This window comes from Aquitalea magnusonii, assembly GCF_003202035.1.
Taxonomy (GTDB): domain Bacteria; phylum Pseudomonadota; class Gammaproteobacteria; order Burkholderiales; family Chromobacteriaceae; genus Aquitalea; species Aquitalea magnusonii.
Genome location: NZ_QJKC01000016.1, coordinates 1 through 98600, shown reverse-complemented (window position 1 = coordinate 98600; position 98600 = coordinate 1). Strand labels below are relative to the sequence as shown.

At 56.5% G+C, this 98600-nt stretch carries 84 protein-coding genes; 39 read left to right on the top strand and 45 right to left on the bottom strand.

Going from position 1 to position 98600, the window contains the following annotated elements:
• Both DFR38_RS21280 and DFR38_RS16455 read left to right on the top strand, forming a co-directional pair.
• The coding region (locus tag DFR38_RS21280) for a YDG domain-containing protein (RefSeq protein ID WP_158527749.1) at window positions 1-1401 on the top strand (1401 nt) is incomplete at its 5' end.
• Window positions 1402-1556: 155 nt separating this feature from the next.
• Window positions 1557-3164 carry a ShlB/FhaC/HecB family hemolysin secretion/activation protein gene (locus DFR38_RS16455; protein ID WP_059285397.1) on the top strand — a complete coding sequence of 536 codons (1608 nt, stop codon included), beginning with the start codon at window positions 1557-1559 and terminating at the stop codon, window positions 3162-3164.
• Between the two features lie 458 nt (window positions 3165-3622).
• On the opposite strand, the gene DFR38_RS16450 is transcribed toward DFR38_RS16455, so the two are convergent.
• The 19 genes from DFR38_RS16450 to DFR38_RS16355 form a co-directional block, all read right to left on the bottom strand.
• Window positions 3623-4267 (bottom strand): hypothetical protein, encoded by a 645-nt coding sequence (locus DFR38_RS16450; protein ID WP_059285398.1) that lies wholly within the window; start codon window positions 4265-4267, stop codon window positions 3623-3625.
• Window positions 4260-4763: a hypothetical protein gene (locus DFR38_RS16445; protein ID WP_146215997.1), complete on the bottom strand. Its 504-nt coding sequence runs from the start codon at window positions 4761-4763 to the stop codon at window positions 4260-4262. Before DFR38_RS16445 ends, DFR38_RS16450 begins: the two co-directional genes overlap by 8 nt.
• A gap of 388 nt (window positions 4764-5151) precedes the next feature.
• Window positions 5152-7551, bottom strand: coding sequence for a DUF262 domain-containing protein (locus DFR38_RS16435; protein WP_059285401.1), 2400 nt, complete (start codon window positions 7549-7551; stop codon window positions 5152-5154).
• Window positions 7548-9365, bottom strand: a complete 1818-nt coding sequence (locus DFR38_RS16430; RefSeq protein ID WP_110313636.1) for a DUF262 domain-containing protein — start codon at window positions 9363-9365, stop codon at window positions 7548-7550. The genes DFR38_RS16435 and DFR38_RS16430 overlap by 4 nt, the downstream gene beginning before the upstream one ends.
• Window positions 9366-9563: 198 nt before the next feature.
• Window positions 9564-12614, bottom strand: a complete 3051-nt coding sequence (locus DFR38_RS16425) for a type I restriction endonuclease subunit R (RefSeq protein ID WP_059285403.1) — start codon at window positions 12612-12614, stop codon at window positions 9564-9566.
• The gene (locus DFR38_RS16420) at window positions 12611-13291 is read right to left on the bottom strand and encodes a retron system putative HNH endonuclease (protein WP_146215996.1); all 681 of its coding nucleotides are present in this window, start codon (window positions 13289-13291) and stop codon (window positions 12611-12613) included. The genes DFR38_RS16425 and DFR38_RS16420 overlap by 4 nt, the downstream gene beginning before the upstream one ends.
• 29 nt (window positions 13292-13320) lie before the next feature.
• Window positions 13321-14616 carry an AAA family ATPase gene (locus tag DFR38_RS16415; RefSeq protein ID WP_059285405.1) on the bottom strand — a complete coding sequence of 432 codons (1296 nt, stop codon included), beginning with the start codon at window positions 14614-14616 and terminating at the stop codon, window positions 13321-13323.
• The gene (locus tag DFR38_RS16410) at window positions 14613-15896 is read right to left on the bottom strand and encodes a restriction endonuclease subunit S (protein WP_082693347.1); all 1284 of its coding nucleotides are present in this window, start codon (window positions 15894-15896) and stop codon (window positions 14613-14615) included. Before DFR38_RS16410 ends, DFR38_RS16415 begins: the two co-directional genes overlap by 4 nt.
• Window positions 15886-16362, bottom strand: a complete 477-nt coding sequence (locus tag DFR38_RS16405) for a hypothetical protein (protein ID WP_059285406.1) — start codon at window positions 16360-16362, stop codon at window positions 15886-15888. The genes DFR38_RS16410 and DFR38_RS16405 overlap by 11 nt, the downstream gene beginning before the upstream one ends.
• Window positions 16359-18347: a type I restriction-modification system subunit M gene (locus DFR38_RS16400; RefSeq protein ID WP_059285407.1), complete on the bottom strand. Its 1989-nt coding sequence runs from the start codon at window positions 18345-18347 to the stop codon at window positions 16359-16361. The genes DFR38_RS16405 and DFR38_RS16400 overlap by 4 nt, the downstream gene beginning before the upstream one ends.
• 71 nt (window positions 18348-18418) lie before the next feature.
• Window positions 18419-18706 (bottom strand): HVO_A0114 family putative DNA-binding protein, encoded by a 288-nt coding sequence (locus DFR38_RS21450; RefSeq protein ID WP_204377437.1) that lies wholly within the window; start codon window positions 18704-18706, stop codon window positions 18419-18421.
• 110 nt (window positions 18707-18816) lie between these two features.
• A complete protein-coding gene (locus DFR38_RS16390; protein WP_059285408.1) occupies window positions 18817-19314 on the bottom strand; it encodes a 3'-5' exoribonuclease in 498 nt (165 codons plus the stop codon).
• Between the two features lie 31 nt (window positions 19315-19345).
• Complete coding sequence (locus DFR38_RS16385) at window positions 19346-21250, bottom strand: TniQ family protein (RefSeq protein ID WP_059285409.1); 1905 nt, start codon at window positions 21248-21250, stop codon at window positions 19346-19348.
• A 42-nt stretch (window positions 21251-21292) separates the two neighbouring features.
• A complete protein-coding gene (locus DFR38_RS16380; protein ID WP_059285410.1) occupies window positions 21293-22282 on the bottom strand; it encodes a TniB family NTP-binding protein in 990 nt (329 codons plus the stop codon).
• The gene (locus DFR38_RS16375; RefSeq protein WP_059285411.1) at window positions 22279-24249 is read right to left on the bottom strand and encodes a DDE-type integrase/transposase/recombinase; all 1971 of its coding nucleotides are present in this window, start codon (window positions 24247-24249) and stop codon (window positions 22279-22281) included. Before DFR38_RS16375 ends, DFR38_RS16380 begins: the two co-directional genes overlap by 4 nt.
• Entirely contained in the window at window positions 24227-24937 is a 711-nt protein-coding gene (locus DFR38_RS16370) for a TnsA endonuclease N-terminal domain-containing protein (protein ID WP_082693348.1), read from the bottom strand. Before DFR38_RS16370 ends, DFR38_RS16375 begins: the two co-directional genes overlap by 23 nt.
• Before the next feature lie 624 nt (window positions 24938-25561).
• Window positions 25562-27070 carry a lysine--tRNA ligase gene (lysS, locus tag DFR38_RS16365; protein ID WP_059285413.1) on the bottom strand — a complete coding sequence of 503 codons (1509 nt, stop codon included), beginning with the start codon at window positions 27068-27070 and terminating at the stop codon, window positions 25562-25564.
• Window positions 27071-27192: 122 nt separating this feature from the next.
• Window positions 27193-28260 carry a peptide chain release factor 2 gene (prfB, locus tag DFR38_RS16360; RefSeq protein WP_082693349.1) on the bottom strand — a complete coding sequence of 356 codons (1068 nt, stop codon included), beginning with the start codon at window positions 28258-28260 and terminating at the stop codon, window positions 27193-27195.
• Window positions 28261-28410: 150 nt separating this feature from the next.
• Window positions 28411-29391: a malate dehydrogenase gene (locus DFR38_RS16355; protein ID WP_059285414.1), complete on the bottom strand. Its 981-nt coding sequence runs from the start codon at window positions 29389-29391 to the stop codon at window positions 28411-28413.
• A 204-nt stretch (window positions 29392-29595) separates the two neighbouring features.
• Here DFR38_RS16355 and DFR38_RS16350 point away from each other — a divergent pair, with 204 nt between their 5' ends.
• From DFR38_RS16350 to DFR38_RS16285, 14 genes are all read left to right on the top strand, one after another.
• On the top strand, window positions 29596-30330 hold the full coding sequence (locus tag DFR38_RS16350) for a GntR family transcriptional regulator (RefSeq protein WP_059285419.1): 735 nt from the start codon (window positions 29596-29598) through the stop codon (window positions 30328-30330).
• A 224-nt stretch (window positions 30331-30554) separates the two neighbouring features.
• Window positions 30555-30929 carry a succinate dehydrogenase, cytochrome b556 subunit gene (gene sdhC / locus DFR38_RS16345; protein ID WP_045845607.1) on the top strand — a complete coding sequence of 125 codons (375 nt, stop codon included), beginning with the start codon at window positions 30555-30557 and terminating at the stop codon, window positions 30927-30929.
• Entirely contained in the window at window positions 30923-31267 is a 345-nt protein-coding gene (gene sdhD / locus DFR38_RS16340; protein WP_045845608.1) for a succinate dehydrogenase, hydrophobic membrane anchor protein, read from the top strand. Before sdhC ends, sdhD begins: the two co-directional genes overlap by 7 nt.
• Window positions 31267-33039, top strand: a complete 1773-nt coding sequence (gene sdhA / locus DFR38_RS16335; RefSeq protein ID WP_059285415.1) for a succinate dehydrogenase flavoprotein subunit — start codon at window positions 31267-31269, stop codon at window positions 33037-33039. Before sdhD ends, sdhA begins: the two co-directional genes overlap by 1 nt.
• 13 nt (window positions 33040-33052) lie before the next feature.
• A complete protein-coding gene (locus DFR38_RS16330; protein WP_045845610.1) occupies window positions 33053-33763 on the top strand; it encodes a succinate dehydrogenase iron-sulfur subunit in 711 nt (236 codons plus the stop codon).
• A complete protein-coding gene (locus DFR38_RS16325; protein ID WP_059285416.1) occupies window positions 33760-34008 on the top strand; it encodes an FAD assembly factor SdhE in 249 nt (82 codons plus the stop codon). Before DFR38_RS16330 ends, DFR38_RS16325 begins: the two co-directional genes overlap by 4 nt.
• 61 nt (window positions 34009-34069) lie before the next feature.
• Complete coding sequence (gene gltA, locus DFR38_RS16320) at window positions 34070-35359, top strand: citrate synthase (protein ID WP_110313635.1); 1290 nt, start codon at window positions 34070-34072, stop codon at window positions 35357-35359.
• Between the two features lie 222 nt (window positions 35360-35581).
• Entirely contained in the window at window positions 35582-38410 is a 2829-nt protein-coding gene (locus DFR38_RS16315) for a 2-oxoglutarate dehydrogenase E1 component (protein ID WP_110313634.1), read from the top strand.
• Window positions 38411-38477: 67 nt separating this feature from the next.
• Window positions 38478-39728 carry a 2-oxoglutarate dehydrogenase complex dihydrolipoyllysine-residue succinyltransferase gene (odhB, locus tag DFR38_RS16310; protein ID WP_110313633.1) on the top strand — a complete coding sequence of 417 codons (1251 nt, stop codon included), beginning with the start codon at window positions 38478-38480 and terminating at the stop codon, window positions 39726-39728.
• Window positions 39729-39796: 68 nt separating this feature from the next.
• Entirely contained in the window at window positions 39797-39985 is a 189-nt protein-coding gene (locus DFR38_RS16305) for a hypothetical protein (protein ID WP_059287349.1), read from the top strand.
• A gap of 13 nt (window positions 39986-39998) precedes the next feature.
• Window positions 39999-41432, top strand: a complete 1434-nt coding sequence (lpdA, locus tag DFR38_RS16300) for a dihydrolipoyl dehydrogenase (protein WP_045845615.1) — start codon at window positions 39999-40001, stop codon at window positions 41430-41432.
• 167 nt (window positions 41433-41599) lie between these two features.
• Complete coding sequence (gene sucC, locus DFR38_RS16295; protein WP_045845616.1) at window positions 41600-42769, top strand: ADP-forming succinate--CoA ligase subunit beta; 1170 nt, start codon at window positions 41600-41602, stop codon at window positions 42767-42769.
• A 27-nt stretch (window positions 42770-42796) separates the two neighbouring features.
• Complete coding sequence (gene sucD, locus DFR38_RS16290; protein WP_045845617.1) at window positions 42797-43681, top strand: succinate--CoA ligase subunit alpha; 885 nt, start codon at window positions 42797-42799, stop codon at window positions 43679-43681.
• 170 nt (window positions 43682-43851) lie between these two features.
• Window positions 43852-44286 carry a hypothetical protein gene (locus DFR38_RS16285; protein ID WP_059287348.1) on the top strand — a complete coding sequence of 145 codons (435 nt, stop codon included), beginning with the start codon at window positions 43852-43854 and terminating at the stop codon, window positions 44284-44286.
• A 71-nt stretch (window positions 44287-44357) separates the two neighbouring features.
• On the opposite strand, the gene DFR38_RS16280 is transcribed toward DFR38_RS16285, so the two are convergent.
• The 3 genes from DFR38_RS16280 to DFR38_RS16270 all read right to left on the bottom strand — a co-directional run bounded on the left by DFR38_RS16280 (window position 44358) and on the right by DFR38_RS16270 (window position 47451).
• On the bottom strand, window positions 44358-45584 hold the full coding sequence (locus tag DFR38_RS16280; protein ID WP_211310773.1) for an MFS transporter: 1227 nt from the start codon (window positions 45582-45584) through the stop codon (window positions 44358-44360).
• 522 nt (window positions 45585-46106) lie between these two features.
• Window positions 46107-46544 (bottom strand): LEA/WHy family protein, encoded by a 438-nt coding sequence (locus DFR38_RS16275; RefSeq protein WP_059286487.1) that lies wholly within the window; start codon window positions 46542-46544, stop codon window positions 46107-46109.
• Window positions 46545-46560: 16 nt separating this feature from the next.
• On the bottom strand, window positions 46561-47451 hold the full coding sequence (locus DFR38_RS16270; protein WP_110313637.1) for a LysR family transcriptional regulator: 891 nt from the start codon (window positions 47449-47451) through the stop codon (window positions 46561-46563).
• A gap of 106 nt (window positions 47452-47557) precedes the next feature.
• Between DFR38_RS16270 and DFR38_RS16265 the strand changes: the two genes are divergently transcribed.
• Window positions 47558-47977, top strand: a complete 420-nt coding sequence (locus DFR38_RS16265; protein WP_059287614.1) for a CidA/LrgA family protein — start codon at window positions 47558-47560, stop codon at window positions 47975-47977.
• Between the two features lies 1 nt (window position 47978).
• Window positions 47979-48662: an LrgB family protein gene (locus DFR38_RS16260; RefSeq protein WP_110313631.1), complete on the top strand. Its 684-nt coding sequence runs from the start codon at window positions 47979-47981 to the stop codon at window positions 48660-48662.
• A 199-nt stretch (window positions 48663-48861) separates the two neighbouring features.
• Here the strand turns inward: DFR38_RS16260 and DFR38_RS16255 are convergent, their stop codons facing one another.
• The gene (locus DFR38_RS16255) at window positions 48862-49491 is read right to left on the bottom strand and encodes a putative metalloprotease CJM1_0395 family protein (protein WP_158527748.1); all 630 of its coding nucleotides are present in this window, start codon (window positions 49489-49491) and stop codon (window positions 48862-48864) included.
• Between DFR38_RS16255 and DFR38_RS21085 the strand changes: the two genes are divergently transcribed.
• From DFR38_RS21085 to DFR38_RS16240, 3 genes are all read left to right on the top strand, one after another.
• On the top strand, window positions 49490-49717 hold the full coding sequence (locus tag DFR38_RS21085; RefSeq protein WP_146215995.1) for a hypothetical protein: 228 nt from the start codon (window positions 49490-49492) through the stop codon (window positions 49715-49717). The two genes, DFR38_RS16255 and DFR38_RS21085, sit on opposite strands and share 2 nt — an antisense overlap.
• Before the next feature lie 117 nt (window positions 49718-49834).
• Window positions 49835-50320, top strand: coding sequence for an acyl-CoA thioesterase (locus DFR38_RS16245; protein ID WP_059287108.1), 486 nt, complete (start codon window positions 49835-49837; stop codon window positions 50318-50320).
• A 41-nt stretch (window positions 50321-50361) separates the two neighbouring features.
• The gene (locus tag DFR38_RS16240; protein ID WP_059287110.1) at window positions 50362-51039 is read left to right on the top strand and encodes a TIGR01621 family pseudouridine synthase; all 678 of its coding nucleotides are present in this window, start codon (window positions 50362-50364) and stop codon (window positions 51037-51039) included.
• Here DFR38_RS16240 and DFR38_RS16235 read toward each other — a convergent pair.
• From DFR38_RS16235 to DFR38_RS16215, 5 genes are all read right to left on the bottom strand, one after another.
• The gene (locus DFR38_RS16235) at window positions 51036-51842 is read right to left on the bottom strand and encodes a ChbG/HpnK family deacetylase (RefSeq protein WP_059287107.1); all 807 of its coding nucleotides are present in this window, start codon (window positions 51840-51842) and stop codon (window positions 51036-51038) included. The genes DFR38_RS16240 and DFR38_RS16235 overlap by 4 nt on opposite strands.
• The gene (locus DFR38_RS16230) at window positions 51839-52228 is read right to left on the bottom strand and encodes a GtrA family protein (protein WP_059287106.1); all 390 of its coding nucleotides are present in this window, start codon (window positions 52226-52228) and stop codon (window positions 51839-51841) included. Before DFR38_RS16230 ends, DFR38_RS16235 begins: the two co-directional genes overlap by 4 nt.
• Complete coding sequence (locus DFR38_RS16225; RefSeq protein WP_059287105.1) at window positions 52225-53235, bottom strand: glycosyltransferase family 2 protein; 1011 nt, start codon at window positions 53233-53235, stop codon at window positions 52225-52227. Before DFR38_RS16225 ends, DFR38_RS16230 begins: the two co-directional genes overlap by 4 nt.
• A 17-nt stretch (window positions 53236-53252) precedes the next feature.
• Entirely contained in the window at window positions 53253-54725 is a 1473-nt protein-coding gene (locus DFR38_RS16220; RefSeq protein ID WP_059287104.1) for an ArnT family glycosyltransferase, read from the bottom strand.
• Between the two features lie 165 nt (window positions 54726-54890).
• Window positions 54891-56267, bottom strand: a complete 1377-nt coding sequence (locus DFR38_RS16215) for a peptide MFS transporter (protein WP_059287103.1) — start codon at window positions 56265-56267, stop codon at window positions 54891-54893.
• Between the two features lie 211 nt (window positions 56268-56478).
• Here DFR38_RS16215 and DFR38_RS16210 point away from each other — a divergent pair, with 211 nt between their 5' ends.
• The 4 genes from DFR38_RS16210 (at window position 56479) to DFR38_RS16195 (ending at window position 60220) form a co-directional block, all read left to right on the top strand.
• Window positions 56479-57084 (top strand): LemA family protein, encoded by a 606-nt coding sequence (locus tag DFR38_RS16210; protein ID WP_193394307.1) that lies wholly within the window; start codon window positions 56479-56481, stop codon window positions 57082-57084.
• A 2-nt stretch (window positions 57085-57086) separates the two neighbouring features.
• Window positions 57087-57938: a TPM domain-containing protein gene (locus DFR38_RS16205; RefSeq protein WP_110313629.1), complete on the top strand. Its 852-nt coding sequence runs from the start codon at window positions 57087-57089 to the stop codon at window positions 57936-57938.
• Complete coding sequence (locus DFR38_RS16200; RefSeq protein ID WP_110313628.1) at window positions 57938-58438, top strand: TPM domain-containing protein; 501 nt, start codon at window positions 57938-57940, stop codon at window positions 58436-58438. The genes DFR38_RS16205 and DFR38_RS16200 overlap by 1 nt, the downstream gene beginning before the upstream one ends.
• 390 nt (window positions 58439-58828) lie before the next feature.
• Window positions 58829-60220 carry a tryptophanase gene (locus DFR38_RS16195; protein ID WP_110313627.1) on the top strand — a complete coding sequence of 464 codons (1392 nt, stop codon included), beginning with the start codon at window positions 58829-58831 and terminating at the stop codon, window positions 60218-60220.
• A 61-nt stretch (window positions 60221-60281) separates the two neighbouring features.
• On the opposite strand, the gene DFR38_RS16190 is transcribed toward DFR38_RS16195, so the two are convergent.
• From DFR38_RS16190 to ccoN, 7 genes are all read right to left on the bottom strand, one after another.
• Window positions 60282-60689 carry a YbaY family lipoprotein gene (locus tag DFR38_RS16190; RefSeq protein ID WP_059285221.1) on the bottom strand — a complete coding sequence of 136 codons (408 nt, stop codon included), beginning with the start codon at window positions 60687-60689 and terminating at the stop codon, window positions 60282-60284.
• The gene (locus tag DFR38_RS16185) at window positions 60686-61213 is read right to left on the bottom strand and encodes a FixH family protein (RefSeq protein WP_059285220.1); all 528 of its coding nucleotides are present in this window, start codon (window positions 61211-61213) and stop codon (window positions 60686-60688) included. The genes DFR38_RS16190 and DFR38_RS16185 overlap by 4 nt, the downstream gene beginning before the upstream one ends.
• Before the next feature lie 3 nt (window positions 61214-61216).
• Window positions 61217-62662 (bottom strand): cytochrome c oxidase accessory protein CcoG, encoded by a 1446-nt coding sequence (gene ccoG, locus DFR38_RS16180; protein ID WP_059285219.1) that lies wholly within the window; start codon window positions 62660-62662, stop codon window positions 61217-61219.
• Between the two features lie 147 nt (window positions 62663-62809).
• Window positions 62810-63736: a cytochrome-c oxidase, cbb3-type subunit III gene (gene ccoP, locus DFR38_RS16175; protein WP_059285218.1), complete on the bottom strand. Its 927-nt coding sequence runs from the start codon at window positions 63734-63736 to the stop codon at window positions 62810-62812.
• Entirely contained in the window at window positions 63733-63927 is a 195-nt protein-coding gene (locus DFR38_RS16170; RefSeq protein ID WP_045845631.1) for a cbb3-type cytochrome oxidase subunit 3, read from the bottom strand. The genes ccoP and DFR38_RS16170 overlap by 4 nt, the downstream gene beginning before the upstream one ends.
• Window positions 63928-63930: 3 nt before the next feature.
• Window positions 63931-64545, bottom strand: coding sequence for a cytochrome-c oxidase, cbb3-type subunit II (gene ccoO, locus DFR38_RS16165; RefSeq protein ID WP_059285217.1), 615 nt, complete (start codon window positions 64543-64545; stop codon window positions 63931-63933).
• Window positions 64546-64565: 20 nt separating this feature from the next.
• Window positions 64566-65993, bottom strand: a complete 1428-nt coding sequence (ccoN, locus tag DFR38_RS16160) for a cytochrome-c oxidase, cbb3-type subunit I (protein ID WP_059285216.1) — start codon at window positions 65991-65993, stop codon at window positions 64566-64568.
• Between the two features lie 456 nt (window positions 65994-66449).
• Between ccoN and DFR38_RS16155 the strand changes: the two genes are divergently transcribed.
• The 8 genes from DFR38_RS16155 to DFR38_RS16120 all read left to right on the top strand — a co-directional run bounded on the left by DFR38_RS16155 (window position 66450) and on the right by DFR38_RS16120 (window position 77123).
• Complete coding sequence (locus DFR38_RS16155) at window positions 66450-68231, top strand: M61 family metallopeptidase (protein WP_059285215.1); 1782 nt, start codon at window positions 66450-66452, stop codon at window positions 68229-68231.
• Between the two features lie 111 nt (window positions 68232-68342).
• A complete protein-coding gene (pepN, locus tag DFR38_RS16150; protein ID WP_059285214.1) occupies window positions 68343-70967 on the top strand; it encodes an aminopeptidase N in 2625 nt (874 codons plus the stop codon).
• Between the two features lie 138 nt (window positions 70968-71105).
• The gene (locus DFR38_RS16145) at window positions 71106-72026 is read left to right on the top strand and encodes an alpha/beta fold hydrolase (protein ID WP_059285213.1); all 921 of its coding nucleotides are present in this window, start codon (window positions 71106-71108) and stop codon (window positions 72024-72026) included.
• Between the two features lie 64 nt (window positions 72027-72090).
• Window positions 72091-72738: a 2OG-Fe(II) oxygenase gene (locus DFR38_RS16140; protein WP_059285223.1), complete on the top strand. Its 648-nt coding sequence runs from the start codon at window positions 72091-72093 to the stop codon at window positions 72736-72738.
• Between the two features lie 60 nt (window positions 72739-72798).
• Window positions 72799-73899: a chorismate synthase gene (gene aroC, locus DFR38_RS16135; protein WP_059285212.1), complete on the top strand. Its 1101-nt coding sequence runs from the start codon at window positions 72799-72801 to the stop codon at window positions 73897-73899.
• A gap of 36 nt (window positions 73900-73935) precedes the next feature.
• On the top strand, window positions 73936-75375 hold the full coding sequence (locus DFR38_RS16130; protein ID WP_233170542.1) for an EAL and HDOD domain-containing protein: 1440 nt from the start codon (window positions 73936-73938) through the stop codon (window positions 75373-75375).
• Between the two features lie 285 nt (window positions 75376-75660).
• Window positions 75661-75897 (top strand): acyl carrier protein, encoded by a 237-nt coding sequence (locus DFR38_RS16125; RefSeq protein WP_059285210.1) that lies wholly within the window; start codon window positions 75661-75663, stop codon window positions 75895-75897.
• Window positions 75894-77123: a beta-ketoacyl-[acyl-carrier-protein] synthase family protein gene (locus DFR38_RS16120; protein ID WP_059285209.1), complete on the top strand. Its 1230-nt coding sequence runs from the start codon at window positions 75894-75896 to the stop codon at window positions 77121-77123. Before DFR38_RS16125 ends, DFR38_RS16120 begins: the two co-directional genes overlap by 4 nt.
• 151 nt (window positions 77124-77274) lie before the next feature.
• Here DFR38_RS16120 and alkB read toward each other — a convergent pair whose 3' ends face one another.
• The 3 genes from alkB to DFR38_RS16105 all read right to left on the bottom strand — a co-directional run bounded on the left by alkB (window position 77275) and on the right by DFR38_RS16105 (window position 80206).
• Complete coding sequence (alkB, locus tag DFR38_RS16115; RefSeq protein ID WP_110313626.1) at window positions 77275-77916, bottom strand: DNA oxidative demethylase AlkB; 642 nt, start codon at window positions 77914-77916, stop codon at window positions 77275-77277.
• A gap of 21 nt (window positions 77917-77937) precedes the next feature.
• Window positions 77938-79011, bottom strand: coding sequence for a bifunctional DNA-binding transcriptional regulator/O6-methylguanine-DNA methyltransferase Ada (gene ada, locus DFR38_RS16110; RefSeq protein WP_059285208.1), 1074 nt, complete (start codon window positions 79009-79011; stop codon window positions 77938-77940).
• Between the two features lie 172 nt (window positions 79012-79183).
• Complete coding sequence (locus DFR38_RS16105) at window positions 79184-80206, bottom strand: porin (protein ID WP_059285207.1); 1023 nt, start codon at window positions 80204-80206, stop codon at window positions 79184-79186.
• 243 nt (window positions 80207-80449) lie between these two features.
• On the opposite strand from DFR38_RS16105, the gene DFR38_RS21080 reads away from it, so the two are divergent.
• On the top strand, window positions 80450-80644 hold the full coding sequence (locus DFR38_RS21080; RefSeq protein WP_146215994.1) for a hypothetical protein: 195 nt from the start codon (window positions 80450-80452) through the stop codon (window positions 80642-80644).
• A 718-nt stretch (window positions 80645-81362) separates the two neighbouring features.
• Here DFR38_RS21080 and DFR38_RS16100 read toward each other — a convergent pair.
• The 3 genes from DFR38_RS16100 to DFR38_RS16090 all read right to left on the bottom strand — a co-directional run bounded on the left by DFR38_RS16100 (window position 81363) and on the right by DFR38_RS16090 (window position 86210).
• Window positions 81363-83090, bottom strand: a complete 1728-nt coding sequence (locus DFR38_RS16100; protein WP_059285205.1) for an HD domain-containing phosphohydrolase — start codon at window positions 83088-83090, stop codon at window positions 81363-81365.
• A gap of 71 nt (window positions 83091-83161) precedes the next feature.
• Window positions 83162-85363: a CHASE2 domain-containing protein gene (locus DFR38_RS16095; RefSeq protein ID WP_059285204.1), complete on the bottom strand. Its 2202-nt coding sequence runs from the start codon at window positions 85361-85363 to the stop codon at window positions 83162-83164.
• Between the two features lie 142 nt (window positions 85364-85505).
• Window positions 85506-86210 (bottom strand): Crp/Fnr family transcriptional regulator, encoded by a 705-nt coding sequence (locus DFR38_RS16090; protein ID WP_059285203.1) that lies wholly within the window; start codon window positions 86208-86210, stop codon window positions 85506-85508.
• 345 nt (window positions 86211-86555) lie between these two features.
• Between DFR38_RS16090 and DFR38_RS16085 the strand changes: the two genes are divergently transcribed.
• From DFR38_RS16085 to DFR38_RS16070, 4 genes are read left to right on the top strand one after another with little or no spacing between them, the layout of a single operon-like run.
• A complete protein-coding gene (locus DFR38_RS16085; protein WP_082693321.1) occupies window positions 86556-88163 on the top strand; it encodes a ShlB/FhaC/HecB family hemolysin secretion/activation protein in 1608 nt (535 codons plus the stop codon).
• 15 nt (window positions 88164-88178) lie between these two features.
• The gene (locus DFR38_RS16080) at window positions 88179-92240 is read left to right on the top strand and encodes a beta strand repeat-containing protein (RefSeq protein WP_110313625.1); all 4062 of its coding nucleotides are present in this window, start codon (window positions 88179-88181) and stop codon (window positions 92238-92240) included.
• Window positions 92237-93598: a FecR family protein gene (locus tag DFR38_RS16075; protein WP_059285199.1), complete on the top strand. Its 1362-nt coding sequence runs from the start codon at window positions 92237-92239 to the stop codon at window positions 93596-93598. The genes DFR38_RS16080 and DFR38_RS16075 overlap by 4 nt, the downstream gene beginning before the upstream one ends.
• Before the next feature lie 57 nt (window positions 93599-93655).
• Window positions 93656-94426 carry a 3',5'-cyclic-nucleotide phosphodiesterase gene (locus DFR38_RS16070; protein ID WP_059285198.1) on the top strand — a complete coding sequence of 257 codons (771 nt, stop codon included), beginning with the start codon at window positions 93656-93658 and terminating at the stop codon, window positions 94424-94426.
• 105 nt (window positions 94427-94531) lie between these two features.
• On the opposite strand, the gene DFR38_RS16065 is transcribed toward DFR38_RS16070, so the two are convergent.
• Together DFR38_RS16065 and DFR38_RS21075 are read right to left on the bottom strand one after the other, a co-directional pair.
• A complete protein-coding gene (locus DFR38_RS16065; RefSeq protein ID WP_059285197.1) occupies window positions 94532-94981 on the bottom strand; it encodes a hypothetical protein in 450 nt (149 codons plus the stop codon).
• Between the two features lie 38 nt (window positions 94982-95019).
• On the bottom strand, window positions 95020-95574 hold the full coding sequence (locus DFR38_RS21075; RefSeq protein WP_146215993.1) for a hypothetical protein: 555 nt from the start codon (window positions 95572-95574) through the stop codon (window positions 95020-95022).
• Between the two features lie 224 nt (window positions 95575-95798).
• Between DFR38_RS21075 and DFR38_RS16060 the strand changes: the two genes are divergently transcribed.
• Window positions 95799-96602, top strand: coding sequence for a GAF domain-containing protein (locus DFR38_RS16060; protein WP_082693320.1), 804 nt, complete (start codon window positions 95799-95801; stop codon window positions 96600-96602).
• A gap of 47 nt (window positions 96603-96649) precedes the next feature.
• On the opposite strand, the gene DFR38_RS16055 is transcribed toward DFR38_RS16060, so the two are convergent.
• Window positions 96650-97471 (bottom strand): outer membrane protein, encoded by an 822-nt coding sequence (locus DFR38_RS16055; RefSeq protein ID WP_059285195.1) that lies wholly within the window; start codon window positions 97469-97471, stop codon window positions 96650-96652.
• Between the two features lie 143 nt (window positions 97472-97614).
• The gene (locus DFR38_RS21070; RefSeq protein ID WP_146215992.1) at window positions 97615-98193 is read right to left on the bottom strand and encodes a hypothetical protein; all 579 of its coding nucleotides are present in this window, start codon (window positions 98191-98193) and stop codon (window positions 97615-97617) included.
• Window positions 98194-98600: the final 407 nt, after the last annotated feature.

Sequence of the window (98600 nt, the reverse complement as noted above, 5' to 3'; positions counted from 1 at the left end):
CGCGCCCTGTCGGGCTTCAACAGCCTGACGCTGAGCGACAGCGACTACACCCTGACTGGGGCGACCGGCAGCATGACGGTCAACCCGCTGGCGGTGACGCTGACGGGTAGCCAGACCTATAACGGCACGACTACTGCTCAGGGCAGCAACCTGACGGTCAGCAACCAGATCGTCGGCGACACCGTCACCGTTGGCGGCAGCGCCACCCTGGCCAGCGCCCACGCCGGCAACCGCGCCCTGTCGGGCTTCAACAGCCTGACGCTGAGCGACAGCGACTACACCCTGACTGGGGCGACCGGCAGCATGACGGTCAACCCGTTGGCCGTCACCCTGACCGGTAGCCAGACCTATAACGGCACGACTACTGCTCAGGGCAGCAACCTGACGGTCAGCAACCAGATCGTCGGCGATACCGTCACCGTCGGTGGCAGCGCCACCCTGGCCAGCGCCCACGTTGGCAGCCGCGCCCTGTCAGGCTTCAACAGCCTGACGCTGAGCGACAGCGACTACACCCTGACTGGCGCCAGCGGCAGCATGACGGTCAACCCGCTGGCGGTCACCCTGACCGGTAGCCAGACCTATAACGGCACGACTACCGCCCAGGGCAGCAACCTGACGGTCAGCAACCTAATCGAAGGGGACAGCGTCACCGTTGGTGGCACTGCGGCTATGGCCGGGAAGGTGGTCGGCAACCAGCAGTTGACCGCCCTGGGCGGCTTGAGCCTCAGCAATGCGGACTACACCTTGTCTGGCGGCACCGGGAGCCTCGCCGTGGTGCCAGCAGCGCTGACGATTACGGCGGCGAATCAGACTGTCACGGCCGGTACGCCATATGTGCTGTCGGGTTACACCACTTCCGGGCTGTTCGGGAGCGATACGGTGTCCAGCCTGACCGAAACCTTGCCTGGCGGGGCGACGTCCACCCTGCCGCAGACTCCGGCTGGCAGTTATGTGATTACCGCTTTCAATGCCACCGGCAGCGGCCTGTCTAACTACAACATTGCCTACCAGCCGGGGGTTCTAACCATCAATCCTTTGCCCGCGATCAGCGTGCAACAGCTGCCTGCTAACGGCGAACACAGCAACGCCTCCAGTTTTTCGACCCCGGTGATCGCTTTCAACCAGGGGGCTTCCACTTTCAATCCGCCAGCGCCGTCCGGCACCAGCGGGGGGGCCGAGACCGAGGGGACTGCGACGCACAATGCGCCGGCTGGCAACGGTGGTAATGGTGGCATTGGCAACAGCAAGGGGGAGACGTCCAGCGGTGTGGTCCAGACCGGATCCGGTGGTGGTTCCAGCGGCAATTTGCAGTTGGCTCGGCAGTCTGGGGAGCAGATGACAGGCTCACCCTATCCGGATAATCGCTATGTTGGCGATGCGATTCAATTCATGACTCAATAAGCGGAAAGATAATAACAATGCATACCATCAGGCCATTGGTTTGGGGAAGTGTCTACGTAACCGCGGGGTGCCTGTTGACCATGACAGTGGCTGAGTTCGCAGCCGCGGCACCGATCGAACTTAATCCGGCACCGGTGCCACAGATACAGCGGCAAATGATACTGCCGCCCAATGTGGTGCCGGGAGCAGAGGACGCGACCCCGCTGGGGGCGACATTGACCGGCATCGTGGTGCTGGGCGCCGACGATATGCCGGTGTCCGCAACGGCTGAAGGCATAGACGCCAGCCGCGTGGCACGGCTTGATACGCCGGATGGCAAGGCCGTGCTCAGCCCTTGGCTTGGCCGTCCGCTATCCCGAAAGCTGATTGCCGAAATCGAGGCGTCCATTGCCCGTTATTACCGACAACGCGGTTTTCCGTTTATATCGCTGTCCACACCGCCGCAGAATATCGGCAGCGGCGTCTTGCAAATCCGTGTACTGGAATTCATGGACGGCAAGGTGTCGGTACAAGGCGCCTCCGACGCCAGTACACCACATCTGCGCACCTTGATTCGCCAGCAGCCAGGCGCGCCGATCGATACCTATCAGCTGACGGCAGACCTGGACTGGATCAATCGCTATCCCTTCCACCAGGCCCAGGCCGTGTTCACCCCGGGGGCCAGCTTCGGGCGTTCCGATCTGGATGTGCAGGTTACCGAGAGCAAGCCATGGCGTGCTTTTCTCGGCTATGCCAACTCCGGTACTGAAACCACCGGGATGGATCGCTATTTTGCAGGGGCCATGGTGGGTGGATTGCTGACGGCCGATTCCTTGCTGTCCTATCAATACACCACCTCGCATGACGGAGTGGATCCCAGCGGGCATCTGGGGGGCGAGTATGCCCATCAACGCTACCTCAGCCACGGCCTGCATCTGGATCTGCCATTTGCACCGCGCCAGAGATTGGAAGTGACGTTTAACCATGTCGAAACCAATACCAGTTCCAACCCGTTTCTGGTACGCAATTTGACTGACGAACTATCCGCTGGACATCGCTTCAGCCTGTCCAATTTTTCGCGTCTGCCGGGTGATCTGGCTTATGGCGTGGAAGTCAAACGCGAACGCCAAAAAACTTATTTCGGCAACACCGAGGTACTGGATAGCCAGCTTGAGACCGATCAGATTTATTTCAACTGGAACGCGCTGTGGCAAGGGCCGGATAGCAAGACCGGACTCGATGCGACATTGCATGTCAGCCCGGGTGGCCTGAACAGCAATAACACCGACCAGGCGATGAGCTCTTATACCCGCTCACGGGTGACCCAGTCCGACTACCAGTACCTGAATGTGCGTCTGACTCAGCTAAGCAGGCTGCCCAAGTCGTGGAGCCTGAATAATGAGTTGATCGTACAGTTTTCCAGCAATGCGCTGCCCAACACCGAGCAGGCCGGGATCGGTGGCGAGGGACTGGTACGCGGCTATCTGCTCGATGATGGTGCCTATGACTCGCTGGTTGTGAGCCGCAACGAATTGCATCTGCCGGCCTTCAATGTGCTGGGGGGCAATAGCTGGTTGATGCCGTATCTGTTTGTAGATGGCGGCTATGGCCGCAATCACCACAATGCAGGCTCACAACACGCCTTGTCTGCCGGTATTGGCATGGATTATCAACTGGGGCGGGCACTCAGCGCCTCCGCGTCATATGCTCACGATTTCTGGCAGGCGAGTCAGACACATAGCGGGGACAATGCGCTGGAACTTAGGCTGACGCTGGGTTTTTAGGCCGGCATAGCGGCCGTGATGTTGCGGTAACCCAGTGCCAGGATGGGGCTTGCACAGCTCCATCCGTGCCGCTTTCGATGCATTGCGGTGGCCCTGCGTGCTTAAGCTTGATGCAGCAGTCAGCGAGATATCTGCATTTAGCTGGCGAAATACCAAAAAGCCCCAGCATCTCTGCTGGGGCTTTCGCTTGTTAGCACTTTCTTTTCAGTTTGTGCTCATTTTTTACAAGCACTGCTGAGCAACTGTAGGTTTGCAGAGTTCGTGAAAAACGTGGCCCTTGATTTCAAAGCGTTTTTCCATCGTCGTGCACATGCCGCTGAGGGTGTAAGGTGCAGATTTCGCGAAAAAAACCTACAAAATTTGCGCTGTTTGTGAAAACAAAGTCGCAAGGTTTTGTTAATCAATGAGTTAGAGAAAAGAAGTGCTGGGGCTGGCGAAGCCGATAGGTATGCTCATACTTACTGCAGTACACGATAGTGCCCGGGGTCGTCTTCGACCTCACCATAGTGGACAATACTGTGAACTGCGTGGGAGAAAGCATCCGAGGCACTTTCACCCCGCAGAAGCGCTCTTACTGGGGCCACGATCTTCTGTTGGACATCCCCCATCGTATTAATCTCAGCCAGCCGGAGACTGTAGGTCCACTGACTTGCGCTTACACCGGACGTTGACCATCTAAACAAAAGGTCTTGTTCTAGGGTTAGGTTTGCCAGCGCAGACTCTTCCAGAGGGAACCCCATCCAGTTTTCGTCAAAGTCCACCGGGTCAGACCAAAAACCAACATGCAGCAGTGGCTGCTCGTTGCCTACCGCAGCGATGCCATCACCTACGAAACTGATCTGGAAAAACAGGTGGGCACCGACCGTCCGTTTGGGCTTGATGATGACGGGCAGAGAGTGCGCAATGCCGGTGAAGACCCAGTCATTGCTGTCCGTCTCGGTAGCCTCTATCCAGGAACCCGCTATAACGCACTTGCTGACAGATCCATCACTCAATAGATTGCTTAGCTCCTGCTTCAGCAACCTAGTAAGGAGCTCGCACTCTGCGCCAACTTTGGAAAGGAAGGATACACACTCGGAAATAGATTTGCCGATTTCAGCCACAGTGGCCTCCTGCCGCTGTAAAGAATGCTTGTTGTGAGACGTTCAACGGAGGTATCTCAGGCTTTGCCATATGCGCAAAGCCCTCGAAGCCCCTCCAAAAGACTATGGCCCTCTGAGACGTAACTTCCGGCGCAGAAAGGTGTTTAAAACCACGGAAGGGGCGAATCCCCAGTCTTTCGAGGCAACCTATCACCTCTTCAGACCAGCGCTGTAGGTGGGGAATCTTCGACTCATTGAGGTGATGCAGTGTATTCAGCACATCGAACCAAGAACGCAGCAGCAGCCGTCCATTCCATACATCGTCCCTCATTATTGCTTTGCTGCCTTCGGCGGTGTCAGGGGCGATAAAGAGGTGCAATGCACGCTCCCGTTCGTCGTGCGACAGATAATCCTGCCACTGCTTGTGAAGCTGGTCGTCGCCACTTAGAGGAGCCCGCCATTTGAACTCGATCAGCAGCAACTTGCGTTCATCTTCCCAATAAAGGTCGACCAGCATATCCGGCTCGATATTCCCCTTTCTTGGCCAGAATGTCATTTCTGCGTGAGTAACGGCCCCTCGGGGAATGTGATCTTTGGATTTCCCCACCTCACGAGTGCCATCCAGAACGCACCAATCTCACTGGCCGGAAGAAAGGCCAACGGCCCTATGATCAGGGATGTGATTTCGTCTTCCTCCGGGACCCTCTTTTCATTGTGCTCTCGATGCCCCAGATAGCGCCGATACAGGCGCGACTTGTTGTGTGTGATGGCATGCAGCATACATTCATTGCTCCAATATTCTTTAACTTCAGCCGGACGCTGCTGCCGGGCAGAATTCAGTCCCAGTCCTGAGTGCTCCACGGCTACGGGCGGGTGGTACCTATGGAGCTCCGTTCATGAAATATCTAGGAAAGCAGAAGCGATTCAGTTGTCAGGGGGCTAGCCGAGATGCAGTCATTCAGTTGCGTCAATGCAATTTCGACCTCACCGTAGCCAGTCACTTTCTGAAAGTAGCCATCTTCTTGGCGATAACCGATTTGCCCAAGCATTGAGGCTACTCGCGGGTCAATTTCCTCAATAAGCGATGTAGCACTAAGGCGGTATTGGTTACGATCTGCGATGATGGTGAAATCAGGCCACCCAACGGACTGGGAGCACGTCAGTTTGATGTAAGGCATGAAGGCAGTACCTGTCGCCGTCACGTAGACTATGCGCATATTGCTACGAGCTTGCTGGTTAGCTTTAAGCTTCTGATAAAGGTAGAACGTGAATAGTTCGGCGTGTTCGCCATTAAGCTGGCTACGTTTTAGGATATAAATCCTCTCGCTGGACTCAAAGCGAATGGAACGACCTTCAGAAAACGTCATGATCTCCGGTGTGCTAACGATTAAACTCCGCCAGCCCTCGCCCCCTGAACTACTGACGATGATCTGTTCCAGCTGAGCTAGCAAGTCAACACCAAGTTTCATTCGGTCCCATAGTTCTTTCAGCAGGCCACGCTTCTCAGGTGTACGAAGAAATCGCTTCCAGCTGACTTCATCGTCTGCACGGTCCACCAAGAAGGATTGATTTCTTCCCTTAGGCAACAAGTAGTCGCCCAAGCTCAACAGAGCCCGTTGCCAGCAGAACTGCCCCAAATTTTTTAAGCCCGTTGAAGAGAAGGTGGTGCAGGCCCAGTCCCAATAGCAAGCAAAGTCATTCAGAAAATCTCGATGCTTATCAGCAACCCAGTTGCGGGGGGCTTCCGCTTTAAAGGCTTCAGTAACTCCAGTGAACTCGAGAAGGAAATCAATTTGCCCATCGAAGTACCCATGAGTCTCTGCAGCTGTGATCAGAGGCCCCCAACCATCATGGGCCAACAACAGCGCGCACTTGATACGCTCCTCGTTGATTTGGACCCTGTTGAAACCCTCCACAGGGTTATCCGGATTAGCTAGGTACTCCAGAATTCCGTCCGCATGCACCAACAGTACATTTACACTTTCAATGCTGCGCCGGAAATCAGCTACACGGTTGTAGGTGGTGTTCACCGACAGGTTTTTGATGACCCTCATCCAGTGATCGAAGGCTTCCTGCTCGGGCTTGCCCTCATGTTTGTGAAGGAAGCCCACATAGGCCGCGAACTGCACCGCCTCGCTGTAGCTGAGAGAGGTATAGGAGTTGCTCGGGTGGATGATTTGTCCCAGTACAGACGACTCGTCAAAGAACAGACCGCTGAGCAAGCCAGTGGACAGCCTGTTGTCTTCGACTTTCAACGCATTTAGCAAATGAATTAGCGACAGTGAGAAGCGCTCATCCAGCCAATGCCCGAGATGGTAGTCATGAAAGGACAGCTTCTTATATGCATTGCGCAGCAGCTCAGTATCGTTGTTGAACGCTTCGCCTCCCGGGTCTCGCGTCACCAAAGCCACGGCCCGAAACAAGCGCAGGAAAGCCTGATCAAATAGATTGTTGACTTTATCGCGGAATTGCCAGAACAAGTCCCCCCATTGTGTGTCCAGTTGGATGGCCACGTACTCATGCCCAGGAAAGGATTGATCCCTGATGCTAAAGCTTCGGTCGGTGAACTGGGTTTTCAGCAATTCCTCATAACGAGCCTTAAAGTTTTCAAAGGCCGTCAGAGGCTTGCCCCGTGCGTTCATCTTGATGTAGAGGTCGTCCGAGAGGCCAAAGTCATGCAGATCCAGAAGTTGGAAGGTGATGGCCGGGCGTGATTCATCCATCAGTCGGGCAAATAGGTCCGAGTGCTTAGCAAAGCGCTTATGGATAGCGTCTATCATGCCCAGAGCTGATTGGATGGTTGGGTCGCGCAGCCAGCTTCGAAATAACCAGGGTTGGTCACACACCAAGGCAGTAAGGGAAGCCTCCTCGTCCACTGCTTCGGTTGGGCGATATGCTACCAACTGGTCGAAAAAGTCATTGCTACTGGGGCGCACTCCATAGCAGAAACGGGATTTGCCTTCTGACACGAACAAGGCCGTGAACACATCCCAGGCGCCGTCGCGCCAGGCGAGATACCAGTGCAGCAGAAACAGGGTGGTCAAACGCTGCTGACCGTCCAAGGGGAGGAAGTGTGTCTTTCCCTGGCGTGCTTCAACACTGCCATAGATGAAGTCTAGATTTAGCGGCAGGCTGGCGTCATGGGTGGGCTTGAGTAAGGCTTCTTCTAGTGCGGCAAGGAAAGTGTCGCGCACCTCCTGCTCGTCAGGTCGGCCTTGGGCGTAGTCACGCTGGATGATGGGAACCTGGATCTGCGTGTGCCGTTGCAACAGCTGGGTGTAGGTGATTTGCTGGTCTAGGCTCATTGCATGCCCCTCGTGTGACCGCAGAAAAAGCGGGTGAGTGTATCCAGCATGGTTGTTTCGTATGCTTCTCGGTCTTGTTCGGTCCAGAACAGGGAGTTTCCCGCCTGTGGGCTATAGCATTTCAGGAAGACGTTGCGGGTGCATAGCGGCACGAAAATGCCTGCCTGATCCAGCGACAGAAGTCGCTGGCGTTTCACCGCAAACACTGCATTGCCATAGCTGCGATTAGTATGCTCGTCCAGCAGGGTCAGGTTGCCCAAGCCGTGCTCTGCATCCCACTCTCCGGCTTCACCAAAGTGCACAAGTATTTTGTCATATAGATTATCAAAAACTTCTGGCAGCTTAGATACAGCTTGGTCTGCTAAGTAGGTATCAATCTCCTCGCACAAGGCATTGGCCGGTTCTTGTGTATCCAGGAAACTACGGCAGTGTTCCAGCCAAGTCTTTTGCGCATCTGTGCGGCCGGGCCTGTCATCACTAACGGAGCGGATGTGCTCAATATCCCAGTTTTGGGTTTTGAAGCTGTCGAATTGGAAACGCAAATTGGAGCGCACGTCTTGCAGCAAGGTTGCAAGGTTGAATAGCAGCAGCCAGTCACGGATGCGGTGATGACTTGACTTGCGGTCGTAACTTAGCGCATCCATGTGGGAAAGCAGCTGCTCACGTATGGCAGCCTCACTAACCGGAGTGGGTAGCTCATCACCTGTTGCGCACTTGAAAATTTCACGACGCAAGATCCGCTCGAAGCCACTCTTGGTGCTGCCTTGCGCTAGTGCGCGGATGCTATCAATGCCCATTCCTTGGTGTACCAGGTATCCCACCATGTGGAAGAGTACCCGGTCCTCGTACCACTCTTCTAATTGAAGAAAGTTGGACTTGATGCGTGCCCACTCGTCCGCAACGCTGGAGCCAGACGCCTTGAGCCGCCCATTCATGTGATGGAAGGCGGCATATGTATCGTGCCCCCATGTTCGCGGCATGCCATCTTCTTGTGCAACTAGCTCGAACAGCAGCCCGATGCGGTTCTGTGTGGGAGCCGACTTGTTACTAATGAAGTACCAGAAGGCATCATTTTGGAGGGACTTTTCTAGTTGATCCCACTCGTAGGCGATGCGCAGCTGACCACTTGTAGGATCAACTCCGGCTCTTGTGTTACGACGTAAAAATAGCGCGCGGATGAGTTCATCTGACGTCAGAGGTATCTTGCCCACATTCAACCGGGTAAAGGCCTCTACTGGGTGGTCCCCCTCGGCCAGTTCGAACCAGATGAGCTTAACCTGGTTGAGCAGTGCAGCCTTGATCATTTCCACCTCGCTATCGTGCTGTGCAAACCAGCCCTCGATGATCTGCATAGCCTGATAGAGGTGAAAGTAGTCGGCATTGGCCTCCGCCTCCACTGGAGAAGGATTGGCCAGAAAGTCCGCCAGCTTAGGGCGAGTTTCATAGACTAGCCGGTAGAGAGGCTGACGGAAGCGTTCGGCCAAGCGCTCGTTGAAGTGGCGCATGATCAATAAAAGACTGGTCAGACGCTGTTGGCCATCCACTACCTCCCAGTCCCCCTGTGGCCGTGCCTTGATCACCAGCGGCTGTAGGCAGTAAAACTCCTGGGGCTGAGGATTGGGACGCTGAGTGAACTCACGGATATCGTCTAGCAGCTGGGTCACCTGGAGCGGGGACCAGCGGTACCCCCGCTGGTAGGCCGGTATGAAGAAGCGCTGGGGATGCCCATCCGAATGGAGGGTGCGTAGCTCATGGACAGTTTTGAGTTGGATCTGTGGTGTTGTCATAACAGGCAGGCCATCCGGGTCAGTCATTCATGCCTTGCTTTATTAGCAAGGCGAGCGTGGTTAATTTTTGTCATGTAGGAGCGCTCGGTACTGATAATGAATTGCTCCAGTCAGGGACTAGGACAGGACTGGCTTAAGCTGTTCCGGTCGGCTAGCCGGAGCCGACTGGCCTCCCTAGCTTATGAGCACTGGTGCGGGTTGCTGCGGGCGAGTGTCGCCAGACTCTTACTCGCCTTTTCCCTTCGGATGTGGACTACGAAAACGAGAATAAACCTTGCGTGAAATCCACTCCGACACTAGGGATTGAAAGTCCTTCTCGTTCATAAAACGCGCAAAGATGTCCTCGTTCTGCTCCATGCGCTCGATAAACAGTGTTTCCAGCAGGCCTGAGAACAGAAGAGCAAATTTCTCCTCTGGGTTGACGGCAGCAGCTTCGCGCAGCGAGCCATCCTCGATTGCCGCCTCTATGATCTGGTCAAAGAACAGTTGGTCGGCATCGGTGAAGTCTGTACCAAACCTTTCGTTGATGACTTCGATCAGGCTCGAAAGAGGGACGTCATCGTCGTGACGTACACCTGAACCAACTTCGCGAGGACCGTCCAGCGGCTCTGCTTTTCCGTCCCGCAGACTGATCGATCCCTCACTGATTTTTTGCAAGCGGTAATACTCCAGCCGCACTTCGTCATCAAAGCTATAGCGTTGGCCGGTTGTGCGCTTGGGTAACTTGGGTGAAAGGAATCGGAAGAAGGTATACAGACGCTCCAAATCTGAATCCTGGTATGGAACGACTTGCGACAGGAACGCGTACAGATTGCGGAAGGCATTGAGCTTCCCACGCCATAACTCGGCCTGCTCCTCGTCTTCCTCCTGCAGCGCCATGAAGCGATCCACGGCCGGATCGAGCGCGGCATTCATGGCCTGGTGATCCGCCTGGCTCTGGCGTTGTTTGGGCTTGAAATAGACGCCGATGAAGCGCTGCACCTCCTCACCCAGATAGATACCCGAGGCATCGAGCTCTGCCTTGATGGCGTACATCCTGTTCGGGTCAGCTTCATCACCCATTTCGCTGCCCTCGTAGTATTCCTTGAAGGCTGCCTTGATCTCCTCACGGTCGTTCACAAAATCCAAAACGAAAGTGTCCTCCTTGAGGGGGTGCATGCGATTTAGGCGCGAAAGTGTCTGCACCGCCTGAATGCCCGCCAGGCGCTTGTCGACATACATCGTGTGCAGCAGAGGCTGGTCAAAGCCCGTTTGGTATTTCTCCGCAACCAGCAAGACCTGGTATTCCGGCGAGTCGAATTTTTCGGGAAGCTCGCCTTCCTTGATCCCTCCGTTCATCCCAACCTCGGTCCAGGTCTTGCCCGGTACTTCGTCATCCGCCACCTCGCCGGAAAACGCCACCAACGTCTTGATCCAACTGTAACCTTTCTCGCGGATATAGGAATCGAAGGCCAACTTGTAGCGTACGGCCTCCAGTCGGGAACCGGTTACGACCATTGCCTTGGCTTTACCGCCAACCTTGTGGCGGGTGACAGCATTGAAATGCTCGATCATCACCTCGGTTTTCTGAGCGATGTTGTAAGGGTGCAGGCGCATGAAACGGGCCAGCGCCTTGGCCGCCTGTTTGCGCTCGACGTTGGGGTCATCCTCACTCGCCTTGATAAGCTTGTAGTACGTGGCGTAGGACGTGTAGTTCTTCAGCACATCCATGATGAAGCCCTCTTCGATGGCTTGCCTCATGGTGTATCGGTGGAAAGGTTGACCTGCTTTGCCTGCCTCAGCCCGCCCGAATACGGCCAAAGTCTTGTGCTTCGGTGTAGCCGTAAAGGCAAAGAAGCTGAGGTTGGCCTGGCGCCCGCGCTTGGCCATGCTGCGGTAAAGCTCATCCAGATTGTCGACGCCTTCTTCGATTGCGTAGCGTGCCGCTTCTTCCCGCAAGACGTGGCCGCCCAACACTTCCTTGAGGTCCGTTGCCGTTTCACCGGATTGGGAGCTGTGGGCCTCGTCGATAATCACGGCGCAACGTCGGGTAGGGAGTACGCCATCGGCGTTCTCGCCGCGCTCCTCGGCCATCTTGGCCAACTGCCTGGCGACAAAGGGAAATTTCTGCAGGGTCGAGATGATGATCGGTACGCTGTTGGTCAGCGCCTCGGCGAGTTGCCGTGAATCCTCGTCGATCTTCTGCACCACGCCTTGCCGGTGCTCAAATTGGTAGATCGTGTCCTGCAACTGGCGGTCCAACACACGGCGGTCGGTAATCACGATCACCGAGTCAAACACCTTCCTGTCATCCTCGTTATGCAATGAGGCCAGTCGATGCGCTAGCCAACCAATGGTGTTGCTTTTGCCGCTGCCCGCCGAATGCTCCACCAGGTAATTGTGGCCGGGGCCTTCCAACCTTGCTGCATCTTCCAATTCGCGTACCGCCCGCAACTGGTGGTAACGCGGAAAGACCATGGTTTCCTTCTTGATCTTTCGCCCATCGTCGGTGCGCTTTTCATCCACTTGCAAGTGCATAAAGCGGGCAAAGATATCCAGCAGACTGTCGCGCTGCCACACTTCTTCCCAGAGATAAGCCGTGCGATAGGCACGGCCCGCCGGATCGGGCGGATTGCCCGCGCCGCCATTCCGCCCCTTGTTGAAGGGCAGGAAATGCGTGGTGCTACCGGCTAGCCTGGTTGTCATGAAAACCTGCTCGGTATCCACAGCAAAGTGCACCAGCGCTCGGCGTTTGAATTCAAACAGCGGCTCACGGTGATCACGATCCTGCTGGTACTGGGCAATTGCGTTCGTCACGGTCTGCCCCGTCATCGGGTTTTTCAGCTCGGCAGTGGCCACCGGAATGCCATTGATGGACAGCACCAAGTCCAACTCATTGGTATTGCGCTGGCTGTAGCGCAACTGTCGGGTAACGCCGAGGCGGTTGGCTGCGTACTGAGTAGCCAACTCGGGGTTCATGCCATGGGCTGGCTTGAAGTAAGCCACCCGTAGTGTGCGTCCATAACACTTGAAGCCATTTCGCAGCACTGCCAACGCCCCGTGAGTGTCTAGCCAGTGGGTCAGGTCTTTCAGGACGGTGGCTTCGGTGTTGGTGCTGAGTAGGGCTTCGAGCTTAGCCCATTCTTTGGGTTGTGCTGTGCGAATAAATGTCAGTAGCACCTCAGAGAACAGCGCGCGATCACCATCGTATTTGTCCGGTCCGATTAATTCGTAGCCAGCGCCCAGCAAGTAGGTTTCGATGGTTGACTCGAACGCTTCCTCTGAATGAATCTTCATATTCTTCCTGCCTGACGCGGATTGAGTTGATTTCCCATATTGTCGAAACAAGCGGGAGCAGCCTTGAAGATTGCGATGAGCTCACACTTCACGTCGGCGTGAGCAGCAAAGACACTCATCCAGATACTGAAGAATCCCGTTTCTTCGGCTTGCCCCAGTATCGACTGACGCTGAATATCTGTTGGATTCTGCTGGTAAGCAGCCAGTGCAATCTGCGCTTTGTCCCAGGCGTTTTTGCGTCGGCTTGTGATGTCGTAGGCGAGCCCCAGTGACTGATAGCTGGCAGCCACAGCGGGTGTCTGATCCAGACCTGCCATCTCAAGGGTGCGCTGGGCCATTTGCTGATGCACAATAGAACCGAGTCCTGCTGACACGGAAATCCGTCCATGTTGATCGTAGGAGTAGGCGGAGAAGGTATTGTCCAAATGCGGCCAAGCCTGATTCCGCAATATTCCAGTTTGCCGATTTGCGTCCTGATAGTGTCTCTTGTATGTATTGCAGGACTTACAGGCGAGCAAGAAATTGCCCCAAGTAAGTGCGAGTCTGCCGTGCGCCTTTTGTGGCTTGACGTGTTCCACATCGAGGTGCATTGCCTCAATTGAGCGCTCACAATATGCGCAGAACTCGCCCATCGCTGCGATCAAATTTGGCTTCGCCTTCTTGTGGTCGGTCAGCACAGCTCCAGTCTTGATGTGGTTTACGGGCCTCACGGCGTTCCTTCTCCGTTTCGATTGCCTTCCCGGAATGCGGCGACACGTTGGACCTCTAGAAACGCCCGGTATGCAGGTTCATCTGGAAAGGGGGCCACCAGTTCTTCAAGGCGTGCCTTGAGCTCGCCCAATTGCTGCTCATCACCAGGTTGAGCAGTTTCCAATAATTGGTAATACTCGCGGGCGGCGTCGAGCATCTGGGTGTAGCGGGGGACAATATTCGGATCTTCGATCCCCATAACCTTGGTCGCCACTTCTTCAAGTCCCCTATTGGCATACTCGCCAGGATCTTGAAGTGCTTCATCGTCGAGATTTTCGCCAAGCAGGCGCAACTCGCCAGGGCGCAAGGTCTGGACAACAAATGGCGAATGCGTCGTCAGAATGAACTGCATACGAGGGAACGTTCGCCGTAATTTTTCCACGATTTCGCGTTGCCACTGCGGATGCAGGTGCAACTCAACTTCATCGACCAGCACTACGCCCGTGCCCTGCAATGGATCGTCAAGCTCGGGGTTTGCCAGCACGAGACGCCTGCAGAGATCGATCATCATCGCCAGCAGCGACCTTTCACCATCAGACATTTGGGTCAGATCGAGAGTTTGACCTTGCTTGGAAACGAGTAAGCGCAGCGGCTCCTGCTCGACGCGAATATCGCTGAAGCCAGGCAAGAATTCCCTTACAGCCCGGTCTATCGTTTCCAGCGTTCGCTGATTTTTTTGATCGCAATCTTCACCTCGGACAATGCTGTCAGCCCATCCACGATAGCGGCTCATGAAATCGCGGAAGTCGATCTGGCGGTTAAACAGCGCGCCGTGGTAAGCGGCCGATTGGCTTTGAGGCAAGCCGGTGAGCAAGCGCTTCGGCAAACGATAGGCAGCGCGATCAGTGGTGTAGTAGACGGCAATCGGGGCTGCGTCACCGGCCCGTTGTGGGTCGCCATAAATTCGATGAATCTCACGCTTGATTTGCGGCAACAACTTGCCCGGCCGCTGACCCTCTGCCGGGTCGTAATCAATCGCAAATTCGACGGGAATGTCTTCGAACGATGCAGAAAGCGAGATCTTCAGTGCGTGCTCGCCTTGATGAACATCCTGCGGCTTGAGATATTTGTAGCCGCCCCTTGCGGGGGTGACCTGCGGCAGCAATCGAGAGAGCAGCAGAGAAAGGGCATCGAGAATTGCGCTTTTACCGCGTCCATTGACACCGGCAATGACAGTTACACGCTCCGAGAATGCAAAGCGTTCGCTGCGGAACGGCCTGTAGTTCGATACTTCCAGTTCGCGCAGTATCATGCAGCCATCTCCCCAGCATCCAGTTGCCCGGTTACTGCCGCTGAAATCAGCGCCGAGCGGCGTTCTTGCAGCAAGGTAATTGTGCGCTCGGTAGCGCTTGCAAGGGCATCAAGCTTTTGTGTTTCGATCTGAACGTGTTTAACAATCGCCCGCTGTTCATCCAAGGGAGGGACTGGCAACCACGCCTCATAGAGTCCCTCCGGATACAGTCGCAGGCGTGATGACCACACGCCTTTGGAATAGCGCGTGATCTCTTCGACAAAGCGCGGCGTGCGCACCAATAGATCCACGTATTCTGGATCGAGTTCAGCCACAGGCTGATAGACGTTGTAGGCCGGGCTGACAATGCCGGGCTGGCGGGCCACGCCCATTGCGCCCATCCAAGCCCACAGGGTATTGATGACCAGATCGCCTGCCTGGCAGCGCTTATAGCCCTCTAGGCTCTCGGCCATAAACATGTTCACGTCCTTCTCGGCGCGACTGGTGACGCCGGTCAGGTGCGAAACCGTCAGTAACTCCTCGTCACCGGAATCGGAACGATCATCGCGCTCGGTGAATAGCCACTTGGCACGTTCAACCTGCCAATGGGCTGGAATCTCGCCGAGCCAGGGAATGTCGGAGTCGCGGCGTGGTGCATCTTTGTTGAGGCCCTTAGTCAGAAAGTCGGCGATGATGGCACGGCGTTTATCGGCGAGAAGATTGAGTAGCCGTTGCTTTTCAGAAATCAGTGTGTCGAGCCGAGTGGTTTCTGAATCCAAGAAGTCAGCGATTAATTCTTGCACTTGCGGTTCTGGATACGCAATTTGCAGCTCACCGAATTTGTCGACTGTGAAATGAGCAATAGTCGCCTTATTGCACAGCACGTCGAACCAGCCACTCCAAGCAATATGCCGAAGCACATAGCAGAGATATCGAGTGCTGTTTCCGTTCTTGCTACGCACACGATGTAGGGCGTTTTGGATGATTGCCTCATCCGGAAGACCGCCAGAGTAAATGGCTGCTCTCCCAACTTCCCCACCCTCGCATACGAGGAGATCACCTTGAACGATAGAGCAGGACTGCATTTCGCCTTCGCTTGCGTACATGGTCGCAACATCGCTCAAACTAATTCCAGACCACTGTACATTGGCAGCGCGCAGATACGGCACGAGCTGATCCGCTGGATTTCTGGGCTCGGGTTGAAGCATCTTCCCTAGCACGATGTCAAAGAGAAATTTGGCTTCAGCGACTTTCCAACTCGATGCCTGAATTGGCTGATATGGAGGGTACTCAGTTGCCATTGCCACCCTCCTCCGTCCGATACGCCTGCTGCGGATCGTTAGGCTCATCCGGATTGATTATCACCAATCGCCCACCCCACATCAGGGGGCGCGGGTAGGAATTGCGCACATGGTGGGAATTGCTGTGCAGTAGCAAGGCTAGGTCGCCCGGCAACTTGGCCAACAAAGCCCGGCGCGCGATTTCTTCATTCGGGGAGGGGTTAGTTGGCAAGACCTCGAAGTTGTAAGATAGGGCTTCGAGGTTGGCAGATAAGACTGAGGACTTGGTCGGTAAGCCCGCTTCGTCGCCCCCCTGCTGGGCATCGCGCAGTCGGCACAAGGCTCCGCTGGCGGCCAAGGCATCGACCTTGTTCAGTTCCCGGTAAGTGTCGTTATCGATGCCCACCCCCTTTGTGTCGCGTTTGACCTCGATGTGTTCGTTCTCATCAAGGAGGTTCAAGCTTTCTAGCAGTTCAACAGCAATCACACGCTTTTCTCCTGGGTCACCTCGCGTAAAAGCCGGACGATTTCCTCTTCGGCACGTTTCAAGTCGGAATCAATCTCACTCAGTACACGAGGGGTGGTGAAGCGATAGAAGTGCCGGTTGAAATTGATCTCGTAGCCCACTTTGGTTTTTTCGTGGTCGATCCAGGCATCCGGCACGTGGGGGAGTACCTCACGTTCGAAATAGACCTGCACGTCTTCCTTGAGCGGCACGTTCTCGAAATCACGCAGCTTAGGGTTGGCATCATATTCAATCTTGCTGCCGGATTTTTTGGCAATTACGGCTTCGGCCTTGGGGTCGATTTCCGTGAAGGACTCGCGGAAGGCTTTGACCTGCGGCGCGCGCCATTTGCTGTCTCGATTTTTCAAGATGGCTTGAACCTGCTTCCAGGTAGTGTTCCAGTCCTGGCTGGATTCACGGCCAATGCTTGCATCAATCGCCTGAAGGTCGTCCAGCAGATCCGGGCAAGCATCAAGGAAGCGCTCTTTGCGTTCGAGCGTAATCTGGAATGTCAAACGCAGGGGGCGCTCGATGGTCAGGCGGTTATAGCCGAAGTCGGCATTGTCGAAAACCTTGCTGGTGGCGCTATCGTGCATGCCGCCATACTCACGGACGATCTCCGAGATATGGGCATCGGAAAACTCCCGACGCTTGTCACCCAAGCTACGACGCAGCGATTGCCAGCGGTCACGCCCATCGATCAACTGGATCTTGCCCCGGCGGCGCGGCTCCTTACGGTTGGTGACGACCCAGATGTAGGTGCCAATGCCGGTGTTGTAGAACATCTGCTCGGGCATCGCGACGATGGCTTCGAGCCAGTCGTTTTCGATGATCCACTTACGGATTTCGCTTTCACCGGAGCCCGCGCCACCAGTGAACAGAGGCGACCCATTAAAGACAATGGCCAAACGTGAACCGTCAAGATTTTTGGCAGGGTCGACCGGCTCGAACTTGCTGACCATATGTTGCAAAAACAGAAGTGCGCCATCATTCACGCGTGGTGTTCCTGCACCAAAACGGCCAGCGAAACCATGTTTTTCGTGCTCGCGTACCACCTCTTTCTGTTGCCGCTTCCAATCCACCCCAAAGGGAGGGTTGGCAAGGAAATAGTCGAATCGCTCGTCCGGAAACTGGTCGTCGATCAGGGTGTCGCCGAACTTGATTGTCGAGGTTTCCTTTTCTTCTGGGCCTGTGCGTAGCAGCAAGTCGGATGCGGCGACCGCGTAAGAACGCGGATTGAAGTCCTGCCCATAGACGTACAACTTGGCACCCAAGTTGTGTTGCCGAAGATACTTACGTGCCTCGGACAGCATCCCGCCCGTGCCGCAGGTCGGGTCCAACATCTTGCGCACAGTGCCAGGCTTGGTAAGCAAGTCGTCGTCGTGCATGAACAGCAGGTTCACCATGAGCCGAATCACCTCACGAGGCGTAAAATGATCACCGGCCGTCTCGTTTGCCTGTTCGTTAAAGCGCCGGATCAGGTCTTCGAAGAGCAATCCCATTTCGATGTTATCGACAACACTGGGGTGAAGATCGACCTCACAAAACTTCTTGATGACGAGAAACAGGATGTTGTGCTCACGCATGCGTTCAATTTCATTTCCGAAATCGAAGCGCTCAAAAATATTGCGGACGTTTTCTGAAAAGCCATTGATGTACGAAACCAGATGCAGATGGACGTTATCTGGATCGCCTTTCAATTTTTCGAAACTGAGCGGCGAGTGGTTGTGAAAGCGTTGCCCAGAAATTTTGTTGAGCACACTGTCTAATGCTTCACCGTCCAGCTTGCCTTGATACTGGGTGTACTTAGCCAGTACAGCATCCTTGGTACTTTCGAGTACGCAGTCAAAGCGCCGCAGCACGACCAAGGGCAGCATGACACGCTCGTATTGGGGAGGACGATAGGGCCCCCGGAGCAAGTCGGCGATACTCCAGATGAAGTTGGACAGTTCGTGGCTCTTGCTCATTTGCTTTCACTCAACATAATCAAAAAATTCGGTCGCCAAAGCAATCGGTTCGATCTCACCGACATTTTTCTTCAATCAACCAGGCCATAACCCTCCATCATCCGAAGCGTGCGCGACAGATTTGGCACTTGCCGGCCGGTGAGTGCGGCAAGTTCAGTGAGCGATTTAGGGCGTTTATCACGGATGGGACGCAGCAAGGATTGGTTGTCTTCAGACAGCACCGCCGCCATCGTGGCCATCGATGAGAACCAGACAGTCAGCTTGTTCTTGCCCGGCGGCGGCTCCGATTCTCCAGAACGACGAATACCAACAACGCAGCGCTTCATCTCGGATGACCTGATTGGCATGGCATAAGTCATGCATTTTATCAATATGGCACAAGTGCAGCCAGCGCTTGTTAAACAGTAGTCTGTCCCGCACCCCATGGACAGCGGGTTAAGCTCTATCACCTGCGGTCAACCTCTCACCCCTAGCGAAGGCAGTCGCGCCGGCGTTTGTCCATCCATGCTAGCCAGCCAGCGCGATGGGCATGAGCATCGTGTAGTGCATGATGCCAGGGTCGATCTGGTTGATCGTGATAAGCGGTCACAGCTTGGTCGAAAACCGTCGTATCGATCAACGGACGCAAGTCGAACCAGCCAGTTAGATTGGTCGGCCACTGACCGCCGATCACCGCTCCCAATACTTCGCGGTCAAACTGGCTATCGCACGCAATCACCACACTTCGGGGCAGGGTGGCGAACCATGCACGCAATCGGCCGCTCAGGTCGATGCGTTTGACCGTTGCCCCTTCGATCTGACCCAACAGGGGCCACACTGTCGAGCGCACGAAAGCATTGCAGCGATCGCGGTCGAAGTCTTGTAGCTCCACGTAGAAAACGTGCTGACCGTCTTCGGACACCATGCCGATGCTGATCGGTTCCCGGTCAGCGAAGTCGGCAAACTCTGTATCGAGAAAAACCAGCATACGTAACCTCTGTCGTTACTCGCTTGCAAGATCATATTTTGGCGGAATGAGGCCGCTTCAGAAAATCCTGAACGTCTTGCCTTAAAAACAAATACGTAGCGTTGCCATCCACACTTGGGCCGGTTAGCGGCTTGAGTCCTTGCTTGATCAATTTGCGCGCTGCCGATCTTCCGTTGAAGCCGGTAATTTTGGCAAGAGATTGGCTCCAGACATAGCGCGACTTGAAGCTGTCTAGCAAAGTTTTGGGCAAACCCGACCGACGAGTCCCTTCTGGGGGAACAAAGCTATACGGATTTTCCTGGTTGCGAAGCCAATACAGCATTTGTTCATGAAGCCCCAGGTAACGGGCAGCAAGCTTAATGGGGAAAAATTGTGTTGTTTGCAGTTGATCAGCAAACCAGGCCTCGAACTGTTGTTTATTGAGTAGCAGCCCTCGGATGCCCGGGTGACAAGGGTCTCGAGCAATGCCGTCGATTTTGCCTGCTTGGATTGCACGAAGAAGAGTGCAGAGGTCGACCCCGTCGCGGCTTCTGTCCCGGCAAATCTTTTCGATGGAAATCACGCTGTCGCATTCAGGTGTCACATGTACCTGAATGTTCAAACCTCCCAATAGCTTATCCAGTTCGGGCTTCGTGAATGTCCAACGAAAGTGGCGGTCATTGTTTCCTTTTGGCTTATGCACTGCAGCGAGAAGTCCGGCTTCAACAAATTGCCGCACGTGCGGAATAGTGGTCGCCAGATACTCGGCTGCACCCGAGAGCGTTAAAAGCTTTCCTGTAAAACCTTGCTTGAAACGCAAGACTGACTGCCGGTCGATGACCAGATAGCGCAGGTCTCCCTTGGATTGCTGATACCAGCCTTGTATATGTCCATCATTGATGAGAGTGGTCAACTTCTTGCGAGTAATGCCGAGTATCTCCTGGGCCTCTTTGGCAAGAATAGTCGGATGCCCGATTGTGATGTCGTCAGCAAACCGATGTCGGTCAGCGATGACGCCTTTCCAGTGTTTGGAGACAAACCGCTCGAATTCATACCTGACGAAATGAAGCTCCGGATGGCTGAGGGCGCGGTTGAGGGCTAGTAGATGAGAGCCTACAAATCGGTACATGTGAAGCGCATGCGCTTGCGATTGGTCACACGAGTCCCGCATGAATGTGTGAAAGGCTTGGGGCCATTGAGTCAACATCTGGGCCGCGCTCTCGAGCACCGGTAACGCGACAGCAATGCAATGGTGGTCATGCACCTTGAGCGATTTCTTGAGTTCCCGGTAGTGACCGTTGCAACCGAGCACCCAAAGCAGATCGAGAAAACGTGGGAGGAGGACATCAGCTAGCAGTTGAGTCAGTCCCTCATCGACAGGGCAAGATGTTTCTGAGGTGGAGGTAATACCTGCTGTTTCGGCCAGTTTGTCGCTGATCAATTGGGCTATCTGTAGCACGCTGTCAGATGCAGCAGTGAGAGGGGCGAAGCTAAGCGCCTGCCCACAACGGCAGTGTGCCAACCCTCCGCTGTACCACCCGACGGGCTTGCTGCATGCAGAGCAATGCTCATGCAGCAGGCGTCGGTGATAAGGACAGGCGACCTGCAGAGTAATCAACCATTCTGTTTTCCAATAACCATTTTCGCGGAGACAGTCTGGGCACCAGCGCCGGTGGTCAAGGCTCCAGTAGGTGGTCTTGATACCGAGCTTTTTATGGGGTTGAATCGGCAGGTCGGAGCTTGATGGGCCCCAAAGGTTTTGCTGTAAATTAGGGCCGTGGCCGGTGGCCAGTTTCACGAACTCCTCGAAAGACTGTGCTGGCATGCCGATGCGCTTGCGGTAATTCAACTGCCAGGTTAACGACTGAAAATCATTGGCTGCACCCAGGCGCAGCAGATAGCCGATTGCACTTTCGAGTGAAATCGGTAAGGGGCGAATGGGAAGAAGCGGGGTCATCGAAAATACCCCCGCCAGTGTGGTTGGCGGGGGTTCCAGCGGTTAGGTTGCAGAAGCGGCAATAGCGGAAAAGGCCGTCGTGGCGAAGAGCTCGTTCACCTTGTTCAATTGCCGGCGAACAAATTTCTTATGGAACGGGTTCAACGCCCCTACGCCTTCAGCCCACAGGTTCTGGCGAAATGACTCCTCAAGCATCCAGTTTTCGACAGCTTTCTTTCCGTGCTCTAGCCGGATCTCCATTGCGCCGATCAGCAGCTTGCTGAGGTAGCCGATTAACCCATTCGTGGCATAGAACAGCCGGTACAGCATATCCCCTTCGTGGAGACCGATTGGGGTGCCACCGTGGATTTCGCTATCAAACCAGCTGATCACCCCGGCGAAATTGGCTGCTGAGTCTTCGTCCTCGACTGAAAACGGTGTGAGATGATGCACTCCATCCAAGCGCCGGCGCAGCTGCTCGTTGGTGCTCAGAAGAGCTTGCCCGTAGGGAAGTCCGGCAAGCACAACGGGGATCTCAATCTGGTTGAGTAGGGTTTTGAGCCACTCGGTTTCATTGTTTGATCCGAAGCTTCGCTTGTTGGCGCCGAGCAAATGCTGCACCTCGTCCAGCATCAACAATTCGACCTTAAGTTTTTGCAGTGAGGAAATGACCCGGTCGGTCTTTTCGTTAACTGAGCCACGGTAAGCCATCGGGACCCCCATGGCCTTTAAAATGTCCTCGGCTACGCTACGCACGGTCGGTGAGGATTTGATCTCGACTAGTAGTACTGGGATTCGCCGGAACTCGCTCTCCTCAATCACCGGGAAGTAGCGGACGTACTCCTCCAGCACCGAGCTTTTACCGGCCCCGGAGGGACCAAGGATCATCAGATGGCGAGGACGATTGCCGGCGAGCGCCATTTTGTGAATTCTGATGATACGACGGTACGCTTCCTCAAAAGCAGGAAAGAGCAGGCGCTGCTTTTCGATGGCTTTGATCGCGTCATATACATCCGAGGTGTCGGCGATCATGTTTGTGGTGAGGGGGGTCATGGTTGACCTCCTTTTCCCAGAGGATGGGAGCTCGTCTTGAATTGCCGTGGAATCACGGGGGGCAGAACCTGCTGAACTGCTTTTAGAGACGCTGGTTCTGCATCTAGAGTTGCTGTCGGAGCCTGTTGAGAATTGGTCCCAGACAATCTAGCTGCCCGTTTGCGTTTTTGGAGCTTCTTACTAGCAAGTTGCTCGCCGATTACCTGACGGATTCGTTCTTTGGCTTGGGCGCGTTTCAGGGGATCTGTTTCCGATAGACCGGCCTCACGCAACTCCTGACAAATGAGCTGATGGACTTCAAGACGAAGACCTGAGGCGTAGTCGAATTCGACTGCCGGTACTTTGATGGCTTCCTCAGTTCCAGGATGAACTACGTAGATGTGACCAAGGTCGGCCCGGTTGTAGCGAACCTGTACGGTTACCTTCTCGCCGTACTGATGGCGAATCGGATAGACCTCCCGGCTGTTGTAGCGCAGGTTGAACAGCTCGATGCCGTAGTGCCAAAGCACCCGTTTTTCCCCCTCGGTCAACGCAACATCCAGCACTTTCAGATCCGGTAGCGCGGGTGGGTTGTCATGGATGCCGTCCTGCCACATACCCAGCGGCGTACGCTTGAGGCCACGATGGAACTTGACCGAGTACACGTCGACAATCCAGATGTGTAGGGCATGCATGAGTTCGTCGAATGTTGCTACGGCGGTTTTCAGCGGATCGTATCCATGGCGTTCCATCCAGTTGGCGAGGCTGGTCCCGGCCTGTGCATGCAGAAAGTTGCGAGAGATCGAGCCCAAGGCCCGCTCGACCATCCCTTTGAAATACGGTTTCCGCTTGGGGCAGAACTGCAGGATGATGCCTAGCTCGAAGCACGCCTGCTCCAGGGCGCGGCTATGAAATTCCAAGCCGTTGTCGCAGACCAGGACCTGCATGAGACCAAAGCAGGGCCAAGCCCCCTCGACACGCGGGTAGCGCTCATTTACATAAGACTTCGGCAGGATGGCATTCCGTAGGCAGCCGAACACCGCCTCAGTGTTTGGTCCGCCGAAGCTGACGTAGATGCCGAGAATCATCCGGCTCTTCCGGTCGATGATGACGGTCAGCCACGGGCGGCCAAGTGGCATTCCTTTTTTTTCGTCTACGACAAACAGATCTACTGGTGTGTGGTCGACTTCAGCAGTTTCCAATATGAACTTGGCTTTGGGGCTGCCCAAGCTAGTGCGGAAGCGGAGCGATGCTTCTTGCTTGCCAAATTTGGCCACAGCCTGCTCGTAAGCAGGGTAGGCAAGGACTGCCCGACGTACGGTGTCATAACTCGGTAGAAGTAAAGCGTTATCGGGCGCACGCATTTGGTTCAAGGCATGAACCTGGACACGTAAGGCATCATGAAGGTCCACAATGCTAAATCCCGGTACTTCCAGATAGCGTGTCTCGATCAGCTCGATGAGCGCTTCCTGAACCTCGGTCGGGAAGCGGCAGCCAAACCATCCACGGGAATAGGGCTTTTCTAGCAAAGCGAGTGGATGATCATCATGCTGCAGCTTTTTCTTGAACCATCGGTAGATAGTTACAGCCGAGGGTACCTCAGGATCTTCAAGTTGCTTAGCGATGTGTTCGAGAAGTGGCCGGAGCTTGGCTGGAGTGAAGACGATCTTATTCCCCATGGCCGAGAGCGCATCCAGATATTTTTTCCTCCGTAAGGCTTCATCAATCGCCTTTTGCGGATAATTGCACAAGGTATCGGGAGGTGTACGGTTCGGCCCGGCAGCGGACGGAAGGCCGGCGATCGGCTTGGATGTAATGCGCCCGGCTGCCCATAGTTCCAGAAGCTGCTGCTTGGTGTGCTGGTACACCACCAAAGAGGCGATATCCTCCAGGGTCACAAGGTTGCCGTTGATCACCCGGACGATGCTGACTTCTCGCCCGTCCAAGAGGAAGGCGCTGCCTTGGTTAAAGCGAATCGACGAAGACATAGTCAGCCTCCTGTTCCGTCAAAGTGATCACCGTGTCAGTGGTGACAGGCCGATCGAGATCGCAGCTCACCAGCCCATGGGCCACTAGGCGCATGATGGCCCCAAAGCTCCCTAGCTCCTGCGCAAGCTGGCCGATGGTTGCCCGGCCGCTGCGGCCAAAGTGGCTGAGCAGTTGCTGCCTTGCCAATCGGTCCTCTAGTGAGAAAGATTGGCGCAAGTAACGGTGCAGTTGCTTGAGGTTGTCTAGCCGATGCGGCGCTCGAATGGCATCGCTTGAGAGCACGATGAACTCGTGACCTTGGCGCTGCATGGCATCACGGATGTGTCGCAGCTTTTCGTTAACTTCCAGCCTAGCCAGGGAACGCGCCGGTTTTACCTCAACGATCAAAATCGAGCCATCCCTTTTCGTCAGGGCGAAGTCAGGGGTGTAGCGCCGGACTTTATTGCCCATCGCGTATCGGAGCTTGAACGGCTGCTCCTTGATATCGACGACTTGTGGAGCAAAGTCGAATAGGTATAACGCATCGCGTTCTAGTAACTGCTCGAACCCAACCATTCGTCTTGCAGTGACGGATGGGAAGCTCCCACGAATAATGGTTCCTGTGGGAGCGACGATTTGACGAGCTGGCGAATGCGTTTCTCTCTGCCAACCTGACCATGGGCCAGTGGCATGTATTAGTTCGGTCATGATTTCTCTCCGATTTCGTCGGCGAGAGGACGTGACCGTACCTCTCGGCACAACGAGTTCGCTTTAAAAAGACAAACGGAGCTTGACCTTAGGGGGAGAGGGAACGATACTTGGCTTGTCGAAGGCCCTTTATGTATCGAGTTCTGCTCGTATTCCTAAAGGATCAAGTGAGGGTAGGTGCGAAAGCACCTACCCTTTTCTTGTTTGTCAGCTGGAAAGGTTTCGCAGATTCCTTTATTGCGCTAATGGATCTCCTCCGTTATTGATGCGTGGCTTCAAATTGTATAGTAGCTATATTCGGGGATTTTTCAGGTGGAATATATTAGACGTTACAGCAAATATTTCCAATTAAAATATTTCAATTTTGACTGACAGAACATATTTCTGACGATATTGTGAAATAAAAAAATTAGTATTGTGATACAAAAAAAGTCAGAAATTCGACCAATATACATGTTGGCTAATTTGAATATGCCCGGATTGATGGATAAGGAGTAATATAAATAAAAAAGCCCCGATTTAAAATCGGGGCTTTTTTTGAGCAAGCACTCGGTTTTTCACCTAAATGCTGAAAATTTGCATCAACTCTGCAAACCTACAGCAACCTACTGCGTCAGCGGCAGTTTATTCCGGACGCATCTGCGGGAACAGGATAACGTCGCGAATGGACGGGGCGTCAGTCAGCAGCATGACCAGACGGTCAATGCCGATGCCGCAGCCACCGGTGGGCGGCAGGCCGTATTCCATGGCGCGGATGTAGTCGGCGTCATAGTGCATGGCTTCGTCGTCGCCGGCGTCCTTCTGGGCTACTTGCGACAGGAAGCGCGCGGCCTGGTCTTCCGGGTCGTTCAACTCGGAGTAGCCGTTGGCATGTTCGCGGCCGACGATGAACAGCTCGAAGCGCTCGGTGATGGACGGGTCGGCATCCGAGCCACGGGCCAGCGGGGACACTTCCACCGGGTAGTCGATGATGAAGGTCGGGTTCCACAGCTGGCCTTCGGCACATTCTTCAAACAAGGCCAGTTGCAGGCTGCCCAGGCCCGGTGCCGGCGGCAGCTTGCCACCCAGGCGCTTGATTTCGCTGGCCACCCAGGCGGCGTCGGCCAGTTGCTCATCGGTGTATTGCGGGTTGTAGTGCTTGATGGCACCAACAATGGTGAAGCGGTCGAAGGGTTTGCCCAGTTCCACTTCCTTGCCGTTGTAGCTGATGGTGGTGCTGCCGCAGACGGTTTCGGCACAGCGACGGATGATGTTTTCGGTCATCTCCATCATGCGCTGGTAATCGCTGTAGGCTTCGTAAAACTCGATCATGGTGAACTCGGGGTTGTGGCGTGTGCTCATCCCCTCGTTACGGAAGTTACGGTTGATCTCGAACACGCGCTCCAGGCCACCCACTACCAGACGTTTCAGATACAGTTCCGGCGCAATACGCAGGTAGAGCGGCATGTCCAGCGCGTTGTGGTGAGTCACGAAGGGTTTGGCCGTGGCGCCGCCCGGGATGGGGTGCATCATCGGCGTTTCCACTTCCAGATAGCCTTCGCTCACCATCACGTCGCGGATCTTCTGCACGATCTGCGAGCGCTTGATGAAGGTGTTGCGGCTGTCTTCGCTCATGATCAGGTCAGCGTAGCGCTGACGGTATTTTTGTTCCTGATCGGTCATGCCGTGGAATTTTTCCGGCAGCGGACGGATGTTTTTGGACAGCAGGCGCACTTCGCTGGCCTGTACCGTCAGTTCGCCGGTCTTGGTCTTGAACAGCACGCCGCGGATGGCGATGATGTCGCCCAGATCGAAGTGCTTGAACTCGGCATGTTCGGCTTCGCCGACACCATCGTTGGCGATGTAGGCCTGGATGCGGCCACTGCCATCCTGCAGGGTGGCAAAGCTGGCCTTGCCCATGACGCGCTTCAGCATCATGCGGCCGGCAACGGCAACCTCGATCTTCTCGGCTTCCAGAGCTTCCTTGTCTTTACCCGCGTGTTTTTCCTGCAGATCCTTGGCAAAGTGGCTGCGTTTGAAATCGTTGGGGAAAGCGACGCGTTTTTCGCGGATGCTCTTCAGCTTCTGGCGGCGTTCCGCCATGATCTGGTTTTCGTCCTGACTCAGGGATGATGCTTGTTCACGTTCAGACATGATGACTCCGTTGACTACTGCGGTAAGGGCAGGGGGCCATTCCCCCGCCAGGCCTCATCGGCCAACAATTAAGGTTTTACGCTGCTGTAATGCAGGCCGGCAGCAGCTGCCGGCCCGGACGTTTACACGCCCTGTTTCAGACTGGCTTCGATAAAGCCGTCCAGGTCGCCATCCATGACGCCCTTGATATTGCCCACTTCATAGCTGGTACGCAGGTCCTTGATGCGCGACTGGTCGAACACATAGGAGCGGATCTGGTGACCCCAACCCACGTCGGTCTTGGTGTCTTCCAGCGCCTGCTTGGCCTCGTTGCGCTTTTTCAGTTCCAGCTCGTACAGCTTGGCGCGCAGCATCTGCATGGCTTCATCGCGGTTGCGGTGCTGCGAGCGGTCGTTCTGGCACTGCACCACGGTATTGGTGGGCAAGTGGGTGATACGCACGGCCGAGTCGGTCTTGTTGATGTGCTGACCACCGGCACCGGAGGCGCGGTAGGTGTCGATACGCAAATCGGCCGGGTTGATGTCGATCTCAAAGCTGTCGTCCACTTCCGGGTAGACGAATACCGAGGAGAAGGAGGTGTGACGGCGGGCATTGGAGTCGAACGGCGACACGCGCACCAGGCGGTGTACGCCCACTTCGGTACGCAGCAGGCCGTAGGCGTATTCGCCTTCGATCTTCAGCGTGGCACTGCTGATGCCGGCCACTTCGCCTTCGGATACTTCCAGCACATCTACCTTGAAGCCCTTGCGTTCGGCATAGCGGGTGTACATGCGCAACAGCATGCCGGCCCAGTCCTGCGCCTCGGTGCCACCGGCGCCGGCCTGGATGTCCAGGAAGCAGTTGTTGGGATCCATCGGGTCGTGGAACATGCGGCGGAATTCCATCTTGGCTACCTTGGCCTCGACTTCCTCCATGTCGGCTTTCACGGCGAGAATGGTTTCGTCATCCTCTTCGCTCTTGCCCATTTCCAGCAGTTCGCGCGCATCGGCGATGCTGGCGTTGATGCTGTCCAGCACCAGGACCACATCTTCCAGTTGCTTGCGTTCGCGGCCCAGTTCCTGGGCGCGCTTGGGGTCGTTCCAGATATCGGAATCTTCAGTGAGGCGGCTTACTTCTTCCAGACGGTCTTTTTTGCCGTCGTAGTCAAAGATACCCCCGAATATCGGTGGCGCGCTCGGCCAGGTTTTCAATCGTGGCCGCGATCTGGTTCAGGACTTCGACTTCAATCATGCTCTTGCTCCAGTGGCAGTCTGTATTAGTAAATTCAAATATGCTTGGCGGTATTGATCAAACACAAAAAGCGCACCAGTTGGTGCGCTTTTCGCTGATCTGGCTAAGGCTTAGCCAAACAGGTGAGCGACAGCTGCGCGCTCTTCTTCCAGCTCGGCCAGGGTGAAGTTCATGCGTTCGCGGCTGAACTCGTCCACTTCCAGACCTTGGACAATCTTGTATTCACCATTTTCGCATACAACCGGGAAGCCGTACATCACGCCTTCCGGAATGCCGTAGGAACCGTCGGACGGAATGCCCATGGTCACCCACTTGCCATTGCTGCCCAGCACCCAGTCGTGGATGTGGTCGATGGCGGCGTTGGCAGCAGAAGCAGCCGAGGACAGGCCACGTGCTTCGATGATGGCGGCGCCACGCTTGCCCACGGTCGGCAGGAATACGTCACGGTTCCAGGCTTCGTCGTTGATCATGGCTTTTACCGACTGGCCATCGATGGTGGCGAAGCGGTAGTCGGCGTACATGGTCGGCGAGTGGTTGCCCCATACCGCCAGGTCCTTGATCGACGCAACCGGCTTGCCAGTCTTGGCAGCGATCTGCGACAGGGCGCGGTTGTGGTCCAGACGCAACATGGCGGTGAAATTTTTCGGGTTCAGGTCCGGAGCGCTCTTCATGGCGATCCAGGCATTGGTGTTGGCCGGGTTGCCAACCACCAGAACGCGCACATTGCGGTCGGCGTGGTCGTTCAGTGCCTTGCCCTGAACGGTGAAGATGGCGCCGTTGGCTTCCAGCAGGTCCTTGCGTTCCATGCCTTTGCTACGCGGACGGGCGCCCACCAGCAGGGCAACTTGAGCGTCCTTGAAAGCGACGTTCGGATCGTCGGTGGCAACCATGCCGGCCAGCAGCGGGAAGGCACAGTCTTCCAGTTCCATCATCACGCCCTTAACGGCGGTCTGGGCTTGCGGCAGGTCGAGCAGTTGCAGGATGACCGGCTGGTCTTTGCCCAGCATTTCACCACTGGCGATACGGAACAGCAGGCTGTAGCCAATCTGACCAGCAGCGCCGGTAACGGCAACGCGAACGGGAGCTTTCATTGGTGGACTCTCCTTTAGATATCCGAGACTGTCTCAAATTGCAGATGTTGCTCTGCACTATAAGTGTGAAGCGAGTGTATCACGGAGTGTAGACCATGTGGGGCTGGATTCCCCATCAGAAATTCTGATAAGCTGCCTGATGTCTTGTGTCTTATATAAGACATCCCTTTACGCTTGATTTATTTGATGATACAAAGCCACTACATGATTGCTAATGCTCCGCGTCGTCAGCCGCTTTATGTGCAGATCAAGCAGTTTTTGCTGCGCCGTATCGCCGAAGGCGAATGGCTGGAGCATGATGCCTTGCCCAGTGAATGGGATCTGGCCGCAGAGATGTCGGTGAGCCAGGGAACGGTACGCAAGGCGCTGAGCGAACTGGTGGCGGATGGCTTGCTATACCGACAGCAGGGCAAGGGGACGTTTGTGTCTCCGGTGCTCAGCGACTGGGGAAGCGCCCTGTTGCAGTCGCCCGGGGTGTTCGATGAAATGCCGGACCGGCTTAGTTGTGAGTTTCTGGCCATTTCGCGCATGAATGCCAGCGATGACATGGCGGTGGCGCTGCAGCTGCGGCGGCATGCGCCGATGTTTCGGGTGCGTCAGTTGTGGCGCGGGCAGGGCAGGCCGGTGGCGCTGGATGAGGCCTATCTGCCGGCCGAGCGTTTCGACGGTATGGAGGCGCGCTGGTTTCGTTCGGGTACCGGTGTTTACGCCACCTTGCAACAGCGTTTTGGTGTGCGTGTGGTGGAAAGTCGCGAGCAGTACCGTGCTGTCATGTTGCCGCGCGAAGATGCGAGTTTGCTGGGCTTGTCCGGTGCCGCACTGGAAGAGCCGGTACTGAGTGTGCTCAGACTGACCTTTTCGTCAGTTGGTGAGCGGGTTGAATGGCGGCAGCGCTACTGCCTGAGTCGTGATCTGGCGCTGCTGCAAAAGAGCTGCTGATGTCGCCTGCCAGCATGGAAATGTCGCTTGTCCGGCAAAAAACGGGCAGCAGGCAGGTGATTTTTGCTAGAATTTCCAGATCATATTGCCCTGCAGCATCGGGCAGCATGATGTTCAGTATTGAGAGGGACCACCCGGTTTTTACAAGGGCGGACCTTTCAGGCGGGCTTCCAGACAGGGGCCCGGAGATAACCACTTGGTTCAAATACATCCAAGGAAGCCATATGCAGAAGCAACGACCGAAGCACCTGGATCTGGCCACGATCAGACTGCCCATCCCGGGCATCGTCTCGATCTTGCACCGGGTCAGTGGTGTGGCGCTCTTCTTTTCCCTCCCGCTGTTGATCTACCTCCTTCATGGTTCGCTCAGTTCAGCAGAGTCCTTTGAAACCTACCGTGCCGTAGTCGCGCATCCGCTGATGAAGATCATCCTCATCGGCTTGTTGTGGGCCTACATGCATCACTTCTGTGCCGGTATCCGTTTCCTGTTCCTGGATATCCATAAGGGTCTGGAACTGCAAACCGCCCGTGCTACCGCCAAGACTGTGGTGGTGGTTAGCCTGGCCCTGACTCTGATTCTGGGAGTAGCTCTATGGTAAACCGCTCTGTCATCGGCGCTCACTACGGTTTGCGCGACTGGGTCATGCAGCGCGTGACGGCCACCATCATGGTGATCTATACCGTAGCGCTGGCACTGTTCCTGCTGACCATGCCGTCCAGCTATGCCGGCTGGAAAGACTTCTTCGCACAAACCTGGGTGCAGGTATTGACCCAGACCACCTTGCTGGCAGTGTTCCTGCACGTATGGGTGGGCATTCGCGATGTGTGGATGGACTACATCAAGCCCACCGGCCTGCGCCTGGCGCTGCATGCCTTCACCATCGTGTGGCTTGTGTCCTGTTTCATCTATTCCGTTAAAGTTGTCTGGGGGCTGTAATGGGCGTACCTGTTCGTCATTTTGATGCAGTAATCGTTGGCGCAGGTGGTGCCGGCATGCGTGCCGCCCTGCAGCTGTCCGAAGCTGGCCTGAAGACTGCCGTACTGTCCAAGGTATTCCCCACCCGCTCCCACACCGTGGCGGCACAGGGCGGTGTATCCGCCTCGCTGGGTAATTCCGAGGAAGATCACTGGACCTGGCATATGTACGACACCGTCAAGGGGTCGGACTGGCTGGGCGACCAGGATGCCATCGAATTCATGTGCCGCGAGGCACCGAAGGTGGTGACCGAGCTGGAACACTACGGCATGCCGTTCGACCGTAACGCTGATGGCACCATCTACCAGCGTCCGTTTGGCGGCCACATGTCCAATTTTGGCGAAAAGCCGGTGCGTCGCGCCTGTGCTGCCGCCGACCGTACCGGTCATGCCATGCTGCACGCGCTGTACCAGCGCAATGTCCGTGCCAACACCCACTTCTTTGTGGAATGGATGGCGCTGGACCTGATCCGCGATGCAGACGGCAATGTGCAGGGCGTGATTGCCATGGAAATGGAAACCTCGGAAATCGTGGTATTCCAGGCCAAGGCCACCCTGTTTGCCACTGGCGGCGCCGGTCGTATCTACGCTTCTTCCACCAATGCCTTCATCAATACCGGTGATGGCCTGGGTATGGCCGCACGCGCCGGCATCCCGCTGGAAGACATGGAATTCTGGCAATTCCACCCCACCGGCGTGGCCGGTGCCGGTGTACTGATTACCGAAGGTGTGCGTGGTGAAGGCGGCATTCTGCGTAACAGCGCAGGTGAACGCTTCATGGAACGCTATGCACCGAATGCCAAGGATCTGGCTTCGCGTGACGTGGTCTCCCGCGCCATGGTGACCGAGATCAACGAAGGTCGCGGTTGCGGCCCGAACAAGGATCACGTGCTGCTGGACATCACTCACCTCGACCCCGAAGTGATCATGTCCAAGCTGCCGGGCATCCGTGAAATCTCCATCAAGTTTGCCGGTGTGGACCCGATCAAGGCCCCGATCCCGGTGGTGCCGACCTGTCACTACCAGATGGGTGGCATCCCCACCAACTACCACGGCGAAGTGGTGGTGGATGGCAAGCCGGTCAATGGTTTCTACGCTGCCGGCGAATGCGCTTGCGCCTCGGTGCACGGTGCCAACCGCCTGGGGACCAACTCCCTGCTCGACCTGCTGGTCTTCGGCAAGAGCTCGGCCAACTCGATGATCGACTTCATCAAGGCCCAGCCGCTGGAACTGCCGGAACTGGCTACCGCCGATGTCGAACGCTCGGTTGCCCGCGTGGAACGCCTGAACAAGCAGACCAACGGTGTGGCCGTCAACGACGCCCGTACCGCCATGCAGCGCACCATGCAGGCGCACTGCGGCGTGTTCCGTTTCAAGGACATGCTGGCCGAGGGTGTTGAGAAGATTCTGGAAGTGGAAAAGATGGTTCAGCAGACCGAAATTTCCGACAAATCCAGCGTATTCAACATGGCCCGCATCGAAGCCCTGGAACTGGAAAACCTGATCGAAGTGGCCAAGGCCACCATGATCTCGGCCAATGCCCGGACCGAATCGCGTGGCGCCCACGTGCGTGACGATGCACCGGATACCCCGGAAACCCCGAACGGTCGTGATGATGCCAACTGGCTGAAGCACACCCTGTGGTCGCGCGACGGCAACCGTCTGCAATACAAGCCGGTGAACCTGCAGCCGCTGACTGTCGACACCATCGCTCTGAAGACCCGTTCCTACTAAGGGCTTGAACAAGATGACTACTGAAACCGTCAAATTCCGCATCTATCGTTACGATCCGGACAAGGATGCCAAGCCCTACATGCAGGACATCAGCGTCGAGCTGGATTCCACCGACCGCAAGTTGCTGGATGCGCTGACCAAGCTGAAGGTGAAGGATGACACCATCACCTTCCGCCGTTCCTGCCGCGAAGGCGTGTGTGGTTCGGATGCCATGAACATCAATGGCAAGAACGGCCTGGCCTGTCTGACCGATTTCCGCGACCTGAAGCAACCGATCGAGCTGCGCCCGCTGCCGGGCCTGCCGGTGGTGCGCGACCTGATCGTGGACATGACCCAGTTCTTCAAGCAATACCACTCGATCAAGCCGTATGTGATCAACGACACGCCGCCGCCGGAACGCGAGCGCCTGCAAAGCCCGGAAGACCGTGAAGAACTCAACGGCCTGTACGAGTGCATTCTGTGCGCCTGCTGCTCCACGTCCTGCCCGTCGTTCTGGTGGAACCCGGACAAATTCGTTGGCCCGGCCGGCCTGCTCGCAGCCTATCGTTTCATTGCCGATACCCGCGACACCGCCATCAACGAGCGTCTGGACAACCTGGAAGATCCGTACCGCCTGTTCCGTTGTCACACCATCATGAATTGTGTTGATGTCTGCCCCAAGGGTCTGAACCCGACCAAGGCCATCGGCAAGATCAAGGACCTGATGGTCAAGCGTGCAGTATGACCGCCTACGATCCGATTGAACTCAAACGGATCCGCTGGCGGTCCCGCCGGGGCTTGCTGGAGCTGGATCTGGTGCTGGAGCGGTTTTTTGCCCAGCGCTTCGATTCACTCTCCCCGGCGGAGATCGACGCCTACAAGCGTATTCTCGATTTGCCCGACACCGATTTTCTGGATGTGGTGAACGGCAAGGCTGACCTGGACGATCCGGAAGAGGCCGCCATCATCGAGATCCTGCGGGCTGTCTGAGCCGCAGGATGCAGGGCCCAAAAACGATTACAACACCACAAAACTGACTGGGAGTATTGCTGTGGAAACTAACCGCAAAGTGACGCTCACTTACAACGAGGGCAAGGACAACCTGGAAATGCCGGTACTGTCCGGCACTCTGGGTCCGGATGTCGTCGATATCCGTGCCTTCTCCAAAACCGGCATGTTTACCTTTGACCCGGGCTTCCTGGCCACCGCCAGCTGCGAGTCCGCCATCACCTTCATCGACGGTGATCTGGGTCAGCTCTACTACCGCGGCTATCCGATCGAACAGCTGGCAGAAAAGAGCGATTACCTGGAAGTGTGCTACCTGTTGCTGAACGGCGAACTGCCGACTGCAGCACAGCGCAAGGAATTCGAACGTGGCGTGATGCGCCACAACATGCTGCACGACCAGCTGATGAGCCTGTTCAAGGGCTTCCGTCGTGACGCACACCCGATGGCCGTGATGGTGGGTGTGGTGGGCGCGCTGTCCGCCTTCTACCACGACTCGCTGGACATCACCAATCCGGAGCACCGTCGCATCTCGGCCCACCGTCTGGTGGCCAAGCTGCCGACCATCGCTGCCCAAGCCTACCGCTACAACAAGGGCCTGCCGTTCTCCTACCCGAAGAATGGCCTGACCTATGCGGAAAACTTCCTGCACATGATGTTCTCCACCCCGTGTGAAGAGTACAAGGTGAACCCGGTTCTGGCGCGCGCGCTGGACCGCATCTTCACCCTGCACGCCGACCACGAGCAGAACGCGTCCACCTCCACCGTGCGTCTGGCCGGCTCCTCCGGTGCCAACCCCTTCGCATGTATCGCCGCCGGTATCGCCTGCCTGTGGGGCCCGTCCCACGGTGGCGCCAACGAAGCCGTGCTGAAGATGCTGGATGAAATCGGCAGCGTGGACAACGTGGCCGACTTCATGCAAGGCGTGAAGGACAAGCGCTACAAGCTGATGGGCTTCGGCCACCGCGTGTACAAGAACATGGACCCGCGCGCTGCCATCATGAAGACCACCTGCGACGAAGTGCTGAACGAACTGGGCCTGCACAACGATCCGAAGTTCAAGCTGGCCATGGCGCTGGAAAAGATCGCCCTGGAAGATCCGTACTTCATCGAGCGCAAGCTGTACCCGAACGTGGACTTCTACTCGGGTATCGTGCTGTCCGCCATCGGCATTCCGGTATCGATGTTCACCCCGATCTTCGCCCTGGCCCGTACCGTGGGCTGGATCGCGCACTGGAGTGAAATGATCGGTGACCCGGCGATGAAGATCGGCCGTCCGCGCCAGCTGTACACCGGCGCCCCGCGCCGCGATATTGTCGACATCGACAAGCGTTGATCAAGCTGTGACAAGTTGGCCGGACTCGTTTCGGCCAACTTTTTAAGCTGTTGCACAGAATACAGTAGCCGGTTTCACGACAGACGCCGACAGAGCGCTGCGGAAAAGAATGGAGACGGATTTGCCTTGCCAAAGCCCTTCTTGCGTCTTTTCCACAACGCTTTCTCCACGCAGCAATGTAGCCAAACGTAGATACGTACGTAGATAACAAAGGGTCGAATAATGATGCAATCCATGTACAGTCATTCCTACCTGTTCGGTGGGAATGCACCGTTCATCGAGGAACTGTACGAACAGTACCTCGCTGATGCGAATTCGGTTCCAGCCGAATGGCGTGAATACTTCGACAAGCTGGCCCAGGCACCGGGCGCAGCCGAGCGCGATGTACCACACATGCCCATCCAGGAATCCTTCATTCAACTGGCCAAGAAACCGGCCAGCGGCCCGCGCAACAGCAGCGGCGGCGAATGGGAAACCATGCAAAAGCAGGTGGGTGTGCTGAAGCTGATTTCGGCCTACCGCGTACTGGGTTCCCGTCAGGCCAACCTCGACCCGCTCAAGCGCATGGACCAGGAAACCCTGCAAGAGCTGGATCCGCACAAGCACGGTCTGACCGATGCCGACATGGCGGTGCAGTTCAATGTGGGCTCGCTGGTGGCACCGCAGAAGCTGCCGCTGTCCGACATCCTGTCGCGCCTGAAGCAGACCTACTGCGGCAATATCGGCCTGGAGTTCATGCACATCACCAAGTCGGATGAAAAGCACTGGGTACAGAAGCGCTTTGAAGGCGATCTGTCCACCCCGCGCTACGATGCCGGCAAGAAAATGCGCATTCTCAAGCAGATCACCGCGGCCGAGACCCTGGAACGCTATCTGCATACCAAATACGTTGGCCAGAAACGCTTCTCGCTGGAAGGCGGCGAATCGACCATCGCTGCGCTGGACCACCTGATCCACAACGCCACTGCCGTTGGCGTGCAGGAACTGATCATCGGCATGGCCCACCGTGGCCGTCTGAACGTGCTGGTGAACACCCTGGGCAAGCTGCCGCGCGACCTGTTCGCCGAATTCGAAGGCAAGGCTGCCCAGCAGATGGCCTCCGGCGACGTCAAGTACCACATGGGCTTCTCCTCCGACATCCCGACGGCCAATGGCCCGATGCACGTGTCGCTGGCGTTCAACCCGTCCCACCTGGAAATCGTCAACCCGGTGGTGGAAGGCTCGGTACGTGCCCGCCAGGACCGTCGCAAGGACAGCGAGCGCAAGTGCGCCGTGCCGGTACTGATTCACGGTGACTCCGCCTTTGGCGGCCTGGGTGTCAACCAGGGTACCTTCAACCTGTCGCAAACCCGCGGCTACGGTACCGGTGGCACCATCCACATCGTGATCAACAACCAGGTGGGTTTCACCACCTCGGATACGCGCGACATGCGCTCCACCCTGTACTGTACCGACGTGGCCAAGATGGTCGAAGCACCGATCTTCCACGTCAACGGTGATGATCCGGAAGCCGTCTGCTATGTGATGCAGGCTGCGCTGGACTACCGCATGCAGTTCAACAAGGACGTGGTCATCGACCTGGTCTGCTACCGCAAGCTGGGCCACAACGAAGGTGATGATCCCTTCCTGACCCAGCCGATGATGTACAAGAAGATTGCCAAGCATCAGGGCGTGCGCGCCATGTATGCCGAGCGTCTGGTACAGGAAGGCGTGCTGAAGGCGGAAGAGGCCGAAGGCATGATCCAGGCCTACCGCGATGCGCTGGACAAGGGCGAGCATGTGGAACAGACCGCGCTCACCAACTACAAGCGCGAACATGCCCTGGACTGGAGCCAGTACATGGGCACCCACTGGGCGCACCCGACCGACACCTCGCTGCCGCGTGCCGACATCCAGCGCCTGACCGAGAAGTTCACCACGCTGCCGGAAGGCTTCAAGCTGCACCCCACCGTGCAAAAGGTGCTGGCTGCACGCAAGGCCATGGCTGCTGGTGAGCAGAATGCCGACTGGGGCATGGCCGAGACCCTGGCCTATGCAAGTCTGGTGACCAATGGTTTCGGTGTCCGCCTGTCCGGTGAAGACTCTGGCCGCGGCACCTTCTCCCATCGTCATGCGGTGCTGCACGACCAGAACCGCGAACGTTGGGACCAGGGCTCCTACGTGCCGCTGCGCAATATGTCGGACAACCAGGCCGAATTCCTGGTGATCGACTCCATCCTCAACGAAGAAGCGGTGCTGGCCTACGAATACGGCTATGCCTGCTCGGCACCGGATCAGCTGGTGATCTGGGAAGCCCAGTTCGGCGACTTTGCCAACGGCGCCCAGGTGGCGATTGACCAGTTCATCTCCTCCGGCGAAACCAAGTGGGGCCGTCTGTGTGGCCTCACCACCATCCTGCCGCACGGCTACGATGGCCAGGGCCCGGAACACTCCTCCGCCCGTCTGGAACGCTGGCTGCAACTGTGTGCCGAGCACAATATGCAGATCGTGATGCCGTCCGAGGCCAGCCAGATGTTCCACATGCTGCGCCGTCAGGTGCTGCGTCCGTATCGCAAGCCGCTGGTGATCTTCCTGTCCAAGCGTCTGCTGCGCTTCAAGGACTCCATGAGCCCGATCGAAGCCTTCACCAATGGCAGCTTCCGCCCGGTGATCGGCGATGCCGTGGTGCAGGATCCGAAGAAGGTGAAGCGCGTGGTGCTGTGTGCCGGTCAGGTGTATTACGACCTGGCTGCCGGCCGCAAGGACAAGGGCATGGAAGACGACATCGCCATCGTGCGTATCGAGCAGTTGTATCCCTTCCCGACCGAGCAGGTGGCCGCCGAGCTGGCACGCTTCCCGCAAGCCAAGGAAGTGATGTGGGTGCAGGAAGAGCCGCGTAACCAGGGTGCCTGGTACCAGATTCGCCATCGCCTGGAAGGTCTGCTGAGCGGCAAGCAGTTCTTGTCGTTCGCTGGTCGTCCGTCCTCTGCTTCGCCGGCGGTAGGCTATATGAGCAAGCACGTTGCCCAGCTCAAGGCCTTTGTCGAAGAAGCCATGACGATTGCCAAGTAAGTACACGCCATCACACCGAATGATATGACGGGGGCAGCACCGCAGCTGCCCCGCTCTGGAGAAGAACATGATTATTGAAGTCAAAGTCCCCCAACTGCCTGAGTCCGTTTCCGAAGCCACGCTGATGACCTGGCACAAGAAAGCTGGCGATTTCGTCAATCGCGACGAAAACGTCATCGACCTGGAAACCGACAAGGTGGTGCTGGAACTGCCGGCACCGCAGGCTGGTGTGATTGTTGAAATCATCGAACAGGACGGCGCCACCGTAGTATCCGGCCAGCTGATCGCCCGCATCGACACCGCCGCCAAGGCTGGCGATGCCCCGGCTGCCGTGGCTGCTGCTCCGGCCGCTGCTGCGCCTGCTGCCGTCAAGGCTGCCCCGGCTGCTGCACCTGGTGGCGCTGCCATGCCGTCCGCTGCCAAGCTGGCTGCCGAAACCGGCGTGAACCTGGCCAATGTCGCCGGTACCGGCCGTGACGGTCGTGTGCTGAAGGAAGACGTACAGGCTGCTGCCGCTGCACCGTCGCAAGCCGGTCCGGTGCTGGCCCACGCCGGCAACGCTGGCGTTGCCCTGGCCGCTACTCCGGCTGCCGTCAACGTGGCTGCCGTGCTGGGCGATCGTCCGGAACAAAGCGTGCCGATGTCCCGCCTGCGTCAGCGCGTGGCCGAGCGTCTGGTGATGAGCCAGCAGACCAATGCCATCCTCACCACCTTCAACGAAGTCAACATGAAGCCGCTGATGGACCTGCGCGCGCGCTACAAGGACAAGTTCGAGAAGGAACACGGCGTGAAGCTGGGCTTCATGGGCTTCTTCGTCAAGGCCGTGGTGGCCGCACTGAAGAAATACCCCATCGTCAATGCGTCGGTTGATGGCAACAACATCATCTATCACGGTTACTTCGACATCGGCGTGGCTGTGGGCAGCCCGCGTGGTCTGGTGGTACCGGTCATCCGCAATGCCGACCAGCTGAGCCTGGCCGAAATCGAAAAGCAGATCGCCGACTTCGGCAAGCGCGCCCAGGAAGGCAAGCTGACCGTGGAAGAGCTGACCGGTGGTACTTACACCATCTCCAACGGCGGTACTTTCGGTTCCATGATGTCCACCCCCATCATCAACCCGCCGCAATCCGCCATTCTGGGCATGCACGCCACCAAGGAGCGCGCCGTGGTTGAGAATGGTCAAGTTGTCGTGCGCCCGATGATGTACCTTGCCCAGTCGTACGACCACCGCATCATCGATGGTCGCGAAGCGGTACTGAGCCTGGTGGCCGTCAAGGACGCCATTGAAGATCCGGCCCGCCTGATCCTGGACCTGTAATACCGGGTCTGTAATGTCTGTTGGCCGCAAGGAGTCTTGCGGCCACTTTGAATAATGTGAACGGAGAAATGATGATTTTGCCTGACTGGCTGTATGCGGTAGCTTCCATCCTGGCTGGGGTCGCCATTGCGGTACTGACCTGGAAGAAGCAGCAACGCGGTATCCGCGAAGACCGTTACACCCTGGTGGGCAAGCTCATCATTGCCGTGTTCATGATTGCTTTCGGGATCTTGCTGTTCAAGGTCGGTAAATCCTGATCAAGGAAAATCAATGAGCCAACAGTTTGATGTAGTTGTGATCGGTGGCGGCCCCGGCGGTTATGTGGCTGCCATTCGTGCTGCCCAGCTGGGCTTCAACACCGCTTGTGTCGATGCGTTCAAAAACCCGGAAGGCAAGCCTTCGCTGGGTGGTACCTGCCTGAACGTGGGTTGCATCCCGTCCAAGGCGCTGCTGCAGTCCTCGGAAAACTTCCACGCGGTACAGCACGACTTTGCCAAGCACGGCATCACCGTGTCCGGTGCCAAGATGGACGTGGCCGCCATGCTGGAACGCAAGACCGGCATCATCAGCAAGAACGCTGCTGGCATCAGCTTCCTGTTCAAGAAGAACAAGGTTGCCAACATCCACGGTCTGGCTGCCCTCAAGGGCCGTCAGGGCGACAAGTGGCTGATCGAAGTCACCGACAACGGCGCAGTGGTGGATACGCTGGAAGCCACCAACGTCATCATCGCCACCGGTTCCAGCCCGCGTCAGCTGCCGGGCCTGGCCACCGACAACCACATGGTGCTGGACAACGAAGGCGCGCTGGCGCTGACCGCCGTACCGAAGCGCCTGGGCGTGATCGGTGCCGGTGTGATCGGCCTGGAAATGGGTAGCGTGTGGAAGCGTCTGGGCGCGGAAGTGACCATTCTGGAAGCCGCACCGACCTTCCTGGCCGCTGCCGACCAGCAGATCGCCAAGGAAGCCTTCAAGACCCTGACCAAGGACACCGGTCTGGACATCAAGCTGGGCGTGAAGATTGGCGAAATCAAGGCCACCAAGAAGCACGTTACCGTCAACTACGAGCTGAACGGTGAAGCCGTGGCGGCCGAGTTTGACAAGCTGATCGTCTCCATCGGCCGCGTGCCCAACACCGCCGGTCTGGGTGCCGAGGCCGTTGGCCTGCAACTGGACGAGCGTGGCTTTGTTGCCGTGGACGACCACTGCCACACCAATCTGCCGGGTATCTGGGCGATTGGTGACGTGGTACGTGGCCCGATGCTGGCGCACAAGGCTTCCGAAGAAGGCGTGGCCGTGGCAGAACGCATTGCCGGCCAGAAGCCGCATGTCGATTTCGGCGTGATTCCGTGGGTGATCTACACCTCGCCGGAAATCGCCTGGGTGGGCAAGACCGAAGAACAGCTCAAGGCTGAAGGCATCGAATACAAGAAGGGCACTTCCGGTTTCGCCGCCAACGGTCGCGCGCTGGGTCTGGGTCAGGCGCAGGGCACGGTCAAGATCCTGGCCGACGCCAAGACCGACCGCATCCTTGGCCTGCACATGATCGGTCCGATGGTGTCCGAACTGGTGACCGAAGGCGTGGTATCGATGGAATTCAAGGCAGCCAGCGAAGACCTGGCGCGCATTGTCCACGCTCACCCCAGCCTGTCGGAAGTGGTACACGAAGCGGCACTGGCGGCTGACAAACGCGCATTGCACGGCTAATTGCCGTGGGGCCGTGTACAATTCACACGGCCCGCAAGAGGGTATGGGGCAGGACCTGCCGCGAGAACAGGTTCGCCCCGATACATTAGGGTTGAGGAAGCGACCAAGGAATAGAGACGTTGGCCAGACAGGGCCCCGCCATCATTTCCACCGAAAGGAAACCATAGATGAACCTGCACGAATACCAAGCGAAAGAGCTGCTGGCCAAATACGGCTTGCCGGTACAAAAGGGCATTCTGGCCACCACGCCGGAAGAAGCCGCTGCCGCTTATGACCAACTGGGCGGCAAGTTTGCCGTCGTCAAGGCCCAGGTGCATGCCGGTGGCCGTGGCAAGGCCGGTGGTGTCAAAGTGGTCAAGACCCGTGAAGAAGCCGCTGAAGTCGCCAAGAGCCTGATCGGCACCAACCTGGTGACCTATCAGACCGACGCAGCCGGCCAGCCGGTCAACAGCGTATTGGTATGCGAAGACATGTACCCGGTACAGCGCGAACTGTACCTGGGCGCCGTAGTGGACCGTGGCAGCCAGCGCGTTGTGTTCATGGTCTCCACCGAAGGCGGCGTGGAAATCGAAAAAGTAGCCGAAGAAACCCCGGAAAAGATCATCAAGATCGAAATCAACCCGCTGGTGGGCATGCAGCCGTTCCAGGCGCGTGATGCCGCCTTTGCCCTGGGTCTGTCCGGTTCGCAAATCGCTGCCTTCAGCAAGCTGATGCTGGGCGCTTACCAGGCTTTCGTGGAAAACGATTTCGCCCTGTTCGAAGTCAACCCGCTGGCACTGCGTGAAAACGGCGAACTGGCCTGCGTTGATGGCAAGATCAACCTGGACTCCAACGCCCTGTACCGTCACCCGGCCCTGCTGGCCCAGCGCGACAAGTCGCAGGAAAACGAACGCGAAGTGAAGGCTTCCGAATTCGACCTGAACTATGTGGCCCTGGAAGGCAATATCGGCTGCATGGTGAACGGCGCTGGCCTGGCCATGGCCACCATGGACATCATCAAGCTGAAGGGTGGCCAGCCGGCCAACTTCCTGGACGTGGGTGGTGGTGCCACCAAGGACCGCGTGATCGAAGCCTTCAAGCTGATCCTGGCCGATGATTCGGTCAAGGGCGTGCTGATCAACATCTTCGGCGGCATCGTACGTTGCGACATGATTGCCGAAGCCATCATCGCCGCGGTGAAAGAAGTGAATGTGACCGTGCCGGTCGTTGTGCGCCTGGAAGGCAACAACGCCGAGCTGGGCGCCAAGATTCTGGACGAATCCGGCCTGAAGCTGGTTTCCGCCCAGGGCCTGAACGACGCAGCCGAGAAGATCGTTGCTGCCGTTGCTGCGCTTTAATCACCTGCACCGCATAAGGATTTCAAAATGAGCGTATTGGTAAACAAAGACACCAAAGTGCTGGTGCAAGGTTTCACCGGCAAGAATGGTACCTTCCACGCCGAACAGGCGCTGAAGGTTGGCACCAAGGTAGTCGGTGGCGTGACCCCGGGCAAGGGCGGTTCCGAGCATCTGGGCCTGCCGGTGTTCAACACCATGAAGGACGCCGTGCGTCAGACCCAGGCTGATGCCTCGGTCATCTACGTACCGGCAGCTTTTGCCAAGGATTCCATCCTGGAAGCCATCGACAGCGGCGTGAAGCTGATTGTCTGCATCACCGAAGGCGTGCCCACCCTGGACATGCTGTACGTGAAAAAAGCCGTGGACGAAGCCGGCATCCGCCTGATCGGCCCGAACTGCCCGGGTATCATCACCCCGGGTGAGTGCAAGATCGGCATCATGCCGTGGCACATCCACAATCCGGGCCGCATTGGTATCGTGTCCCGTTCCGGCACCCTGACCTACGAAGCCGTGGCACAAACCACCGCCCTGGGTCTGGGCCAGTCCACCTGCATCGGTATCGGCGGCGACCCGATCCCGGGTACCAGCCACATCGACGCCCTGAAGCTGTTCCAGGACGATCCGGATACCGACGCCATCGTGATGATCGGTGAAATCGGTGGTACCGCCGAAGAAGAAGCTGCCGAATTTGCCAAGGCTTACGTGACCAAGCCGGTAGTCGGCTATATCGCCGGTGTGACTGCTCCCAAGGGCAAGCGCATGGGCCACGCCGGTGCCATCATCTCTGGCGGCAAGGGTACTGCCGAAGAGAAGTTCAAGGCTTTCGAGAAGGCTGGCATCGCTTACACCCGCAGCCCGGCCGAAATCGGCAAGACCATGTTCGAACTGCTGAAAAGCAAGGGCATGATCTGATCCCTTGGCGGATAGCTGTACACGACAACGCCACCCTCGGGTGGCGTTTTTTTATCTGTGCGCCGACCATGGCGCCATCGCTGCCTGGCGAGGGCAGTTTATGGTAGAACTGCAAGGCCGCCTGTTGGTCCGATGAAACTGTCGACCGCTGAATGAGGAGAGGAAAGACCATGCGCAACTGGCTTTGTCTGTTGGTGCTTGCCACCAGCGCCTGCAGCAGTTTCCCCACCCGTGAGGGCTATGCACAAAAGGCGTATTACTGGCAGGGCAAGGACGCCAATGCCCTGTTGGCAGAATGGGGTGCTCCCAGCAAGAGCATGACCATGCCCAATGGCAATACGCTGTATACCTACAGCAAGTCCTATACCCAGCAGCAACCGTATTTTGACAACCGCCGCTTCGAGCCGGGCAGCCGCTTTACCGTGACGGAAAACGGCCAGAGCCGGGTGATCGAAACGCCGGGCCGCTGGGTCTATGACGGCACCACCGGTGGCGGCCTGCAGCATTACAGCTGCACCACCAATTTTGTGGTGAACAGCAAGACCCAGCTGGTGGAGTCCGTCAGCTTTGACGGTAACGATTGTGTGGCCGTACCGCGTCCTTAGCGGGCCGAACAAGATGGCGGGCATCCTTGCTGCATGGCATGGCGCTGGTGTTGTTCTGTCGCAGCCCTTGCTCAGTGCTCCAGCTTGCGTCCGCGTCCTTCCGGCATCAGCGCCATGCCCAGTACCGCAAGCAGGCCAGTGGCGGTCAGGTAGAGGGCGGGCGCGGCGGCACTACCGCTGACGGCAATCAGCCAGGTGATGACGAATTGGGTGGAGCCGCCGAAGATGGCCACACCCACCGCATAAATGACCGACATGCCCAGTGCGCGGATGCGGCCGGGTAGCAGCTCGGGGATGGCCACCAGCGACGCCGCGCCGCTGAGCGCGCCCAGCGCGGCGAGCAGGGCACTGGTGATCAGCAGCGCGATGGCATCGCCACGTTCAGCCATCCACAGGAAAGCCGGGTAGGCGATGAGCGAGGCAAGTAGCCGCGGCCAGATCATCAGCGCCTTGCGCCCCCAGCGGTCACAAAGCCAGCCGCCCAGCAGGGCGAAGACAAAGGTCATCAAGCCCACGATCACGGTGGCGGCCATGGCGGTCGTCGCCGGGAGTTGCAGCGTGGTGATGGCAAAGGTGGTCATGTAATTACTCACATAAGTTGCCACCGTGCCACCCAGTACCACCAGCATGGCCAGCAGGATAAGCCGACCGTGGCGGCGCAGATTGGCCCATGAGGCATTGCTGACTTCGGCATGCTGTTGCTGGGTTTCCGGCATGGCGCGCCGCAGGTAGATGGCCAGCGGGATCAGCAGCAGGCCCAGTGCAAAGGGTAGGCGCCAGCCCCAGGACTGCAGCTGTTCCTGGCTCAGACTGGCACTGAGTCCCATCCCGAGCAGCCCCGCCACCAGGGTGGCCAGCCCCTGGCTGCCCAGCTGCCAGCTGCCGAACAGGCCACGGCGGCCGGGCGGGGCCGCCTCGATCAGGAAGGCCGTGGACGGTCCTACTTCACCGCCCAGTGCCAGGCCCTGTACCAAGCGGCACAGCACCACAATGACGGGAGCGGCCACGCCGATCTGGGCATAGCCAGGGGTAATGGCCAGGCCCAGGGTGCCCACGGTAATCAGGGCGATGGTCAGCAGCATGGCCGGGCGTCGGCCCACGCGGTCGGCATAGGCACCGATCAGCACCCCTCCGAGCGGACGCGAGACAAAACCCACGCCAAATACCGCTACTGACAGCAACAAGGTGGTCAGTGCATCGGTCGCCGGGAAAAAGGTGCGGCCAATATAGACCGCGAAGAAGGCATAGGTGACGAAATCGTAAAATTCCAGTGCATTACCGGCTACGGTCGCGGCCACCACTTTGCGGGAAGGCCCCGCATGCTCTGGCGGGGGGTGGGACAGCGCATGTTGCCGCGCGGCTAGCTGGCTGGGCTGCGCGGCGCTGGCCGTCGTTGAGTGGAGTGTGGCTGGAGCTTGATTCCGCAGGTCTGTCATGGATACCCCCAAATTGGCAACTGGAATTGCTAGTGAAGTCCAATGTAATAAATCGGGGGAGGGCGGTCTGTGGATGAAGGCATCATCCGCCAGCCATTATCGGGATAATGGGCTGATTTGGCCGAAGATCAGTTCTTTCAGCCGGGCTGTAGCACAGCACTGCCTGCGTCGGCCCTTGGCTGAGCAGGCAGCTGCCGCTTGAGCAACACCAATCCGCTAGCGAAACCGATCAACCATACCGACAGGCATGCGCTGCCACTAGCGTGGGCGGGTCTTAGCGCGTGTCAACCTGGCCAGCCAGCTCTTGCCGGTGGCAGATCACGGTCATCGTGCCGTAGGAGTACGCCGACTGGTACGAGCTGGCTGCGATGGAGAGGGCAAGATTCAGGGCAGCTTCCATTCCCCGCTGCTGCTGAAGGGCAGGCTGGCGATGCCTTGCAGGCCCTCCAGCTGTCCCTGCAACTGGTAGTCGAGCTTGCCCGTACCATTCATGGCCTTGCCCAGCTGTTTCAGCCAGCTGAGGGTGGAGGTATGTACCCGCACGGTGATTTCGGCTTCGCCCAGCGCCGGTACGGCAATGGCCTGATTGCTGAGACCGCTGGCCAGGCGGTTGCCGGCGACATCCAGGTCAAAGCGCAATCCGCTGGCGCTGAGTGGCAGTGTGTTGGGGTTCTGCAGGCGCAGGGTGACATCGAAGTTCTGCTCCAGCAGGGTGGAGGCGGCCGGGTGGATGTCGACCAGACTGACCTGCGGCTTTTGCAGGCCCAGCGTGCTGCAGCCGGCCAGCCACAGGCAAAGCAGCAGGGCAAGGTAGTGTTTCATGGCGCTTCCTTGAGTGTTATTGCAGGCCACCCAGCACTTCCTGGGTGACGGATATCCAGGCACGGGCGGCATGGGACAGATAGCTGCCCTGCTGCCAGATCAAGGCCAGATGCCAGATCAGCCAGGGGTTGGATACCGGAATCACGTCGTAGAGTTCCCGGTCCAGTCTTTCCACCACCGAGCGGGGTAGCAGGGTAATCCCCAGCCGGGCGGTGACCAGTTCGACGATGAAATCCCAGTGCGCGCTGCGGCCGACGATATGCAGCGGCTTGCCCATTTCGCGGAAGGCATGGCTGATGCGGCTGGACAGGGTGAAGTCTTCCGGATACAGCACGAAGTCCTGGTCGGCGATATCGGGCAGGGTGACCACCGAACGGCCATGCCAGGGCGAGCCGGCCGGCGCCACCAGACATAGCGGGTCGCGTACCACGGCAAATTGCTGAAAGATGCTGTTGTCCACCGGCAATACCGCCACGCCGATTTCCAGTTCACCACTGCGTACGCTGTTTTCGATGGCCAGGGCGCCATCCTCCACCATTTTCAGCTCGATGCCGGGGTAGCGCTCGCGAAAGGTGCTGACCACCGGCGCGAAAAAGGCCACGCCCACCATGGGCGGCAGGCCCACCACCAGCTCGCCGCTGGAGAGCCCGGCCAGGTCGTTCAGCTCGTTCTTGAGCTGGCTCATGGCCGACAGCACATCCAGCCCGCGCTCGAACGCCACCTTGCCGGCATCACTCAGCCGGAAGCTGCGGCCCTCGCGGATGATCAGCGGCGTGCCCAGTTCTTCTTCCAGCTGCTTCACCATCTTGCTGATGGTGGGCTGGGTCACGAACAAGGCTTCCGCCGCCTTGGTGAAACTGTGCCGTTTGACCACTTCGACAAAGTAGCGCAATGCCCGGATATCCATGATCGATTCCATTCAAGAATGAGTTTGATAATTTTAATTCATTTTTTGAATGAAATGGTGGCGACTATACTCGATTCACGTTTCCTGGTTGCGGAGTGACCGGATCATGAAAAACCTGCCGAACCTTGCCGTCAAGCAAAGCCTGTCCACGCTGTCGCAAGTGGTGCTGCTCAGTCTGGTGTGGCTGCTGGCCAGCCGCCTGAGCCACGCTTATGTGCCGGAAATTCCGGCGGGTGTGCTGGGCATGTTCCTGGTGCTGGCGGCGCTGGCGCTGGGCTGGTTGCCCCTGTCCTGGTGCAAGAGCGGGGCGCGCTGGCTGCTGGCGGAGATGTTGTTGTTCTTTATCCCGGCCACCGTGGCCGTGGTGCAGTATCCGCAGCTGCTGGGCAGTATCGGTCTGCGCATCGTGCTGGTGATCCTGTTGTCTACCGTGCTGGTGATGACGGTGACTTCGCTGGTGGTGGATGCCGGCTACAAATTTGAAATCCTGCTGAAGCGGCGCAAGCGACAGCATGGAGTGCTGTGAGATGGAAAACCTGCTGGCTTTTGCCTGTTTGCTGCTGACGCTGGTGTTGTACTGGCTGGCCAAGAAGCTGTACCGCCGCACTGGCAACTGGTGGAGCGCCCCCTTGCTGGCGGTGCCCTTGCTGGTGATTGGCGCAGTGGTGGTGGGGCATATTCCCTACCACACCTATTTTCAGGATACGCACTGGCTGAGCTGGTTGCTTGGCCCGGCAACGGTGGCGTTTGCCATCCCGATTTACGAGCAGCGCCAGGTGATCCGCAAACATGCCTTGTCGCTCAGTTGCGGTGTACTGGTGGCGATGCCAGTGGCGGTATTGAGTTCGGTGTGGCTGGCACGGGCTTTCGGTTTGTCCGAGCTGTTGCAGAAAAGCCTGGCACCACGGTCGATCAGCACGCCGTTTGCCCTGGCCACGGCGTCCACAATCGGTGCCTCGCCCGATCTGACCGCGGTGTTTGTGGTGATCACCGGTGTGGCCGGCATGTTGCTGGGTGAAGTGATGCTGATGCTGCTGCCCTTGCGCTCGCGTCTGGCCAAGGGGGCTTTGCTGGGGGCTGCCGCACATGGTGCCGGCACGGCCAAGGCCAATGAACTGGGGGCGGAAGAAGGCGTGGTGGCCAGCCTGACCATGATGCTGGGGGGCATTGCCACGGTGTTTGCCGCCCCGCTGATCGCCTGGTTCGTCTGAGACGGACCGGAGCCAAGATTTCTCTGTAGTAAGCCCATGCCATCGGGAGTGGTGTGTGGTGTCTCTCCTCTTGTTGTACTCCCACACGAGCGTTGTTCGGGCTGACCCTATCCGGTCAGCCCATTTTTTTGCCGTCGCTCCAGCTATGACAAAATCATGGGTGGCGGCTGTCCGGGGATGAATCTCAGCTAGCGCGGGGTCAGGCAAAAGTATCGACCGCATTGCCCTTGCTGCTGGGTTGCGGGTGGGCGATGGCGGCAAAAATCGCCTTGGCGGTATCGATGGCCGGGTTGTGCTGGGCTTGCTGCACTTGCTGTTGCTGCTGCTTGTCGATTTCGGACTGGGCTTGCTGCGCCATTTGTTCGGCTTCGGCGGCCACTGCCCGGTCCTGGCCGGAAGGGTCGGTCGGGGCGAGCGCGGCAGCAGCCACCTGTTTGGCATTGCTCAGGGTTTCCTGCGGCGACTGGCCGCTGCTCAGCCGGATGCTGACTTCACCACCGATGGCATATTGCTTGCCATCCGGGCCTTCCTGATAACTGTAGTTGGCCCCGCCACTGACCAGCGCCCCTCCGGCAGCCATGTGGGCTTGCTCATGCTGGCGCACATCGGCATCGCGCGCACGCAGTTCATCCAGCTGCTTTTGCTGGTCGGGGCTGAGCGATTTGCCGCTGTAAATGGCCGAGGGGGAGGGCGGTGTCACGCCGGCAACCGGGGTGGCAATCGACGCCATGCGCGCTGCCGTGCACGATGGACAGTTGCAGGCCGGACCGTGTTGCAGCCCGCTGCTGATCGGGTAGCCAGTACTGGCGGAGAGGGAAGAAATGCTCATGATTGGCACCATCCTGAACAGTTTCAGTGTAGTGCATGGCGCGGTTCAATTCATTGAATACAAAGATTATTTTATGGCTGTTGCAAAGCGTTGTGGCTTGTCTGCATCAGCGCCTGCCGCCGCTGCGCTCCGTGCGGGCTGGCGGCTGGATGATGTGGTGGCTGGCCGGTGGCGGGCCGGGGCCGCATGCCAAGCGCGACAGTGCGCGCTTGCTGCGGCAGAATGACGGCCATTGCTGTGGTGGATCCGGCCAGAACAGGCTATCGGGGTCCGGGGGGACTCCAGGCATGGGCTGGCCGCGCAGCAAGCCCGCACAATGAATAACGCTAAGGAAAGCAGGGATATGCAAGATCAGGCAGCACAGGAAAACCAGCGCGAACTGGTGATGTCGGTATTGATGATGCCGGACATGGCCAATTTTTCCGGCAATGTGCATGGCGGCGTGTTGCTCAAGCTGCTGGACCAGGTGGCTTATGCTTGTGCCAGCCGCTATGCCGGGCGCTATGTGGTGACCCTGTCGGTGGACCAGGTGCTGTTCAAGCAGCCCATCCATGTGGGCGAACTGGTGACCTTCATGGCCAGCGTCAACCATGTTGGCCGGACTTCGATGGAAATCGGCATCAAGGTGGTGGCCGAGGATATCCAGCGGCGCAGTGTACGCCATACCAATAGCTGCTACTTCACCATGGTGGCCTTTGAAGATGGCAAGGCGGTGGCGGTGCCGCCCCTGAGCCTGGACACCGACGAGCAGAAAAAGCGTTTCCGCGACGCCGAGATCCGCAAGAAGCTGCGCATGGAAGCCCAGCAAAAAACCAGCGATCCCTGCTGAGCGGGTAGAATGCCGGCTTTGTTCCGCTGGTGTTCCTGGCCATGTTTACCCTGCTGCATACCGACCCACGTTTTTACCTGATCAACAAGCATGCCGGCGTCAGCTTTCATCGCGAGGGCGCAGAGGCTGGCCTGCTGGATGGCGTGCGGGCGGAGCTAGCGGACGAGGCGCTGTGGCCGGTGCACCGGCTGGACCGCATCACTTCCGGGCTGATCCTGCTGGCCCGTTCCAGTGAGGTGGCCAGCCAGCTGGGTGCAGCCTTTGCCGCACATCAGGTGGAGAAATACTATCTGGCGCTGTCTGATCGCAAGCCGCAGAAAAAACAGGGGCTGATCAAGGGCGATATGGACAAGGGGCGGGGCGGGGCGTGGCGCCTGCTGGGCAGCCAGGCCAATCCGGCGATCACCCAGTTTTTCAGCTTTTCGGTGCAGCCTGGGCTGCGTCTGTTCTTGCTACGGCCGCATAGTGGCAAGACCCATCAGCTGCGGGTGGCGCTGAAGTCGCAATCGGCGCCGATCCTGGGCGATACCCTGTATGGCGGCAGCGCAGCGGATCGTGGCTATCTGCACGCCTATGCGCTGCGCTTCAGTCTGGATGGCGAGGATTTCGCCTTCGTCTGTCCACCTGATCAAGGCGAGCAGTTTGTCAGCCCGGCCTTGCAGTCCTGTGTGGCCCGCGAGGTCGCTACCCCGTGGGCGCTGGCCTGGCCCCGGCTTTAATGGCTGAATTTTCCCAGCTCGACTCCGGCCGTGCGGCAGGCTTCGGCAAAGGCTGCGCTGCCCAGATAGCCATATTCCACGGCACGGGCAGCGGCGATCGGATCGCTGGCATCGTCTGCCGGCAGGCCGGGGTGGCACATCAGCAGCGCACCTTCCTCTCCGTGTTGCAGCCACTGCTGCATCAGCGTGGCAAAGCCGGCTTCCGGCGTCAGCGCATACAGTCCGGCAAACCAGCGATTGCACACCAGGCCGTGCTGGCTGGCCGCCTGGGCAAAGCCGCGGCATACCGTTTGTAGTACCACGGCTTTCAGGCGGCTGTCGCCAGGGTGGCCCAAGTGGTCCGGTGCACGCAGATAGGGCTTGTTGCTGTCTGTCCAGCGCAGGGCGATGGCGGCGAACAGGGCCTCGCGCACGACGGGCAGCGCATGCACATGCTGGTGGCCGTCGATAAAGTCCGGCAGGCGGCCCAGGTGCTGGCTGAACAGGTCGATCTGGCGCAGCAGGCTGTCCAGCAGGGCCTGATAGGGCAGACAGCGCAGCTGGCTGAGCAGCAGCCAGTGCGACAGGGGCTTGAGCAGCTGCGGGCCGTTGGCGAAATCATGGGTGAGATTGAAATGCAGGCCGATATCGGCTTGCTGCTGCAGCGCTGACAGTGGCGCGGCCAGGGCCGGCCAGTGCGGCGACTGCGTCATCACGCTGGTGGCAGACAGGCGGCCAGCCTGCAGCAAATCGAGTATGCCCTGGCTGATGGCTGGTGACTGGGCGAAATCATCCGCACACAGGGTGAAGCGGCGTGGGCTCATGTCGGCTGCGCCTGGCCCGAGAATGCCCACAGCTTGCTCAGGACAAAGGTGAACACGGCCACGCTGCCCAGCACGATCAGCAAGGCGATGCGGTAATCCAGCGCGGTAAAGTGCAAGAGCAGGAAATACATGGCCTCGTTCAGGCCAAAGCTGAGGCAGGACACCATGAAGAAGCGTGGCAATGCCTGGCGGTGCGGCACATGGCCGGCCTCGAAGGTCTTGTGGCGATGTCCCCAGTAGCTGATCTGGAAGGCCAGCAGGAAGGCGATGACATTGGCCAGCAGCGGCGGCAGGCCGGCCGGCACCAGCAGGCAGGCCACCAGCAGGAAGTGCGCCAGCATGGCGCTGACGCCGATCACGCCAAACCAGAACAGCTCGCGCTTCATGGCTTGTCCTGTCCGGAGCGGCTGACGCGGCTGAGCAGATAGATGGGGCGCTGTTTCACTTCACTGAAGATGCGGCCGATGTACTCGCCCAGAATGCCGATGGACAGCAGCTGCACCCCGCCCAGAAAGGACACGGCCACCGCCAGCGTGGGCCAGCCCGGCTGGTCATTACCGAAGAGCAGGGTATGGATCAGCTCCCAGCTGGCGTAGAGGATGGAGGCCAGCGAGATGGCGCTGCCAATCAGCGTCCACATGCGCAGCGGCACATTGGAAAAGGCAGTCAGCCCGGTCAGCCCCAGATTGAGCAGGCTGAAAAAATTGAAGCTGCTCTTGCCGGCGCGGCGCTCCTTGGTATGGGTTTCCACTGGCAGCTGGGTAAAGCCCACCCAGTTGTACAGGCCCTTCATGAAGCGGTTGCGTTCCGGCATCTGGCGCAGGGCTTCCAGCACGCAGCGGTCCATCACGCGAAAATCCTGGGTGTTTTCCGGAATCTTGTGGCGCGCCCCGCTGTTGAGCAGGGTGTAGAACACGCGGGTGAACAGCCGCTTGCCCAGGGTTTCATTATCGCGGCTGGAGCGCACGCTATAGACCATGTCGTAGCCGGCACGCCATTGACGCAGGAATTCCGGCACCATTTCCGGCGGATGCTGGAAATCGCTGTCGATCAGCACCGCCACATCGCCATGGGCATGGTCGATGCCGGCGGTAAGTGCCAGTTCCTTGCCGAAGTTGCGCGACAGCTGCAGCAGGGTGACCGGCAGCAGCTCGATCTGGCTCATCACCTGCTCAACGGTATTGTCGCGGCTGCCGTCGTCCACCACGATGAATTCATGGCGGAAACCGGCCTCGCTCAGCAGACCGTGCAGGGTCTGCAACATCGGCACGATATTTTCGCTCTCGTTGTAAGCCGGCAGGATGCAGCTGACCAGCGGGTCGGCCGGGCGGTCTGCGGCGCGTTGCTGCAGCAGATACGGTGGTACGAAGGCGCTGGGTGGCGTAGCGGTCATCGGCGTCTCCTTGCTTGTCATGGTGCGCTGTCGGCGCCCTTGGCGCGCAACAGCAGCATGTGGTCTTTCATTACTTCAAAGCTGGCCAGCGGCTGGAAGCGGGCGGCCACGGCGGCCGGCAGGCTGGGCAGGTCGCGCTGCTCGGTGACGATGAAGCGCTGGTGCGGGTCGGCCAGCAGTTGCAGCAGTTGAGCGGGCTGGTTGGTGGTGAGCACCTTGCCCTCGCTATAGAACTCGGCGGAAAACTCGCGGCGGCTATCCCAATAGATCAGCTTGCTGCCAGCGGCAGGGTGCTGCTGCTGCCAGGCGGCGATGACCTGCTGCTGGGTACGGAAGTAACGTTGCCCCTGGCTCCATTGCAGGCCGACCGCAATCAGCAGCAGCAGCCCGGATACCAGGGCCAGCCAGGGCAGGCTGCTGCCCTGGCCGGGCTGGCGTCCGGCTTGCCACAGCGTGGCAAACAGCAGGGCGCAACCCGGCAGCATGGGCAGCGGGTAGGGGAAAATGATATTGCCGGAAATGGTGAAGAACAGCAGCGTCATCAGGCTCCACAGCAGCACATACAGCCGCCAGCCATCGCCATCCTTGCTCAGGCCGATGGCCTGTTTGCCATGGCCTGCCAGCCAGACCAGCATGGCCAGCGACCACGGAAAGATCGCACCCAGCCAGTACAGCCAGATCATGCCGCGCGGGGTGGCATGGGCATAGCCGTATTTGTCGCCTTTCCAGCCCGGATCGAGAAAGCGGCTGACATGCTCGCCCATGATGAAGTAATTGAGAAAGCCGGGGGTGCGGTATTCCGCCAGCAGATACCAAGGCAGGGCAATGGCCAGCATCAGCAAGCTGCCGCTGATCCACGGCAGGCGCTGCCACAGTGCTTTCCATTCATTGCGCAGCAGCACCCAGCAGAAAATCGGCATGCCCACCAGCACGATGGCCAGCGGCCCCTTGGCCAGCAGGCCCAGGCCCAGGCCGACGAAAAACAGGTAGTTCCAGCGGCGGCCACGTCCTTGCATGGCATGCCAGAACGCCAGCTGGGCCAGGGCGACGCAGAACATCAGTGCCGGGTCGGTCATGACCGTGCCCGCCGCGCCAAAGAACAGCAGGCTGCCAGCCAGAATCAGTACGCTGGCCAGCGCGGCATCGCGCCCCAGGCGCTGGCGCGCAGCATCGGCCACCAGCCACAGTACCGCCAGTGACAACAGCAGCGCCGGCAGACGGGCGGCCAGCGGGTTGACGCCAAACAGGCCCATGCTGGCCGCAGAGGTCCAGGTGGAGAGCGGTGGCTTGGCCCAGAAGGGAATTCCGTAGTCGTGCCACAAGGTCACCCAGTTGCCGGTTTCCAGCATTTTGCGGGCAATTTCGGCGTAGCGCGCTTCAGTGGTGTCGGTCAGCGGAATGGCCCACATCGCCAGCAGGCGAATCAGCAGCAGGGCAAACAGTGCATAGGTGGCAAATCGCTGCCACCGGGTATCGGGGGACGGTGTCATGTAGTCCAGTCAGCACGCCACAGGGCGGCCGGGGGAGTCGGAAAAAACCCGCACAGCTTACCATGCCAGCCTTGTTTTAGTCTTAAGCGCCACGGCGTGCCCATGTAAAAACGCCGCCTGGCGGCGGCGTTGGCGGATGGCAGGCCGGACCGGCCCGCTACGGTCTTATTGCAGGCCGTGCATCATTTTTTTCAGCTTGCTCGACAGCAGGAACAGAATCAGCGAAGCGACCCCTGCGGTGGCGACAAACACCATAAAGAAGTCATGCAGATTGTTGATGCTGTAGCCCAGCAAATGCGGGGCTGGCTTGGTCGGGTCCGGGTAGAGTTCGGACAGGGTGCCGGCCAGCTTGTTGGCGGCGGCATTGGACAGGAACCAGATGCCCATCATCAGGCTGGTAAAGCGGGCTGGCGACAGCTTGACCACCAGCGACAGGCCGATGGGCGACAGGCACAGCTCGCCGAAGGTGTGCAGCATGTAGAGGCTGACCAGCCACAGCATGCTGACCTTGACGCCGGGTTGCAGTCCATCCACGCCAAAGGCGATCACCAGATAACCAATCGCCAGGAACAACAGGCCGCAGGCCATCTTGACCGGCGAGGTCGGCTCGCGGCCATGCTTGCCCAGCGTGGTCCACAGCATGGCGAACAGCGGGGCGAAGATGACGACCGAGATCGGATTGATCGACTGGAAGTAGGAGGCCGGCACGGTAAAGCCCAGCAGATTGCGGTTGGTCTGTTCTTCGGCAAAGAAGGTCAGCGAGGCGCCCGCCTGTTCGAAGGCGGACCAGAAGAAGATGACAAAGGCTGACACGATCAGGATGACCGCCAGTCTTTCCTTTTCCACCCGCGTCAGCGGCGCATGCACCACCTTTTCGCCGCTGGCGTGATGGCGGGCCGGCGCCATGCCGATGGGCTTGCCTTCCGGGGTAACCAGATATCTGTTCTTGAACAGGCTGAATATCAGCAGGCTCAGCAGCATGCCGAAGCCGGCCGCCATGAAGCCCCATTTGAAGTCACCCGGATGGCCGGTATCGCCCAGCGTGCCGCAAATCAGCGGGGCGATCAGCGAGCCGGCATTGATGCCCATGTAGAAAATGGTGAAGGCCGAATCCACCCGTTTGTCGTCCGGGGCATACAGCTGGCCCACCATGGAGGAAATATTCGGCTTGAACAGGCCATTGCCGGCAATCAGCAGGCCCAGGCCGCCATACAGCAGCCAGGAAGCCATCTGCAGATTGCTGTCGTGCAGGCTGCCGGAAAAGAACAGCAGGAACTGGCCACAGGCCATCAGCACACCGCCCGCCAGAATGGAGCGGCGATTGCCCCAGTAGCGGTCGGCGATATAGCCGCCGATCAGCGGTGTAAGATAAACCAGCCCGGTATAGGTACCATAGATGTCGGCGGCGTGTGCCTTGTCGAACATCAGGGCCTTGATCATGAACAGGACAAAGATGGCGCGCATGCCGTAATAGCTGAAGCGCTCCCACATCTCCGTAACAAAGAGCAGGTATAGCCCTTTGGGGTGGGATCTGGTGGTCATAAAGATTTCCTTGTGCAGCTGGGGAAGTCACTCTGCGGTGACATGTTGTAGTGTTTTATTGCCAGTTTTTCTGGCAGGCGGCGATAGTAGCGACTAAATCCGCAGTTGTGGAATATTTATTTGCGGTTTGCCGTGCTTGTTGATGATTATAAGGTTATTCGAATATTCCATGTTTGATATTGGGCAAGTATTTCAATCGAAAGGGAATTTCATGCTGAAAAAGTGTCTGTTGATCCTGCTCTTGCTCTGCGGCCTGAGCGGCTGCGGCTACAACACCATGCAGACCCAGGACGAGGCGGCCAACGCGGCCTGGTCGGAAGTCGTCAACCAGTACCAGCGCCGGGCCGACCTGATCCCCAATCTGGTCAACACGGTGAAAGGCTACGCCAGCCATGAAAAAGACGTGCTGACCCAAGTGACGGCGGCACGTTCGCGGGTGGGCAGCATCCAGCTGGATGCCAGTACCGCGACCGATCCGCAAAAGCTGAAGGATTACGCCGCGGCGCAACAGCAACTGGGTTCGGCGCTGTCGCGCCTGCTGGTGGTGTCGGAAAACTATCCGCAGCTGAAAGCCGATGGCGCTTTCCGTGATTTGCAGGCGCAGCTGGAGGGCACGGAAAACCGTATCGCCCTGGCGCGCAAACGCTATATCGACGCCATCCAGTCGTATAACAGCACGGTGCGCACCTTCCCCGGCAATCTGACGGCCATGGTCTTTGGTCTGAAAACACGACCGAACTTTAGCGTGGAGAACGAGAAAGCCATTGCGGCAGCGCCGGCGGTGAGCTTCGCTCAGCCTGCGTCGGCCGGACAATAAGCATGCGGCCCCTGTTCCGGCGTTTGCTGGGGTGGTGCAGCATGCTGCTGACCGGGCTTGCCCTGGCGCAGTCGCCGCTGCCGGCACCAAGCGCGCCCTTGATCGACACCGCGGGTTTCCTGAGTGCCAGCGAGCAGCAGCAGCTCAATCAGCACTTGCTCGACTTTCACCAGCAGCAGGGTAGTCAGCTGGCCGTACTGATCGTGCCCGACATCGCTCCGGAGACGCCGTTCGATTACGGCACCCGCGTGATGGAGAGCTGGAAGCTGGGGCGCAAGGGCGTGGACGATGGCGTGCTGCTGCTGATCGTGGCCAATGCACACCAGACCCAGCTGCTGGTAGGGCGCGGGCTGGAAGGGCCGATTCCGGATGCTGTGGCAAAGCGCATCCTGCAGGACACGCTCAAACCCGCATTGCAGGCAGGACACAGGCTGGAGGGCATCATGCAGGCGGTCGGCCAGATCGAGAGCCTGATCAAGGGCGAAGCCCTGCCAGCGCCCAAAGCCACGGCCCCGGCTACGGGCAGTATTGAGGACAATCTGCCCTTGCTGGGCTTTTTTGCCCTGTTTGGCGGTGGCGTGCTCACCCGCTTGTTCGGCCGGCTGGTCGGGAGCTTTATTGCCGGCTGCGTGGCCATCGTGCTGACCTTGTGGCTGGGCGGCGGCGTGGCGCTGGCCTTGCTGGCCGGCGGGCTGGCCGCGGTGTTTGCGCTGTTGCTGGGCAGCCACGGCATTGTGCTGGGTGGTGGCGGTGGAGGTGGCTGGGGCAGCGGTGGCGGTGGCGGCCGCAGTGGCGGCGGCTGGTCGGGTGGCGGTGGCGATTTTGGTGGCGGTGGCGCTTCGGGGAACTGGTGATGAGGCATTGGAAAAAAGCATGGCATAACCTGCGCAGCACCGGCTGGCAGGCGCGGCGATTGTTTCCGCAAGCCAGTGTGCAGCAACTGGAGCAGCAAATTGCCTTGTCCGAGCGTGAACACGCCGGGCAGTTGCGCTTTGTGCTGGAGTCGGCACTGGACTGGCGGCAGGCCCTGCACGGCATGACTGCGCGCGAGCGCGCCCTGCAATGGTTTGGCCAGCTGCGCGTCTGGGATACCGAGCACAATACCGGTGTGCTGGTGTATGTCCTGCTGGCGGAGCGACGCATTGAAATCATTGCCGACCGTGGCATAGACCGCCGGGTGCCGGCGAGCGCCTGGCGGGAGATTTGCGCCAGCATGCAGCAGTCGTTTGCTGCAGGGGCCCATCTGGATGGCTTGCAGCAGGGTTTGTGGCGCATTCATGCCCTGCTCATCGTGCATGCGCCGGCGCATGGACCACATGCGAACGAGCTGCCGGATACGGTGATCGTGCGCTGAGGGCTTGCCTGTAACGGCCTGATGGATGGCCTGACTGCATGGCCGGTTGACAATCTTCTTGCCGACCGCAATGGCTGGGAGTAATCTCATTCGGCCATCCGGCTCTTATTTCTACTAAGGTGTTTGTTCATGAACACGTTGGCATGCTTGAACCGGGCGGCTGCCAACCACGGCAGCCTGCCGAAAAACTGGTTTACCCTCGATATCGTGCTCGCCTACGACTTTCCCCGTCGTTGATCTCCCCACGTAGCGGCCCCGCGCCGGCTGCGTTCTGTTGTATTCATTCTTTCATTCTGAATTGACAGCTTTGGCCTTGTTGCGTCCAGACCCACTGCCCTGGCGGTAGTCGTCTGTGGCTTATGCATGCGGCCAGGGCAGGGAGTATCACGCATGGCACGTCGCATTCCTGAACCGTTCCGCATCAAGATGGTGGAACCGATCAAGCAAACCACCCCCGAATACCGCCGCCGCGCGCTGGCTGAAGCAGGCTGGAATCCTTTCCTGCTGCGCGCTGAAGACGTCTATATCGACCTGCTGACCGACAGCGGCACCGGTGCCATGTCGGACCGGCAATGGGCCGGTCTGATGCTGGGGGACGAAGCCTATGCCGGCAGCCGCAATTATTTTCACCTGGCCGACACGGTCAGGGAGTTGTTTGGCTACCAGCACACCATTCCTACCCATCAGGGCCGTGGGGCGGAGCAGATTCTCTTCCCCGAGTTGGTCAAGCGCTGCCGTGGCAGTCAGCCAGTGTTTATTTCCAATTACCATTTTGATACCACCAAGGCGCATGTCGAAATTGCCGGCGCCCGTGCCATCAATGTGCTGACGCCGCAGGCGCTGGATACCGAAACCGCTTACGACTGGAAAGGCGATTTCGACCTGCCGCGGCTGGCCGAGGTCATTGCCAGCGAAGGGGCGGAGAATATTGCCGGGCTGATCATTACCGTGACCTGCAATAGCGCTGGCGGCCAGCCGGTGTCGATGCCGAATATGCGTGCTGCCAGTGCACTGGCACGCCAGCACGGTATCCCGGTGATTATCGATGCGGCGCGCTTTGCCGAAAATGCCTGGTTTATCCGCCAGCGCGATCCCGACTATGCCGGCCAGTCCATTGAAGCCATCGTGCTGGAAATGTTCAGTTATGGCGACATGCTGACCATGTCGGCCAAGAAGGACGGGCTGGTGAATATTGGCGGCTTGTGCTGCTTCAAGGATGATGCCGATCTCTGCCGGGCGGTGCAGGTGCGCTGTGTGCCGATGGAAGGTTTTGTCACCTATGGCGGCCTGGCCGGGCGTGATATGGAGGCGCTGGCCATCGGTTTGAAAGAGGGGCTGGACCCGGCTTATCTGAGCTATCGCATCAGCCAGGTGGAATATCTGGGCGAACGGCTGCGCGCAGGTGGTGTGCCCATCCAGTATCCGACTGGCGGCCATGCGGTATTTGTCGATGCCAAGCGCCTGTTGCCGCATATTCCTGCCGCACAGTTTCCGGCACATGTACTGGCTTGCGAGTTGTATCTGGAAGGTGGGGTGCGCGGAGTGGAAATCGGTTCGCTGCTGCTGGGGCGCAATCCGCAAACCGGCGAGCAGGAGGCATCGCCGCTGGAACTGTTGCGGCTGACCATTCCGCGTCGGGTGTATACCAACGACCACATGGACTATATCGCCGACTGCCTGATTGAAGTCCGGCAGCGCGCGGCCAGCATGCGTGGCCTGACCTTTGAATATGAACCGCCCATCCTGCGTCATTTCATGGCCAGGCTGAAGCCTCTGGCCTGATCGCTGTTGCCATAAAAAATGGCTGCCAAGTGGCAGCCATTTTTTTGTTCCCCTGGCGCGCTTACTTGATCAGCTCGACCTGCAGCTCGGGTGCGGCCGGGGAAAAGGCATTGATATGCCCACGGGTTTGCAAGCGCAGCTCTCCATCCACAAAGACTTGCGCCTGTACGCTGTAGTTGCCGCCGGTCTGAATGGCATGCTGGTCGTAGCACAGGGAAAAGTCCAGCGGGAAAGCCTTGGGCTTTTCCAGCGTCTGCTCTGCCAGCAGGCGGGCCGGTGCATCGGCCTGGGTGCTGTCATCGACCAGCCTTACCCGTACCAGCGTGGTGGCCAGTGGCAGCGACATGGGTTCTTTCAGCAGGACTTTGCCATTCAGATACTGCGGCTGGTAGCTTTTGCTGGCACAGCCAGCCAAGAGCAGCAGCAGGCCGGCTGCCAGCACACCACGCCGCGTGCTGCGGCCCATCATTCCGCCGCCTCCAGCTTGGGCTTGCCCAGCATCACCACCGGGCCTTGCTCCGGCTTCCATTCGGCCTGTACCCGCCACTGATTGCCTTTGTCTTCCAGCTGGGCATACCAGTGGTTGGCCTTGACCAGTTCCTTGCCAAAGCTGCCGCTGTACTGATTGGCGGCGATCTTGTGCAGGTCGGCGGCCACGTCGTAGTCATCCTGGGCCGGGTGAATCAGCTTCAGGGTCAGCACGTCCGGCAGCACCTGTTTGCTGGTGGTGTTGACGGTGATGCTGCGGCCATCGCTGCTGAACATGACCTGGGCGGTAATGCCCATGGCCGCAGCAGCCGTATCGCGGCGCAATTCCATATTGATGGCCTTGCCCTTGTTGTAGTAATCGTCGGTGACCAGGCCATCATCGGTCTTGATGGCGGTGGTGATGTAGAACGAACCGACGATGACGGCAGCCAGCGGAAAGCTGATCAAAAACCACACCCAGGGCTCTTTATACCAGGGGCGCGAAACAGGACTGCTCAGTTGCATGACTTACTCTCCGATGAAGCTGGATTTTTCTTCCACATGCAGAACCGGACTGCTGACGGTTTCTACCTTGAAGTGGATCTCGTGGCTGCCCTTGGTGGCAACCTGGGGATCGGCCTGCACGCGTACGCCGAAGCTTTCGGTTTCAGTTGCCTTCACCCTCAGGTGCTTGCTGTCGCTTTCCAGCTTCAGGTCGGGCATGCCGTCTACCGAGATTTTAAACTCCTGATCGCGTTCTGTGGTGTTGATGATCTTGATAATGTAGGCATTTTCCAGCAGGCCGGCATCGGTCTCCTTCACCAGCGAGGCGCGGTCACGCAGGATGTCCACCTTGAAGGGCTTGCGCATGGCTAGCGAGCCCAGTGCGGCACCCAGCACGATCAGCAGCACCACCGTGTACATGATCACGCGCGGGCGGCGCAGGTGTTTGACGATGTCCTTTTCCGGGTATTTGCCTTCCAGTGCGTTTTCCGTGGTGTAGCGGATCAGGCCACGCGGATAGCCCACCTTGTCCATCACCTCGTCGCAGGCGTCGATACAGGCGGCACAGCCGATGCACTCATATTGCAAGCCATTGCGGATGTCGATGCCAACCGGGCAGACCTGGACGCAGATGCCGCAGTTGACACAGGAGCCAAGGCCCTGCTGTTTGAAGTCGACGCCTTTCTTGCGGGCACCACGCGGCTCGCCGCGGGCTTCGTCATAGGAAATGATCAGGGTGTCGGCATCGAACATCACGCTCTGGAAGCGGGCATAGGGGCACATGTATTTGCACACTTGCTCGCGCATGAAGCCGGCCAGCAGATAGGTGAAGCCGGCGTAGAAGAAGATCCAGAAGCTTTCCCACGGGCCATAGTCGAAGGTGGGCATGGCCTTGACCAGGTCGCGGATGGGGGTGAAGTAACCCACCAGCGAGAAGCCGGTCCACAGGCAGAACAGAATCATCAGGCCGTGCTTGGTCAGTTTCAGCCGCGCTTTACGCAAGCTCATCGGCTCCTTGTCCAGCTTGATGCGCTTGTTGCGGTCGCCTTCCACCAGCTGTTCAATCCACAGCATGATTTCGGTGTAGACGGTTTGCGGACAGGAGTAGCCGCACCACAGGCGGCCGGCAATGGTGGTCCACACAAACAGGCCAAAGGCGCAGCTCATCAGCAGGGCGGCGAGGTAGACGAAGTCCTGCGGCCAGATGGTGAGGCCGAAGATGAAAAACTTGCGGTTCACCATGTCGAAGAATACGGCCTGGCGACCATTCCAGTTCAGCCACGGCAGACCAAGGAAGGCGAGCTGGGTGCCGAGTACGAAAAGAATGCGCCAGTTGTTGAAAATCCCCTTGACGCTACGCGGGTAGATCTTTTTTTGTGCCTCGTACAAGGACACGGTTTCCTGAGCGGCCTTGGGGGAGGGGGGGGTGTGTTCTACTTTGACCGGTATATCTTTAAGCGAATCAGACATGGTGTTTCCCTGAAGAGGATTTCGCAAAGTTCACTCTCAACATGGACTTTGCGCAAGCCTCTTGCCAGCCTTTTCATTATATCAAAATATATACTAAATGTCATAAAGCATACTGCCCGCTTGCGCGGGCAGTATGTCGGCTAAGGCTTACTGCGCCTTGGCGTTATTGGACAGACCCCATACATAGGCGGCCAGCAAGTGAACCTTGGCATCGCCCAGGAAGTCCTTCCAGGCAGGCATCTGGTTGTTGCGACCATTGGTGATGGTCTCGATGATGGTCTTTTCAGTACCACCGTACAGCCAGTTTCCGCTCGGGTGAGTCAGGTTCGGTGCACCCAGTTGCTGGTTGCCCTTGCCATCCGGACCGTGGCAGGCCGCGCAGATGGTGGCAAAGGTTTCCTTGCCGCGTGCGGCGCGTTCGGCATCAAACTTCTTCTTCTGTACCGACAGCGACAGCACGTAGTTGGCGACATCCTTGACCTTCTCTTCACCCAGTACCGAACCCCAGGCCGGCATCTGGCCATGACGACCATTCAGGATGGTGGTTTCGATGGTCTTGGGATCACCACCATACAGCCAGTCGTGGTTGACCAGGTTGGGGAAGCCCTTGGCACCGCGTGCATCAGAGCCGTGGCACTGTACGCAGTAGGTCTGGAACAGGCGTTTGCCCATTTCCTGTGCCTTGGGATCGGCCGCAACGGTTTTCAGGTCTTCTTTCAGGTACTTGTCATACAGCGGCTGATACTTGGCTTCGGCCTGTGCGCGTTCTTCCTTGTACTGACCTACGGAAGTCCAGCCACGAATGCCTTGCCATTTGCCCAGGCCCGGGTAGAGCACCAGGTAGCAGGCACCGAAGATCAGCGTGATGTAGAACATCAGCATCCACCAGCGCGGCAGCGGATGGTTGTATTCCTCCAGATCGCCATCCCACACGTGGCCCATGGTCTTGACCTGCTCACCCTTGTTGACCGTAGTCTTGGATTGGGTGAACAACAGCAGGGACAGACCAACAAAACCTGCAACCACGATGGCCGTGATCCAGATGCCCCAGAAATCGCTTACGAAATCACTCATTGTTTTGCTCCGTTAGAAGCCGACTCATGGTTATCGGCCTCCTGCACCTTGTCGTCGTCGAGAAAGGGCACATTGGCCGCTTCATCGTACCGGTTCTTTGAGCGCCTGCTGTAGGCAATGAACAACACCAGAATGAAGAAGGTGAAGCACATTACGGTAAAGGCAGAGCGCCCAATCGTTACCCAGTCCATGACTTAGCGAACGTTCTTCAGTGCAAGACCCAAGCCCTGCAGGTATGCAATCAGGGCATCCATTTCCGACTTGCCTTCGACCTGAGCCTTGGCTTCGGCGATATCCTTGTCGGTATACGGAACGCCTACGCTGCGCAGCGCTTCCATTTTCTTCGGCATGATTTCGGCGTCAGCCAGGTTCTTGGACAGCCACGGGAAAGCCGGCATGTTGGATTCCGGTACCACGTCACGCGGATTGGTCAGGTGAACACGGTGCCATTCGTCGGAATAGCGACCGCCCACACGGGCCAGGTCCGGACCGGTACGCTTGGAGCCCCACTGGAAGGGGTGGTCGTACACCGACTCGCCCGCAACGGAGTAGTGACCATAACGCTCGGTTTCGGCGCGGAAGGGACGGATCATCTGGGAGTGGCAGTTGTAGCAGCCTTCACGGATGTAGATGTCACGGCCGGCCAGCTGCAGTGCGGTATAAGGCTTGACGCCTGCAACCGGCTGGGTCGTGGACTTCTGGAATGCCAGCGGCAGGATTTCCACCAGGCCGGCAAAGCTGATCACGATCAGCGTGAACACGATGAGATAACCTACGTGTTCTTCAATCAGTTTCTGGATCTTTTCCATGTTCTTCTACCTTTATCCGCTTAAGCGTGAGCCGATGCGTTAACAGCCGGGATCTTGGCGTCAACAGCGCGGCCACCAGCTACGGTGCGGAAGGTGTTGTAGGCCATCAGCAGCATACCGCTCAGGTACAGCGTACCACCCAGGAAACGTACGAAGTGGTAGGGGTACGTTGCTTTTACGGCTTCAACAAAGGCGTAAGTCAGGGTGCCGTCGGCATTCAGGGCACGCCACATCAGGCCCTGGGTCACGCCGGAGATCCACAGTGCGGCGATGTACAGCACCACGCCCACGGTAGCCAGCCAGAAGTGAGCCTCGATCAGCTTGGTGCTGTGCATGGATTCACGACCGAACAGACGCGGCAGCAGGTAGTACATGGAACCGATGGTGATGAAGCCTACCCAGCCCAGGGCGCCGGAGTGCACGTGACCGATGGTCCAGTCAGTGTAGTGCGACAGGGCGTTGACGGTCTTGATGGACATCATCGGGCCTTCGAAGGTGGACATACCGTAGAAGGACAGGGAAACCACCAGGAACTTCAGTACCGGATCGGTACGCAGTTTGTGCCATGCACCGGACAGGGTCATGATGCCGTTGATCATGCCACCCCAGCTCGGAGCCAGCAGCACCAGGGAGAACACCATGCCCAGCGACTGGGTCCAGTCAGGCAGGGCAGTGTAGTGCAAGTGGTGAGGACCGGCCCACATATAGGTGAAGATCAGTGCCCAGAAGTGCACAACCGACAGGCGGTAGGAGTAAACCGGACGGCCAGCCTGCTTCGGCACGAAGTAGTACATCATGCCCAGGAAGGCAGCGGTCAGGAAGAAGCCTACGGCGTTATGGCCATACCACCATTGCACCATGGCATCCACGGCACCGGCATACACGGAGTAGGACTTGGTCAGGGAGACCGGTACGAAGGCGCTGTTGACGATGTGCAGCAGGGCTACCGCCAGGATGAACGCACCATAGAACCAGTTGGCTACATAGATGTGCTTGACCTTGCGGATAGCGATGGTGCCGAAGAACACGATGGCATACACCACCCAGGTCACGGCGATCATCAGCTTGATCGGCCATTCCAGTTCGGCGTATTCCTTGCCGAAGGTGTAACCCAGCGGCAGGGTGATGGCAGCCAGGACGATGATCAGCTGCCATGCCCAGAAGGTAAAGGCGGCCAGCTTGTCCGAGATGAGTCGTACGTTACAGGTGCGCTGCACGACGTAGTAGGAAGTGGCAAACAGGCCGCAACCGCCAAAGGCGAAAATCACGGCGTTGGTGTGCAGCGGGCGCAGACGACCAAAGTGGAACCAGGGCCCAAAATTGAGCTCCGGCCACACCAATTGGGCCGCAATGATGACGCCCACCAGCATGCCTACAATGCCCCAGACTACGGTCATGATGGCAAACTGGCGCACCACCTTATAGTTATAAGTGGATTGCGTTTCCATTTAGGGTTTTCTCCAAGGTTGCTAACTTAGAACGTGACAAACCATGGCGACTTGATTTCCTGCCTACTGCCCCAAGCTGTAGTTGGCGGGAAAGCCGCAGGGGAATCTGATCAATTACAGATTAGTAAAGCGTTTGACCCGTGCTGACAATTTGCTGCCAAAAAAACTTGGCAGATCATGTCAGGCACACGCTTTTTCCCCATTTATTCAGCGAAGCATTCTAAAGCAAATACCCATGACGGGCCAGTTGATTAGTATGCTCGCGGGATTTTTACGTCCACCATTTTCTTGATTTCAAGCGAGCTGGCAGCAGGTGCTGAACCTGATGCCGCTTACTGGGGATTATATTGTCATGCCTGTGCAAGCCCTTGACTTAGGTCAAATCGCCATCTGCCACGACGACGGTATGACCCCGGTGCTAGAATCTGCTGTTTTCGCCCCCTCCTCAGGCAGATCATGACCTCACCTGTTCACTATTCCATCCGTCCGTGCTCACCGCAAAGCCATTGCTTCGAGATTACGCTCAAAGTTGCCAAGCCTGCCAAGAAGGGGCAGGTGTTCACTTTGCCGGCGTGGATTCCGGGCAGTTATCTGATTCGTGAGTTTTCCCGGCATATCGTCAGCATTCAAGCGAGCAGTGCTGGCAAAGAGGTTGGGCTGTGCAAGCTGGACAAACACACTTGGCAGGCCGAGCCGGTGGCTGGCAGCCTGACGCTGGTGTATCAGGTCTATGCCTATGATCTGTCCGTGCGCGGTGCCTACCTGGATGAGGAGCGTGGCTTCTTCAATGCCAGCAGTGTTTTCCTGGCCGTGGAGGGGTATGAGTCGGTGGCCTGCACGGTGGAAATCCGTGCGCCCAAGGGCAAGGCATTTGCCGACTGGAAAGTGGCCAGCAGCCTGCCGGCAGTGGAGACCGACCGCAATGGTTTCGGCCTGTACCGTGCTGGCGATTACGATGAGCTGCTGGATCACCCGGTGGAGCTGGGGGCCTTCCATTCAGTCAGCTTCAAGGCTTGCGGCGTGCCGCACCAGTTTGTGGTGTCCGGCCGTTTCCGTGGCGACCTCAAGCGTCTGGCGCGTGACACCAAGAAGATCTGTGAATATCAGATCAAGCTGTTTGGTACGCCCGCACCTTTTGAGCGTTATGTCTTCATGCTGTATGTCGGCAAGGATATTTATGGCGGACTGGAGCATCGTGCCTCGACTGCGCTGGTCGCCAACCGTGACGATCTGCCGCAAACAGCAGACCAGGCCATCTCCGATGGCTATCTCAAGCTGCTGGGGCTGATCAGCCACGAATACTTCCACAGCTGGAATGTAAAACGGATAAAACCCGCCGCCTTCAGCCCCTACGACCTTAGCCGCGAGGGCTATACTCGCCTGCTGTGGGCATTCGAAGGCATTACCTCTTATTACGATGATCTCACCCTGCTGCGCTGCGGCCTGATCGACAGCAAGCGCTACCTTGGCCTGCTGGCGCAGACCATCAGCGGGGTGGAGCGAGGTGCCGGCCGCCTCAAGCAGACGCTGGAGGAATCCAGCTTTGATGCCTGGACCAAGTATTACCGGCAAGATGAAAACAGCCCCAACAGCATAGTCAGCTACTACACCAAGGGGTCGCTGGCGGCGCTGGCGCTGGACCTGACCATCCGTCAGCAGACCGACGGCCGTCAGTCGCTGGATGACGTGATGCGTGCGCTGTGGCATAAGTGGCAGACCGATGGCCGCGGGCTGGCAGAGGACGAGTGGGAGCAGATTGCCCAGCAGGTCACCGGGCTGGACTTGCAAGCCTTCTTCGACAGCGCCTTGCGCTCCACTGCCGATCTTCCCCTGGCCGATTTGCTGGCAACGCAAGGGCTGGACATGTGCTGGGACTACGCGGATCATGCCGGCGATGCTGGTGGCATCGGCCCGGTGGCGGCAGACCGCCAACCGCGGGCCAGCCTTGGTGTGAAGACTGCGGCCGACCCATTGGGCCTGCGGCTGGTCAACGTGCTGGATGGCGGCGCTGCCCAGCAGGCAGGGCTGGCTGGCGGCGATATCCTGATTGCACTGGATGGCCTGAAAGTGACGGAGCTGGACAAGATGCTGGCACGCTATGGCGTGGGGGAAACCGTTACCCTGCATCTGTTCCGCCGTGATGAGCTGCTGGTGCGCGAGGCCAGCTTGCAAGCGTCCCCACGGACCTGCTGCCGATTGCAGCAGCGGGCTGAGGACGCCGGCTGGCTGCGAGGCTGATGCATCAGTGACCCGATAGTGCACCCATCACCGGACCGGGGCGGCGATCCCGCCCGGTTCATGAGCAAGACCGGATCAAGCCGGCAACGACTACTAATTAGAGAGAAGAACATGGCGCAGCAGCCTCAAGTCAACTATCTGAAAGACTATACCGTTCCCCCTTATCTGGTGGACCGGGTGGATTTGAAGTTTGATATCGAGGACGCGCAGACGCGTGTGCACTCGCGTCTGGTGATCAAGCGCAATGACAAGTCCACGGCGGCCAGTGCCCTGTGGCTGGACGGGTCGGCCCGGCTGCTCAGCCTGACGCTGGATGGCGAGCGGCTGGACCCCTCTGCGTATCAGCTGGCGGCCGACGGGGTGCTGATTCCGGCGGTACCCGACAGCTTTATCCTGGAAGTGGAAACCGAGCTTGAACCGGCGAGCAATACCAGCCTGATGGGCTTGTATGCTTCCAATGGCAATCTGTTTACCCAGTGCGAGCCGGAAGGCTTTCGCAAGATCACCTTCTATATGGACCGGCCCGATGTGATGGCCAAGTTCACCACCACCATCGTGGCTGACAAGCAGAAGTTTCCGGTGCTGCTGTCCAATGGCAACAAGGTGGGTGAGGGCGTGCTGGACAAGAAGCGCCACTGGGTGAAATGGGTCGACCCCTACCGCAAGCCGTCCTACCTGTTTGCCCTGGTTGCCGGCAAGCTGGTGGCTGCGCGTGACAAATTCATCACCCAGCGCGGACGCGCTGTGGCACTGGAGATCTGGACCGAGCCGGCCGATCAGGACAAGGTCGCCTTTGCCATGGGGGCGGTCAAGCGCGCCATGAAGTGGGACGAGCAGCGCTTTGGCCTGGAGTACGATCTGGACATCTACATGATCGTGGCGGTCAGCGATTTCAATATGGGGGCCATGGAAAACAAGGGCCTCAACATCTTCAATACCTCGGCCGTGCTGGCGCGCAAGGATACCCGCACCGATGCGGAATTCCAGCGCGTGGAAGCCATCATCGCCCACGAATATTTCCATAACTGGACTGGCAACCGTGTGACCTGCCGCGACTGGTTCCAGCTGTCCTTGAAAGAGGGCCTGACCGTATTTCGCGATCAGGAATTCAGCTCGGATCTGGGTAGCCGTGCGGTCAAGCGCATCGACGATGTCAAAAGCCTGCGCGCCTTGCAGTTCCCGGAAGATGCCGGCCCCACGGCGCATCCGATTCGTCCCGAATCCTATATCGAGATGAACAACTTCTACACCATGACGGTGTACGAAAAAGGGGCGGAAGTGGTCCGCATGTACCATACCCTGCTGGGGGAGGCCGGTTTCCGCAAGGGCATGGACCTGTATTTCAAACGGCATGACGGGCAGGCCGTCACCTGCGACGATTTCCGTGCCGCCATGGCCGATGCCAATGGCGTCGATCTTGGCCAGTTTGCCCTGTGGTATAGCCAGGCCGGCACCCCGCTATTGCAAGTCAGCAGCCGCTACGATGCGGCAGCGCGCCGCTATGCACTGACCGTTACCCAGTCCTGCCGGGCCATCACCGGCCAACCCGCACCACAGCCGCTGCACATCCCCCTGGCGCTGGGACTGGTGGGTAGTGACGGCAAGGATCTGCCGCTGCAGCTGGAAGGCGAGGAACAGGCACAGCTTGGTACGCGAGTGCTGGATGTCAAACAGGCTAGCCAGACATTTGTCTTCATCGATGTGCCGGAAGAGCCGGTGCCGTCATTGCTGCGCGGCTTTTCCGCGCCGGTCCGGCTGGAATACGACTGGCGTGATGAGCAGCTGGCCTTCCTCATGGCCAATGACAGCGACAGCTTTTGCCGCTGGGAGGCCGGGCAGAAGCTGGCAGAGCGCTTGTTCCGCCAGCTGATCGAAGCTGCGGCGCAGGGCAGGGCGCTGACCCTGCCGGAGACCTTTGTCGCGGCCTTCCGGGCGGTATTGAAGGACCCGCTGGCCGATCCGGCCTTCAAGGCCATGATGCTGGGCTTGCCGTCGGAAGCGGAAATGCTGGAAATGGTGGAGCAGGCCGATCCGGCCATCATTCACCAGGTACGTGATTTCGTGCTCGACCACCTGGCCGAGGCGCTGCGTGGCGAGTGGCACGAGGCTTATCACCTGAACCAGACCCGTGAATACAAGCCGGAAGACGCTGGCCGGCGCGATCTGAAAAACCGTGCCTTGCAGATGCTGACCCGGCTGAACGTGGCCTGGCCGGCCGAAGCCGCCCGCAAGCAGGCGCTGGAAGCGGACAATATGTCGGATCAGATGGGCGCCATGCTGGCGCTGCGCGATCACGATGGCGAAGAGCGCGACGAGTGCTATACCGACTTCGCCGCCCGCTGGCAGCACGATGCCCTGGTCATGGACAAGTTCTTCATGCTGGTGGCCTCCAGCCAGCTGGAAGGCACGCTGGATCATGTCCGCGCCGCCATGGAGCATCCGGCATTCAATTTGAAGAACCCCAACAAGGCGCGCGCGCTGATTGGCAGCTTTGGCAATAATATGGCGCACTTCCATGCCGCCGATGGTAGCGGTTACCGCTTCCTGGCCGAGCAGGTGCTGGCGCTGGATGCCATCAATCCCCAAGTGGCCAGCCGTATCGTGCGCGCCTTCAATCGCTGGAAGAAGCTGGAGCCGGGCCGTCAGGCGCTGATGCGGGCCGAACTGGAGCGTCTGTTGGCGGCCTCCCTGTCCAACGATGTCTACGAGATTGTCTACAAGAATCTCAATGCCTGAGCAGACTGACGCGGGAAGAAACAACGGGTCGCCACGGCGGCCCGTTTTTCATTGAGCGAGCGTATAGAAGATTGACCTGCAGCCGGACTTGCCTTAATCATACGGTCGTTTGCTTGGTGGATTGGCAAGGCGGGAGCAATGGCGGAAAAACAGCAGCAGGACATGTATGTGGAGGTCGCGCAGCAGCGGCTGTACCTGCGGCGCATCTGGCGCGTGGCAGACGGACCACCGGTATTGCTGGTGCATGGTGTCATGGCCGATGGCCGGATTTTCTACAGCGACAGCGGCAAGGGGCTGGCCCATTTCCTGGCCGATGCCGGCTACGATGTGTTTGTGGCCGATTTGCGTGGCCGTGGCCGCAGTACACCCAAAATCGACGCCAGCTCACGCCATGGTCAAACCGAAATCATTTGTCAGGACCTGCCGGCGCTGCATGCGGCCATCTACCAGCTCAAGGGCGGTCAGCGCCTGCACTGGATGGCGCATTCCTGGGGAGGCGTACACATGAGCAGTTGCTTGTTACGTTACCCGCAGCTGGCCGCACAAGTGGCCAGCCTGGTGTACTTCGGCAGCAAACGCAGCATCGCCGTGCGCAATCTGCGCAAATGGCTGGAGGTCGACCTGATCTGGAATATCGTCGCGCGCTGGCTGATCCGTTGCTATGGCTACCTGCCGGCCAGACGCATTGGCCTGGGGGCGGACGATGAAACCGAGAAAAGCCATCGCCAGAGCAAGCGCTGGGCCAAGCTGCGCCCCTGGGTGGATAGTGATGACGGCTTCGATTACGGCGCGGCCGCCCGCCATGTCTCCTTGCCACCCGCCCTGTATTTTGCGGCCCGCAACGATCCCTGCCGTGGCCATGTCGACGATGTGCGCCGCTTTCGCGACGAGTCCGGCCCGCATTTGTCGCGCTTGCGCTTGCTTGGGCGGGCTGTCGGACACTGGCATGACTACGACCATGTATCCTTGCTGACCCACCCCGATGCACCGGCCGACCATTTCCCACTGGTACTCGACTGGCTGCGGGGCCGGCATGACAAGGTTATCGAAAACCACTGACAAAAATCATGCCGCCAGCCAAGCGGCTGTGGTAGAACAGCCGCCTCTAGTGGAGAATGCCGCCATGACGCAAGTGACAGACTTATCCCCAGCCAAGCTGGATGCCATTATTGATACCCTTGCCGAGCAAGGCTGGGTGGTCGATCACACCCTGTTCGGTGCCGAAGACATCCTCCGCCTGCAGCAATGCTGTCTGGCGCAGTGGAATGAAGGACGGTTTCATGAGGCCGCCGTCGGCCGGGCCGACCAGCAAGGACGACGCAGTGAAATCCGTTCCGACTCGGTATTGTGGCTGGAGCCGCAGGATGCCGAGCCGGCCATAGCCCATTATTTTGCCACCCTCGATCAAGTGCGCCACGCGGTGAATCAGGCCTTTTATCTGGGGCTGGACGATCTGGAATCACATTTCGCCGTTTATCCGCCGGGCAGCTTCTACAAGAAACACCTGGATCGCTTTCGCGACGATGACGCCCGCGCCCTGACCGCCGTGTTGTATCTGAATGAAGACTGGCCCGCCGATGCCGGTGGCCAGATGCGCCTGTACCTGGATGATGAATGCAGCCGCTGGCTGGATGTTGCACCGCAGGCCGGCACGCTGGTGTTATTCCTGTCTGACCGTTTCTGGCACGAAGTCTTGCCGGCCTCGCAGCAGCGCTTGTCGGTCACCGGCTGGTTCCGCCGGCGTCCGACCGGACTCGCTTGGTCGTCGTAGACGGGTTTTGCCGTGCTAGAATCAGGCCAAACCAGATGAAATGACAAGGGACGAATCAAGATGTCAGGCAACACCATGGGGCTGCTGTTTACCGTAACTTCCTTTGGCGAAAGCCACGGGCCGGCCATCGGCTGCGTGGTGGACGGCTGCCCGCCGGGCCTGGCCATCAGTGCCGAGGACATCCAGCAGGAACTGGACCGGCGCAAACCCGGCACCAGCCGACATGTCACCCAGCGGCGCGAGCCGGATGCGGTGGAAATCCTCTCTGGCGTTTACGAAGGCAAGACCACCGGTACGCCGATTGCCCTGCTGATCCGCAATACCGACCAGCGCTCCAAGGACTACGGCAATATCGCCGACACCTTCCGTCCCGGTCATGCCGACTACACCTACTGGCACAAATATGGCGTACGCGACCCGCGCGGCGGTGGCCGTTCCAGTGCCCGCGAAACTGCCGTGCGTGTGGCGGCGGGGGCCATTGCCAAAAAGTGGCTGCGTGAGCGTTATGGCATTGTGATCCGTGGCCACATGACCCAGATCGGCAATGTGGAAATCCCCTTCAAGAGCTGGGATGTGGTCAACAGCAATCCATTCTTCGCCGCCGATGAAGCCGTGGTGCCGCAGCTGGAGGACTACATGGACTCCATCCGCAAGAGCCTGGACTCGGTGGGCGCCCGCTTGCGCGTGGTGGCGGAAAACGTGCCGGTGGGTTGGGGCGAGCCGGTATTCGACCGTCTGGATGCCGACATCGCCTATGCCATGATGAACATCAATGCCGTCAAGGGCGTGGAAATCGGCGCCGGTTTTGCCAGCGTCAGCCAGCGCGGCAGCGAGCATGGCGACGAGCTGACACCGCAAGGTTTTGCCAGCAATCACGCCGGCGGCATTCTGGGGGGTATTTCCACCGGGCAGGATATCGAAGTATCGATGGCGATCAAGCCGACCTCATCCATTGCCCAGCCGCGCCGCTCCATCGACCGCCAGGGCAATCCCATCATGATGGAAACCCATGGCCGCCATGACCCGTGTGTCGGCATTCGTGCCACGCCGATTGCCGAAGCCATGCTGGCACTGGTGCTGATCGACCATGCCTTGCGCCACCGCGCCCAATGTGGCGATGTGCTGGTGGATACTCCAAAAATACCGGGCCGAATCGACTAAACTGCACAGAGGCTGTCCGTCCTGCAGCCGGGTGTCATGAGAGAGCGAACCATGTTGAAAAACCTGATTGGCGGTTTGGCCGGTCGTCTGAAAAAAAATGAAGAAAGTCAGGCCGACGAAATCGCTGCTGTTGAAAAAGAATTGGAAGCTTCGCCGGTAAAGCGCGTGGTAGAGCCGGAAACGGTCGACCAGTTGCCGCCGACCCTCGGCTTCGTCACCCACCAGCCGGTCATGGACCGGCAGCACCGTGTGGTGGCCTACGAGTTTTTCGTCAAATCCGGCGCGGCCGCCAAGGGCAGCAAGCATCAGGATTTTGATCGCCTGATGCTGACCACGCTGCAAAACATGGAAGTGTTCCGCCTGCTGGCCTATCGGCGCGCACTGGTTCACATTTCCATCAGCTCGCTGTCCGAGCCACTGCTGCTGCAGATGCCGGCCAAGAGCGTGATCTTCGTGCTGGAACCGGACCCGAACGAGCCGGTCACCGCCGAAGTGATGCAGGTGCTGGACGAGCTGCGCATCAAGGGCCTGCGTTTTGCCATCGAACCGGCGGCCTTCGATGCCCAGGTCCTGGTGGAACGATTGCAGCCGGAACTGTTCAATCGCATGGATTTCATGCTGCTGGACTTCTCCGCGCCCTCTACCCGCGTACTGGCTCCCATCCTGGACCAGCTGCCGCGCCGCTATCCCAATGCGCGCTGGATGGCACGCAATGTCGGCACTGCCGAAGACCTGGATGTTTGCCTGCGCGCGCCGGGCAGCAATCGCTTTGCCCTGTTCCACGGTCCGTTCATCGCCACGGTGCGCAGCCTGGAGAGCGGCAAGGTGGACAGCAACCAGACCCGCGTCCTGCAGATCATGCGCATGTTGCGTGCCAACGCCGAGCCTCGTGAACTCGAGGCGCAGTTCAAGCTGGACTCGGTCTTGCTGTTCAAGCTGCTGCGCTTCATCAATTCACCGGTGAATGGCCTGGCGCGCAAGGTCCAGACCATCGAGGAAACCCTGCTGTTGCTGGGGCGTGAAACCCTGTTCAAATGGCTGTCCATGCTGCTGTTTACCGCCAAGAAGGAAGACGGTACCGCACTGGCCTTGCTGGAAAAGTCACTGATTCGTGCCCGTTTCCTGGAGCGGCTGGGGGGCTATCGCGGCAACAAGCTGGAGGCCGAGCATCTGTTTCTGACCGGCATGTTCTCGCTGCTGGACGTATTGCTCAACCAGCCCTTCCCCGATGTGCTGGACCCGCTGGAGCTGCCGCCCACGGTGCGCGACGCAGTGGTGGAGAACAAAGGCATGTTCAGTCCCTACCTGGCACTGGCTCTGGCCTGTGAACAGGGAGACGACCAGCGCATCAACGCCCTGTGCAAAGTGCTTAATTTCGAAGTGGAACATGCCTGTCGTTATTACATCGATTCGGTAGTGTGGGCGCAGGAAGTATTGCGCGAAAGCGACGTCCACAACGACGTGGAAGCCGTTTGAGGCGGCGACGGCAACTGCGTGGGCAATCTGGCCAGCGCCCGGGTGCTGGCTTTTTACATTGTTGCGCGACAATTTGTAACAGCAATATAGTGTGGTCCCGGTATGCTTGCCGACGGGGATGACGATGCATGTTTTTTCAACATGGGGCATCGCTGTCAACAACCGGCATAAAACTCGACAATAAACACTATAAATTCCCATCAGGCGCAGGCATACAATAGCGCCTCATGAAAAAATAACCCCCGCCACGGTCCAGGTGCCTGACTGTGCGGGCAAGGCAGCGTGATGAATACTATCGAGCAGATCAAGCAAGTCATTGTGGAAAAATTTGGTGTGAACGCCGACGAAGTCCAGGCGGAACGCCCGCTGGGCGAATATGGCCTGGATTCGCTGGGGCAGATCGAACTGCTGTTTGCCATCGAAGAGCACTTCGAAGTTTCCATTCCAGAAGAAGAAGCCCACGTTGCCAACTTGCAGGAACTGGCCAATCTGGTGGACCGCTTCAAGGCGGAAAAGGCATGAAGACTGCCGTTGCCATTACCGGGATAGGCCTGATTTCGCCTCTGGGCAATCAGGTAGAGGCGGTTTTTTCCCGGCTGATGGCCGGTGAGTCGGGCATTCGGCTGCTCGATGCAGAGGTAACCGGCTGCAAGCCGGCCGTGGTCGGCGCCGCCGAATTCGACCCGGCTCCGTGGTTTACCCGTTTGCAGCTGTCCGGGGTGGATCGTGTCAGCCAGATGGCGGTGGCTGCCGCCACGCTGGCGCTGGAAGATGCCGCGCTGACGCTGCCCGCAGAGCGGGAGCAAGTGGGTGTGTATGTCGGCTGTGCGATGGGCGGCAGCAGCGCGCTGGACAAGGGCTTCCATAACTTTTATGCCGAAAAGTCGCGGGTATCGCCGCTGTCGGTCATCGCCAGCATGGCCAATGCCCCGGCAGGGCATATCAGCATGCGTTTCGGTATTACCGGCCCCTCGGTCAATTATTCGGTGGCTTGTGCTTCGTCCGCCATTGCGCTGGGCGAAGCCATGCGCGCCATCCGTCATGGTGAAATCACCCATGCCATCGCCGGTGGTGCCGAGGCCATGTTGCTGCCGGGCATCATCAATGCCTGGCAATCCATGCAGGTACTGGCCAGCACCGCTGGCGAGCACCCGGAGCAGGCCTGCCGTCCTTATGACAAGGAGCGTAGCGGGCTGGTGCTGGCAGAAGGCGCGGCCTTCCTGATTCTGGAAGGGCTGGACGCTGCGCTGGCGCGTGGTGCGCGTATCTATGCCACGCTGGATGGCTATGCCTGCCGCAGCGATGCCACGCACATCACCAAACCGGATGTTGGCGGGCAGGTGCGTACCATGCGCGCCGCGCTGGCGGATGCTGGCCTGAGCGCCGGACAGATCGGCTATTGCAATAGCCATGGTACGGCAACCCAGGTGGGGGATGTGGTCGAATGCCAGGCCTTGCAGAGCATCTGGGGGGAAGATACCCCAGGCTTGCAAGTGAGTGCCACCAAGTCCATGCATGGTCATTTGCTGGGCGCGACCGGCGGCTTGGAAACCGCCATCACCGCATTGGTGCTATACCATCAGCAAGTGCCACCCACGGCCAACTGCCGGCAGCTGGATGAAAACTGCCGCGTGCAACATGTACTGGGCAAGGGCGTGGCGGCTCCGGACCTGCAGGCGGCCATCAGCAATTCCTTTGCCTTTGGCGGCAGTAACGCCAGCCTGGTATTGCAACGCCATCAGGCTTGATGCCTGCCTGTCAGTCTCCTCCCGGACTTTGCATGGTTCGGTGGCGGAGGAGGTAAACAGCAAACCCGGCCAGGCCGGGTTTTTTCATGTCTGCGTCCGCCGCGTCGGGCTGAACTTGCTCCACTTTGCTGGCGCACGGCTTGATGGGTGGTCAGGCGCAACGAAAGGTCAGGCTGATGCGCCGGCTGCCCAGCAGCGGGTGCCAGCCATCCGCCAGTGGCATGATGCCGTGAAAGCACAGGCGGGCCGGGCCACCAAATACCAGCACATCGCCATGGCGCAGTACTATTTTCTGATGGGCTGACTGACGCTGCGCCCCTCCCAGCATGAAACGTGCCGCTAATCCCAGCGACAGGGTGACAATGGGCTGCGTGAAATCGCGTTCATCCCGGTCCTGATGCAAGGACATGCGGCTACCCGGCTCATAGCAATTGATCAGGCAGGCGTTGCTGTGGAAGTCGGCAAAGCCGGCGGTCGCCGCCCATGTCCCAGCCAGATCGGCTAGCAAAGGGGGCAGCGCAGGCCAGGGCAGGCCGCTGGCCGGATCCTGGCCGCTGTAGCGATAGCCGCGCTGATCACTGATCCAGCCCAGTTGGCCGCAATTGCTCATGGCCACCGACATGGTATGGCCGCCGGGTGTCTGCATGCGGCGCAAGGGTGCTTGCTGCAGTACCCTTTCCACCGCCTGCCAGATGGCATCTTGCTGTGCCAGGGCCTGACCGGCCAGCAGGGTGGCGCCCGGTGCCAGCAACCGTGGCGGGCTGAGCAGACTGTCCGGAAACAGATCATCCATGGAGAGGGATTGCCTGTGTAGTCATGATTGCTCCTTATCCAGCAGTGCCTGTTTGCGCGCGATACCCCAGCGGTAGCCTGAGAGCTGACCATCCTGGCGTACCACCCGATGGCAGGGAATGGCCACGGCCAGCACATTGGCCGCACAAGCCTGCGCCACTGCGCGCACGGCGCTGGGGCTGCCGATTCGTGCTGCCACCTCGCTATAACTCAGCGTTTGTCCTGGTGGAATCTCACGCAGCGCCTGCCATACACGCTGCTGAAACGCCGTGCCGCGAATATCCAGCGGCAACGGCAAGCCCTGGCGCGGATTGTCGATCAAACCGATGACCAGAGCCACTTGCTGTTCGAAAACAGGGTCGGCGCCGATCAGCTGGGCTTGTGGAAACTGGTCCTGCAGCTGCTGCAGTAATTGCTCCGCTTGTTCCCCCAGCAAGATGGCACAAATGCCTTTATCGCTTTGTGCCACCAGAATGGCCCCCAGTGAGCATTGGCCAATGGCGAAATGCATCACCGCCTGTTTGCCGCCAGCCCGGTAGCTGCGTGGAGTCATACCGAGCACTTGCGCGGCTTCGGCATAAAAACGGCTGCTGGACTGATAACCGGCGGCATAGATGGCATGGGTGATGCTGGCGGCGCTGCCAAGTTGCTGTTGCAGCCTTTGCTGGCGTGCTGCCATGGCATAGCCGCGTGGAGTCAGGCCGGTGGCGGCCTTGAATAGCCGGTGAAAGTGATAGCGGCTCATGCCCGCTTCATCTGCCAGCTGTTGCAGATCCAGAGGCTGCTCTGCGGCGGTGATGCGTTTGCACACTGCCTCAATCAGCGCGGCCTGGCGCTGTCTAGGCGATTGCTGGTGTGGGGTGCAGCGCAGACAGGGGCGGTAGCCGGCTTGCTCGGCCGCCGCGCAATCAGCAAAGAAATGCACGTTGTGCGGTCTGGGCTGCCGCGCCGGACAGCTGGCGCGGCAATACACGCCAGTGCTGGCCACGCCATAGACAAAGCACTCGTCTGCCGCGTGATTGCGTTGCAGCACATCCTGCCAGCGCGGATCGCTGCTGACCAGTTCGGCATGTTGTTGCTGTTTGCGGCTGACCATGGCGGGCTCGATTCATCAGGGAGATGGCTGACTGTAGCGCCAGCAAGCCGGTCTGACACCACGCTGCTTGCTCCCGAATTCTAGCAGTGTTGGCAACGCAAGCCTGGACGTTGACATAAAAAAAGCCTGCGCAAGCAGGCTTGAGAAGGATGTCACTGACTTGCGAAAAGACTTAGAAGCTCTTGGACAGACCAATCAGCTCGCCATTGCGGGCGCTGCCACCGGCTTGCGGCTTGTCATGTGACAGCTCGACATAAGCCATGGTGTGCTTGCTCAGATTGTAGTGCAGCAGCAGGTTGACGTATTTTTCCGTACCTTGCACCAGCGCCGGAGAATTGTCCTTGCGTACCCCGGTTTGCAGGCCCAGCTGCGTATTGCCGATGGTGTAGTAGGCGTACAGCGAAGTGGCATTGATCACGCTGTCATCAGCCAGCTTGTTACGCTGGTATTCCACCGCCAGTTCCAGCGCATCGATCGGCTTGTAATTGGCAGTCAGGTGCAACTGACGGTTGCTGCCCAGCTGGTTGATGTTGGTGGCATTGCTGTTGGTGGTATTGCTGGATGCGCCGTAGTTGGCGGAAACCGTCCAGTTGCTCCCACTGAAGCCGGCCAGTACCGAATAATGGTTGGTGCCACTGCTGGTGCTGGTCTTGTTTTCATCAGTCGAGAATTGCACCCCGCCGTAGAAGCCACCCAGATCGCCTGGCAGATCGTAACGCACCATATTGTTACCGGTCACGCCATAGTACCAGCCCAGGTGGTTGTCCGGGCCGGCCCAGACGCTGTAGTCAAATTTGCCGTCTTCCACGTTGCCGGTACCCTTGCCGGCGCGAATCATACCGAAGCTGCCCTTCAGGCCGACAAAGCTGTCATCGCTGGCAAAGGTATTGGCCTGCTTGCCCATTTCGTCGTAACCGCTGCCGGTGGGCGAGAAACGGTTATTCACCTGGAAGATGGCGCTCAAGCCATTGCCCAGATTTTCTTCGCCATTGAAGTTGATCTGGCCGCGACCCGCCACATTGGTGGTGGACACTGGAGCGGGATTGGTGGTGTAGCCCCAGGCATTGTTGGCCGCGCCGTTGTACTGCAGCACGCCGGCACGGACAAAACCGGAAATGGTGACCCCGGCATCATCGGCATGGGCGTAACCGGCGCAGGCGGCCATCACGGCCAGCGCAATATACTTGCTTTGCATGTTGTCTTCTCCAATTGTCTCGTTTTGTTGTTTTGCTACTTGTGCGGCAGATCGCCTCAGTATTTCTGGCAGCTTCTGGCGCTGTAGAAAGCAGGGATATTGTTAATTTCTGTGTTATTTGCGGTCAAACGCATTCTTTGTAACGGAAACACTACATTTTGATGTGTTCTTGTGTAGTAATTAAACTACATGAAATTTGAGTGGCAAATAGGCTTTGCTAAGTATTTATTACTAGAAAATTGCATGAATCAGCTGCTGCCTGCATTAAATCACCATGTTGGCAAAGTGCAACGTATTGGCATTTTCTGTCTCATTTTGGGTTTTTTGAGGTTTTATGCTGCAGGTGCACATGAAGAGAATGGCTGGGATGGGTCTGCAATTGACCAGCTTGAACGGCTGAGTGCAGAGACTGCTTCGGTATGTGGCAGGGGAGAATGAGTTTGTGCTGACCATATGCCATGGCCAGGAAGGTCAAAACAAACCATTCGGCGTCGTAAACCGCAGCGCGTGCCGCAAGGTGGTGCATGCTTGCTCCGGTGCAGTGCCAATCTGCAGCCTGCCATGCATGCGTGTATTCCTGGTGGTTTTGCGCAATAAAATTGCGCAACGGATGGTGCGGCCAAAATAGTCTGACCTGGATGCGTGGTGATGCCGCGTGGCGGGGAATGAGCTTGCCCGGACAGGCCGTGGCGGCGGCAGTGTGCAGCCCGCGCCGCCTGCTTGGCTTGAAGGCTGCATGGCTGTGGCAGGCAACAAAAAAGCCCTTGATTGCTCAAGGGCTTAAGTGTTTGGTCTGGCGGAGAGGGAGGGATTCCGAAATTTATCGCATAAATCCCTGTTTTCCTGGCACTTTTCAGTACTTCTACACACGTAGACGAGAGCTGTTGTGTAGGACTGATTTTGCGATTGTAGTTGATGTATTCATATCATGAAAGCCCAATCAAAAGGCTTGGTGTCTGGACGTAGGCGTGCTAACTCAGTTTATAGAGAAACATCCAGTACTGTATATCTTCGTTTTTCTCCGGCTCGGGCTGACGTCGATTTACCAGTTTCGGATATTGATCATATCTATGTATTCATGGTTTGGCCAGCCTAATTTACTCTCCTGCGTTTGTGTCCAGCTGGATGAATCGGTCTCATTTAATGTGTTTTTTATCTAAGCAATATTCTTCAATAGTGTTAAATATTTCCCGATATCGATATGATCTATCATCACTGACGGCATGTATTTTTTTGCATATTTGATATAAACACCCGAAGTTAAAAAAACCTCGAATATCTTTGCATCTAAGTGCTCCTTTCTTACGAAACTAAATAAGATTTCGATGGCCTCGTTCAGAGTATTTTGCTTTTTGTAAGGTCGATCAGCGGCAGTTAGTGCTTCAAAAATGTCTGCCATGGCAATGGCACGAGATGGCATTGATAGGGATGTTTTATCCAGCCTGTACGGATATCCTTTTCCATTTAGTGACTCATGGTGTTCAGCCGCATATCGTCGCGCCAGTTTTAGGTGTTCAGGGAAGGGCAGATTATCGAGCATCATGATACTTTGCAGTATATGCTCGTTAATAGTAAAACGCTCCTCCATTGTCAGAGTACCAAATGGTATGGATAGGTTATATATCTCACCACTATTGTTCAGATTCTTCGGAATCTCCATAGGGAATTTATTTTGCAAGGAAGTATGTTGAGCCGTAGGGCGAACTGTGATATGCCATCTCTGATCAGATAATAGTGTTTCCTCTGCGGGTAGCGAGGTGGCAGATGTGCGAGGTCTGCGCGCCAGCTCCGCCTTTGACAAGCCTAGCGTATCATCAAGATGACGTGTCCATTTAATTGATGCAATTTCATTTAATTTATTGAGTGACGATGGATCGACAGCATGCTGCCCGTTGTTAAGTGCTGCAACAAATGCGAATTGTTCTTTTATTTTCGATTTTTTCTCGTCAAATATTTTCTCAGCCATATCTTTTTCCATGCCGCACTCCATGGATTGATACATCTGGATATGTGCATCGCGTAACAGTATTTCAAATCGATTACGTATTTCATGAATACGGTTATTGATGCACTCTAGCTTCGTTCCTTTGTTCAAGATGTGCTCTGGCGTTGTGATCTTGCCACAGTCGTGGAGCCACGCTCCAATACGGAACTCTTCCCACTCACTTTCAGTTTGGAAATTGATTAGCCCATTCTCCTGTAATGCGTGAGCCAGGTCGATTGCCAGTTCAGGTACTCTTTGGCAGTGATTTCCTGTGTGCGAACTTTTAAAATCAATTGCATTGGCAATCAGTTTAATTAGCGAGTCAAATAATACCTTTTGTTCTTCTAGTAGCTGTTGATTTTCAAGAGCTACAGCCGATTGTGCCGCTAGTGCATTGATAAGAGGAATGATTGATGGGTTGAATGGAATGGGACTGTTATTTTTTTCGTCAAGGGCATTAACTAGTTGTAAGGCACCAATAGCATTTCCATTGGAGGTAATGAGAGGTATGGAGAGTAAAGAAATAGCCTTTAGCCCAGAATGTGTACTGAAATTCTTTGTGGATGACATGTCAAACCTGCTTTCTTGGTAGACGTCATCAATCACAACTATTTTTTTGTGTAACACAGTATAGGTGGCAATAAAATCATCATTCTCTTCGCCATTATCTTTATAAAGTGGGATGGCTATTTGAGGTAAGGAGAGATTATTGGTGCGGTGAGCAAATACTAATGTTTTATTTTCAGAGCGTAGAAAAAGTGTTCCCGCTTCGCAGTTGGTGAGTTCTTTTGCGTATGATATTATTTTGTTCAGTAAGATATTACGATCTTTTTCTGCGCTCAGTAGTATGCCAATTTCAATTAATTTTTCGAGTTTTAATTTTTCTGAACTTTCTTGCATTTCATTCTCAATTCTTATTGATTTATTTAAAGTGCCATAGTTATTGATATGACATCTTAATCTATTTGAATTTATTTTTGCATGGCATCGGTTATACCATTCCACTTTGTGTTTTTAGTATCTGTACTGAGTGTGTGAATATGTGACAAATAATGTTTGGCAAGTGGATAGTATTTTTCGTTATCAAGTTCTTCAAATAGAAGTATGGCTTGCTTCCAGTCGGCCTTGTAGTAGGCATCTATGGCTTTTTGATGCTTTTCTTTTATTTTTCTCCAGTTCTTACACTGTCGAGTTGTCTGGTCGACTGGCCAGAAAACTCGTGTTGGCTTTTGTTTTCCTTTGACTCGTAATCGGTCAAGTTCAAGAAGATCTATTTCATCCGCTAATCGCGAGGCAGTTGTCTCGCCAATCAGTATGGGCACATTATAGTTTTTAGTTTGCCCTTCCAGTCTGGCAGCCAGATTGACTGAGTCACCGATAGCAGTGTAAGCACGGCGCAGGCTGGAGCCCATATCACCTACCACAGCTGGACCAGTATTGATGCCAATGCCAATTTGTAGCTCTGGCAAGCCCTGTAATGTATTTTGCTGGTTGAAATGTTTCATTGCCTCTTGTAGTTCAAGCGCAGCATCAATTGCATGGCGAGCATGTGCTGGATCGTCCAATGGTGCATTCCAAAATGCCATTACAGCATCGCCGATAAATTTGTCGATGGTTCCCAAGTGCTGGTTGATAACTTTTGTTTGCAAATCCATCAGTCGGTTGAGCAATCTCCCCAGTTCTTCCGCAGGCATATGTTCTGCCAGACTGGTAAACCCACGTATATCAGTAAACATCACAGACAATTCTTTATTTTGTCCATGCATTTTGTAGCTTTTAGGGTCATCCTGCATTTTCTCGACTAGTGCTGGAGGAATATACTTTCCGAATAGCTTTCCTAATTGCCGCTTGCTACGGTATTCCGTGAAGTATCCGTAGCCAGCATGCCAGCTACTGACGAGAGTAATAAAGACAATGGGTGCTGCAGATGGCCATGCTATGTGCAATTTAAGCCACAGCATGCTGTCTGCAGCCAAAAGTGGTAACAAGAGCGTAGCGGCCAATAGCGCTGACTGCAGTAGAGAGCAGCTGGGCAGCAGATATAAGCACAGCAGCAGCAGGGCAAGCAGAAGTATCAGGTTGGCCCCAGCTACCCATTGTGGTTGTTGAGGCAATGCATTATCCAGCATGCCGGCAATCAGATTCGCGTGAATTTCTACGCCAGGGTATAGCTGCCCTGCCGGTGTTGCCCTCAGGTCTTGTAGCCCTGGGCTGGTGGAGCCCAGCAGGATGATTTTATTGGCCAATTGGCTGATTTTGATTTTCCGGTTAAGGATATCTGCCGCTGACACATAGGGAAAACTGCCTGCTGGTCCGCGATAGGGAATGAGGACGGCGGTTTGTTCATCCATCGGCAAGGTATATGAGCCTGTTTGCAGTGCTTCCGGCTGGGGGGCATCCGCTGGCCAGATCAATTGACTCTGTTTGCTGGCAGTAGCGTGCTGGAACACAACGAATGACAGGGGGGGGTAGTACCCCCCGGAATATTGCGTCAACAGGCTGACCCGACGGGTTTGCCCGTCGGCATCCACCAGAGGGTTAAAATGCCCTGCGCCTGCGGCCGCCATTTGCAATAGCGGCAGGTTGGCACCATAGCCTTGCGCCACATTACTACTCCAGGATGGCATATTTGCTTGCGTGTCTTGAAACAATGGAGCCGGAAGCAGTCCGTGTCGTCGCGTGGTACCGGTGAAATAGTAGCCAAGCACGACATCATGCCTGGCTAATGCATTGGCAAATAGCTGGTCATCATTCAGTGAGGGAGCGAGGCTAGCGAGATTGCGCTGGAAGGCAATATCCTGTGACAGGCTACCGTGTGCCAGCTGCTGTAGGCTGTGCAAGCCTGAGCTGTCATCGCTTTCGGCAAACACCATGTCCATGCCTAGCGTTTTGGCGTGGTAAGTATCAAACAGGGTGTTGATCAGCTGTGCCAGCCGCCTTCTTGGCCATGGCCAGTGGCCTTCTTGTTCCAGACTGGCTTCATCGATATCGACAATGACAATACGCAGGTCGGGCTTATTCGAAAAAGAAAATTGCAAGCGTTGGTCATAAATCCAGCGATCAAAGCTGTCAATCAAGGGAAGCTGGATCAGCTTGCAGACATGAGCCATGACCAAGGCTCCGCACAGCAAGAGGATAAAGCGTTCCAGCAAGCGTCGCTTGTTTTGTGTCATGAAGAATGGGATGTAAGGCCGGACAAGCGATAGGCAGCAGATTTGCCGCAAGCCGCATGATTAGTAGTATTGCGAATAGTCAATCCAGAGACAGGTCACCGGGCTGGCCCACGCCATGCCCGGAGCTATCGTGGATAATGTCTTATGCCGGGGTAGCTGCTGCTACTGGCACGACAGCATCCGTTGCATGCTTGTCGTGGTTCATCTTCTTAAGTTTGAGGGCAACGTCCTGCCCCAGAACGCTGTGCAGTGGTGCTTTGAGTTCCGGTGTTTTCTTCAGTAGTGCATCCAGCTGTGCATGTGGCAGTCGCAAAATACGTGTCGGCTGACTGGTCACTGCAGTGGCCGATGCTGGCTGCTCAGTCAGAAAGCTCATTTCTCCCAGGAACTGCTTGTTTCCAACGGCTGAAACCTTGTTGCCATTGGCCAGGATTGCCGCCTCTCCCTGCAAGATCAGCATCAGATCGCATGGCTTTTCGTTGGTCCGTACCAGACAATGGTCTTTGGGGTGGTCTTCAAATCTGGCAACGTCGAGCAATTTCTTGAACTCAACAGGGCTGAACGCCTGAAATACCTGCTGGTGGATGATCTTGGCTTCCCCGCTCAAGACTGATGCTTTCTTCTCCTTGAGCAAGATAGCAAGCTGGTAGGCATTAATGGCGATGAAAACCAGATTCATTGCTATCTGGATCCACATCGGCTGGCCTGGACGGATAAAGAAATAGATATAGATATCCATGAAGCAGGCAAACAGGGTGATGACGCGCAACCAGAAGATGTCGCGCATGATGTAGGAGAGGGCTATCAGTGAGTAGCTGAAGGCAGAAAGATAGTCGTAAAAGCCCATTTTTTGCAGCCTGTGGTATGTAATCAGCCCATCCTAGCAACAAGTGTCAGCAAGCTCCATCGTTTTCTCAAACAGCATTTTTTTGAAATTGATAATCATTTTTAAAATTACAAATTATCATGAAATTTAATTTAAAAACTTCAACGAATTCTAAATTGTTTATTATTTTAAATAAATAATTATCAATAAATGATTTATTGGCAACTATTAATTGTAATTAATGTAATTTATCCTGTCGTAATTTTGCAAAAATTTAATTTTTATATTTTGCATAAAATGTTCAAGGCATAAATTTTATATAAAATCATCAGGAAAATTACTTTTATAAATTTTTGGTGATAATTGATGTCAGCTAGGGGTGATGTTGTCTGTCTGGTACGGTCTGGCTTACTGGGTATGGTTCTGGCTGCCTTGTCCTGCAGTGCCATCGGGGCTACCGAGGTGCAATTTCCGGTTAGCGCATTCGTCCTGGATGGCGTCAGCTTGCTGCCACTTGATCAGGTCAAGGCTCGACTTGTTAAATACACCGGCCCACATCAGCAATTTGCTGATTTGCAGCAAGCTGCACAATCGGTGCAGCAGATGTATGCCGAGGCTGGCTATGAGCTGACTAGGGTCAGCATTCCGCCGCAGGACATCCATTCAACCTTGGTTACCCTGCGTGTGGAGGAGGTCCGCATTGGTGGTATTTTCCTGCAGGGTGAAAAACACCATGACAGGCAGAACATCTTCAATACTCTGCCGGGCCTGCAAGAAGGTGCTGCCCCCAATGTCACCCGTGTGGGACGTAGCCTGCGGCTGGTAAATCAGGGCAGCAGCAAGCAAGAGCAAATCACTTTCCGCCAGACCGGCGACCCGCTGGTGATGGATGCCGTTGTCAGCGTGGCGGACGCCAAACCTGCCCACTATGCGTTCACGCTGGACAATAGCGGCAGTGCCAGTACCGGCTACTTGCGTAGCGGTATTGCCTTGCAGCAAGACAATGTGTTCAATCGCGACCATGTGCTCAATGCACAATATGTAACGTCCTTGACCCGCCCTGCCGACGTTTCCATTTTTGGCGCCAGTTACCGTATCCCGCTATATACCCTGGGCGATACGGTAACCATTAATGGCGGGCACTCCAATGTCAACTCCGGTACGGTCAATACCACATCGGGGAGCTACGGAATCAGTGGTAGTGGTGATAGTGCCGGCGTGCAGTACAGCCATCTGCTCAGTCGATATGCAAGCTGGGACCAGCATCTGGATCTGGCGTACGACTATCACTATTTTCACAGCAGTGTCACTTCGCCAGGCAGCAGTGAAAGCCTGGTGCCTGATCTGGTAGACCAGCCCCTTACCCTGACTTATGCCGGTAGCTTGCGCAATGCTACCCAGGAGTGGAGTGCCAGCCTCAGTTTGGTTCAAAACATCAGCGGTGGGCATTTGGGTAATGCCGAGGCCTATCAGCAAAGTGGCGGCCGGGTGGGCGCTCGGGGCGACTTCCTGTTATGGCGCTACCATTTTTCATTGAAAAAAAACTTCCTGAATGACTGGCAATTGCATCTGGCCGTAGATGGTCAGGAAAGCCGGGATGCGCTGATTGCCGGTGAGCAATTTGGCCTGGGTGGAGCAGATTCTGTGCGTGGTTTCCGTGAACGCGAGCTGACCGACGATCGTGGTGTACGCGGCAGCATGGAGGTGTATGGGCCGGATATCGCACGCCATTGGGGCTATGCCGGATGGCATGTCCGGCCGCTGCTGTTTTGCGATGGCGGCATGCTATGGCGTAACCGGGTGCAGGAGGGTGAATATGCCCACCAGTCTGTCGGCAGTGCTGGCTTGGGTGTGCGGGTAAGTGATGAGCACCACCTGCAATTGCGTGTTGATTACGCCTCGGTATTCAAAGCTGGTGGAACCGAGAAAAAAGGCGACCAGATGCTGCAGGCTGGCCTGAGTTGGGTGTACTAGAGCAACGAGAACGTCATGAATACTATTTCCCCCGTATCCACCGCCCAGTACCCGCGCTTCCGCCTGCGCCATCTTACGGTTTTCCTGTCACTGGCATTTGCACCGCATGTAATGGGTAATCCATTGTCCCCGGTGGTGGTCAATGGCTCGGCCACCTTTGCCACCAGTGGTAAATCACTGCTGATCCAGAACTCACCGGGTGCCATCATCAATTGGCAAAGTTTTTCGATTGCTGCAGGTGAAACCACCCGTTTTTTGCAGCAGAGCAGCAGCAGTCAAGTGCTTAACCGGGTAGTGGGCGGTAATCCCAGCCAGATTCTTGGCAGCCTCAGCTCAAATGGGCAGGTTTTCCTGATCAACCCCAACGGGATTGTTTTCGGTACAGGCAGTCAGGTAAATGTGTCGTCTCTTGTTGCCTCAACCCTTGGCTTGTCTGATCACAGTTTTCTGGCTGGTACGCTGGATTTCCAGTCAGCAGCGAATCCAGCCAGCCTGATCAACCAGGGCAGCATTCAGGTAGACAAGGGCGGTTATGTTTACTTGCTGGGTAGCACGGTGCAGAACAATGGCCTGCTGGCGGCACCCGGCGGACAGGTGCTTTTGGCTGCAGGTAGCAACGTACGTTTGCTGGACCCGGCCAACCCCGAAGTGGTGCTGGACCTGACGCCCTCCGCCAATCAGGTCATCAACACCGGCCAGATTAATGCCGGCAATCTCAAACTGCTGGCCGCCGACATTGTCAACAGCGGACAGCTGAATGCCAATGCGGCAGAAGTCGGCCCTGGCGGCAGCATCTTGCTGACAGCAAGAGACCATATCGAAGCCAGTGGCCAGATCAGTGCCGATGCACTGGAGCAAGGTAATGGCGGCAGCATTAAGCTGCTGTCACAGGGCAACACCACGGTCAGCGGCAGCCTTAGCGCCAAAGGCGGGGCCGACACAGGTAATGGCGGCAGCATCGAAACCTCCGGCAGTCATGTTACTGTCAGCGACAGTGCCAGCATCAATACCACGGCGGCCCATGGCAAGCAGGGTAGCTGGCTGATCGACCCCACCGACTTCACCGTGGCTGCCAGCGGCGGCGATATCTCCGGCAGCACCCTGTCAGCCCAGCTGAATCAGAGCGATGTCACGCTGCAAACCACTGCCGTGGGCAGTAGCGGACTGGGCGACATCATCGTCAATGATGCCCTCAACTGGAGTTCCGGTTATGCGCTCAATCTCACTGCCTACCACAACATCTACATCAACCAGAACATCAGCGGCAATGGTGCCAACCTCAACCTGAATGCGGGTGGTGGTTTGGTGCAGGTTAATGCTCCGCTGCTGGATGTCACCCTGCCCTGGAGCACCGGCACGCTATGGTTTAACGGCAGCACACCGCAAACCCTGACATCGCTGACCCTAACCGGTGGCACGGCTACGGTGGATAGCACGTTGGGGGTGAGTAATTACAACCAGACAGGCGGTACGCTCAATGGTGCTGGTACGGTAACCGCAAGTAACGGTTTTAGCTGGACTGGTGGAGAAATGTCCGGTGCCGGTACTACCGTGATTGATAAAGGGGTGGCCGATGGGATAATTGGTAACCCACTTGTTGAGTTTTCTGCGAATGAACTATTGGGACGGACACTAATTAACTTGGGAAGTGTTACACAGCTTGGAACTTGGAATGCCACAGGCTTGGCACTAGAGAATAATGGACTATTGTACAATCAAAGTGTCTATCGATTAAACTCTTTGAGTAATAAGGCTGTAATTTATCAGCTACAGAAAGAATATTCTGGTTCGAGAGGTGTTGTCAATAGTGGAGTAATTCAAGCTGATGGTAATTATCACCCGCGACCATATGTTTGGTATCACTCAGAAATTAATGCTCCCGTGACATTGATCGGTGGTACGTTGGATGTTGGTCTCGGAGATTTGACTGTAACGTCCTTGAGTACTGCTGCTAGCACCATCTCTACCATTACTGGTGGTGGGACTGTATACATCACCAGTCCAAACACGAATAGCTCATTTCTCGGTGGGGTAGCATTAAAGTCTGGTGCAACACTGAATGTTAATGGAGGCGCTGTATACCTACCTGGCGGGAGTAATATTATTGGTGATGAGAGTGCGTCAATCTCAATTTGGAATGGGATACTTAGTGCAGATGGAAATATCAATGTTGGGAACTTGTATCAAAGTGGCGGTGCATTGACTGGCGCAGGTACGACAACGGTAGTTAATGATTTTAACTGGGCAGAAGGAACAATGTCTGGGAGTGGAACAACGGTAGTTGGGCCAAAAGTGAGTGCAGGAGTTATCGCGGCGTTTGATACACTTGATCGAAAACTGATTAATCAGGGTAATATAGTGCAATCAAACCAAATGTCGGCTAATTGGTTATCTGTTGGTATAGGTGGGCAGCTTATTAATCACGGAGTCTATACTCTGGATAGCAGCCAGTCTTCAGCTACCATTTCTAATAGTGGAAGCAATCTACCGATATTAAACACGGGCACGATCCAGACAACCGGCATTAACGCTTCAATCATTACCGTTCCCTTACAAATGTCCGGCTCTGGCCAGCTGGTGAATGACAGCAGCCAAACTTTGCAGATTGGCAATATCAGCACCAGCGGCAATACGCGTTTTGGCGGAAGCGGCGTAATCGAACTGACCGGCCCGGCAGCATTGAGTGGTTCCACTACTGTTGCGGCGGGTAGCAGCCTGCTGGTGGATGCCAGTAGCAGTTTCAGCAGCAGTGGCAGCCTGAATGTACAGGGTAATCTGCAGTTCAATGGCAATGTCACCCTCAATAGCGACTTGCAGCTGCAATCGGGTAGCCTTTACTTGAACGGAATTACCCTGAACGAAAACCAGGGTACGTTCAACTGGAGCGGCGGTGCCATCAACGGCAGTGGCGGCCTGCAGTTTGGCAGTCATGGCCATTTCGCTTTTGGTGGTAACGGTAACCGGGTACTGAATGCGCCCAATATTGCCTTCACCTTTACTGACCTGGTTCTGCCATCCGGCTCACTCACCTTGCAACAGGGCAGCCTGACCTTGCAAACAGCTGCTGGTGACAGTGTTATCCCATCGGGTGCCAGCCTGAATGTCAATGGTGGCGTACTGACCAATAACGGGCCTTTGTCCGTCGGCGGAGCACTGAATGTCAATGGCGGTGTATTTGCGGGTACGGGTACGGTCAGTGTGGATGGTGGAAGTTTGAGCATCAACGGTGGCAGCTGGAGTAATAGCGGAGCACTTAGCAACACCGGTACGCTTAACCTTGGCAGCGGCAGTTATGCTGGCCAAATCAATAATCAGGGCACAATCAATACGGCAGGTGCCAGTTTCAGCCAGTTGTTCAGCAATAGCGGCACACTGAACCTGTTGTCAGCGACCAGTAGTTTTAATGGTGGCCTGGTGCAGACAGGCGGTGTAACCAAGCTCGGAACAGATGTGAGCCATCCGGCCAGCATGCTGGTGGGTGGCAGTGGTTATCAGTTGAATAGCGGTACGCTGGAGGGGTCGGGCAATATCAATGGTAATGTGTCGGTAAGTGGTGGCACGCTGTCTCCGGGTTATTCTCCGGGCAGTATCAATATCAATGGCAACCTGACACTGGGGGCAGGGAGTAATACCGTGATTCAGATTGGTGGCACCACGCCAGGTATTGGTTTTGACCAGATTACCGTCAGTGGTACTGCCAGCCTTGGTGGGGCGCTGACCGTTTCTTTATGGAATGGTTATTCGCCGGCTACGGGTAGCAGTTACCGCTTTTTGCAATATGGCGCGGTAAACGGCAGTTTTGCCAACATCAGCCTGCCCGGCTCGAACAGCAGCCTGAGTAATATGGCTGCTTATGCACAGATCGGCTTTGCCGCTGCACCCAATTCATTTGCCAGCATGCCTGCCCCGGTGTCCATGAATATGCAAGATGCCTGGGAACAGAGTGTATCGCTAAACCGCAATGTGAGCGTGCTGAGCGCACTGGCTACAACACAGGTGTTGCCGATGAATCTGGCCACTGATTTGCCGGTTTTCTATGACTGGTCGGCCCTGTCCGTTGCATTGAACTGTAAATGATGAAAACCAGCTTTCGGAATTTGATCTGGCGTAGTGCCGTGTGCCTGATGTTTGTGCTGTCCGGTGTCATCCATGCGCAGAGTGCGGCCAAGGTACAGCGCTTGCAGGGCATTGCCCATGTAGAGCATGGGGCCGCGGGTTTTGACCTGCTGTATACCGGCGCGGAACTGAATGTTGGTGATGTAGTTGCCACGGAGAAAGACAGCAATGCCTTGCTGATTTTTACGGATGGCAGCCAGGTGGCACTCCGCCCGCAAACACGCTTTGTCATCCGCCAATATCACTTTGAGCATAGCAAGCCACAGGAGGATGGCATGGTGGTTGGCCTGCTCAAGGGAGGCGTACGAACACTTTCTGGCCTGATTGGCAAGCGTGGTAATCAGAACGCGTACCAGATGCAGGGCGGAACCGCGACCATTGGCATACGCGGTACCGACTTTACCGCCAGATTGTGCCAGGGTGACTGTCGTCATCCGTCTGAAAATGAAGCCGCCGGAGTGTCCTCGGCCGGCGTTGTCGGCCACCTTGTACATGCTCCATCCGGTATACAAGTGACGGACGGACAGGGTGCGGTTCGGCAAATCAAGCCATATGGGGCTTTGTTCCGCAGCGATACGCTACAGGCGAACAGCACCGAAGCCGCCGAGCTGGAAATGGTGGATCACACGCGGATTACCCTAAGGCCAGGCAGTCGGCTCAAACTGAGTCAGTTCCACTATCAATCCCGGCAGGAAAGCGATGGCATGCTGGTGGACATGTTACGCGGCGGTTTTCGGGTGGTGACCGGTCTGATTGCCAAAAGGCAACCCGAGCAGGTCAACTTTCACACGCTGACGGCCACGATTGGTGTGCGCGGTACGGATTTTGTGCTGGATTGCTTGTCGCCTGGTTTGCAGATTCATCAAGGCATGCACGACTGCAATGCGGCCATGCTGCTCGCCATGCAGGATGGCCGCACCCGGCTGGAAACAGACCAGACCAGCTTGCTGGTCAAGCGTGGGCAAACGGCATACTACGATGGGCTCGGTTCTCCTGCCCGCATCCTGACCGATTCTGAACGCGACATGCTGTCGGTGCAAAGCCTGCCCATGCCAGGCATCACCCTGGCCTCTAGCATGCCTGAATCAACAGACCAGACCGTGCCGGATGGTTTTTACGTGGCGGTCAATCATGGCCGTATTGCGTTTAGCCAGGCCAGCACTACCGTTTTGCTGGATCGAGGTGACGCGGCGTATGCAGCTGCCAACGATGTGGTCCCTGTCAGATTGCCGCTGGATCCGGATTTTCTGGATGCAGACCCGGTGTTGGCTAACTATCCCTTTGTCAGCTTTGTTTGTACCAAGGAAGGCAGTGAGTGATCCTGGTTATTAGAAAGGCACCAAGCCCGTTTATTTATCTGTTGGCCGGGAGGCTGAATGAAGTTGCGTATTCTGGGATGTAGCGGGGGGATTTCGGCCCAGGCTGCGACAACCTGCTTTTTGCTGGACAACACCACCCTGATTGATGCAGGCACCGGCCTGGCTAGTCTGGAGTTGTCCGAGATGATGGTGATTGAAGATATCTTCCTGACGCATACCCATCTTGATCATATTGCGATGTTACCGCTATTACTGGACAACTTATTAGGCCGGCGTGCAAGTCCTGTACGGATACATGCAAGTCAGCACAGCATCAACATGCTGAAAAGGCACATTTTCAACTGGGAAATCTGGCCCGATTTCAGTGTGCTACCGTCTACCGGTAGCGGACTGATTGAATATCATCCATTTGAGTGTGGACAAACCAAGAACCTGACACAAGGGGGGATGATTACTGCCTTGCCTGCAATGCATTCGGTGCCGGCGCAGGGATATCTGATTGATTCGGGTAAAGCTTGTCTTGCATACACTGGTGATACCGCCAGTAATGCTGAGCTGTGGCCTTTGTTGAATGCAGCCAGCGTGTCACTTCGTCATTTGATTATCGAGGCTGCATTTGAAAACAGCGCTGCTGAACTTGCGCGTGAAGCAGGCCATCTCTGCCCGGATGTACTCAAAAGCGAGTTGCTTAATTTAAAGCAGGATTGCAGTGTATGGGCTACTCATCTCAAACCGACAGATGCTGATTTGATAAAATATCAATTAGACAGTACCAGTAGCAATCATTCTATTGATATTTTGTCAGCAGGGGATATCCTGGAGTTCTGAATCGATGCCAACAATACGGCAGTGGTTTGTTCGGCTAGTGATTGCTTGCTATTGCTGTTATTAGAGGACTGATTCACTATTGAGTACAGTCCTCTCGGAGTTCTCTTATTTTTCGCTGTTAACAAATTGAACCATGGTCGGGCCAAGGGAGTCGTTGGAGACAAGACGTTCGCTATTGTCAATTGCAGTAATAATCATCAGCGTTCCATGTTTTTTAGTTAGCGGATCAGGATCGGCACAAAAATTCTCATCGGTTTTTTCTGTGTCGCCAAAAATAATCATATTTGCCTGCTTTGAATAGTTGGATGGATTGCCAATTTTTGCAATCACCTCCTTTATTGGAGTGCCGTTTAGTTTTCTAATGTATTTGAGACCTTCTTCTGCTGTTCTGAACGGGCCATTCTTGCATTTTTCTGTACTTGCTATTACAGCTTTGGGGGCTTCAGAGTTTGCTGTGGTCTGTTCTCTGCTGATTTTCTCTGCTGACTCTTTGCCGCAAGCACTCAGCATAGTGGCGGTGATAGCCATGAAGATAATAAAATTGGTCTTTTTCATTTTATAATATTCGTTAGGATTGGTGTGATAAATTTAAATCAATTATATTCAAATTGTTGCATGCACTTGTCGTAAGCAGACTTTTGGCTCAGCGACTGGTTTAAGGCTCCAAGCAGTACGTCGGCTGTTTTCTTATTGGCTGTGTTTTGTGAAATTTGCTGACTGGCTGCTGCTTGGTCTGCATAGCTTTGGCAAGTCATCGCATTTCTCGCCTTCCTATCTTCTGCAGCTGCTACTCGATCTGCATTTGCTAGGTCATTAGCCAAGCCTGGGGCATTTTTCGGTCGCGAGATTGTTGCTGAAAAACTACCCTGATGCATCGGTAGGTTAAAGCTTTGACTGTTTTGAGCTCCGCTTGGCCATATTGCGGTTACTTTACTGGTATTGATAATATTTTTACTAGGATCACCATTGTAGTTCAGTGTTTGAGGTGCCATGCCTAGCGCATGATTACCCTCGTACAGCATGGCACCAGGTGGTTCTGTTTTTACCGTAAGACTAACCTGATTGCCTTGCATTGCTGCGCAGGCGGAAAGAGAAGTTATCGTTGCAATGATAATTGTTGAGCGCAGTAGTTTTTCAATAGAAATCATAGCGATCCTCTCCTTGATATAGTAAGTTCCAAATGTGGCTGCAAATTGCCGGTTATGTTTGATGGCTTAATATTAGTCTGGATGGGGCTGTCGTGATATAGAGCAAATTGCCTATGTGTTTGGTCCTAGGTAACGAGGGACTGTCCATTTGCTCACCGATGTTTTCGACGGTGCTGGTTAGTCCGTAAAGTTATTCAATAATAAATCTAGATGTGGAGCCGTATATGAGTGCTGAGTGTCAGTATGACTTGATGGACATCATTACTTCTTTGTCATCAATGTGTGACTTGAATGAGTTGTTTGATAGAGTGATGTCGTATGGCTTGGCCGCCACGAGAGCAGATGCTGGAAGTATTTATATTGTTGACGAAAGTGGCGAGCACCTTGAATTTGTTGTCGTGCACAATAAGTCTTTAGGCGCCAAGTTTAATGGTCGTGTGGAAATGCAGAAAGCAGATTTTTTTTCAAAACTACCATTGACGCTTGATGATGGTTGTCCAAATCTTTCCACCATAGCAACTTATTCATTACATACTGGCGAAACAGTAAATATCTCTGATTCGTATGCCAGTAGTGATGAGCGTTTTGAAGGGGTGAGAAGTTATGATGCTAAAACTGGCTATACATCAAAATCCATTTTGGCTGAAAGAATTTCGCACCAAGGGGCAACGGTTGGTGTGTTACAATTAATTAATCGAAAAGATTGTTGTGATAATATTGAGCCGTTTTCTCAGCAGGATGAAATGTTAATCAAAGCTTTGGCTTCAATTGCTGCGGTGGCATTTGTCAACAGGAAAGCACAGTTCACGATTGGTTCTTACAAAAACTCAATGTGCTCTGTATTGACAAAAAGCGAGATGCGCGTTGTGGAAACGATTGTTCAGGTTGGTAGTGCAAAAGAAGTTGCAAGAGTGATTGGGGTGTCTCCCAGTACGGTCAGAAACCAGATTCAAAGTATTTATCAAAAACTTGGTATTAATAAAAAAACCGACTTGGTTAAACTGTTTATTGGTTTTGATGCTGTATGAAGTGGGCAACGGGCTGAACGGGATGGTTCCTGAACAGCCCTTTTTTATTAGAAGCTATATCCTACACCAACATAAATTTTCTGGATGGTAGTGTCTGAGTTTGGTTCGTGGATTGCATAGCCATCAACATTGTGCGTTTCTGATATGCCATATTTGAATGTGCTATATTCATAACGGCCATTGACATGCCAGTTTTTGTTTAGTTTGTAATCAGCGCCCAGGCCGAAATTAATGGTGCTGCTACTACCAAGATGGAAGGTTGTACCTGCGACAACCATAGTAGGCGCTACCGTTTTTCCAAATGCGATATCGGTAGACAACACAAGCTTATCATTCACAGCGTATTGAGCCATTGTTCCAAGCTCCCAGAACAGGTGGCCATAAGCTTCATTATTCAGTTCGTTACTACCAACCTGCCTATGCCATAGGTGCATCCCAAAGCCAGCGAAAGGTGTGAGTTGGAAGGCAGCATAGTCTTTGAAGGTAAAGCCTTTCCCTACACGCATGCTTGCATCAAAGGTGCTTGCATTCGATGTGGCCTGTCCTGGTTGGAAGGTACCATTATAGTGCCCATCATATTGATTGGTTCCGCTGGCGTAATCAATCTGGTACCGAGTATAAAAATCTTCAATACCCAGAAATTTGCTTTGCCCGGTTTTACTGATGCGGAATGTTGTCTGGTTACCACTATCCGAGTCCGGGTCAGCACCATTCAGTTGGGCAATGTATTCATGCTCATGGTAATTCATATTCTGATTGCCAATGGAAAAGGTATATTGGTTATTTGAATCAGAGATTGTCTCGTTCGCATGGACTGTGCCAATGAAGCCGACTGCAAAAAGTCCTGCCAATATGTTAAGCTTTTGCATGAGTAAGATTTCAGCTTGTTGTGAAGGAAATGGAATGGTAGTTATTTGTGAATAATTTTGAAATGGGCAAAATTAACTAATTTTTCCAAAGAATTTTAACTATACCTATCTTGCATGTTTGAGTAGGGTGAATATTTTTTAAATTAAAGGTATATTTCTGGTTTTAATTCAAATGAATTTTCTTCAGAAATTTCCCTGTCAAACCACGCGAAGAATTTATTGATTGATTGCGCTGGTGTATATACACTTTTTCTGGCATTTTCAGAAAATAACCTTTTTACAAATCCTGGATTTTGACTGTTTACTAATTTGCAATATGCTCCAATTGGTGTGATGCCTTGGTAAAAGGCATTCCCATTGTTTGGGTCTGAGTGCAAAACCCAATATCTATGCCTTAGGTTTAGTACGTCAATAAATGCTGGTGCTGGAAATTTTATCCACTTTTCAGTACCTTTTTTGAGGTCTTTGGATAAATAGTCTGCTGTTACAAGTCGGCAGAAATGACCTTCAATGCCTAGGAATTCATTATAGGTCTCAATTATTTTTTCGGATTGATCTGACATTTTGAAGTAAATTCTTTTTCCTTGCTTTATTCTTTCTCCAACTACTCTTGATATTTTTTCAATGTGTGAAATCATGCATCCATTTACTTCAATGTGCATCTCCATGCACAGGTTTCGTTTCTCTAAACCGATCTTTTCTTCTATGTATACAAGCTTCATATTAATAATCTTCCTGATGAAAATTTAATAAGGTTCGGCAGAGTGGTGCTTGTCTGCAGTGTTTTATAAGGAATCTTCTTAATGTATGCTTAATAAGCATTATTATTATGATTCTTGTATTATTACACTTGATTTTGGGATGGAATATAGTTCAAATGCTCTAATAGGCAGTCGAAAGGCCCGCGCGCTAGGCTCGAGTTATAGATTTTCAGAAATAATGGTCAGGAGTAAAGGAAGCCGCTCTAGGGGAGTTGAGGGCTATTTTAAGTCTTGTCTAGCATCACTCCGCGGAATGAATTCATTCCTGAAAACTGGTCTGTCCCGCCCTTCGTGGACACTAACTTAAGGTGGATAATCACCACTTAGGAGCTGTGTCCATGAATAAAACCAGACGTACTTTCCCCGAT

Excerpts from the sequence above, each read along its gene's own strand:
- DFR38_RS16455 (WP_059285397.1), top strand. The coding sequence starts at position 1,557 with ATGATACTGCCGCCCAATGTGGTGCCGGGAGCAGAGGACGCGACCCCG.
- DFR38_RS16445 (WP_146215997.1), bottom strand. The coding sequence starts at position 4,763 with ATGCTGGTCGACCTTTATTGGGAAGATGAACGCAAGTTGCTGCTGATC.
- DFR38_RS16435 (WP_059285401.1), bottom strand. The coding sequence starts at position 7,551 with ATGAGCCTAGACCAGCAAATCACCTACACCCAGCTGTTGCAACGGCAC.
- DFR38_RS16430 (WP_110313636.1), bottom strand. The coding sequence starts at position 9,365 with ATGACTGACCCGGATGGCCTGCCTGTTATGACAACACCACAGATCCAA.
- DFR38_RS16425 (WP_059285403.1), bottom strand. The coding sequence starts at position 12,614 with ATGAAGATTCATTCAGAGGAAGCGTTCGAGTCAACCATCGAAACCTAC.
- DFR38_RS16415 (WP_059285405.1), bottom strand. The coding sequence starts at position 14,616 with ATGATACTGCGCGAACTGGAAGTATCGAACTACAGGCCGTTCCGCAGC.
- DFR38_RS16410 (WP_082693347.1), bottom strand. The coding sequence starts at position 15,896 with ATGGCAACTGAGTACCCTCCATATCAGCCAATTCAGGCATCGAGTTGG.
- DFR38_RS16400 (WP_059285407.1), bottom strand. The coding sequence starts at position 18,347 with ATGAGCAAGAGCCACGAACTGTCCAACTTCATCTGGAGTATCGCCGAC.
- DFR38_RS21450 (WP_204377437.1), bottom strand. The coding sequence starts at position 18,706 with ATGACTTATGCCATGCCAATCAGGTCATCCGAGATGAAGCGCTGCGTT.
- DFR38_RS16390 (WP_059285408.1), bottom strand. The coding sequence starts at position 19,314 with ATGCTGGTTTTTCTCGATACAGAGTTTGCCGACTTCGCTGACCGGGAA.
- DFR38_RS16385 (WP_059285409.1), bottom strand. The coding sequence starts at position 21,250 with ATGACCCCGCTTCTTCCCATTCGCCCCTTACCGATTTCACTCGAAAGT.
- DFR38_RS16380 (WP_059285410.1), bottom strand. The coding sequence starts at position 22,282 with ATGACCCCCCTCACCACAAACATGATCGCCGACACCTCGGATGTATAT.
- DFR38_RS16375 (WP_059285411.1), bottom strand. The coding sequence starts at position 24,249 with ATGTCTTCGTCGATTCGCTTTAACCAAGGCAGCGCCTTCCTCTTGGAC.
- DFR38_RS16370 (WP_082693348.1), bottom strand. The coding sequence starts at position 24,937 with ATGACCGAACTAATACATGCCACTGGCCCATGGTCAGGTTGGCAGAGA.
- lysS (WP_059285413.1), bottom strand. The coding sequence starts at position 27,070 with ATGTCTGAACGTGAACAAGCATCATCCCTGAGTCAGGACGAAAACCAG.
- DFR38_RS16355 (WP_059285414.1), bottom strand. The coding sequence starts at position 29,391 with ATGAAAGCTCCCGTTCGCGTTGCCGTTACCGGCGCTGCTGGTCAGATT.
- DFR38_RS16350 (WP_059285419.1), top strand. The coding sequence starts at position 29,596 with ATGATTGCTAATGCTCCGCGTCGTCAGCCGCTTTATGTGCAGATCAAG.
- sdhC (WP_045845607.1), top strand. The coding sequence starts at position 30,555 with ATGCAGAAGCAACGACCGAAGCACCTGGATCTGGCCACGATCAGACTG.
- sdhD (WP_045845608.1), top strand. The coding sequence starts at position 30,923 with ATGGTAAACCGCTCTGTCATCGGCGCTCACTACGGTTTGCGCGACTGG.
- sdhA (WP_059285415.1), top strand. The coding sequence starts at position 31,267 with ATGGGCGTACCTGTTCGTCATTTTGATGCAGTAATCGTTGGCGCAGGT.
- DFR38_RS16330 (WP_045845610.1), top strand. The coding sequence starts at position 33,053 with ATGACTACTGAAACCGTCAAATTCCGCATCTATCGTTACGATCCGGAC.
- DFR38_RS16325 (WP_059285416.1), top strand. The coding sequence starts at position 33,760 with ATGACCGCCTACGATCCGATTGAACTCAAACGGATCCGCTGGCGGTCC.
- DFR38_RS16315 (WP_110313634.1), top strand. The coding sequence starts at position 35,582 with ATGATGCAATCCATGTACAGTCATTCCTACCTGTTCGGTGGGAATGCA.
- odhB (WP_110313633.1), top strand. The coding sequence starts at position 38,478 with ATGATTATTGAAGTCAAAGTCCCCCAACTGCCTGAGTCCGTTTCCGAA.
- DFR38_RS16305 (WP_059287349.1), top strand. The coding sequence starts at position 39,797 with ATGATGATTTTGCCTGACTGGCTGTATGCGGTAGCTTCCATCCTGGCT.
- lpdA (WP_045845615.1), top strand. The coding sequence starts at position 39,999 with ATGAGCCAACAGTTTGATGTAGTTGTGATCGGTGGCGGCCCCGGCGGT.
- sucC (WP_045845616.1), top strand. The coding sequence starts at position 41,600 with ATGAACCTGCACGAATACCAAGCGAAAGAGCTGCTGGCCAAATACGGC.
- sucD (WP_045845617.1), top strand. The coding sequence starts at position 42,797 with ATGAGCGTATTGGTAAACAAAGACACCAAAGTGCTGGTGCAAGGTTTC.
- DFR38_RS16285 (WP_059287348.1), top strand. The coding sequence starts at position 43,852 with ATGCGCAACTGGCTTTGTCTGTTGGTGCTTGCCACCAGCGCCTGCAGC.
- DFR38_RS16275 (WP_059286487.1), bottom strand. The coding sequence starts at position 46,544 with ATGAAACACTACCTTGCCCTGCTGCTTTGCCTGTGGCTGGCCGGCTGC.
- DFR38_RS16270 (WP_110313637.1), bottom strand. The coding sequence starts at position 47,451 with ATGGATATCCGGGCATTGCGCTACTTTGTCGAAGTGGTCAAACGGCAC.
- DFR38_RS16265 (WP_059287614.1), top strand. The coding sequence starts at position 47,558 with ATGAAAAACCTGCCGAACCTTGCCGTCAAGCAAAGCCTGTCCACGCTG.
- DFR38_RS16260 (WP_110313631.1), top strand. The coding sequence starts at position 47,979 with ATGGAAAACCTGCTGGCTTTTGCCTGTTTGCTGCTGACGCTGGTGTTG.
- DFR38_RS21085 (WP_146215995.1), top strand. The coding sequence starts at position 49,490 with ATGATTGGCACCATCCTGAACAGTTTCAGTGTAGTGCATGGCGCGGTT.
- DFR38_RS16255 (WP_158527748.1), bottom strand. The coding sequence starts at position 49,491 with ATGAGCATTTCTTCCCTCTCCGCCAGTACTGGCTACCCGATCAGCAGC.
- DFR38_RS16245 (WP_059287108.1), top strand. The coding sequence starts at position 49,835 with ATGCAAGATCAGGCAGCACAGGAAAACCAGCGCGAACTGGTGATGTCG.
- DFR38_RS16240 (WP_059287110.1), top strand. The coding sequence starts at position 50,362 with ATGTTTACCCTGCTGCATACCGACCCACGTTTTTACCTGATCAACAAG.
- DFR38_RS16235 (WP_059287107.1), bottom strand. The coding sequence starts at position 51,842 with ATGAGCCCACGCCGCTTCACCCTGTGTGCGGATGATTTCGCCCAGTCA.
- DFR38_RS16230 (WP_059287106.1), bottom strand. The coding sequence starts at position 52,228 with ATGAAGCGCGAGCTGTTCTGGTTTGGCGTGATCGGCGTCAGCGCCATG.
- DFR38_RS16225 (WP_059287105.1), bottom strand. The coding sequence starts at position 53,235 with ATGACCGCTACGCCACCCAGCGCCTTCGTACCACCGTATCTGCTGCAG.
- DFR38_RS16220 (WP_059287104.1), bottom strand. The coding sequence starts at position 54,725 with ATGACACCGTCCCCCGATACCCGGTGGCAGCGATTTGCCACCTATGCA.
- DFR38_RS16215 (WP_059287103.1), bottom strand. The coding sequence starts at position 56,267 with ATGACCACCAGATCCCACCCCAAAGGGCTATACCTGCTCTTTGTTACG.
- DFR38_RS16210 (WP_193394307.1), top strand. The coding sequence starts at position 56,479 with ATGCTGAAAAAGTGTCTGTTGATCCTGCTCTTGCTCTGCGGCCTGAGC.
- DFR38_RS16205 (WP_110313629.1), top strand. The coding sequence starts at position 57,087 with ATGCGGCCCCTGTTCCGGCGTTTGCTGGGGTGGTGCAGCATGCTGCTG.
- DFR38_RS16200 (WP_110313628.1), top strand. The coding sequence starts at position 57,938 with ATGAGGCATTGGAAAAAAGCATGGCATAACCTGCGCAGCACCGGCTGG.
- DFR38_RS16195 (WP_110313627.1), top strand. The coding sequence starts at position 58,829 with ATGGCACGTCGCATTCCTGAACCGTTCCGCATCAAGATGGTGGAACCG.
- DFR38_RS16190 (WP_059285221.1), bottom strand. The coding sequence starts at position 60,689 with ATGATGGGCCGCAGCACGCGGCGTGGTGTGCTGGCAGCCGGCCTGCTG.
- DFR38_RS16185 (WP_059285220.1), bottom strand. The coding sequence starts at position 61,213 with ATGCAACTGAGCAGTCCTGTTTCGCGCCCCTGGTATAAAGAGCCCTGG.
- ccoG (WP_059285219.1), bottom strand. The coding sequence starts at position 62,662 with ATGTCTGATTCGCTTAAAGATATACCGGTCAAAGTAGAACACACCCCC.
- ccoP (WP_059285218.1), bottom strand. The coding sequence starts at position 63,736 with ATGAGTGATTTCGTAAGCGATTTCTGGGGCATCTGGATCACGGCCATC.
- DFR38_RS16170 (WP_045845631.1), bottom strand. The coding sequence starts at position 63,927 with ATGGACTGGGTAACGATTGGGCGCTCTGCCTTTACCGTAATGTGCTTC.
- ccoO (WP_059285217.1), bottom strand. The coding sequence starts at position 64,545 with ATGGAAAAGATCCAGAAACTGATTGAAGAACACGTAGGTTATCTCATC.
- ccoN (WP_059285216.1), bottom strand. The coding sequence starts at position 65,993 with ATGGAAACGCAATCCACTTATAACTATAAGGTGGTGCGCCAGTTTGCC.
- DFR38_RS16155 (WP_059285215.1), top strand. The coding sequence starts at position 66,450 with ATGACCTCACCTGTTCACTATTCCATCCGTCCGTGCTCACCGCAAAGC.
- pepN (WP_059285214.1), top strand. The coding sequence starts at position 68,343 with ATGGCGCAGCAGCCTCAAGTCAACTATCTGAAAGACTATACCGTTCCC.
- DFR38_RS16145 (WP_059285213.1), top strand. The coding sequence starts at position 71,106 with ATGGCGGAAAAACAGCAGCAGGACATGTATGTGGAGGTCGCGCAGCAG.
- DFR38_RS16140 (WP_059285223.1), top strand. The coding sequence starts at position 72,091 with ATGACGCAAGTGACAGACTTATCCCCAGCCAAGCTGGATGCCATTATT.
- aroC (WP_059285212.1), top strand. The coding sequence starts at position 72,799 with ATGTCAGGCAACACCATGGGGCTGCTGTTTACCGTAACTTCCTTTGGC.
- DFR38_RS16130 (WP_233170542.1), top strand. The coding sequence starts at position 73,936 with ATGAGAGAGCGAACCATGTTGAAAAACCTGATTGGCGGTTTGGCCGGT.
- DFR38_RS16125 (WP_059285210.1), top strand. The coding sequence starts at position 75,661 with ATGAATACTATCGAGCAGATCAAGCAAGTCATTGTGGAAAAATTTGGT.
- DFR38_RS16120 (WP_059285209.1), top strand. The coding sequence starts at position 75,894 with ATGAAGACTGCCGTTGCCATTACCGGGATAGGCCTGATTTCGCCTCTG.
- alkB (WP_110313626.1), bottom strand. The coding sequence starts at position 77,916 with ATGGATGATCTGTTTCCGGACAGTCTGCTCAGCCCGCCACGGTTGCTG.
- ada (WP_059285208.1), bottom strand. The coding sequence starts at position 79,011 with ATGGTCAGCCGCAAACAGCAACAACATGCCGAACTGGTCAGCAGCGAT.
- DFR38_RS16105 (WP_059285207.1), bottom strand. The coding sequence starts at position 80,206 with ATGCAAAGCAAGTATATTGCGCTGGCCGTGATGGCCGCCTGCGCCGGT.
- DFR38_RS21080 (WP_146215994.1), top strand. The coding sequence starts at position 80,450 with ATGAATCAGCTGCTGCCTGCATTAAATCACCATGTTGGCAAAGTGCAA.
- DFR38_RS16100 (WP_059285205.1), bottom strand. The coding sequence starts at position 83,090 with ATGCAAGAAAGTTCAGAAAAATTAAAACTCGAAAAATTAATTGAAATT.
- DFR38_RS16095 (WP_059285204.1), bottom strand. The coding sequence starts at position 85,363 with ATGACACAAAACAAGCGACGCTTGCTGGAACGCTTTATCCTCTTGCTG.
- DFR38_RS16090 (WP_059285203.1), bottom strand. The coding sequence starts at position 86,210 with ATGGGCTTTTACGACTATCTTTCTGCCTTCAGCTACTCACTGATAGCC.
- DFR38_RS16085 (WP_082693321.1), top strand. The coding sequence starts at position 86,556 with ATGTCAGCTAGGGGTGATGTTGTCTGTCTGGTACGGTCTGGCTTACTG.
- DFR38_RS16080 (WP_110313625.1), top strand. The coding sequence starts at position 88,179 with ATGAATACTATTTCCCCCGTATCCACCGCCCAGTACCCGCGCTTCCGC.
- DFR38_RS16075 (WP_059285199.1), top strand. The coding sequence starts at position 92,237 with ATGATGAAAACCAGCTTTCGGAATTTGATCTGGCGTAGTGCCGTGTGC.
- DFR38_RS16070 (WP_059285198.1), top strand. The coding sequence starts at position 93,656 with ATGAAGTTGCGTATTCTGGGATGTAGCGGGGGGATTTCGGCCCAGGCT.
- DFR38_RS16065 (WP_059285197.1), bottom strand. The coding sequence starts at position 94,981 with ATGAAAAAGACCAATTTTATTATCTTCATGGCTATCACCGCCACTATG.
- DFR38_RS21075 (WP_146215993.1), bottom strand. The coding sequence starts at position 95,574 with ATGATTTCTATTGAAAAACTACTGCGCTCAACAATTATCATTGCAACG.
- DFR38_RS16060 (WP_082693320.1), top strand. The coding sequence starts at position 95,799 with ATGAGTGCTGAGTGTCAGTATGACTTGATGGACATCATTACTTCTTTG.
- DFR38_RS16055 (WP_059285195.1), bottom strand. The coding sequence starts at position 97,471 with ATGCAAAAGCTTAACATATTGGCAGGACTTTTTGCAGTCGGCTTCATT.
- DFR38_RS21070 (WP_146215992.1), bottom strand. The coding sequence starts at position 98,193 with ATGAAGCTTGTATACATAGAAGAAAAGATCGGTTTAGAGAAACGAAAC.